At 71.4% G+C, this 114,120-nt stretch carries 97 protein-coding genes, 1 tRNA gene, 1 pseudogene and 1 riboswitch (1 of these 100 only partly in view); of the genes and pseudogenes, 39 read left to right on the plus strand and 60 right to left on the minus strand.

Going from position 1 to position 114,120, the window contains the following annotated elements:
• Positions 1-331: 331 nt before the first annotated feature.
• Positions 332-1,339 (minus strand): stage II sporulation protein M, encoded by a 1,008-nt coding sequence (locus ACFYZJ_RS32670; protein WP_388574027.1) that lies wholly within the window; start codon positions 1,337-1,339, stop codon positions 332-334.
• A gap of 90 nt (positions 1,340-1,429) precedes the next feature.
• Between ACFYZJ_RS32670 and ACFYZJ_RS32675 the strand changes: the two genes are divergently transcribed.
• A complete protein-coding gene (locus tag ACFYZJ_RS32675; RefSeq protein ID WP_388574029.1) occupies positions 1,430-2,374 on the plus strand; it encodes an RDD family protein in 945 nt (314 codons plus the stop codon).
• A gap of 23 nt (positions 2,375-2,397) precedes the next feature.
• Here the strand turns inward: ACFYZJ_RS32675 and ACFYZJ_RS32680 are convergent, their stop codons facing one another.
• From ACFYZJ_RS32680 to ACFYZJ_RS32715, 8 genes are all read right to left on the minus strand, one after another.
• Positions 2,398-3,042: a hypothetical protein gene (locus ACFYZJ_RS32680; RefSeq protein WP_388574032.1), complete on the minus strand. Its 645-nt coding sequence runs from the start codon at positions 3,040-3,042 to the stop codon at positions 2,398-2,400.
• A 138-nt stretch (positions 3,043-3,180) separates the two neighbouring features.
• Positions 3,181-4,638 carry an adenosylhomocysteinase gene (gene ahcY, locus ACFYZJ_RS32685; RefSeq protein ID WP_388574034.1) on the minus strand — a complete coding sequence of 486 codons (1,458 nt, stop codon included), beginning with the start codon at positions 4,636-4,638 and terminating at the stop codon, positions 3,181-3,183.
• A gap of 317 nt (positions 4,639-4,955) precedes the next feature.
• A complete protein-coding gene (locus ACFYZJ_RS32690; RefSeq protein ID WP_388574037.1) occupies positions 4,956-5,933 on the minus strand; it encodes a cation diffusion facilitator family transporter in 978 nt (325 codons plus the stop codon).
• Between the two features lie 171 nt (positions 5,934-6,104).
• Positions 6,105-7,256, minus strand: coding sequence for a mannose-6-phosphate isomerase, class I (gene manA, locus ACFYZJ_RS32695; RefSeq protein WP_388574040.1), 1,152 nt, complete (start codon positions 7,254-7,256; stop codon positions 6,105-6,107).
• 111 nt (positions 7,257-7,367) lie between these two features.
• A complete protein-coding gene (locus tag ACFYZJ_RS32700) occupies positions 7,368-8,495 on the minus strand; it encodes an SIS domain-containing protein (protein WP_388574043.1) in 1,128 nt (375 codons plus the stop codon).
• Positions 8,496-8,523: 28 nt separating this feature from the next.
• On the minus strand, positions 8,524-8,694 hold the full coding sequence (locus ACFYZJ_RS32705) for a Trm112 family protein (protein ID WP_161242457.1): 171 nt from the start codon (positions 8,692-8,694) through the stop codon (positions 8,524-8,526).
• A 129-nt stretch (positions 8,695-8,823) separates the two neighbouring features.
• Entirely contained in the window at positions 8,824-10,188 is a 1,365-nt protein-coding gene (locus ACFYZJ_RS32710; RefSeq protein WP_388574046.1) for a phosphomannomutase/phosphoglucomutase, read from the minus strand.
• A 180-nt stretch (positions 10,189-10,368) separates the two neighbouring features.
• Positions 10,369-10,746, minus strand: coding sequence for a DUF3499 domain-containing protein (locus ACFYZJ_RS32715; protein ID WP_388574048.1), 378 nt, complete (start codon positions 10,744-10,746; stop codon positions 10,369-10,371).
• A gap of 427 nt (positions 10,747-11,173) precedes the next feature.
• On the opposite strand from ACFYZJ_RS32715, the gene ACFYZJ_RS32720 reads away from it, so the two are divergent.
• Positions 11,174-11,623: a metallopeptidase family protein gene (locus ACFYZJ_RS32720; protein ID WP_388574308.1), complete on the plus strand. Its 450-nt coding sequence runs from the start codon at positions 11,174-11,176 to the stop codon at positions 11,621-11,623.
• 46 nt (positions 11,624-11,669) lie between these two features.
• On the opposite strand, the gene ACFYZJ_RS32725 is transcribed toward ACFYZJ_RS32720, so the two are convergent.
• The 3 genes from ACFYZJ_RS32725 to ACFYZJ_RS32735 all read right to left on the minus strand — a co-directional run bounded on the left by ACFYZJ_RS32725 (position 11,670) and on the right by ACFYZJ_RS32735 (position 17,261).
• The gene (locus ACFYZJ_RS32725) at positions 11,670-13,187 is read right to left on the minus strand and encodes a DUF5719 family protein (RefSeq protein WP_388574051.1); all 1,518 of its coding nucleotides are present in this window, start codon (positions 13,185-13,187) and stop codon (positions 11,670-11,672) included.
• Positions 13,184-16,798, minus strand: a complete 3,615-nt coding sequence (locus tag ACFYZJ_RS32730; protein WP_388574054.1) for a glycosyltransferase — start codon at positions 16,796-16,798, stop codon at positions 13,184-13,186. The genes ACFYZJ_RS32725 and ACFYZJ_RS32730 overlap by 4 nt, the downstream gene beginning before the upstream one ends.
• Positions 16,799-16,997: 199 nt before the next feature.
• On the minus strand, positions 16,998-17,261 hold the full coding sequence (locus ACFYZJ_RS32735) for a WhiB family transcriptional regulator (RefSeq protein WP_003975777.1): 264 nt from the start codon (positions 17,259-17,261) through the stop codon (positions 16,998-17,000).
• Positions 17,262-17,964: 703 nt separating this feature from the next.
• Between ACFYZJ_RS32735 and ACFYZJ_RS32740 the strand changes: the two genes are divergently transcribed.
• From ACFYZJ_RS32740 to ACFYZJ_RS32755, 4 genes are all read left to right on the plus strand, one after another.
• Positions 17,965-18,471, plus strand: a complete 507-nt coding sequence (locus tag ACFYZJ_RS32740) for a cysteine dioxygenase (protein ID WP_388574057.1) — start codon at positions 17,965-17,967, stop codon at positions 18,469-18,471.
• A 111-nt stretch (positions 18,472-18,582) separates the two neighbouring features.
• Complete coding sequence (gene cofD / locus ACFYZJ_RS32745; RefSeq protein WP_388574060.1) at positions 18,583-19,566, plus strand: 2-phospho-L-lactate transferase; 984 nt, start codon at positions 18,583-18,585, stop codon at positions 19,564-19,566.
• A 14-nt stretch (positions 19,567-19,580) separates the two neighbouring features.
• Complete coding sequence (locus ACFYZJ_RS32750) at positions 19,581-20,912, plus strand: coenzyme F420-0:L-glutamate ligase (protein ID WP_388574311.1); 1,332 nt, start codon at positions 19,581-19,583, stop codon at positions 20,910-20,912.
• A gap of 123 nt (positions 20,913-21,035) precedes the next feature.
• Entirely contained in the window at positions 21,036-22,037 is a 1,002-nt protein-coding gene (locus tag ACFYZJ_RS32755; RefSeq protein ID WP_388574062.1) for a DNA-3-methyladenine glycosylase family protein, read from the plus strand.
• Positions 22,038-22,097: 60 nt separating this feature from the next.
• Here the strand turns inward: ACFYZJ_RS32755 and ACFYZJ_RS32760 are convergent, their stop codons facing one another.
• Both ACFYZJ_RS32760 and ACFYZJ_RS32765 read right to left on the minus strand, forming a co-directional pair.
• Complete coding sequence (locus ACFYZJ_RS32760; protein WP_388574065.1) at positions 22,098-23,183, minus strand: sugar phosphate nucleotidyltransferase; 1,086 nt, start codon at positions 23,181-23,183, stop codon at positions 22,098-22,100.
• A gap of 291 nt (positions 23,184-23,474) precedes the next feature.
• Complete coding sequence (locus tag ACFYZJ_RS32765) at positions 23,475-24,962, minus strand: N-acetylmuramoyl-L-alanine amidase (protein ID WP_388574068.1); 1,488 nt, start codon at positions 24,960-24,962, stop codon at positions 23,475-23,477.
• Between the two features lie 120 nt (positions 24,963-25,082).
• On the opposite strand from ACFYZJ_RS32765, the gene ACFYZJ_RS32770 reads away from it, so the two are divergent.
• The 4 genes from ACFYZJ_RS32770 (at position 25,083) to ACFYZJ_RS32785 (ending at position 31,371) form a co-directional block, all read left to right on the plus strand.
• Positions 25,083-25,841: a TIGR03089 family protein gene (locus tag ACFYZJ_RS32770; protein ID WP_388574071.1), complete on the plus strand. Its 759-nt coding sequence runs from the start codon at positions 25,083-25,085 to the stop codon at positions 25,839-25,841.
• Positions 25,842-26,511: 670 nt separating this feature from the next.
• Positions 26,512-27,657 (plus strand): LCP family protein, encoded by a 1,146-nt coding sequence (locus tag ACFYZJ_RS32775; protein ID WP_388574074.1) that lies wholly within the window; start codon positions 26,512-26,514, stop codon positions 27,655-27,657.
• Positions 27,658-27,896: 239 nt separating this feature from the next.
• Positions 27,897-29,627, plus strand: a complete 1,731-nt coding sequence (locus ACFYZJ_RS32780; RefSeq protein WP_388574076.1) for an LCP family protein — start codon at positions 27,897-27,899, stop codon at positions 29,625-29,627.
• 91 nt (positions 29,628-29,718) lie between these two features.
• Entirely contained in the window at positions 29,719-31,371 is a 1,653-nt protein-coding gene (locus tag ACFYZJ_RS32785; RefSeq protein ID WP_388574079.1) for an LCP family protein, read from the plus strand.
• Between the two features lie 61 nt (positions 31,372-31,432).
• Here the strand turns inward: ACFYZJ_RS32785 and ACFYZJ_RS32790 are convergent, their stop codons facing one another.
• Positions 31,433-32,461: a glycosyltransferase family 2 protein gene (locus tag ACFYZJ_RS32790; protein WP_388574082.1), complete on the minus strand. Its 1,029-nt coding sequence runs from the start codon at positions 32,459-32,461 to the stop codon at positions 31,433-31,435.
• 98 nt (positions 32,462-32,559) lie between these two features.
• Between ACFYZJ_RS32790 and ACFYZJ_RS32795 the strand changes: the two genes are divergently transcribed.
• The gene (locus tag ACFYZJ_RS32795; protein ID WP_388574085.1) at positions 32,560-34,119 is read left to right on the plus strand and encodes an LCP family protein; all 1,560 of its coding nucleotides are present in this window, start codon (positions 32,560-32,562) and stop codon (positions 34,117-34,119) included.
• 33 nt (positions 34,120-34,152) lie between these two features.
• Here ACFYZJ_RS32795 and ACFYZJ_RS32800 read toward each other — a convergent pair whose 3' ends face one another.
• A complete protein-coding gene (locus ACFYZJ_RS32800; protein WP_388574088.1) occupies positions 34,153-34,725 on the minus strand; it encodes an acyl-CoA thioesterase in 573 nt (190 codons plus the stop codon).
• A gap of 119 nt (positions 34,726-34,844) precedes the next feature.
• Between ACFYZJ_RS32800 and ACFYZJ_RS32805 the strand changes: the two genes are divergently transcribed.
• Positions 34,845-36,131, plus strand: coding sequence for an LCP family protein (locus ACFYZJ_RS32805; RefSeq protein WP_388574091.1), 1,287 nt, complete (start codon positions 34,845-34,847; stop codon positions 36,129-36,131).
• Between the two features lie 3 nt (positions 36,132-36,134).
• Here ACFYZJ_RS32805 and ACFYZJ_RS32810 read toward each other — a convergent pair whose 3' ends face one another.
• Positions 36,135-36,932 (minus strand): Fpg/Nei family DNA glycosylase, encoded by a 798-nt coding sequence (locus ACFYZJ_RS32810; RefSeq protein WP_388574094.1) that lies wholly within the window; start codon positions 36,930-36,932, stop codon positions 36,135-36,137.
• A gap of 607 nt (positions 36,933-37,539) precedes the next feature.
• Here ACFYZJ_RS32810 and ACFYZJ_RS32815 point away from each other — a divergent pair.
• Together ACFYZJ_RS32815 and ACFYZJ_RS32820 are read left to right on the plus strand one after the other, a co-directional pair.
• Positions 37,540-37,764, plus strand: a complete 225-nt coding sequence (locus tag ACFYZJ_RS32815) for a DUF397 domain-containing protein (protein ID WP_388574097.1) — start codon at positions 37,540-37,542, stop codon at positions 37,762-37,764.
• An 83-nt stretch (positions 37,765-37,847) separates the two neighbouring features.
• Entirely contained in the window at positions 37,848-38,174 is a 327-nt protein-coding gene (locus tag ACFYZJ_RS32820) for a hypothetical protein (protein WP_388574323.1), read from the plus strand.
• 198 nt (positions 38,175-38,372) lie between these two features.
• Here the strand turns inward: ACFYZJ_RS32820 and ACFYZJ_RS32825 are convergent, their stop codons facing one another.
• On the minus strand, positions 38,373-39,530 hold the full coding sequence (locus ACFYZJ_RS32825; RefSeq protein ID WP_388574100.1) for an acyl-CoA dehydrogenase: 1,158 nt from the start codon (positions 39,528-39,530) through the stop codon (positions 38,373-38,375).
• A gap of 179 nt (positions 39,531-39,709) precedes the next feature.
• Here ACFYZJ_RS32825 and ACFYZJ_RS32830 point away from each other — a divergent pair, with 179 nt between their 5' ends.
• A complete protein-coding gene (locus ACFYZJ_RS32830) occupies positions 39,710-41,053 on the plus strand; it encodes a UDP-glucose dehydrogenase family protein (RefSeq protein WP_388574102.1) in 1,344 nt (447 codons plus the stop codon).
• A 104-nt stretch (positions 41,054-41,157) separates the two neighbouring features.
• Here ACFYZJ_RS32830 and ACFYZJ_RS32835 read toward each other — a convergent pair whose 3' ends face one another.
• Positions 41,158-41,664 carry a CGNR zinc finger domain-containing protein gene (locus ACFYZJ_RS32835; RefSeq protein ID WP_388574105.1) on the minus strand — a complete coding sequence of 169 codons (507 nt, stop codon included), beginning with the start codon at positions 41,662-41,664 and terminating at the stop codon, positions 41,158-41,160.
• A gap of 192 nt (positions 41,665-41,856) precedes the next feature.
• On the opposite strand from ACFYZJ_RS32835, the gene ACFYZJ_RS32840 reads away from it, so the two are divergent.
• Together ACFYZJ_RS32840 and ACFYZJ_RS32845 are read left to right on the plus strand one after the other, a co-directional pair.
• Positions 41,857-42,216: a VOC family protein gene (locus tag ACFYZJ_RS32840; RefSeq protein ID WP_388574107.1), complete on the plus strand. Its 360-nt coding sequence runs from the start codon at positions 41,857-41,859 to the stop codon at positions 42,214-42,216.
• Between the two features lie 18 nt (positions 42,217-42,234).
• Positions 42,235-42,627, plus strand: coding sequence for a VOC family protein (locus ACFYZJ_RS32845; RefSeq protein WP_388574110.1), 393 nt, complete (start codon positions 42,235-42,237; stop codon positions 42,625-42,627).
• 130 nt (positions 42,628-42,757) lie between these two features.
• On the opposite strand, the gene ACFYZJ_RS32850 is transcribed toward ACFYZJ_RS32845, so the two are convergent.
• From ACFYZJ_RS32850 to ACFYZJ_RS32860, 3 genes are read right to left on the minus strand one after another with little or no spacing between them, the layout of a single operon-like run.
• Positions 42,758-43,936: a dipeptidase gene (locus ACFYZJ_RS32850; RefSeq protein WP_388574112.1), complete on the minus strand. Its 1,179-nt coding sequence runs from the start codon at positions 43,934-43,936 to the stop codon at positions 42,758-42,760.
• Positions 43,937-43,940: 4 nt separating this feature from the next.
• A complete protein-coding gene (purE, locus tag ACFYZJ_RS32855) occupies positions 43,941-44,471 on the minus strand; it encodes a 5-(carboxyamino)imidazole ribonucleotide mutase (RefSeq protein WP_388574115.1) in 531 nt (176 codons plus the stop codon).
• Positions 44,468-45,607, minus strand: coding sequence for a 5-(carboxyamino)imidazole ribonucleotide synthase (locus ACFYZJ_RS32860; RefSeq protein WP_388574118.1), 1,140 nt, complete (start codon positions 45,605-45,607; stop codon positions 44,468-44,470). Before ACFYZJ_RS32860 ends, purE begins: the two co-directional genes overlap by 4 nt.
• Positions 45,608-45,943: 336 nt before the next feature.
• Between ACFYZJ_RS32860 and ACFYZJ_RS32865 the strand changes: the two genes are divergently transcribed.
• Positions 45,944-46,486, plus strand: a complete 543-nt coding sequence (locus ACFYZJ_RS32865) for a GtrA family protein (protein WP_388574312.1) — start codon at positions 45,944-45,946, stop codon at positions 46,484-46,486.
• Between the two features lie 176 nt (positions 46,487-46,662).
• Here ACFYZJ_RS32865 and ACFYZJ_RS32870 read toward each other — a convergent pair whose 3' ends face one another.
• Positions 46,663-47,940: an ATP-binding protein gene (locus ACFYZJ_RS32870; RefSeq protein ID WP_388574121.1), complete on the minus strand. Its 1,278-nt coding sequence runs from the start codon at positions 47,938-47,940 to the stop codon at positions 46,663-46,665.
• A 217-nt stretch (positions 47,941-48,157) separates the two neighbouring features.
• Positions 48,158-48,835 (minus strand): response regulator transcription factor, encoded by a 678-nt coding sequence (locus ACFYZJ_RS32875; RefSeq protein WP_263230290.1) that lies wholly within the window; start codon positions 48,833-48,835, stop codon positions 48,158-48,160.
• Positions 48,836-49,371: 536 nt separating this feature from the next.
• Here ACFYZJ_RS32875 and ACFYZJ_RS32880 point away from each other — a divergent pair.
• A complete protein-coding gene (locus ACFYZJ_RS32880) occupies positions 49,372-50,868 on the plus strand; it encodes an oligopeptide:H+ symporter (RefSeq protein WP_388574124.1) in 1,497 nt (498 codons plus the stop codon).
• A 78-nt stretch (positions 50,869-50,946) separates the two neighbouring features.
• On the opposite strand, the gene ACFYZJ_RS32885 is transcribed toward ACFYZJ_RS32880, so the two are convergent.
• The 6 genes from ACFYZJ_RS32885 to ACFYZJ_RS32910 all read right to left on the minus strand — a co-directional run bounded on the left by ACFYZJ_RS32885 (position 50,947) and on the right by ACFYZJ_RS32910 (position 56,453).
• Complete coding sequence (locus ACFYZJ_RS32885) at positions 50,947-52,248, minus strand: hypothetical protein (RefSeq protein ID WP_388574314.1); 1,302 nt, start codon at positions 52,246-52,248, stop codon at positions 50,947-50,949.
• Between the two features lie 89 nt (positions 52,249-52,337).
• Entirely contained in the window at positions 52,338-53,417 is a 1,080-nt protein-coding gene (locus ACFYZJ_RS32890) for a hypothetical protein (protein ID WP_388574127.1), read from the minus strand.
• Complete coding sequence (locus ACFYZJ_RS32895; RefSeq protein ID WP_388574129.1) at positions 53,414-54,325, minus strand: hypothetical protein; 912 nt, start codon at positions 54,323-54,325, stop codon at positions 53,414-53,416. Before ACFYZJ_RS32895 ends, ACFYZJ_RS32890 begins: the two co-directional genes overlap by 4 nt.
• A gap of 28 nt (positions 54,326-54,353) precedes the next feature.
• Positions 54,354-55,037, minus strand: a complete 684-nt coding sequence (locus ACFYZJ_RS32900; protein WP_388574132.1) for an LPXTG cell wall anchor domain-containing protein — start codon at positions 55,035-55,037, stop codon at positions 54,354-54,356.
• Positions 55,038-55,286: 249 nt separating this feature from the next.
• Positions 55,287-55,829 (minus strand): ATP-binding protein, encoded by a 543-nt coding sequence (locus tag ACFYZJ_RS32905; protein ID WP_388574134.1) that lies wholly within the window; start codon positions 55,827-55,829, stop codon positions 55,287-55,289.
• Between the two features lie 255 nt (positions 55,830-56,084).
• Positions 56,085-56,453 (minus strand): STAS domain-containing protein, encoded by a 369-nt coding sequence (locus ACFYZJ_RS32910; protein WP_388574136.1) that lies wholly within the window; start codon positions 56,451-56,453, stop codon positions 56,085-56,087.
• Between the two features lie 250 nt (positions 56,454-56,703).
• Between ACFYZJ_RS32910 and ACFYZJ_RS32915 the strand changes: the two genes are divergently transcribed.
• Positions 56,704-57,624, plus strand: a complete 921-nt coding sequence (locus ACFYZJ_RS32915) for an RNA polymerase sigma factor SigF (RefSeq protein WP_388574138.1) — start codon at positions 56,704-56,706, stop codon at positions 57,622-57,624.
• Positions 57,625-57,981: 357 nt separating this feature from the next.
• A complete protein-coding gene (locus ACFYZJ_RS32920; protein ID WP_388574140.1) occupies positions 57,982-59,535 on the plus strand; it encodes a ricin-type beta-trefoil lectin domain protein in 1,554 nt (517 codons plus the stop codon).
• Between the two features lie 14 nt (positions 59,536-59,549).
• Here the strand turns inward: ACFYZJ_RS32920 and hutI are convergent, their stop codons facing one another.
• From hutI to hutU, 4 genes are all read right to left on the minus strand, one after another.
• A complete protein-coding gene (gene hutI, locus ACFYZJ_RS32925) occupies positions 59,550-60,722 on the minus strand; it encodes an imidazolonepropionase (protein ID WP_388574143.1) in 1,173 nt (390 codons plus the stop codon).
• A 62-nt stretch (positions 60,723-60,784) separates the two neighbouring features.
• Complete coding sequence (locus tag ACFYZJ_RS32930; RefSeq protein WP_388574146.1) at positions 60,785-62,125, minus strand: formimidoylglutamate deiminase; 1,341 nt, start codon at positions 62,123-62,125, stop codon at positions 60,785-60,787.
• A complete protein-coding gene (locus ACFYZJ_RS32935) occupies positions 62,116-63,333 on the minus strand; it encodes an allantoate amidohydrolase (protein ID WP_388574148.1) in 1,218 nt (405 codons plus the stop codon). The genes ACFYZJ_RS32930 and ACFYZJ_RS32935 overlap by 10 nt, the downstream gene beginning before the upstream one ends.
• Positions 63,330-64,994, minus strand: coding sequence for a urocanate hydratase (gene hutU / locus ACFYZJ_RS32940; protein WP_388574151.1), 1,665 nt, complete (start codon positions 64,992-64,994; stop codon positions 63,330-63,332). The genes ACFYZJ_RS32935 and hutU overlap by 4 nt, the downstream gene beginning before the upstream one ends.
• Before the next feature lie 146 nt (positions 64,995-65,140).
• On the opposite strand from hutU, the gene ACFYZJ_RS32945 reads away from it, so the two are divergent.
• From ACFYZJ_RS32945 to ACFYZJ_RS32965, 5 genes are all read left to right on the plus strand, one after another.
• Entirely contained in the window at positions 65,141-66,565 is a 1,425-nt protein-coding gene (locus tag ACFYZJ_RS32945; RefSeq protein WP_388574154.1) for a diaminopimelate decarboxylase, read from the plus strand.
• Positions 66,566-66,799: 234 nt separating this feature from the next.
• Positions 66,800-67,198, plus strand: a complete 399-nt coding sequence (locus tag ACFYZJ_RS32950; RefSeq protein WP_388574156.1) for a hypothetical protein — start codon at positions 66,800-66,802, stop codon at positions 67,196-67,198.
• Positions 67,195-68,055, plus strand: coding sequence for a transcriptional regulator (locus tag ACFYZJ_RS32955; protein ID WP_388574159.1), 861 nt, complete (start codon positions 67,195-67,197; stop codon positions 68,053-68,055). Before ACFYZJ_RS32950 ends, ACFYZJ_RS32955 begins: the two co-directional genes overlap by 4 nt.
• Before the next feature lie 43 nt (positions 68,056-68,098).
• Positions 68,099-68,620, plus strand: coding sequence for a roadblock/LC7 domain-containing protein (locus ACFYZJ_RS32960; protein ID WP_388574162.1), 522 nt, complete (start codon positions 68,099-68,101; stop codon positions 68,618-68,620).
• 16 nt (positions 68,621-68,636) lie between these two features.
• Positions 68,637-69,011: a hypothetical protein gene (locus tag ACFYZJ_RS32965; protein ID WP_388574165.1), complete on the plus strand. Its 375-nt coding sequence runs from the start codon at positions 68,637-68,639 to the stop codon at positions 69,009-69,011.
• Positions 69,012-69,054: 43 nt separating this feature from the next.
• Here ACFYZJ_RS32965 and ACFYZJ_RS32970 read toward each other — a convergent pair whose 3' ends face one another.
• The 3 genes from ACFYZJ_RS32970 to ACFYZJ_RS32980 all read right to left on the minus strand — a co-directional run bounded on the left by ACFYZJ_RS32970 (position 69,055) and on the right by ACFYZJ_RS32980 (position 72,089).
• Positions 69,055-69,639, minus strand: a complete 585-nt coding sequence (locus ACFYZJ_RS32970; RefSeq protein ID WP_388574168.1) for a hypothetical protein — start codon at positions 69,637-69,639, stop codon at positions 69,055-69,057.
• A 102-nt stretch (positions 69,640-69,741) separates the two neighbouring features.
• Positions 69,742-70,584 (minus strand): MurR/RpiR family transcriptional regulator, encoded by an 843-nt coding sequence (locus ACFYZJ_RS32975; protein ID WP_388574171.1) that lies wholly within the window; start codon positions 70,582-70,584, stop codon positions 69,742-69,744.
• The gene (locus ACFYZJ_RS32980) at positions 70,581-72,089 is read right to left on the minus strand and encodes an aromatic amino acid ammonia-lyase (RefSeq protein WP_388574173.1); all 1,509 of its coding nucleotides are present in this window, start codon (positions 72,087-72,089) and stop codon (positions 70,581-70,583) included. Before ACFYZJ_RS32980 ends, ACFYZJ_RS32975 begins: the two co-directional genes overlap by 4 nt.
• Before the next feature lie 275 nt (positions 72,090-72,364).
• Here ACFYZJ_RS32980 and ACFYZJ_RS32985 point away from each other — a divergent pair, with 275 nt between their 5' ends.
• Complete coding sequence (locus tag ACFYZJ_RS32985; RefSeq protein ID WP_388574316.1) at positions 72,365-72,787, plus strand: hypothetical protein; 423 nt, start codon at positions 72,365-72,367, stop codon at positions 72,785-72,787.
• 342 nt (positions 72,788-73,129) lie between these two features.
• On the opposite strand, the gene ACFYZJ_RS32990 is transcribed toward ACFYZJ_RS32985, so the two are convergent.
• Positions 73,130-74,518: a cystathionine beta-synthase gene (locus tag ACFYZJ_RS32990; protein ID WP_388574176.1), complete on the minus strand. Its 1,389-nt coding sequence runs from the start codon at positions 74,516-74,518 to the stop codon at positions 73,130-73,132.
• A gap of 198 nt (positions 74,519-74,716) precedes the next feature.
• On the opposite strand from ACFYZJ_RS32990, the gene ACFYZJ_RS32995 reads away from it, so the two are divergent.
• The 3 genes from ACFYZJ_RS32995 (at position 74,717) to ACFYZJ_RS33005 (ending at position 78,436) form a co-directional block, all read left to right on the plus strand.
• A complete protein-coding gene (locus tag ACFYZJ_RS32995; protein WP_388574179.1) occupies positions 74,717-75,787 on the plus strand; it encodes an SGNH/GDSL hydrolase family protein in 1,071 nt (356 codons plus the stop codon).
• A 366-nt stretch (positions 75,788-76,153) separates the two neighbouring features.
• The gene (locus tag ACFYZJ_RS33000) at positions 76,154-77,371 is read left to right on the plus strand and encodes an acetyl-CoA C-acetyltransferase (protein WP_388574182.1); all 1,218 of its coding nucleotides are present in this window, start codon (positions 76,154-76,156) and stop codon (positions 77,369-77,371) included.
• 267 nt (positions 77,372-77,638) lie between these two features.
• On the plus strand, positions 77,639-78,436 hold the full coding sequence (locus ACFYZJ_RS33005) for a hypothetical protein (RefSeq protein WP_388574185.1): 798 nt from the start codon (positions 77,639-77,641) through the stop codon (positions 78,434-78,436).
• 153 nt (positions 78,437-78,589) lie between these two features.
• On the opposite strand, the gene ACFYZJ_RS33010 is transcribed toward ACFYZJ_RS33005, so the two are convergent.
• Positions 78,590-78,901 (minus strand): hypothetical protein, encoded by a 312-nt coding sequence (locus ACFYZJ_RS33010; RefSeq protein WP_388574188.1) that lies wholly within the window; start codon positions 78,899-78,901, stop codon positions 78,590-78,592.
• 101 nt (positions 78,902-79,002) lie between these two features.
• Between ACFYZJ_RS33010 and ACFYZJ_RS33015 the strand changes: the two genes are divergently transcribed.
• Positions 79,003-79,230: a DUF4287 domain-containing protein gene (locus ACFYZJ_RS33015; RefSeq protein ID WP_388574191.1), complete on the plus strand. Its 228-nt coding sequence runs from the start codon at positions 79,003-79,005 to the stop codon at positions 79,228-79,230.
• Between the two features lie 99 nt (positions 79,231-79,329).
• Here the strand turns inward: ACFYZJ_RS33015 and ACFYZJ_RS33020 are convergent, their stop codons facing one another.
• Together ACFYZJ_RS33020 and ACFYZJ_RS33025 are read right to left on the minus strand one after the other, a co-directional pair.
• Positions 79,330-80,232: a Bax inhibitor-1/YccA family protein gene (locus ACFYZJ_RS33020; protein ID WP_388574194.1), complete on the minus strand. Its 903-nt coding sequence runs from the start codon at positions 80,230-80,232 to the stop codon at positions 79,330-79,332.
• Between the two features lie 264 nt (positions 80,233-80,496).
• Positions 80,497-81,672, minus strand: coding sequence for a 4-hydroxybenzoate 3-monooxygenase (locus ACFYZJ_RS33025; protein ID WP_388574197.1), 1,176 nt, complete (start codon positions 81,670-81,672; stop codon positions 80,497-80,499).
• 361 nt (positions 81,673-82,033) lie between these two features.
• Here ACFYZJ_RS33025 and ACFYZJ_RS33030 point away from each other — a divergent pair, with 361 nt between their 5' ends.
• Positions 82,034-82,516: a hypothetical protein gene (locus ACFYZJ_RS33030; RefSeq protein ID WP_388574200.1), complete on the plus strand. Its 483-nt coding sequence runs from the start codon at positions 82,034-82,036 to the stop codon at positions 82,514-82,516.
• Positions 82,517-82,607: 91 nt separating this feature from the next.
• On the opposite strand, the gene ACFYZJ_RS33035 is transcribed toward ACFYZJ_RS33030, so the two are convergent.
• Positions 82,608-82,691: transfer RNA gene (locus ACFYZJ_RS33035), tRNA-Leu, on the minus strand.
• A 368-nt stretch (positions 82,692-83,059) separates the two neighbouring features.
• Here ACFYZJ_RS33035 and ACFYZJ_RS33040 point away from each other — a divergent pair.
• Both ACFYZJ_RS33040 and ACFYZJ_RS33045 read left to right on the plus strand, forming a co-directional pair.
• Complete coding sequence (locus ACFYZJ_RS33040) at positions 83,060-83,878, plus strand: ABC transporter ATP-binding protein (protein WP_388574203.1); 819 nt, start codon at positions 83,060-83,062, stop codon at positions 83,876-83,878.
• A gap of 145 nt (positions 83,879-84,023) precedes the next feature.
• Positions 84,024-86,552 carry an ABC transporter permease gene (locus ACFYZJ_RS33045; RefSeq protein WP_388574206.1) on the plus strand — a complete coding sequence of 843 codons (2,529 nt, stop codon included), beginning with the start codon at positions 84,024-84,026 and terminating at the stop codon, positions 86,550-86,552.
• A gap of 85 nt (positions 86,553-86,637) precedes the next feature.
• On the opposite strand, the gene ACFYZJ_RS33050 is transcribed toward ACFYZJ_RS33045, so the two are convergent.
• Positions 86,638-87,933 carry a class I SAM-dependent methyltransferase gene (locus tag ACFYZJ_RS33050; protein ID WP_388574209.1) on the minus strand — a complete coding sequence of 432 codons (1,296 nt, stop codon included), beginning with the start codon at positions 87,931-87,933 and terminating at the stop codon, positions 86,638-86,640.
• A gap of 205 nt (positions 87,934-88,138) precedes the next feature.
• Positions 88,139-89,521 carry an NAD(P)/FAD-dependent oxidoreductase gene (locus tag ACFYZJ_RS33055; protein ID WP_388574212.1) on the minus strand — a complete coding sequence of 461 codons (1,383 nt, stop codon included), beginning with the start codon at positions 89,519-89,521 and terminating at the stop codon, positions 88,139-88,141.
• A gap of 624 nt (positions 89,522-90,145) precedes the next feature.
• Between ACFYZJ_RS33055 and ACFYZJ_RS33060 the strand changes: the two are divergent.
• Positions 90,146-90,385, plus strand: a pseudogene (locus tag ACFYZJ_RS33060) (type II toxin-antitoxin system RelE/ParE family toxin); the annotation flags it as partial.
• On the opposite strand, the gene ACFYZJ_RS33065 reads toward ACFYZJ_RS33060, so the two are convergent.
• The 10 genes from ACFYZJ_RS33065 to ACFYZJ_RS33110 all read right to left on the minus strand — a co-directional run bounded on the left by ACFYZJ_RS33065 (position 90,339) and on the right by ACFYZJ_RS33110 (position 100,564).
• Positions 90,339-91,280, minus strand: a complete 942-nt coding sequence (locus ACFYZJ_RS33065; RefSeq protein WP_388574214.1) for an exopolyphosphatase — start codon at positions 91,278-91,280, stop codon at positions 90,339-90,341. The pseudogene ACFYZJ_RS33060 and the gene ACFYZJ_RS33065 sit on opposite strands and share 47 nt — an antisense overlap.
• Positions 91,277-91,813, minus strand: coding sequence for a DUF501 domain-containing protein (locus ACFYZJ_RS33070; protein WP_388574217.1), 537 nt, complete (start codon positions 91,811-91,813; stop codon positions 91,277-91,279). The genes ACFYZJ_RS33065 and ACFYZJ_RS33070 overlap by 4 nt, the downstream gene beginning before the upstream one ends.
• 76 nt (positions 91,814-91,889) lie before the next feature.
• A complete protein-coding gene (locus ACFYZJ_RS33075) occupies positions 91,890-92,396 on the minus strand; it encodes a septum formation initiator family protein (protein ID WP_388574220.1) in 507 nt (168 codons plus the stop codon).
• 137 nt (positions 92,397-92,533) lie between these two features.
• A complete protein-coding gene (eno, locus tag ACFYZJ_RS33080; protein WP_388574223.1) occupies positions 92,534-93,820 on the minus strand; it encodes a phosphopyruvate hydratase in 1,287 nt (428 codons plus the stop codon).
• Between the two features lie 328 nt (positions 93,821-94,148).
• Complete coding sequence (locus tag ACFYZJ_RS33085) at positions 94,149-94,844, minus strand: transglycosylase family protein (RefSeq protein ID WP_388574226.1); 696 nt, start codon at positions 94,842-94,844, stop codon at positions 94,149-94,151.
• A gap of 4 nt (positions 94,845-94,848) precedes the next feature.
• Positions 94,849-95,015, minus strand: a riboswitch (cyclic di-AMP (ydaO/yuaA leader).
• Between the two features lie 198 nt (positions 95,016-95,213).
• Positions 95,214-96,221, minus strand: a complete 1,008-nt coding sequence (locus ACFYZJ_RS33090; RefSeq protein ID WP_388574229.1) for a transglycosylase family protein — start codon at positions 96,219-96,221, stop codon at positions 95,214-95,216.
• 183 nt (positions 96,222-96,404) lie between these two features.
• Positions 96,405-97,706, minus strand: coding sequence for a cytochrome P450 (locus ACFYZJ_RS33095; RefSeq protein ID WP_388574232.1), 1,302 nt, complete (start codon positions 97,704-97,706; stop codon positions 96,405-96,407).
• Positions 97,703-98,710: a nucleoside triphosphate pyrophosphohydrolase gene (locus ACFYZJ_RS33100; protein ID WP_388574235.1), complete on the minus strand. Its 1,008-nt coding sequence runs from the start codon at positions 98,708-98,710 to the stop codon at positions 97,703-97,705. Before ACFYZJ_RS33100 ends, ACFYZJ_RS33095 begins: the two co-directional genes overlap by 4 nt.
• Positions 98,711-98,849: 139 nt before the next feature.
• Entirely contained in the window at positions 98,850-99,503 is a 654-nt protein-coding gene (locus ACFYZJ_RS33105; protein WP_388574237.1) for a SurA N-terminal domain-containing protein, read from the minus strand.
• A gap of 233 nt (positions 99,504-99,736) precedes the next feature.
• Positions 99,737-100,564 carry a glycoside hydrolase domain-containing protein gene (locus ACFYZJ_RS33110; protein ID WP_388574240.1) on the minus strand — a complete coding sequence of 276 codons (828 nt, stop codon included), beginning with the start codon at positions 100,562-100,564 and terminating at the stop codon, positions 99,737-99,739.
• A gap of 390 nt (positions 100,565-100,954) precedes the next feature.
• On the opposite strand from ACFYZJ_RS33110, the gene ACFYZJ_RS33115 reads away from it, so the two are divergent.
• On the plus strand, positions 100,955-101,323 hold the full coding sequence (locus ACFYZJ_RS33115) for a hypothetical protein (protein ID WP_388574243.1): 369 nt from the start codon (positions 100,955-100,957) through the stop codon (positions 101,321-101,323).
• Positions 101,324-101,363: 40 nt separating this feature from the next.
• Here ACFYZJ_RS33115 and ACFYZJ_RS33120 read toward each other — a convergent pair whose 3' ends face one another.
• On the minus strand, positions 101,364-103,112 hold the full coding sequence (locus ACFYZJ_RS33120; protein ID WP_388574245.1) for a M16 family metallopeptidase: 1,749 nt from the start codon (positions 103,110-103,112) through the stop codon (positions 101,364-101,366).
• Positions 103,113-103,152: 40 nt separating this feature from the next.
• Complete coding sequence (locus tag ACFYZJ_RS33125; protein ID WP_388574248.1) at positions 103,153-104,106, minus strand: hypothetical protein; 954 nt, start codon at positions 104,104-104,106, stop codon at positions 103,153-103,155.
• Positions 104,107-104,230: 124 nt separating this feature from the next.
• Here ACFYZJ_RS33125 and ACFYZJ_RS33130 point away from each other — a divergent pair, with 124 nt between their 5' ends.
• Positions 104,231-104,674 (plus strand): hypothetical protein, encoded by a 444-nt coding sequence (locus ACFYZJ_RS33130; RefSeq protein ID WP_388574251.1) that lies wholly within the window; start codon positions 104,231-104,233, stop codon positions 104,672-104,674.
• Between the two features lie 60 nt (positions 104,675-104,734).
• Here the strand turns inward: ACFYZJ_RS33130 and ACFYZJ_RS33135 are convergent, their stop codons facing one another.
• The gene (locus ACFYZJ_RS33135; protein ID WP_388574254.1) at positions 104,735-105,511 is read right to left on the minus strand and encodes an HNH endonuclease family protein; all 777 of its coding nucleotides are present in this window, start codon (positions 105,509-105,511) and stop codon (positions 104,735-104,737) included.
• A gap of 261 nt (positions 105,512-105,772) precedes the next feature.
• Complete coding sequence (mfd, locus tag ACFYZJ_RS33140) at positions 105,773-109,363, minus strand: transcription-repair coupling factor (protein WP_388574257.1); 3,591 nt, start codon at positions 109,361-109,363, stop codon at positions 105,773-105,775.
• Positions 109,364-109,474: 111 nt separating this feature from the next.
• Here mfd and ACFYZJ_RS33145 point away from each other — a divergent pair, with 111 nt between their 5' ends.
• Positions 109,475-109,675: a type II toxin-antitoxin system RelE/ParE family toxin gene (locus ACFYZJ_RS33145; RefSeq protein ID WP_388574259.1), complete on the plus strand. Its 201-nt coding sequence runs from the start codon at positions 109,475-109,477 to the stop codon at positions 109,673-109,675.
• A gap of 65 nt (positions 109,676-109,740) precedes the next feature.
• On the opposite strand, the gene ACFYZJ_RS33150 is transcribed toward ACFYZJ_RS33145, so the two are convergent.
• A complete protein-coding gene (locus ACFYZJ_RS33150) occupies positions 109,741-112,311 on the minus strand; it encodes an ABC transporter permease (RefSeq protein ID WP_388574262.1) in 2,571 nt (856 codons plus the stop codon).
• Positions 112,308-113,096, minus strand: coding sequence for an ABC transporter ATP-binding protein (locus ACFYZJ_RS33155; protein WP_388574265.1), 789 nt, complete (start codon positions 113,094-113,096; stop codon positions 112,308-112,310). The genes ACFYZJ_RS33150 and ACFYZJ_RS33155 overlap by 4 nt, the downstream gene beginning before the upstream one ends.
• Before the next feature lie 459 nt (positions 113,097-113,555).
• On the opposite strand from ACFYZJ_RS33155, the gene ACFYZJ_RS33160 reads away from it, so the two are divergent.
• Positions 113,556-114,120, plus strand: partial view of an MFS transporter gene (locus tag ACFYZJ_RS33160; protein WP_388574319.1) — the 5' portion only. Its footprint extends 974 nt past the window's final position; only the first 565 of its 1,539 coding nucleotides appear in the window; it begins with the start codon at positions 113,556-113,558; its stop codon lies off the right edge, out of view.

Here is a 114,120-nt window from a genome sequence, read left to right on the forward strand (position 1 = left end):
TCCGACTCTATCAGATCTTTCCGATCCGATTTCCTCGGTGCTTTCCAGGTTCCCGCTCTCGCGTTTCCCTTTCCGGCGGACCCGACTTTATCAGAGGTTTTGGGGCGGACTGACCGCCGACCAGTTCTGAATCCATCGGGGAGGCTGCTCGGAACTGATCGCTCCAAGAGCCGGCAGATGCTCACTGTTCCTGTTGTGGGTGGATAGCTCCACCTCCAGGCAACTGTCTGAATCTACCTCCCCACGCCACCCGTGTCAACAGGTCCCGTGGGGCGAAGAGGAGACTAGCAGGCCAACGCCGGGAGACGCACATCCGGAGGGGCCGTCTCGGTCACGCCGCCGTCGGAACGCTCGCGCTCCGCTCGTCCGCGTCCACATCGCCCGTGTCCCCGGCGCGGGCCGCGCGTCCGCCCAGGACGTAGACGTACGCGAGGAAGGCCAGCTCAGCGGTGATGCCGATCCCGATCCGGGCCCAGGTGGGAAGCCCGGAAGGGGTCACGAACCCCTCGATGGCGCCCGAGACGGACAGGACCAGCGCGAGTCCTATGGCCATGCCCAGAGCGGACCTGCCCTCCTCGGCGAGGGCGGTGCGACGGGTACGGGGGCCCGGGTCGACGAGAGTCCAGCCGAGTCGTAGGCCTGTTCCGGCGGCCACGAAGACGGCCGTCAGCTCCAGCAGGCCGTGTGGCAGGACCAGGCCGAGGAAGGTGTCGAGGCGGCCGGCCGAGGACATCAGGCCGATACCGACCCCCAGGTTCAGCATGTTCTCGAACAGGATCCACAGCACCGGGAGCCCCAGGAAGATGCCCAGGACCAGGCACATGCCGGCGGCTCGGGCGTTGTTCGTCCACACCTGGGCCGCGAAGGCGGCGGCGGGATGGCTCGAGTAGTACGTCTCGTACTCGCCGCCGGGGCGTGTCAGGTCTCGTAGTTCGCTCGGGGCCGCGATGGAGGCCTGGACCTCCGGGTGGGTGCCGATCCACCACCCCAGGAGCGCCGCCACCACCGTGGAGAGCAAGGCTGTCGGTATCCACCAGCGGCGCGAACGGTAGACGGCGGCGGGGAATCCGTGCGTGAGGAAGCGTGTGACATCGCGCCACGAGGCGCGGCGCGTGCCTGTCACAGCGCTGCGCGCGCGTGCCACCAGTTGACTGAGCCGCCCGGTCAGCTGAGGGTCGGGGGCGCTGGACTGGATCAGCGAGAGATGGGTGGCGGTGCGCTGGTAGAGGGCGACGAGTTCGTCCGCCTCGGCTCCGTTGAGGCGGCGCCGACGGCGCAGCAGGGCCTCGAGGCGGTCCCACTCGGCACGGTGGGTGGACACGAACACGTCGAGGTCCATGGACGGGCTGCTCCTCGTACTGCGGCGCGGTGTGCCCTCAGCTTGGCAGACTGTCGTACTCCGGGGAGGGCCAGGGGAAGGACGGCGGGCGTGAGTGAGCTAGTGACGGGTGAGGCGGTGGCGCTGGAGCTGCGCCCCGCGAAGTTGCCGAGCCGGGCGCTGGCCGTGTTGCTCGACCTGGTGGTGGCCGTGGTCGTCTACGTCCTTGTGATGATCGCTCTGGTGGCGTCCACGGCCGGGCTGGACGAGGCCGCGCAGATGGCGGTGTCGATCGCCGCCTTCGTTCTCGTGCCGGTGGGCGGACCGATCGCGGTCGAGACGCTGAGCCATGGGCGTTCGCTGGGCAAGCTGGCGTGCGGGCTGCGGGTGGTGCGGGACGACGGCGGGCCGATCCGGTTCCGGCACGCGTTGGTGCGGGGCGCGGTCGGCGTGGTCGAGATCCTCATGACCTTCGGGGTCGTGGCGTGCATCGCCTCGCTCGTCTCGGCACGGGGGCGGCGGCTCGGTGACGTGTTCGCGGGCACGCTCGTCGTTCGTGAGCGGGTGCCCGCCGGCCGTACGTCCTTCATGCCCCCGCCGCCACCGTGGCTGGCCGGGCGGTTCTCCGCGCTCGATCTCTCGGCGGTTCCCGATGGGTTGTGGCTGGCGATCCGGCAGTACCTGACCCGGATGCATCAGCTGGACCCGCAGGTGGGCTGGACGATGGCGGAGCGTCTCGCCGCGGATCTCGCGGCCCGTACAGGTGTCCCGGCACCGCCCGGGGTGCCGCCGGCCGCTTATCTGGCGGCGGTGGTGCAGGAGCGGCAGGCACGGGAGGCTCGGCGGGCCTCCGGTGGCTGGGGGGCTGCCGAGGTCGTCGAGGGTGGTCCGCAGGTCGGGGCCGCGGTTCAGCAGCCTTACGCCCCGCCCCCGCCCCTGGCCTCCGTCACCCCGCAGGACCAGCGGTCGGCACCGGCACAGCCCCGGCAGCCCACGCAGCCCGCATCCCCCGAGCCGCCGGCTCGGCCCTCCACCGGCTTCGCCCCTCCGGCATAGCCGCGGTCACCACGACGCCTCTGTCACGGAAACACCGACGGCGGCGACTCCAGGTCCTCCAGCTCGATGCCCGGTGCCGCCAGCACCACGTCGCCTGCGATGTGGACGGTGTGCCGCTCACCCGTGTCCAGGGCTGTGACCTGGTATTCGTCCACGACGAGGGGGGCGTTGTCAGTGGTGTGTGCTTCTCTTGCGACCAAGGCCCAGGACTGGTCCACGGTGCGGGGGGCGAGGACGGGTTCCGTGAAGGCGACGAGGCGTACCCGCGTCGCGGAGGAAGAGGGGGTGAGGCGTAGCAGACGGGCCGTGGCGACGAGGAAAGCGGGGGATGTGCCGGTGAAGGCGTGGGCGCGGACATTGCCTTCGGTGGCATGGGTGCCGGTGGGGTCGGTGCGGACCCAGGTGACGCCGTCGAGGGCGGCGCCCCGCACTTGCCAGCCAGCGGCGTGGAGTTCGAGGCGGATGGGGCGGCCGAGCTCGTCGAGGGTGAGGTCGACGGAGCCGGCGACTGTGCCTTTGCGGGGGACGCCCCCGGATCCGCTGCCGGAGGGGGTGGTCAGTTGGGAGACGTAGCGCCAGCCGGTGGGGCCCGGCGCGCACTGGAAGTGTTCTTCAGCGAGGAGGGTCTGGTCGTGCGGGTCGTGAAGCGAATATCGGCCGCGGGGCATGGGGGTCCTGGGGCTTGACGGGGCCGGTCCGCCCGGTGGTCCGGGAAAGGCCGGTGGTCTGGACAGGCCCGCTGGTCCGGAAAGGAGGCAGGCCCCCGGCACGGGGGTGCGGGGGCCTGCTTTCGGACCGGGGCTAGGTCAGTAGCGGTAGTGGTCCGGCTTGTACGGGCCCTCGACGTCGACGCCGATGTACGCCGCCTGCTCGGGGCGGAGCTTGGTGAGCTTCACGCCGAGCGCGTCCAGGTGGAGGCGGGCGACCTTCTCGTCGAGGTGCTTGGGCAGCACGTACACGCCGGTCGGGTACTCGTCGGGCTTGGTGAACAGCTCGATCTGGGCCAGCGTCTGGTCCGCGAAGGAGTTGGACATCACGAACGACGGGTGACCGGTGGCGTTGCCCAGGTTCAGCAGGCGGCCCTCGGAGAGGATGATGATCTTCTTGCCGTCGGGGAAGGTCCAGGTGTGGACCTGCGGCTTGATCTCGTCCTTGACGATGCCGGGGATCTTGGCGAGGCCGGCCATGTCGATCTCGTTGTCGAAGTGGCCGATGTTGCCGACGATCGCCTGGTGCTTCATCTTGGCCATGTCACTGGCCATGATGATGTCCCGGTTACCGGTCGTGGTGACGAAGATGTCGGCCTTGTCGATGACCTCGTCCAGCGTCGTGACCTGGTAGCCGTCCATGGCGGCCTGCAGCGCGCAGATCGGGTCGATCTCGGTGACGATCACGCGGGCGCCCTGACCGCGCAGGGACTCCGCGCAGCCCTTGCCCACGTCGCCGTAGCCGCAGACGACCGCCGTCTTGCCGCCGATGAGGGTGTCCGTGGCGCGGTTGATGCCGTCGATCAGGGAGTGGCGGCAGCCGTACTTGTTGTCGAACTTCGACTTGGTGACGGCGTCGTTGACGTTGATCGCCGGGAACAGGAGGGTGCCCTCGCGCTGCATCTCGTACAGGCGGTGGACGCCGGTCGTGGTCTCCTCGGTCACGCCGCGGATCTCGGACGCCAGCTGGGTCCACTTCTGGGGGTTCTCGCCCAGGGTGCGGGTCAGCAGCTGGAGGATGACGCGGTGTTCCTCGGACTCGGCGGTGTCGGGCGAGGGGACCTTGCCGTCCTTCTCGTACTCGACGCCCTTGTGGACGAGGAGGGTGGCGTCACCACCGTCGTCGAGAATCATGTTCGGGCCGCCGGTGGGGCTGTCCGGCCAGGTCAGCGCCTGCTCCGTGCACCACCAGTACTCCTCGAGCGTCTCGCCCTTCCAGGCGAAGACGGGGATGCCCTGCGGGTTGTCCGGCGTGCCGTTCGGGCCGACGGCGATGGCGGCCGCCGCGTGGTCCTGGGTGGAGAAGATGTTGCAGGACGCCCAGCGGACCTGCGCGCCGAGCGCGGCCAGCGTCTCGATGAGCACGGCGGTCTGGACGGTCATGTGCAGAGAGCCGGTGATACGGGCGCCGGCCAGGGGCTGGGCCTCGGCGTACTCCTTGCGGATCGCCATCAGACCGGGCATCTCGTGCTCGGCGAGGGTGATCTCCTTGCGGCCGAACTCGGCCAGCGAGAGGTCGGCGACCTTGAAGTCCTGTCGGTTCTCGACAGTCGTCATTGCGAGCTGCTCCTCGGGGTTGGGTCGAGGTGGGTACGGCTGGTCTGCGCGGCGGCGGGCACAGGGTGCCCGAAGAGGACACAGGCATGCCCACGTGCGCGCAGCGCAGTCCGTCGGAGGCCCTCTCTCCCTCGGTCGGCCCGTCCTGGACCGCCCGACCGCCATCAGCAGCGACGTCTGGCTCCGTTCCAAGCTACACCGGAGGACCCAGCCGTCCCCAGTCCGCCTCCCAAGACGTCTGGTTGCTTGCGGCCGGCCTCCTGGGCGCGGTGCCGTGTGACGGGGCCTTCACGTGGTCCGTCGGGCTCAGCGTGTGATCAGTGCCCGGCGCTCGGCACGGGTCCACCGGGCGTCGCCTCGGGGTCCGGGCCCTTCGCGGCCTCGGCCTCGCTGTAGATGTCCGGTTCGAGGTAGATGACGCGGGCGATGGGGACAGCGGCGCGGACGCGGGCTTCGGCGGCGTTGATCGCGGAGGCGACCTGGGCGGCGGTGTCGTCGTGCTGCACGGCGATCTTGGCGGCGATCAGCAGCTCCTCGGGGCCCAGGTGGAGCGTGCGCATGTGGATGAGGCCGGTGACCGTGTCACCGTCGACGATCGCCGCCTCGATCTGCTTGACCACGTCGACGCCCGCGGCCTCGCCGAGGAGCAGGGACTTGGTCTCGGCGGCGAGGACCAGGGCGATCAGCACGAGGAGGACACCGATGCAGACGGTGCCGATGCCGTCCCAGATGCCGTCACCGGTGATCAGGGCCAGGCCGACGCCGCAGAGGGCGAGGACCAGGCCGATGAGCGCGCCGAAGTCCTCCAGGAGGACGACCGGCAGCTCGGGCGCCTTGGCGCGGCGGATGAACTGTGCCCACGACAGCGTGCCGCGCAGTTCGTTGGACTCCTTTATCGCCGTGCGGAAGGAGAAGCCCTCGGCGATGACCGCGAAGACGAGGACGCCCACCGGCCAGTACCAGTGCTCCAGGGCGTGCGGGTGCCGGATCTTCTCGTAGCCCTCGTAGATGGCGAACATGCCGCCGATGGAGAACAGGACGATGGAGACGAGGAAGGCGTAGATGAACCGCTCGCGGCCGTAGCCGAACGGGTGCTGGGGGGTCGCCTCGCGCTGGGCGCGTTTGCCGCCGACCAGCAGCAGGAACTGGTTGCCGGAGTCGGCGACGGAGTGGACGCCCTCGGCGAGCATCGACGACGAGCCGCTGAAGGCGAACGCGACGAACTTCGATGCCGCGATCGCGAGGTTGGCGCCGAGTGCCGCCACGATCGCCCTGGTGCCGCCTGACGCGCTCATGTGTTCGCGTTGTCCCTTCGTAGCCGTCGCGCCGGGGACGTCCGTACGTGCCGGACGCCGTCCGGGGCTTTGCCCGTCCTTTGCCGGTGGGCCATTGTTGCAGCAGGCTCCGACAGCGGTGCGCGGGGCCGGGACCGCGACGGCGCCCGGCCCGGGGGCCGGGCGGCGGCGTCAGGCGGCGACCGTGGCCCGGAAGACCGTGCCGGCCCCGGACACCTCGGCCTGCTCCTCCGCCGGTACGAACACCGACCCGCCGGGCGCGAGCACCTCGTCGCCCGCGCGGACGGAACCGGCCGTGCACAGCAGGATCTGCGGGGTCGCGCGGGTGAGGTCGCGCGGGGCGGCGCCCTCGGTCAGTACGTAGCGGGACAGGCGGAACTCGTCGATGGGGGTCTCGTAGACCTCCTCGCCGTCGGCGGAGGCCTCGGGGCGCAGGACGCCGGGGTCGCTCGCCTCGAAACGGACGATGCGCAGCAGTTCGGGGACATCGACGTGCTTGGGGGTCAGGCCGCAGCGCAGGACGTTGTCGGAGTTGGCCATGATCTCGACGCCGAGGCCGTTCAGGTAGGCGTGCGGGACGCCGGCGCCGAGGTAGAGGGCCTCGCCGGGCTGGAGCCGGACGTGGTTGAGCAGCATCGCGGCGATCACGCCGGGGTCGCCGGGGTAGTGGTGGGCGATGTCGGCGTACGGGGCGTAGGTGCCGCCGAGACGGGTGCAGGCCGCGGTCGCCTCGTTGACCGTGTGGGTCATCTCCTCGGGGTCGGCGGTCAGCACGGCGGTGAGGACCTCGCGCAGGGCGGCGTCTTCGGGGTGGGCGTGCAGCAGGTCGACGTACGGCTTGAGGGGGTCGACGTCCAAGCCGGCCAGCAGGTCGGCGGCGGCGTCGGGGGCGCGGAAGCCGCACAGGCCGTCGAACTCGGTGAGGGCGCAGATCAGCTCGGGCTTGTGGTTGGTGTCCTTGTAGTTGCGGTGGGGCGCGTCGACGGGGATGCCGCGGCGCTCCTCGTCGGCGTAGCCCTCCTTGGCCTGCTCCAGGTTCGGGTGGACCTGGAGGGAGAGCGGGGCGCCGGCGGCGAGGATCTTCAGCAGGAACGGCAGCCGGGGGCCGAACCGGGCGACCGTCCGCTGCCCCAGTTCACGTTCCGGGGCCTTGTCGATCACCTCGTTGAGGGGGCCGCGCGGGGTGCGCGAGGGTGCGCCGGGGTGGGCGCCCATCCACATCTCCGCCTGCGGCTCACCGGTCGGCTCGACGCCGAGGAGCCGGGGGAGGGCGGTGGTCGAACCCCAGGCGTAGGGGCGGATGGTGTTGTCGAGGCGGTCCATGGGTCTTCTTTGTCTCCGTACGTACGCTCCCGGCCGGCGCCCCTCTGGACGGGCCGGCCGGTGTGCGCTGGTCAGCTGGTGTGAGTCTGGATCAGGCCCCGGGAGCCAAGATCAGGGGCCGGAAGCGAGCGCCACGTAAACAGCGGCGAAATCCGTGATGGCGATCAGCTCCGCGAGGGTCTCCAGCTCGTCGCCGTCCTCCGGCTCGAGTTCGCTGATCGCCGTGTCATGGCTGAGGGCCAGGTCCCGGGCGGCGGGGGCGGCGCTCAGGCCGCCGATGGGGCGGTCGCGCAGGAGTACCACGCGCGCGTGCAGGGCTTGTGCCTCCTCGACGCGGTCGCGGAAGAAGTCGTCGGGGTCGGCGCCCGCGGCGAGTGGGCCGGAGAGCAGCACGCCGTGCGCGGCGAGGGCTTCGGGCAGCTGCGCGGTGAGCGCGGGACGGCCGGCCAGCTCGGCGAGCGCGGCGGCGAAACGGCGGCCGGCGGGTGCGGCGGAGACGCCCTCCGTCCAGATCACCGGGAGCGCCTCGGCGAGTTCGGCGGCGAGGTTCTTGGCGGGGTTGCCGTAGGTGGCGATGGCCGGGCCGCAGCGTTCGGCGACCTGGTCGAGTCGGTCGGCGACCTTCTCCAGGGCATCGGGCGGCGCGGAGAGCAGACCGGTGCGGTCCAGGAGGGCGAGCAGCGGGGTGAGCAGGGCCCACAGGACGCCGGGCGCGGAGGCGGCGAGGGGTTCCTCCTGCTCGTAGGGGGCGGTCGCCATCGGCACGAACAGGCCGTGGGCGGCGGTCACCGCCTCCGTGATCGGGGAGCGGGCGGGAGCGACGGCGACGACGGTGCAGCCGCGGCGGTAGGCCTGCTCGACCAGGATGCCGAGGCCGGGTTCGGAGCCGTCGGGGGTGGCGATCAGCAGCAGGTCGACGGGCCCGGCCCAGCCGGGAAGCTCCCAGCGCAGCGCGCCGGCCGCGGGGGCGACGCCGGTGGGGTGGATGCGGACGACCGGGCAGGCGGCGCCGGCGAGGGTGCCGAGCAGCTCGGCGACCCCCACGGAGGCGGTGCCGGGGCCCGCGATGAGGACGGCTCGGGGGCGGCCGTCGGGCTTCAGGTCGTTGACCCCTGCCTCGGCGGCGAACCGCACGGCTGTGCGGACCCGGGCGCCTGCCTCGGCGGCGCCCCTGAGCAGTCCGCGTCGGTCGACGCGCGCCAGCGCCTCGGGGTCGTCGAGCAGCGATTCGTCGAGCATGGGCGGCAGCCTCCGATCGCCGGGTGCGTCAGGCGGGGCGGCGGGCCTCGTCGACGAGCAGGACCGGGATGCCGTCCCGGACGGGATAGGCGAGGCCGCAGTCCTGGCCGGTGCAGACCAGCTCGCTGTCCTCCTCCTTGAGCGGGGCGTGGCACGCCGGGCAGGCGAGGATCTCCAGGAGGCCGGCTTCGAGCGGCATGACGGGTCCCTTCGGGCTGGTGCGCTTGGCCTGGTCAGACTACCGCCGCGGGCGGCGGCGTGCGGAGGTTGGGCGGGGCGGGCGCCGCGGGGCGCGCCCGCCCCGCCTCCCCCGTCGTGTGGTGGGGCGTCAGGCCCGGATGATCTCCAGCGCCTCGTCGCGGATCTTCGCCATGGTCGCCTCGTCCCTCGCCTCGGCGTTCAGGCGCAGGAGCGGCTCGGTGTTGGACGGGCGGACGTTGAACCACCAGTCGGCGGAGGAGACGGTCAGGCCGTCCAGCTCGTCCAGTTCAACGCCCTCGCGGCCCTCGTAGGCGGCCTTGATGGCGGCGAGGCGGCCCTGCTGGTCGTCGACCGTGGAGTTGATCTCGCCGGAGCCCACATAGCGGTCGTACTCGGCCACGAGCTGGGAGAGCGGGCCGTCCTGGCCGCCGAGGGCCGCGAGGACGTGGAGGGCGGCCAGCATGCCCGTGTCGGCGTTCCAGAAGTCCTTGAAGTAGTAGTGCGCGGAGTGCTCGCCGCCGAAGATGGCGCCGGTGCGGGCCATCTCGGCCTTGATGAAGGAGTGGCCCACGCGGGTGCGGACCGGCGTGCCGCCGTTCTCCCGGACGACCTCGGGCACCGACCAGGAGGTGATCAGGTTGTGGATGACCGTGCCCTTGCCGCCGTGCTTGGCCAGTTCCCGGGCGGCGACCAGTGCGGTGATCGAGGACGGGGTGACCGGGTCGCCGTGCTCGTCGACGACGAAGCAGCGGTCGGCGTCGCCGTCGAAGGCGATACCGATGTCGGCGCCCTCTTCGCGGACGCGCTTCTGCAGGTCGACGATGTTCTTCGGGTCGAGCGGGTTGGCCTCGTGGTTGGGGAACGTGCCGTCCAGCTCGAAGTACATCGGGACCAGGTCGATGGGCAGCCCGGCGAGGACGGTCGGCACGGTGTGGCCGCCCATGCCGTTGCCGGCGTCGACGACGACCTTCAGGCGGCGGATGGAGGTCAGGTCGGCGAGGGTGCGCAGGTACGCCGCGTAGTCCTCCAGCGTGTCGCGCCGGCTGATCGTTCCCGGCGTCGCCACGGGCTGCGGCGCTTCCCCGTCCAGCCACTCCTCGACCAGGGCGCGGATCTCGGCGAGGCCCGTGTCCTGGCCGACGGGGGCGGCGCCCGCGCGGCACATCTTGATGCCGTTGTACTTCGCCGGGTTGTGCGAGGCGGTGAACATGGCGCCCGGCAGGTTCAGCGCGCCCGACGCGTAGTACAGCTGGTCAGTCGAGCACAGGCCGATCTCGGTGACGTCCGCACCGCGTCCGGCGGCTCCCCGCGCGAAGGCGTCCGCGAGGCCCGGGGACGAGGGCCGCATGTCATGGCCGATCACGATCGCGTCCGCGCCGGTCACCTGGGCGAAGGCCGCGCCGAACAGCTCGGCCAGCGTCTCGTCCCACTGGTCCGGGACCACCCCGCGCACGTCGTACGCCTTCACGATCTGCGACAGATCAGCAGCCACGGCCAACCCTCCTGAGTTCTCGACGATGTCCCCAAACTACCTGCTGGGACACGTGCCTGACCGGGGCTCCCCGGGTCCGACGAACACTTCGAACGGACTTCATACCGGGTCTCACCCTGCACACCGGCCCTCAGGGAGCGCACCCGATGCGGGCGGGCGTGGCGGAGAGCAGTGGGAGGCTCAGTTGTCGGGCGAACGCAGGACCCGCAGATGGCCGCGGCGTGCGACCTCCATCGGGTCGGCCGTACGGGCGCTGCCGCCGCCTGCCTCGGCCGCGCGCTGCTGGGGGCGGGCCGCCTCACGGACCGCGTTGGCCAGCGCTTCCAGGTCGTCGCCGCTGGGGCGCGTGGGGGCCGAGCCGTCCAGCAGCCGGACGACCTCCCAGCCGCGCGGCGCGGTCAGCCGCTCGGAGTGCTCGGCGCACAGGTCGTAGCAGTGGGGTTCGGCGTAGGTGGCGAGCGGGCCGAGGACCGCGGTCGAGTCGGCGTAGACGTACGTCAGCGTCGCGACGGCGGGTCGGCCGCAAGCGGTGCGCGAACAGCGACGTACAGGGCTCACGACGTTGGACGGTACCGCACTCTTGAGCGGGCCGCGACGACTCTCCCCCAGGTCACTCCACCGTGTCGCGCTGTGAAACACCCCACACCCACCTTCGGGGCCGCCTGGCTGACCTGCGTGGACAGCTCATGCCGAGATACCGGACGGCTCTGAAATCGGTCACCACTTGGTACAAATCTCGTCAAAGTTCATGAGCTCGGCGGTCTCGGAGGGATACGGAATCGCGCCCAAGCTTGGCTGGAATGGTCATCAGGCGACACGCCCCGCGACCTCCGGCACCCGGGGGGGCACACCGTCCACGGCGAGCCGGCCGGGCGCCGCAGCCGGAAGCGGCCGGCGCCGGGCCCCACGCGGACCTGCCCGGAGCAGCCGGGGTCCGCGTGGGGCCGGGCGCGCCGCCGGCTCGGGGACTACGCTTCTTTCAGTGATGGACACCCCCGTACCGCCCCGCGCCGCCGCACCCGGGCCCCGCCGCCGTGACCGCCACGGCCGAGGTATGCGCGGCCCCGTCGCACCGCCCCAGGTGCCGCTCTCCGCGAGCCGCGCCGAGGTGTTCGCGGATCTGGTGCAGGACTCCGTTGAACGGCTGGAGCGACGCTGGCCGCAGCTCGCCGAGATCGACTTCCTGGTCCTGGAGGTGCCGCGGCTGGACGGCCCAGGCGCGGGCTGGAGCGATGAGGCCGTACCCCTGGGAGGCACGATCCCGGCCCGCGACGGCCGCCGCGCCCGCGTGGTGGTCTACCGGCGCCCGGTCGAGATCCGCACCAAGGGCCGCGACGAGCGTGCCGCCCTGGTCCACGAGGTGGTCGTGGAGCAGGTGGCGGAGCTGCTGGGGCTGACTCCGGAGACGGTGGATCCCCGCTACGGCGAGGACTGAGCCCCGCACCCCCACGGGTCCTTCCGCATGCTCACGGACCCTCCCGTCACTTCTTCAGGAGCACCGACAGGTCCTGGCGTGCCTCCGGCACCGCCACCGTGCCCCGGTCGTCCGGCAGGGTCTGCACGGTGAACGCCGACAGCCCCTCGATGGTCGTCTGGAGCATGCGCGAGGCGTAGACGGGGCCGCCGGAGAGCGTCTCCACGGTGAGTGCGTAGGTGCCCTTCAGGCCGCTCGGCACGGGCGCGTCCACGTCCTGTGTCGTACCGCCCTTGATCGTGTACTGCTTCGTCACCGCTGTGCCGCCCTCACTGCCCGCGGACGCGGTGACCTTGACGGTGGCCGTGGCGCCCGGTGCGGCCAGCGCGAGCGTGGTGCCCTTGGCGCTGTTGTCGGCGACCGAGGCGCGTGTGCCGACCGGCGCGGTGGCCGGGATGAACGCCGACTCCTGCCCGCCGCCCTTGCCCCGCACCACGCGCACCGCGGCGACCACGGGGACCGGGCTGTCGGTGGGCGTCAGTACGAGGGAGCCGGCCTCGCCGCGCGTGACGTCGCCGAGGTCCACGGCGGTGGTCATGCCGGCCTTCACATGCAGCGTCTCGTTCCCGGCCGGGGTGATCTCCCCGGAGGGCGAGGCGAGCCGCACCTTGAGGTCGGCGTCGGAGTCGCCGGGTGCGAAGGCGACCAGACGCACGTCGGTGGCGTCCTTGGGGATACCGGGCAGCACCAGGGAGCCCGCCGGATCGGTGGAGGCGGGCAGCCAGTCGCCGCCCTGCTTGTCGTCCAGGGCCTGCACGGCGGCGGCGACCCGGCCGCTGCGGACGCCGACGTGGACCGTGAGGTCGCTCTCCTGGGCCTGGGTGAGCGTGGACAGCAGGATCGGTTCGCTGGAGTGCGGCTGGACGGTGATGCCCTCGCCGACGGTCGACTTGAGGTTGCCGTCCTTGCCGTACAGCTCGATGTCGACGACCGCGGCGGAGTCGTCGGGGTTGGTCAGGTGCACGTAGTCGGTGCGCGACGCGGTGGTGGCGGCGCCCGGGAACCAGAACTCGGTGTCGGGGGCGGTGCAGCTCGTGCCCAGCAGTCCGCGCCCGGTGCCGGCGGCGACCGCGGTGGTCTCCTGGACCGTCCAGCCGGGCGCGAAGCTGCCCGTGGCCGTGCCGACCAGGGCGGGCGTGTCGGCGCCCGAGGCGTCCCCGGTGGCCGGGGTGCCGGGCTGCTTCTGGGTCAGCGTCGGCGCGCCGGACTGCTTCTTGCCCTTGCTCGCCTTGCCGACCTTGCCCGTGGCCGTGCTGTCCGTCGACTGCTCGGCCGCCACGGCCAGTTGGGCCTTGCCGCTGCCGCCGGCGCCTTGCACGACCGGCGTGAAGGACGTGTACGAGGTGTCGGCGAGGTCGGAAGTGCTCGGCTGGGGGCACAGCAGCCGGGTCTGCTCCACGGGCAGCCGGGCGGCCGTCTTCCGGGTGTCGCTGCCGGAGGCGGCCGGCGCGCCGAGTGCGGCGAATCCGGTGACGGCGGCGAGCGCGGTCGCGCCGGCGATCAGGGACAGGGTCGTGCGGTTCACTGCTGGCTCCCGTCGGGGCGCTCACTGTCGGTGCCGTGCGCCGGGTCGTACGGCGTGGCGTAGCCCTGGGTGTACGTCGGGTCGTACGGCGCCGTGTTGCCGTAGGCGTACGGGTCGTACTGGGCGCTTTGATAGGGGTCGGCCTGGTACGGCTGCTGCTCGTAGGCGCCCGGCGCGTACTGCTGGGGGACGCCCGGGTAGTGCTCGCCGCCGTAGGAGCCGTACTCGGTGTCGGCGTAGCCCGTCGTGTCCCACTCCCCGTACGCCGGCTGGTGCGGCACGGCGGCGGGGGGCTCCTCGGCGGGGGCGGGTGGGGTGCCGGTGTCCTGGGCGGCGGACTCCTCCGCCTCGGCCTGCGCGCGCAGCCGGCGGGCGCGGCGGCCCTCACCGGTGATGTCCTGCGCGGGCACCACCCGCTCCTGAGGAAGGTCGTCGTCGATGTCACGGCGGCGGCCGGGCAGGGCGAGCACCACCAGGACGACGGCGAGCGCGCCCTGCGTCCACAGCCAGGCGGTGTGGCCGAGCGGAGTGTCGTAGGTGACGTCCAACCTGCCGCCGGATGCGGGCAGTTGGAAGCCCTGCGCCCAGCCGTCCACGGTGGTGGCGGTGAGCGGCTTGCCGTCCAGGGTGGCGGTCCAGTCCCGGTCGGCGGTGTCGGCGATCCGCAGGGTGCGGCCCTGAGCGCCCGAGGGGATCGTGGTGTGGATCTCCACGGGCCCGGCGGCGACGGGTTGCGGCGCTCCCGTACCGCCGATGATCGCGGCGCGGGAGACCTCGCGGTCGATCCGCCACAGGGCGCTGCCGTCCTGCTGGCTGAGCCGGGTCAGGCCGGGCGTGGCGTCCAGGACGCGGCTGATGTCGCGGGGCGCGCCCTTGCGGACGAGGACATAGCGCACGGCGAAGCCGCCGAGTTCATCGGCCTGGTCGGCGCCGGAACCCGCGACGAGGTTGGCGACGACCTTGTCGAGCTGCTTGTTCTCGCCGTCCTCGGCGGCGAGTTCGCCGTCGCCGAGGCGGGCACCGGAGCCACGGACCAGGGTGTAGCCCACGCGCGCGGTGGACTCGCCGTCGAGGACGAGGGTGCGGGCCTGGTCGCTGGTGCCGCTCTCCTCGGCGACGAACGCGGGCACCTGCACGGGGTCGCGCCGCTCCACCGGCCCGTCCGCGCCGCGGATCATCCACCCGGAGGCGATGAGCAGCGGCCCGGCCGCGGAGGCGAACGCGATGAGCGCGGCGACCGGCTGGCGCCAGCCGAAGCTCTGCTCGGCCACGCGCGCGCGTGCGCCGTCCGCACCGACGGCGGCGGCGGCCAGCAGCGCGAGACCGTAGACGAGGGTGGCGGGTCCGGCCCAGGTCGAGCGGTTGGACAGGACCGCGAAGACGAGCGCCACCAGGGCGACAGCCCACGCCGTCCAGATGGCGGCCTGGCGCTCGCCGCGCATCAGGGCGGCCAGCGCCGCGAGGACGACGCCGATGAGCATCAGCCCGCTGACCGTGCCGGGCCCGCCCGGGCTGGCACCGAGCAGGTCGGAGGCGGAGGCCGCGCTCGCGCCGTACGCCAGACCGGCCTCCTTGAAGAAGCCGAACGGCAGCAGCGTCAGCGACCACGGGGCGAGCAGCAGCAGCGGGGTGCCGACCTGGGCGAGGAAGCGCAGGCCGTGGGCGACGACGTCGTTGCGGCGCACGACGAGCAGCCCGATGCCCAGGATCAGGGCGATCGGCCACACGATCGGCGTGAACGCGGTGGTGATCGTCAGCAGCAACGCGTAGGCCCAGGTGGCGCGCCAGCTGCCCCGCGCGCCGGAGGCGTGGGCGAGGCCACTGGCCGCGATGCCCGCGCGTGCGATGAGCGGCAGCAGGACCGCGAGGACCGCGGTGCCGATGCGGCCACCGGCGAGGGCGCCGGTGGCGGCGGGCAGGAAGGCGTAGGCGACGGACGCCCACGCGCGCAGCAGCCGCGACTCGACGAGGGGACGCGAGGCGAAGTACGCGGTGAACCCGGCGAGCGGCACGGAGCAGACGAGCAGCACCGTGACCGCGAGACCGGTGGAGCCGAACAGCATCGAGGCGAGCAGGGCGACGAGCGCCAGATACGGCGGCGCGGAGTGCGTGCCGCCGGCGCCCACCGGATGCCAGGCGTCGAGATAGCGCGACCACAGCTCGGAGGAGTCGGCGGGCGCGGGCAGCAGCGCGCCGCCGGCGAGCGCGCCACCGCCGAGCAGCGCGCGGCAGGCGACGAGCGAGACGAGCAGGAGGACGCCGAAGAGCACCGGTCCGGGCTTGCGGGCGATGCGCTTGAGCCGTGCGAACTGCTCGACCTCCAGGAAGTCGGCGTCGTCACCACCGGGTCCGGACTCCAGGCCGCCGCCGTGCCGGCCGGCCGAGGACACCTCGGGGTCGGAGCGGCCCACGAGGTTGCTCGCGACCTGTTCGACGGTGGCCCGGACGGTGGCTCCGGGCGGTGGGAACAGCGCGCGCAGCTCGCCCTTGTCGACCTGCGGGCGGCCGCGCCTGTGGCGTCCGGCGATGATCCGCTCGGGCCGCAGCAGCGTCCCCAGCAGACCGCGGATCTCGTCGACGGCCTGGCCGGGCACCTTGCCGACGAGGTAGGCCACCGTGCGCAGCAGGGTGCCGAGCACCAGGCGGAGCAGGACCCAGGGCAGCTGTGCGCTGCGGGCGTTGACGAGGAGGGTGTAGACGGCGCCCGCCTTGTCCACCTTGTGCGGGGAGGCCGCGGTGCGGCCCACACAGTCGACGGTGCGGCGCTCGCGGGAGGCCGCCTCGGCGTGTCGTACGACCGCGTCGGGGGCGACGAGGACGCGGTGGCCGGCGGCCTGGGCGCGCCAGCACAGGTCGACGTCGTCCCGCATCAGAGGCAGGTTCCGGTCGAATCCGCCGAGCTGCTCGAAGACGTCACGCCGGATCAGCATGCCGGCGGTGGACACGGACAGCACCGGGCGGACGTGGTCGTGCTGGCCCTGGTCCTGTTCACGCCGCTCCAGGCCGGTCCAGCGGCGGCCGGAGTTGGCGATGGTGACGCCGACCTCGAGCAGTTGCCGGCGGTCGTACCAGCCGCGGAGCTTGGGGCCGACGACGGCGACCTCGCGGCCGAGCTCCTCCTCGTGGTCCACGACGCGCAACAGCTCGGCCAGGGCGCCCGGTTCGGGCGCGCAGTCGTCGTGCAGGAGCCACAGCCACTGCACCGGCTCGCCGTACGGCAGCTCGGGCATGTCGTAGGCCTCGTCCCGCCAGCTGCGGGTCACGGGGTCCCAGCCGCTGGGGCGCTTGAGGTAGGGCAGGTCGTCCGGGGTCAGTGCGGGCGCCGAGCGGCTCGCCTCCTCGACGGCCTGGCCGAAACCGGTGCGCCGGGCGAGGTGCAGGACGCGGTCGGGGCCGAGGGCCTCGGTGAGCAGCTGGGCGGAGTCGTCCGCGCTGCCGGTGTCGGCCGCCACGGCGTTCTGCACGGGGCGCTCCTGGCCGAGCAGCCCGGCGAGCGCGTCGGGCAGCCAGCGGGCGCCGTCGTGGGCGACGAGCACCGCGGTGACCACGTGACGCGGGAACTCTGGTGGAGACGGGTCGTGTTGGACCGCCGAATGGCTGTGCACGGACATCGAGGTACGGGCCCCGGTTCGTTGGACTGCGGTGGACGCCTGTGCCCCGAGGGGGCAGCGGGACGTCTCGGACGGAGGCCCACACTAACGGTTGGACAAGATCACGGCCCGCCGCCTGTGGACAACCCACCTGCGACGGGCCATTCGTTACGAAAGGATGTGCGGCTTTTCGTCACTCGCCGCAGCGACCGCGGTGACGTCAGACGGCGGCCTTCTTCAGACGGCGGCGCTCACGCTCGGACAGGCCGCCCCAGATGCCGAACCGCTCGTCGTTGGCGAGCGCGTACTCGAGGCACTCGGAGCGGACCTCGCAGGCGAGGCAGACCTTCTTGGCCTCGCGGGTGGAGCCGCCCTTCTCGGGAAAGAAGGACTCGGGGTCGGTCTGGGCGCACAGCGCGCGCTCCTGCCAGCCGAGTTCCTCGTCCGCGTCGTCGACCAGCAGTTGCTGCACCAGCTCGGTCATGTGCGCCCCTCGTCTGTCTTTCGCGTCCCCGTGATGTAGCCGTTACCGAATCCGGCTGAACGACACGAGTGAAATTACAAGTGTGCCGATCCGGGCCAGTCAAGCCGAGATCTGCTATTGGGCCCCTTATTCACTCTGCGGAACCAAGGCTATGCGGAAAGTGTTCAAATCGGCATAAACCATGACAGCCTGCGGGGGTCCAGACGGCTCTGTCACCCCTCAGCGAGAAGGACGCCCAGGAGTTCGATCTCGTTCCGACACGCACACCGAAGCGAACCGGATCACATTCGGATCACGAGATCGCAACGACGTCCACGTACCCGGCGGTGCGCCATGTGTCCCCCCGACTCCACTGAACAAACCTTTCCTCTGCAGGATGAACCGGATGAGGTGAAACAGCTCCCACATGGCGGACGCGAAGTTGACAGGAAAAGGTGTGAACCGATGTCCTAGTGGGCATGCTCGCGAACTCGGCACTCACCCAGACCCGCACCGCCGGGTCCCACGGTGCTGCCCGCGCTCGCTGTAGCTGTTGCTGTTCCGACTGTTGAGCCTTCCCCCGCGCTCCGGCCGTCCCCGGGTCCACATGACCCGGCTGTTGTTCCCTCCGCCCGCACCAGGGCTCGCGCCGCGCCCGTGACCCGGGCGGACGACACGCGACACCCCACCCCCCGCACTCTCCCGCCGAGGAACCACCGCACCCATGAACAGCGACAGCGACCTGCAGATCGCCGGCGACATCCTGGAAGTACCGCACCTGCTCCAGCCGCCGCGCGAGCACCCGGTCACCGTGGCCGAGTTCGCCGGGCTCGCCCGCACCATCACCGCCGACCGCTCCCGGTGGGAGCACCTGGTCCGGTACGACGCGACCACCCGCTGGTACCACCGGCTGCAGACAGGGCCCGGCTACGAGGTATGGCTGCTGTCCTGGGTGCCCGGGCAGGGCAGCGGGCTGCACGACCACGGGCGCTCGTCCGGCGTGCTGACCGTCCTGCACGGCGCGCTCACGGAGCGCACGGAGCGCGGCACCCGCGCGTTGCGTGCGGGGGCGCAGCGCGTGTTCGCGCCCGGCTACGTACACGAAGTGGTGAACGACGCCCTGGAACCTGCGGTGAGTCTGCACGTCTACTTCCCCGGGCTGACGGAGATGCCGATGCACACCGGGGCCTGCGCGGCGGAGCGCGGCACGGTGGACACGGTTACGGCCTGAGAGCCTGGGTCCCCCCGGCGGGCAGCGGGTCGGGCGTGACCGCTGCCGGGCGGCGTCGCGGGTGCCCCCGTCGGGGCACGCGTTGTCACAGGCGCCTGCAAGACTGCCTCCATGCGCATTGTGGTTCTGGCAGGCGGCATCGGCGGTGCCCGTTTCCTGCGTGGTCTGAAGCGGGCCGTGCCCGACGCGGAGATCACCGTCATCGGCAACACCGGCGACGACATCCACCTCTTCGGGCTGAAGGTCTGCCCGGACCTCGACACGGTGATGTACACGCTCGGCGGCGGCATCAACGAGGAACAGGGCTGGGGCCGGTCCGACGAGACCTTCCACCTCAAGGAGGAGCTCGCGGCGTACGGCGTCGGGCCGGAGTGGTTCGGGCTCGGCGACCGTGACTTCGCCACGCACATCGTGCGGACCCAGATGCTGGGCGCGGGCTACCCGCTGAGCGCGGTGACCCAGGCCCTGTGCGACCGCTGGAAGCCGGGGGTCCGGCTGATCCCCATGTCGGACGACCGCGTCGAGACGCACGTCGCCGTCACGCTGCCCGACAGCGACTCCGCCGCGGGCTCCGGCGAGCGCAAGGCGATCCACTTCCAGGAGTACTGGGTGCGGCTGCGCGCCTCCGTCCCGGCCGAGGCGGTCGTGCCGGTCGGCGCGGAGCAGGCGAAGCCCGCGCCGGGTGTCCTGGAGGCGATCGCCGAGGCGGACGTGATCCTCTTCCCGCCGTCCAACCCCGTCGTCTCCATCGGCACGATCCTGGCGGTCCCCGGCATCAGGGAGGCCATCGCGGAGGCTGGGGTTCCGGTGGTGGGCCTGTCCCCCATCATCGGTGACGCTCCCGTGCGCGGGATGGCCGACAAGGTGCTCGCGGCGGTCGGTGTGGAGTCCACGGCCGCGGCGGTCGCCGAGCACTACGGCTCGGGGCTGCTGGACGGCTGGCTCGTCGACACGGTGGACGCGGCCGCCGTTCAGCGCGTGGAGGCCGCGGGCATCCGCTGCCGCGCCGTGCCGCTGATGATGACGGACCTGGAGGCGACGGCGCGGATGGCCCGCGAGGCCCTGGCGCTGGCGGAGGAGGTGCGGGGGGCTTGAGCGGCGGGCTTTCCATGGATTCGGGGGCCGGCGGTGGTACGCCCGCCGCCGTGCCCGCCTACCGGGTCTGGGCGGTTGCGGGGCTGCCGGAGATCCGAGAGGGCGACGACCTCGCCAAGGTCATCGCCGCGGCCGAGCCGGGACTCGTCGACGGCGACGTCCTGCTCGTCACCTCCAAGATCGTCTCGAAGGCGGAGGGGCGCGTCGTCCGGGCGGACGACCGGGAGGCCGCCATCGACGCCGAGACCGTGCGGGTCGTGGCTCGGCGCGGGCAGCTCAGGATCGTGGAGAACCGGCAGGGCCTGGTGATGGCCGCCGCCGGTGTCGACGCCTCCAACACCCCTGCCGGCACCGTGCTGTTGCTGCCCGAGGACCCCGACGCGTCCGCGCGCACCATCCGCGAGGGGCTGCGGGACACCCTCGGCGTGGAGGTCGGCGTGATCGTCACGGACACCTTCGGGCGGCCGTGGCGCACCGGACTCACCGATGTCGCCATCGGGGCGGCGGGCGTACGGGTCCTCGACGACCTGCGCGGCGGCACGGACGCGCACGGCAACCCGCTGAGCGCGACCGTCGTCGCCACCGCCGACGAGCTGGCGGCCGCCGGCGACCTGGTCAAGGGCAAGGCCGCCGGGCTGCCCGTCGCGGTGGTCCGCGGGCTGCCGCACGTGGTGACCGGGGACGACGGCGACGGGGCGAGCGCGATGGTGCGCGGCGCGCGCGACGACATGTTCCGGCTGGGCACCTCCGAGGCGGTACGGGAGGCGGTGACCCAGCGGCGTACGGTGCGCGCGTTCACCGACGAGCCCGTCGACCCCGGTGCCGTACGCCGTGCGGTGGCCGCCGCCGTGACGGCTCCGGCGCCGCACCACACCACGCCGTGGCGGTTCGTGCTGCTGGAGTCCGAGGAGTCGCGGACGCGGCTGCTCGACGCGATGCGGGACGCGTGGATCGCGGACCTGCGCCGGGACGGGAAGAGCGAGGAGTCCATCGCCAAGCGCGTCCGGCGCGGGGACGTACTGCGCAACGCGCCGTACCTCGTCGTGCCGTGCATGGTCATGGACGGCTCCCACACCTACGGCGACGCGCGGCGGGACGCGGCCGAGCGCGAGATGTTCGTGGTCGCGACGGGCGCGGGCGTGCAGAACCTGCTCGTCGCGCTCGCCGGGGAGCGGCTGGGCTCCGCGTGGGTGTCCTCGACGATGTTCTGCCGGGACGTCGTCCGCGAGGTACTGGAACTGCCGGAGAACTGGGAGCCGATGGGCGCCGTGGCGGTGGGGCATCCGGCCGAGGAGCCGAAGCCGCGACCGGAGCGGGATGCGGGGGCGTTCGTCGAGGTGCGGTGAGCGGGGCGGGCGCGCCGGACCGCCGCGGCAGGAACGCACGCGACGGCCCCCGCGGCCCACCCGCGCCGTCTACCCTCGAAGAACGCCCAGCCTGCCCGCCGAACCCACACCAGGACCTCATCCGTGGCCGGACGATTCGCCCCCCGCCCCACCCCGACGACCGCGCGCGGTGGGCATGTCGTCGTGCCCGCGGGCATTCCGCGGCCGGCCACGGCTCCCGGACGGCGGCGGACCTGGACCCCGCCCGGGCCACTGGACCTGGGCCTGGTGCTCGGGCCGCTGCGGCGCGGTCCCGCCGATCCCACCTTCCGGGCGACGCCCGACGGCTCGGTGTGGCGGGCCAGTCGTACGCCGCTCGGTCCGGGCACACTGCGGGTCGCGCTCCGGAGCGGGGTCGCCGAGGCGGAGGCCTGGGGACCCGGGGCGCAGTGGCTGCTGGACCAACTGCCGGAGCTGCTCGGCGCGTTGGACGCTCCCGACGCCTTCGAGCCACGGCACCGGCTGGTCGCGCTGGCCCGGCACCGTCGGCCGGGACTGCGGCTCACCCGGACCGGCCTGGTACTGGAGTCGCTGATTCCGTCGATCCTGGAGCAGAAGGTCACGACGGACGAGGCCTACCGGGCGTGGCGGCTGCTCGTGAGGAAGTTCGGGGAACCGGCGCCGGGGCCCGCGCCGGGGCGGATGCATGTGATGCCGGCGCCGCGGACGTGGGCGCTCATTCCGTCCTGGGAGTGGCACCGGGCCGGGGTCGACAACAAGCGGGCGTCGACGATCCTGCGGGCGGTGCGGGTCGCCGCCCGGCTGGAGCAGGCGGTGGGGATGGAGCCGGCCGAGGCCCAGGCACGGCTCGAGGTGGTTCCCGGGATCGGGCCGTGGACTTCGGCGGAGACCGTGCAGCGCAGTCACGGGGCGGCGGACTCGGTGACCGTGGGGGACCTGCATCTGCCCGGGATCGTGGGCTACGCGCTGGCCGGGGACCGGGACGCGGACGACTCCGTGATGCTGTCGCTGCTTCAGCCGTACGCGGGCCAGCGGCACCGCGCGGCACGCCTGATCCTGTTGAGCGGGTGTGCGCCGCCGCGGCGCGCTCCGCGGATGCGGCGCGGCGACATCGGACGGTGGTAGCACGACGCCGGGTGCACCCGCTCAGGGCACCCGGCGTCGTCGAGAAGCGCTACTGCTGGGCTACTGCTGGTCCGAGGAGAAGCGCACCGCTCCGGCCGGGATCCGCGCGTCGCACCAGACCCGTACTCCTTCTCGGAGTTCGTTGTCCGCGCCGACCACCGCGCCGTCGCCGATGACCGCGCCCGTGAGGATCGAGCGCTCGCCGATGCGGGAGCGGGCACCGATCAGGGAGTCCGTGATGACCGCCCCGGGCTCGACGACGGCGCCGGAGAGCACCGTGCTGCCGGAGATCCGGGCGCCCTCTCCGACGAACGCGCCCTCGCCCACCACCGTGCCGCCGGTCAGCTTCGCGTCCGAGGCCACCGAGGCCGTCGGCAGGATCAGGCGGTCGCCGCAACGTCCGGGCACCGCCGGGGACGGGGCGCGCCCGAGGACCAGGTCCGCCGAGCCGCGCACGAAGGCCGCCGGGGTACCCAGGTCCAGCCAGTACGTGGAGTCGACCATGCCCTGCAGGTGGGCTCCCGCCGCCAGCAGGTCCGGGAACGTCTCGCGTTCCACCGACACCGGGCGGCCCAGGGGAATGGTGTCGATCACCGAGCGGCGGAAGACGTACGCGCCGGCGTTGATCTGGTCGGTGACGATCTCCTCGGGAGTCTGCGGCTTCTCCAGGAACGCCGTCACCCGGCCCGTCTCGTCCGTGGGGACGAGGCCGTATGCCCTCGGGTCCGTCACCTTCGTCAGGTGCAGCGACACGTCCGCGCCCGTCGACTGGTGGGTGTGGACCAGGGCGCGGATGTCGAGGCCCGTGAGGATGTCCCCGTTGAAGACCAGTACCGGCTCCTCGGGACCGGAGTGGAGGCGGCTCGCCACGTTGCGGATGGCGCCGCCCGTGCCGAGGGGCTCCTCCTCCGTGACGTACTCGAGGCTGAGGCCGAGGGACGAGCCGTCACCGAAGTAGGGCTCGAAGACCTCGGCCAGGTAGGAGGTGGCGAGCACGATGTGCTCCACGCCCGCCGCCTTCGCCCGCGCCAGCTGGTGTGTGAGGAAGGGGACCCCGGCCGCCGGAACCATCGGCTTCGGGGTGTGCACCGTGAGCGGGCGCAGCCGGGTGCCTCTGCCGCCGACCAGGAGGATCGCTTCTGTCACCTGTCGTCTCTGCTTCCTGCCGGGACCGGCCAATCTGTGAATCGGCCGGCCAGTTTACGCAGACCGTGTTATGAGGACCGCAAAGGGCGTTATGAGGACCGTGAGAGTGGCCCCTCTCCGGCGCCCTCGATGACAGTGGGGTGTCCTTCGATGGCTGTGTGGGGTGGCCCCGCACACCTTCGTGCGGATGGACTCGTACGGTGTCGTGCGGACCGCCGCGCGGTGTGATGCCGCTCACCGTACGACGGCGTACGGGTGGTCCGTACGCCGTCATGCGCCGGCCCTCCGCCCTCAGCGGCCCTGCAGGCGGGCCGCGGTGGAGCGGATCGTGCCGAGTTTGCCGTACAGCTGCTGTCCGGGACAGTCCGTGGCGTACCCGTCGCGATGGCCGGAGAGTACATTCAGTCGCGCCTTCGCACCCTTTGGGTACAGATTGCCACCATCGGACTCCAGGTATGTCGTGCCGCGCGGATCCATGCCGTACAGACCGAGCTTCCACGCCGTCAGGGCGCCCACACCGTCCAGTGTGTCGGTCGACGGCTTGGTGTTGCCGGAGTAGGTGCCGATGGCGGCGACGCCCATGCTGTCACTGTTGAACCCGAGGGTATGGGCGCCCAGCACGGGCTTGTCGGTGCCCCCGGCGCGGCCCTCGTAGATGGTTCCGCACTTGTCGACGAGGAAGTTGTAGCCGATGTCCCGCCAGCCGTTACTCACCACGTGGTAACGGTAGATACTGCGGATGACGGAAGGGGCCTGCGCGCAGGTGTAGTTGTTGCCCGACGCCGTGTGGTGCACGAACGCCACCTTCACACTGTCGGTGTAGACGAAGCCCGCCTCGCGCAGCGTCTCGTCGGCGCCCCAGCCGCTGCGGGTGACGATTTTCGGGCGCGGGGCGGTGTGGGTCCTCGTGTGCTCCGGGAGCTGTTCCGGCTCCTTGCCCGGGGCTTCCTTCGCGGGGCCGGTGGTATCCGCGGGACTCGCGGTCCCCTTTGCCGGGTTTGCGGTCCCTTGTGCCGGATTCGGGGTCTCCTTCGCGGGATTCGCCGTTCCCTGCGCAGGGTCGGCCGCCTCCTCCGCCGTGTTCGAAGGCTCCTTCGCCGCTCCCTGTGGTCTCTGCGTTTCCTGCGCCCCGTGCGAGGGTGCCGGGATCGCGGCGCCGGGGGCACCCTCGTCGGACGGTTCCGGCGAGGCGGCGCGTGCGGTGGGGCCGGGGGCGCCCGCCTTCGAATCCGCGCCCGGATCCACCAGTTCGACACGGAGTCCGTCGGGGAGCGTGGGTGACCGCGTCGTTCCGGTGTCGTCCCGCTCGGCGCTCACCCGTACCTCCACCCCGTCCGAGTCACCGACCCACAGCGGCGCGGTCCCCCCGCGCACCCTGCCGGCCCGACCCTCGGTGGTGTCGGGGTCGGGGCCGTGGCCGTGGTGGTGCGTCTCGAGTTCCTGCCACTCGGACCACTGGTGCGTCCCGCTCGCGCGGGTACGGACCTCGACATGGCCGTGGAGGTCGACGCCCGGGTCGTCCCAGACGACGCCGACGAGCGAGAAGGAGCGCACCGTCTGCTGGGTCAGGCCCGCTTCGACCAACACCCCGGCGGCGCGGGTGATGGGCACCAGGGGGAGGGACTGGGTACTACCGGGGACGGCCGCCGAAGCCGACGGACCCCGCACGCCGGTTCCGGCCCCCGCGGCCGGGACCGCGAACGGAAGAGTCAGTACCGCCGCGCAGCTGACGCCGATCGAGGAAGCAAGATATCCACGCATGCCCATGATCTTGGACATATTCAGACATGTATGTCCATTTGGAATCTGACGACCCGTCGACCGCGCTCGGCCGAACCGGTGGTGCCCCACACCCCGCCACCGACGCCCGCACGTCCGCCCCCGCGTACGCTTGCGCGCGTGAACGCCACCGATCGCACCCCCGCCGACCTGCTGCGATCCGCGCTCGCCGCGGACCCCGCGCGCCCCCTCGTGACCTTCTACGACGACGCCACGGGCGAACGCGTCGAACTCTCCGTGGCCACCTTCGCCAATTGGGTGGCCAAGACCGCCAACCTCCTCCAGGGTGACCTCGCCGCCGAGCCCGGCGACCGGGTCGCGCTGCTGCTGCCCGCGCACTGGCAGACGGCGGTGTGGCTGCTCGCCTGCTCGTCCGTGGGCGTCCTCGCGGACGTCGACGGCGATCCGGGCGCCGCCGACCTCGTGGTCAGCGGTCCCGACACGCTGGACGCGGCGCGCGCCTGTTCCGGGGAGCGCGTGGCCCTCGCCCTGCGCCCCCTCGGCGGCCGCTTCCCGCAGCCCCCAGACGGCTTCGTCGACTACGCGGTCGAGGTGCCGAGCCAGGGCGACCGCTTCCAGCCGTACGCCCCCGTGAACCCGGACGAGCCGGCGCTGATCGTCGCCGGGGCCGAGTTCACGGCGGCGGAAGTGGTGGCACGGGCCCGTGCGGACGCGCTGCCGCTCGGGCTGAGCGGGCCCGGGGCGCGGTTGTTGTCGGGTTTGCCGTACGACACCTGGGCGGGGCTGAGCGCCGGGTTGTACGCCCCCCTGGCCGCAGGGGGCTCGGTCGTGCTGTGCCGGCATCTCGAGCGGTTGGGAGAGGAAGGGCTGGCCAAGCGGATCGAGAGCGAGAAGGTGACGGCGACGGCCTTGAGCTGACCAGCGCCGGGCGGCCACCGCCCGTGGGTCGACCGCGGGTCCGTGGCGGCGATCGGGCCGCGGGTCCGGCCTGTCGATCGATGCGGGTCCGGCCTGTCGATCGATGCGGGTCCGTCGCAGCGATCGCGCCGCCGGGCCCTGTATCGATAGCGCCGCGGATCCGTCACAGCGATCCCGCCACACACCCGACCCGTCCATCGCCGCGAGTCCGCCACGACGAACGCACCACAGACCCGACCTGCCGATCGCTGCCGACCCCCCGCAGCAATCACGCCACACACCCGACCCGTCCATCGCCGCGAGTCCGCCACGACGAACGCACCACAGACCCGACCTGCCGATCGCTGCCGACCCCCCGCAGCAATCACGCCACACACCCGACCCGTCCATCGCCGCGAGTCCGCCACGACGAACGCACCACAGACCCGACCTGCCGATCGCTGCCGGCCCGTCGCAGCGATCGCGCCGCCGGCCCCCGTATCGATAGCGCCGCGGATCCGTCACAGCGATCCCGCCCACGCGCGGACCCGCAATGAAGTCACAGCCCGCGCCCCCATAGGGGCGCTGTCGGCCGCCATCCGGACCAGTATCGGACGCCGTGCGCCCCCGCCCCGGGCCATGGTCGTAAGAGCAGTTCCCGCTCGTACGACCCAAGGTGGTGGACCCGGAAGTGAGAGCACGTCATCGGCGTCGGCGCTGGGTGCGTCTGTGTGCCCTCGGGCTGGCCGTGCTGGTGCTGGGTGCGGCCGGGGCCGGATGGGTCGCCTACGAGAAGCTCGACTCGAACATCACCGCGGACGAGGCTGCCGCCGCCGAGCTCGAGCGGTACGAGAAGGAGCGGCCCACGGCGCTCGTGCGCGGGGCACAGAACATCCTGCTCATCGGGTCCGACTCGCGTGCGGGCGCCGGCAACGGCCGGTACGGGCGGGACTCCGGGACGGAGCGGTCCGACACCACGATCCTGCTGCACCTCGCGGCCGACCGGCGCAGCGCCACCGCCGTCTCCCTCCCCCGTGACCTCATGGTGAACGTGCCGAGCTGCGGCCGGCCGGACGGCAGCCGCAGCAAGGCGCAGTTCACCATGTTCAATTACGCCTTCGCGACCGGGGGTTCGGCCTGCACGATCCGTACCGTCGAGAAGCTGACGAGCATCCGGATCGACCACCACATGGTCGTCGACTTCGACGGCTTCAAGAAGATGATCGACGCGCTCGGCGGCGTCCAGGTGTGTCTGCGGCAACCCATCGACGACACGGCCGCCAGGCTCAGGCTGCCCGCGGGCAAGGTGACGCTCGACGGCGAGCAGGCACTCGGCTACGTACGGGCCCGCAAGAGCCTCGGCGACGGCAGCGACACCGAGCGGATGGAACGCCAGCAGCGCTTCCTCGGCGCGCTGGTCACCAAGGTGCGCAGCAACAAGGTCCTGCTCAACCCGGTGAAGCTGTATCCCGTGCTGGACGCCGCCACTTCGGCCCTCACCACGGACCCGGGTCTGGCGAGTCTGCGCGGACTCTACGCACTCGTGCGTGGCCTCGGGAACCTCTCCGCCGAACATGTGCAGTTCCTGACGGCCCCCCGCACCCCGTACCCGGCCGACCTCAATCGTGACCAACTGGTGCAGCCGGCCGCGGACAAACTCTTCGGGCGTCTGCGCGCGGACCAGCCGGTCGAGGTCACCAAGGAAGTTCCGGGTAATTCAGCCGCAAAAACGAGCAATACGGCGGCCGATTCCGGGGCAGGATCGGCACAGAAGACACCTCCCGGCCCCACGCCCACTTTCACGGGCAACACGGCCGCCCAGGACGCCTGCGGGTAAAGCGCGGCCCATGACGGGGAACGTGTGAGCTAAGAAGTCCCTGAGAAATAGGGCGGATTGCCCGGTTGTAGGGAAGTGGAATTTGTCACCGCTGTCGCTCGACGCTGAACTGGGCGGATAGTGTGAGCGATCCGGTGCCACGCCCCGAGGTCCGTCCCGGGCACACGCACTGGCTGAAGAGACCCGAGCGCCTTGAGGGGGAAGGCGCCGCGTGGCCCCGACGGAGGATTCGAACAACCGTGGACGCGCAAGGCCGTGGGCGGGCGGACAACATCGACCCCGCAGACCAGTGGGTGCTCAACCCGGACACCGGCGAATACGAACTGCGACTGGCCCCTCCCGGAGCGCAGTCGTCCGTGCCGAGACCACGCAGGGCGACCCCTGTCGACGGCGTGCAGGGGGGTACCCGCACGGCACCCGGCCGCGGGGAGCCGGCCCCGGACGTCCTCCCCGGTCAGCGCCGCCGGGGGGCACCCCCGGAGCCTCCCGGGCGCCGCCGGGGCCGTACCAAGCCCAAGAAGGGCAAGGCGAAGAAGATACTGTTGTGGACCGGCGGCAGCATGGCGTTCGTGCTCGTCGCGGTCACGGCGGCCGGTTACTTCTACCTCCAGCACCTGGAGGGCAACGTCGCGACGACGGACGTGGGTGACGCCGCCAAGAACGGCTTCAGCAAGGACGAGGCCTTCAACATCCTGATCATCGGTACCGACAAGCGCACCGGCAAGGGCAACGAAGGCTACGGCGACAAGGGCAGCGTCGGCCACGCCGACACCAACATCCTGCTGCACGTCTCCAAGGACCGGACGAACGCGACCGCGCTGAGCATCCCGCGCGACCTGATCGTCAACGTGCCGGACTGTCCGACGAAGCAACCCGACGGCACCACGAAGGTCATCCCCGGCACGCAGAACGTCCGCTTCAACACGAGCCTCGGGCAGGACGGCCGCGACCCGGGCTGCACCATGCGCACGGTGAAGGAGATCACCGGGGGCATAGAGCCCGACCACTTCATGATGCTCGACTTCAACGCCGTGAAGACGCTGACGACGGCGGTGGGCGGCGTCGAGGTGTGTCTCAAGCACGCGGTCAACGACCCGAAGTCGCACCTCGACCTGCCCGCCGGCCCGTCCAAGATCGAGGGCGAGCAGGCGCTCGCCTTCGTGCGCACCCGGCATTCCTGGGGCAACCACGGCGACCTGGACCGGATCAAGGTGCAGCAGCAGTTCATGGCGTCGCTGATGCGCAAGATGTCCTCAAGTGACACGCTGACCGACCCGAGTAAGCTGCTCGACCTCGCCGAGGCCGCCACCAAGGCGCTGACCGTGGACACCGGCCTGCACAAGGTGAGCACCCTCAAGGACGTGGCCCTGGAGCTGAAGAAGGTGCCGACGAAGAACATCACCTTCCTCACCGTGCCGGTGGTCGACAACCCCGCGGACGGCGTCGTGCACAAGACGGTCATCGTCGACCCGAACAAGGGTCCCGAGGTCTTCGCCGCGATCAAGAACGATGTCTCCTTCACCACGGTGAAGAAGAAGCAGCAGGCGGCGAAGGCCACCGCGGACAACCCCCTCAAGGGCTCACGTTCGGCTGCATCGGACATCCGCGTCGACATCTACAACGGCGGCGCCCCCACCGGCAGCGCACAGACGACCCTCAGCTGGCTGCAGAACAACGAGGGCGTCACCAAGTCCAGCCAGCTCGGCAACGCGGGCAAGACACTGAGCAAGACGACTCTCGAGTACTCGCCCGACCAGGCGGATCAGGCGCGCAAGCTGGCGGACATCATGGGACTGCCCGCGTCGGCGCTGAAGCCGGGCAAGAGCGAGAAGAACGACCAGGGTCTGCCCGCGATGGTGCTGACCCTCGGCCAGGACTTCCAGGGCCCGGGCACGCCGCTCACCGCTCCGACGAAGGCACCGGACGTCGACAACAAGTCCACGGCGGACAAGGTTCAGTGCGCCAGTTGAGCGCACAGCGCCACCTTACGGGCCTGTCACGCGTCTAACAGGACGCATGACAGGCCTGTTCGATGGCGCAAAGGGTGGGGAGGATGGGGAATTGACGCGGAGTGGTCTGCGCGGGGAGAAGCCGGCGGTCGGGGAGGCGGTGTCCCTCGCACCGCAGACACAGGACGTGCCGGGGGGCCACGGCCGGAACGGCGGAGGAGGACCGGGCGCGAACAGACGGGGCAGCAACAGCAGAGGCCCCGGAAGGCGTGCGCTGCGCTGGTCGGCGACGGTTCTGTCGGTCGTGATACTCGGCACGGCCGGCGCCGGATACCTCTACTACCAGCACCTGAACGGCAACATCCGCAAGGGTGAGCGCAGCAGCGGCGACTCGAAGGCACAGAAGACGCAGCCGAACGCGGCCGGCCAGACACCGGTGAACATCCTGCTGATCGGCTCCGACAGCCGTAACTCCGACGAGAACGTCGCGCTGGGCGGCAGCAGGGACAACCGTGGCAACCCGCCGCTGGCCGACGTCGAGATGCTCATCCACCTGTCCGCCGACCGCAAGAGCGCCGCCGTGGTGAGCATCCCGCGCGACACCCGGGTCGAGATCCCCGCGTGCAAGGATCCGGCGACCGGCCATCAGTACCCGCCGACCAACGCCATCATCAACGAGTCGCTGGCCCGCGGCGGCCCCGGCTGCACCCTGGCCACCTGGCAGAACCTCACCAAGGTCTACATCGACCACTGGATGATGATCGACTTTGCGGGCGTGGTGAAGATGGCCGACGCCATCGGTGGCGTCGACGTCTGCGTGAACCAGAACGTGTGGGACCGCCCCCTGCCGCGCGTGCCCGGAGGATCGGGGCTGAAGATGACGGCCGGCACGAAGAAGGTCACGGGCGAGCAGGCCCTGCAGTGGCTGCGCACCCGGCACGCCTGGGGCAGTGACCTGCTGCGGGCCAGGGCCCAGCACATGTACCTGAACTCGATGATCCGCACGCTGAAGAGCCAGAACGTCTTCACCGACACGGGCCGGCTGATGAACCTGGCCGAGGCGGCCACCAAGTCGCTGCAGGTCTCCGAGGAGATCGGCTCGGTCAGGAAGCTGTACGACCTGGCCATGCAGCTGAAGACGGTTCCGACGAACCGCATCACCATGACCACGATGCCCAACGTCACCGACCCGCAGAACGACGACCACGTGATCCCCGACGGTGCGAACGCGGACAAGATCTGGGAGATGATCCGCGACGACGTGCCGTTCGACGACAAGGGCACGACGCCGGCGCCGAAGAAGACGACGAGCGCGAGCCAGGCGGCCAAGGCCCCGTCGGCCACGGTCGCGGCCGACCGGTTGGGCGTGGTGGTGCAGAACGCCACCAGGACGTCCACGCAGGCCCCGGTGCCGCTCCGGGCGCGCGACATCAGCCAGGTGCTCGTGGGGAAGGGCTTCACCAGGGCCGAGCCCGACACGACGACGGCGCTGTCCGAGGACCAGACGGTCGTGCGTTACCCGAGCGCGGACCTCGAGGGCGATGCCCGGAGCGTCGCCAACGCACTCGGCATTCCCATGAGTTCCGTCAAGAAGTCGACCGACGTGTCGGGCGTCACCGTCATCGTGGGTTCCGACTGGCGCACCGGCACGAGCTACCCGAAGCAGTCCGCGCCGAAGGCCGGTGACCTCCCCAGCAACTCCGACGCGCTCAACGGCTCGGACACCGGTCAGTGCATGGACGTGTACCGGCCCTACCGGTGGTAGGCGGCCGTCAGCCCCGGATCCGCTCGGGTTCCGGGGCTGACGGCTGCCGGGAATCGGCCCGTCAGGCCTCGACGACCACCGCCGGCCGCCGCGAGGCGATGACCTTCCTCGCCAGGGACTTGGGGCTGGTCAGGAAGCCCCACCCCCACGACATGTGCATGGTGGCGAGAGCGACGGGGATCTGCAGACGGGCCTTCAGCGGCAGGCCCCTGCCCGCCGGGATCGAACCCAGGACGATCGCCGCGAGATAGCCACCGGGGATCACCAAGCCCCACGGGGTGAGCGCGGCGCCCACCACGATGCCCGCCGCGATCGCGCACACGGCCGTCGGCGGGGCCAGGTAGCGCAGGTTGATGGAGCCGGAGTGGTAGCGGGCGACGACATGGCGCCAGCGGCCGTAGTCCTTGTACTGCTTGGCGAGCGCGCGCACCGACGGCCTGGGCCGGTACGACACCTTCAGCTCCGGTGAGAACCAGATCAGGCCGCCCGCCTCGCGGATGCGGAAGTTCAGCTCCCAGTCCTGGGCCCGGATGAACTCCTCGTTGTAGCCGCCCTGCTGCTCGAGGGCCTCCCGGCGGAAGACGCCGAGGTAGACCGTCTCCGCGGGGCCGGCCTCGCCACCGGTGTGGAAGGCGGCGTTCCCGACCCCGATCCTGGAGGTCATTGCGGCGGCGACCGCGTGCTCCCAGTCGTTCTCGCCCTCGGCGTGCATGATGCCGCCGACGTTCTGCGCGCCGGTCTCCTCCAGGAGGCGCACGGCCGTCGCGATGTAGTTCGGCGAGAGCATGCCGTGGCCGTCGACGCGGACCACGATCGGGTGCCGGGAGGCCTTGATCGCGGCGTTCAGCGCTGCGGGTGTGCGGCCGGTCGGGTTCGGAACCGTGTGTACACGCGGGTCCTCGCGGACCAGCTCGGCCGCGATCTCGTCCGTGCGGTCCGTGGACGGGCCGAGCGCGATCACGACCTCCATCTCACCCTCGTACTCCTGGGCGAGGATCGCACGGACGGCTCCGCGCAGATGCCGCTCCTCGTCGAGTACGGGCATGATCACGGACACGGCGGGCAACTGCACGTCGGGCTTGGCGTTCATAGGAGCCTCACGTTACCGCGAACGGGGGACACCGGTGCGCGCCGCCCGGGCGCCGCCGAGGGCCGAAGATCGCAAGGGCCTACGGTGCTCGCGGACCCATGCCCAGCCCCGCGGAGGTCTCCCCCGTGCCCACGCCCACCCGCTCACCCGCGCGCCGCGGGCCGGTTGGCCGCTCCCCCGCCAGGCGGCCGCCCGTCCGGCGGCGGAAGCGCGGCTGGCCCGTGCGGATGGCCACCACGCTGTCCGTGGTGGTCCTGGTCTCGGCGGGCATCGGGCACGCGGTGATCACCACCCTCGACGGCGGGATCTCCCGTATCGACCCTTTCAGGGACATGAAGAACCGTCCCGCGGCGGGGAACGGCATGAACGTGCTGCTGGTCGGCACCGACGGGCGCGACAGGATCACGGAGCGGGAGCGGCGGGCGTACCACCTGGGCGGCCAGCCCTGCCACTGCACCGACACGATCATGATCGTGCACATCTCGGCGGACCGGGAGCGGGCGACCGTGGTCAGCCTGCCCCGCGACTCCTACGCGGAGGTGCCGGAGCACACCGACGAGACGACAGGGCAGCGGCTCGGTACCCATCCGATCCGGCTGAACGCGGCCTACGCGGAGGGTGGGCCGAACCTGACCGTGCGCACGGTCGAGGACATGACCCATCTGAAGATCGACCACTACCTGGAGGTCGACTTCGTCAGCTTCATGAAGACGGTGGACGTCCTCGGCGGGGTACGGGTGTGCAGCACGCAGCCGCTGAAGGACACGTACACCGGGCTCGATCTTGCCCCGGGCACGCATGTGCTGGGCGGCGGGCAGGCGTTGCAGTACGTGCGCTCCCGGCATGTGGACGGGGCGTCCGACCTGGGGCGGATGCAGCGGCAGCAGAGGTTCCTGGCGGCGCTGATCGACCGGGCGACGTCGTCGGGTGTGCTGCTGAACCCGGCGAAGCTCCGGGACGTGGCGCGGGCGGCGCTCGGGTCGGTGCGGGCGGACCAGCGGTTCGGGACGGACGAGCTGCTGGACCTGGGGCGGGCGATGCGGAACTTCTCGCCGCGGTCGTCGGAGTTCACGACCGTGCCGATCGGGCGGATGGAGTACCAGGTCAAGGGGCTGGGGTCGACGGTGAAGTGGGACGACGCGAAGGCCAAGACGTTGTTCGACTCCCTGCGGGACGACCGGCCGCTCGCTCCCGGGGAGCCGCGGCCGAAGGGGCAGGAGAAGCCGAAGGGGCAGGAGAAGCCGAAAGCTCCTGCTCAGGGGCCTGCGGCCGTGGAGGTGGAGGTCCCTCCGCAGCAGATCCGGGTGCAGGTGGAGAACGGAACGCTGACGGAGGGGCTCGGCAGACGGGCGGACGACGGGCTGGCGGCCACCGGATTCCGCACGACGCGGCACCCGGTGAACGCGGCGGAGCGCGGAGTGCGGCGCACGGTGGTGAGCTACGACCCGCGGTGGAACCGCCCGGCGAAGGTCCTGGAGGCGGCCTTGCCGGGGAGCGAGCTGCGGGCCGTGCCGGGACAAGGGCCGATGCTGCGGGTGACCGTGGGGGCGGACTTCAAGGAAGTGCGGCCGGTGACGGTGCGGACGCCGGAACCGAAGGCATCGCCGGCGCCACAGCAGGCCGTGGTGACCGGGGACCAGGTGGTGTGCCCGGCGTAAGGGCGCACGACGTGAGGGCCGCACCACGGTGCGTCAGTCCTCGTACCCCTCCGCCGCCCTCTTCTCCCTCAGCTCCATGATCGCTCGACGGCGGGCCAGGCGGTGGGTGCGGCGGATCTGGGCTTCCTGGTAGCGGCGCCTGTCCCGGTCCGTCTCCGGGATCACCGGCGGAACCGGGCGGGGCTTGCCGTCCGCGTCGACCGCCGCGAAGACGAGGTAGGCGGAGCCGACCTGGGTGGGCGGGGCGGACTCGTTCCAGCGTTCGGCCAGGACCCGTACGCCGACCTCCATGGACGTCCGGCCCGTCCAGTTGACCTGGGCCTTCACATGGACCAGGTCGCCGACCCGGACGGGCTCCAGGAACGCCATCTCGTCCATCGACGCGGTCACCGCGGGTCCGCCGCTGTGCCGGCCGGCCACCGCGCCCGCCGCGTCGTCGACGAGTTTCATGATCACGCCGCCGTGCACCGTGCCCAGCAGGTTGGTGTCGTTGTGGGTCATGATGTGGCTGAGCGTGGTCCGGGATGCGGAGGTGGGCTTCCCGGGGAGTGCAGCCTCTGTTTCGCCCGGAATTTCTGATTCCGGGGCGGGGGCCTGGTCTGTCATGGCCTCCACCTTATGCCGCGGCACGATCCGGAGACTTTGTGTCGGCTTCGCAACAGCCCTGACCCTGTTTTTCCTCGGCTCTTGTACGGCCCACGGCCCGACCCTGCACACTGGGGCGCATGAACGATTGGCCCGAGGGATGGTCCGACGACAGCCGCGGCAACCGCTACGGACGCGGCAGCACCAGCGCTCAGCCCGAAGGCGCGCGCGTGATGCGGCAGGTCCGGCGTACGCCCGGCCCGCCGGGCGGCCCCCAGGCCGCGCCGCCGTACGGCGGGGTGCCGCAGCAGCCGACGTACGACGACCGGGGATACGACGGCTACGACAACGGCTATGACAGTGGTTACAACACCGGCCAGGTCTACGGCAGCCCGGCCGGCAGACCCCACGGACCGGGCGGCGACGGTCCCGGCGGGGCGCGCCCCGCGCCCAACTGGCGCCGCCGGATCAAGTGGACCGCGATCACGCTGGTCACCGCCCTCGCGGTGACCTCGGTCGCCACCTACTTCTGGGCCGACTCCAAGCTGCACCGCGACGTCGACCTGTCCAAGGTCATCGACCGGCCCGCGGCGGGCAAGGGCACCAACTACCTGATCGTCGGCTCCGACAGCCGCGCGGGTCTGTCGGACGCGGACAAGCAGAAGCTGCACACCGGGTCCGCCGAGGGCAAGCGCACGGACACCATGATGATCCTGCACGTCGGCGACAACGGCGACACGCTGATCTCGCTGCCGCGCGACTCGGACGTGGAGATACCCACCTACAAGGGGTCCACCTCCGGCAAGGTCTACCAGGGCACCGGCCGCCACACGAAGCTGAACGCGACGTACGCGGAGGACGGCCCGGAGCTGCTGGTCCGCACCATCGAGTACAACACCGGGCTGCACATCGACCACTACGCGGAAATCGGCTTCGCCGGCTTCGCGAACATCGTGGACGCGGTCGGTGGCGTCACGCTCACGATCGACAAGGGCTTCAAGGACAAGTACTCGGGCGCCGACTTCAAGGCGGGCACACAGACGCTGAACGGCGATCAGGCCCTCGCCTTCGTCCGCACCCGGCACGCCTTCGCACAGAGCGACCTGCAGCGGACCAAGAACCAGCAGAAGTTCCTGGCGGCGCTCGCCCACCAGGTCGCGACCCCGTCGACGGTCCTCAACCCGTTCAAGCTCTACCCGACGATGGGCGCCGGCCTGGACGCGCTGACCGTGGACAAGGACATGTCCCTGTGGGACCTGGCCTCCATGTTCTGGGCGATGAAGGGCGTCAACGGCGGCAACGGCAAGTCCATGAACATGCCGATCTCCGGCTCGACCGGCGGCAACCTGCTCTGGGACAAGGCCAAGGTCAAGACGCTGGTCGACGAACTGAAGAACGACCAGACGGTGACGGTCTCCGGCGACTAGCCGTCACGGCGGCGGCCCGTCCGGCTGGCACCGTGGGCACCACACCGTCCCGCGACCCGCGACACGCGACCGCCGCAGGATGCCGCCGCAGCGCGGACAGGCCGGAACGGGGTCGTCCCGGTGGCCGGTGAGCCAGGAGTCGTACGGCGGCACGCACCCCGCGGTGACCGCCGAGCGCAGGGTCCGGCGCATGTGCGTGTACAGGCGCCGGACCTCGGCCTGGGTGAGGTCGCCGACCGGGCGGGTGGGACGTAGCCGGGCGCACCACAGAATCTCGTCGGCGAGCAGGTTGCCCAGTCCGGCAAGGACGGACTGGTCCATGAGGACGCTCTTGATGCGGCCGCGGCGGGAGGAGAGCGCGGCCCCGAACTCCCTGCCGTCCACCGCCAGGGCGTCGGGGCCCTGCCGGCCCAGCAGCCGGGCGACGTCCGAGTCGTCCTCGGCCAGCCAGAGTCCCTGAAGCTTGCGCTGGTCCCGGTAGCGGAGCTGGCGGTCGCCGCCCACGGTGAACAGGACGCGGTCGTGGGCCTCGACCACGTCGTGGGGGCGAGAGCAGACCAGCCGACCCGTCATGCCGAAGTGCAGCAGGAGGGTGGGACCGCCGCCGGTGGGGGCCAGCAGCCACTTCCCGTGCCGCTTCGGCTCGGTGAACCGCCGGCCCTCCAGCGCGTCGCGCAGCCGGCGCACGCTCACCCCGCGCAGGACGCCTGCGTCGCGCACGTCGACGCGTTGAACGACCCTGCCCTTCGCGCAGGACTGGAGCACCCTCCGGAATCCCTCGACGTCTGGCAGCTCAGGCATGGGGGTTGCGCCCTTCGGCCGGCCGATGTCCAGCGCCCTTGGGGGCGGCCGCCGACGCGATGCGTTCGCCCCCTTCCTCCATCTTCCCCGTGGGCCCCGTCCCCAGCATTTCCCGTGATCGTCAGCAGTCTGCGCAGGTCGGCCCAGCCGCACCGGAGCCACGACTGGGAGCGCGCCAGACGAGCAGGCTTGGTGGAGGTCACGCGGTTTCCCGTTCCGTCAACCGTGATCGCTTGACAACGCGCGATCCGCAAGGGACTGCAGCGGGGTTTCAGACGGCAACGTGAGGCTCCGTCGTCACCAAGCTGAGGTGCACGCGTGACGCGCAAGGGAGCGGCACAGCGGCTCTTCGCTGACCAACCGCTGATGACGATGCGCGTTTCCCGTGACTCGGGGCAAACGTGGGAGCCCGAGCAGGCGGTGTCCCCGAGTGATGATCCGGCACCTCTCATGACTTCCGGGTGGCCGCCGTGCCAGTACACACGGTGCGCCGAGTCCGGCAAGCGTTCCTACCGCTGAAGCGCGGCTCTCCCCCCTTTGAACTCCCGCCCGTTCGGGCGGCTGCGGTCAGCCATGACCGCGACTAGTTGCGCAGGAAGGTGCAGTGATGCAGAACGGAACCGACCTGTACGCACTCGACATCAGCGGGGCCTCGTTCGTCCAGGCGTGCGGTGATCCCTGTACCGAGGGGTGCGTGACCCTGGCCCGGATCGGTGAGGACGCCTGGGCGCTGGGCGACAGCAAGCGGCCGGACGCCGAGCCGCTGCGGTTCACCACGGAGGAGCTGGACGCGGCCGGTATCAACCCGGCGCGGTTCGGCCTGAACGTCTGATCCTCCCCTCCAGTCAGCCGGGCCGGGGCCATCCCCCGTCCCTGGGTCCGGACCGGCTGGCACTCCTCGGAACGGAACGACTGGTGCACCACCACGGCAATCCATGGACCGGCCCGAAAGAGCGCTTCGACCAGGAAGCTCTGCGACGGCCCCCGCATCCTGAGCCGCCCCCTGTCGGCAGCAAGTACTGCAAGGCCCACTCACTCCGGCACTACTACGGGTCGCGACTGCTGTACGCCAGAGTCCCCGAGGGCGATGTGGCCGACTGGATGGGCCACGGCAGTACGGACGTGCTGCGGGAGCACTACCACCACATCTTCGAAGGAGCCGAGCAGCGCGGCCGGGCCGCCATCGCGACGATGTTGACGCCCGGCGCCGACGACCCCACGGAGGCGTCAGAGGTCGCCTGACCGTGTACGACAACAGCCCCCGGCATCGCGCTGGGGGCTGTGTTGTTTGTGCAGGTCAGTGGCTGTTTTCAGCCCGGCATCCGCCCAAGACTCCCCCAGCATGACGCCCAGGAACGGCCCTGACCGGGCCGCAATGGGCAGAACGCCAAGGGTGCCCCTCCGGACCTTCGAAACAGCTTCTGACCTGCAAAAATCCTGCTAGGGAAGGTTCCTTGCCATCACGATCCGCTGAACCTGGTTCGTACCCTCGTAAATCTGGGTGATCTTCGCGTCGCGCATCATGCGCTCGACCGGGTAGTCGCGGGTGTAGCCGTAGCCGCCGAGCAGCTGGACGGCGTCCGTGGTGACCTCCATGGCCACGTCCGAGGCGTAGCACTTGGCGGCGGCGCCCTGGAAGGTGAGGTCGGAGTCGCCGCGCTCGGACTTGGCGGCGGCGGCGTAGGTCAGCTGGCGGGCGGCCTCGATCTTCATCGCCATGTCGGCGAGCATGAACTGGATGCCCTGGAAGTCGGCGATCGGCTTGCCGAACTGCTTGCGTTCCTTCACGTAGTTCTTGGCGTAGTCGAAGGCGCCCTGGGCGACGCCGAGAGCCTGCGCGGCGATGGTGATGCGGGTGTGGTCGAGGGTCTTCATCGCCGTGGCGAAGCCGGTGCCCTCCTCGCCGATCATGCGGTCGGCGGGGATGCGGACGTTGTCGAAGTAGACCTCGCGGGTGGGCGAGCCCTTGATGCCGAGCTTCTTCTCCGGGGCGCCGAAGGAGACGCCCGGGTCCGACTTCTCGACGACGAAGGCGGATATGCCCTTGGAGCGCTTCTCGGGGTCGGTCACCGCCATGACCGTGTAGTACTCGGAGACGCCCGCGTTGGTGATCCAGCGCTTCACGCCGTTGAGCACCCAGTGGTCGCCGTCGCGGACCGCGCGCGTCTTCATGCCGGCCGCGTCGGAGCCCGCCTCGGGCTCGGAGAGGCAGTAGGAGAACATCGCGTCACCCTTGGCCAGCGGCGCCAGGTACCTCTTCTTCAGCTCCTCGGAGCCGGAGAGGATGACCGGGAGGGAGCCGAGCTTGTTCACGGCCGGGATGAGGGAGGAGGACACGCAGACGCGGGCCACCTCCTCGATCACGATGACGGTGGCGAGCGCGTCCGCGCCCGCGCCGCCGTACTCCTCCGGTACGTGCACCGCGTGCAGGTCGTTCGCGACCAGGGCCTCAAGCGCCTCCTGCGGGAAGCGGGCCTCCTCGTCCACCGCGGCGGCGTACGGCGCGATCTTCGCCTCGGCCAGCGAGCGGATGGCGTCACGGAGCATGTCGTGCTCTTCGGACGGGCGGTACAGGTCGAAGTCAGCCGATCCGGCCAAGGTCTCTCACGCTCCAGGAAGACGCAGTGCGCTGACGCTAATTACCGTTAAGTAACTGGAATTTTAGGGGCCCGCCCACGGGACGGGTACGTGAGCTTGGCGACAGCTGGGAAATTGCCCAGTCAGAGGCCCGGCTATGCTCGGGCACCGGTCACCGCCCTACCCGTTCTGGAGCACCCATGAGCCTCAAGATCACCGTGATCGGCACCGGCTATCTCGGCGCGACACACGCCGCGGCCATGGCCGAGATGGGGTTCGAGGTGCTGGGGCTGGACGTCGTGCCCGAAAAGATCGAGATGCTGCGGCGGGGCGAGGTCCCGCTGTACGAGCCCGGGCTCGAGGAGTTGCTGCGCAGGCACGTCGCGGGCATCGAGGGCTCCAGCGGGCGGCTGCGCTTCACGACGGACTGGGCCGAGCTGGCCGAGTTCGGTGACGTCCACTTCCTGTGTGTGAACACCCCGCAGAAGCACGGCGAGTACGCCTGCGACATGTCGTACGTCGACGCCGCGATCGCCTCCCTCGCCCCGCATCTGAAGGGCCCCGCGCTCGTCGTCGGCAAGTCGACCGTGCCCGTCGGCTCGGCGGACCGCCTCGCCGCGTACCTCGCCGAGCACGCGCCCGCCGGCGGGGACGCGGAACTGGCCTGGAACCCGGAGTTCCTGCGTGAGGGCTTCGCCGTGAAGGACACGCTGCACCCGGACCGGATCGTGGTCGGTGTGCGCAGTGAGCGCGCCGAGAAGCTGCTGCGTGAGGTGTACGCGACGCCGATCGCCGAGGGCTCGCCGTTCGTGGTGACCGACTTCCCGACCGCGGAGCTGGTGAAGGCCTCCGCGAACTCCTTCCTCGCCACCAAGATCTCCTTCATCAACGCGATGGCGGAGGTGTGCGAGGCCGCGGGTGGCGACGTGGTCAAGCTGGCGGAGGCCATCGGGTACGACGACCGGATCGGCAAGAAGTTCCTGCGGGCGGGGATCGGCTTCGGCGGCGGCTGTCTGCCGAAGGACATCCGGGCCTTCATGGCGCGCGCCGGCGAGCTGGGCGCCGACCAGGCGCTGACCTTCCTGCGCGAGATCGACTCCATCAACATGCGCCGGCGTGGCCAGATGGTGGAGATGGCGCGGGAGGCGCTGGGCGGCGTCTCGTTCCTCGGCAAGCGGGTCGCGGTGCTCGGCGCCACCTTCAAGCCCGACTCCGACGACGTCCGCGACTCGCCCGCGCTGAACGTCGCCGGACAGATCCATCTGCAGGGCGGCCAGGTCACGGTCTACGACCCCAAGGGCATGGACAACGCCCGGCGGCTGTTCCCGACGCTCGGCTACGCCGACTCGGCGCTGGAGGCGGTCCGGGGCGCCGATGTCGTACTGCACCTGACCGAGTGGCGTGAGTTCCGTGAGCTGGACCCGGCTCAGCTGGGCGAGGCGGTGGCCTCCCGCATCCTCCTCGACGGCCGCAACGCGCTCGACCCGGATGTCTGGCGCCGGGCCGGGTGGACGTACCGGGCGATGGGCCGTCCCACCGCGTAGGCGTACGGGTGACGCCGGTCCGGCCGAGGCTCAGTCGGCCGGACCGGCGTCCTGTTGCATTCTGCACCACCGGGTCGGCGTCCGGCCGCCGAACTCCTGCTGGATCACGCCCCCTTCGCCCGGTACCGCCGCATCTTCGCGCGCGCCCCGCACACCGCCATCGAGCACCAGCGACCGCGTCCGGCCGGGCTGCGGTCGTAGTACGCCCAGTGGCAGTCGACGGCCTCGCAGGCCTTCAGGCGCCCCCAGGTGCCCGCCGTCAGCGCCTCGGCGACGGCGGCCGCCACGCGCGCGTGCAGCGAGCCCTGGTCGGCGGGGGTCAGACGGGCCGAGCCGTCCCGCTCGTCGACGGCCACGTACAGCGGGGCGTGCGCCAGCAGCCGGGTCAGCGGGCTCACCTCGCGGTGCGGTGGGTGGCCCGCGTGGGCGAGCAGCACGGCGCGCAGCGACTCGCGCAGTTCCCGGGCGCGCGGCAACTCGTCCTCCGTGAGCGCGAAGCGGGCCCGGCCTTCCACGGTGTCCAGCGAGTCGGCGCCCGACTCGATGTCCAGCGTGTTCACCAGGGCCTGGACGAGTTCCAGGCCGCCGGGCGCGGGCGATCTCTCACTCATGCCCGCGACGTTACCCCCAGCGCCCGCAGAGGCGGTAACTGTGACCGGTCGGCGTGTATCGGCGTGTACCTCTTGCGTTGTTACCCGATGGACGGGAGCATGCAGTAACCCGTTACCGGTTACTAGGCTCTACAGGTAACCGGCTCCGGGTAACTGCACTCCATGGGTAACCGCGATCTGGAGGAGGAAGTCATGGCTCTCGCCAAGCTCGGCCCCGTCGTTCTGGACTGCCCTGATCCGAGGGCGCTGGCCGCCTTCTACGCCGAGGTGCTCGGCGGCCGCGTCGAGGGCGAGGGGGACTGGGTGGACCTGCGGGTGCCCGGCGGACAGGCGCTGGCCTTCCAGGCGGCGCCCGGATTCGTACCGCCGAAGTGGCCCGCGCCCGACCACTCGCAGCAGTTCCACCTGGACCTGGTGGTGGAGGACCTGGACGCGGCGGAGCAGGGGGTGCTGGAGCTGGGCGCGAAGCCGCTCGACGCGGAGGACCGCGCGCGCAGCTTCCGTGTGTACGCGGACCCGGCCGGGCACCCGTTCTGTCTCTGCGCCGCCTGACGCCGAAGGAGGACCCTCATGCCCGCTGTGGCACGTTTCCGCAACGTGGTGATCGACTGCCCGGACCCGCGCGCGCTCGCCGAGTTCTACGCGCGCGTGGCCGGCGGCACGCCTGAGGCCGAGGACGACGACTGGGTCGTCCTGCAGATTCCCGACGGGCCGCGGCTCGGCTTCCAGCGGGCGGAGGACCACGTCCCGCCCGAGTGGCCGCGCGCGGACCGCAACTCGCAGCAGTTCCACCTCGACTTCGACGCGGGCTCCACCTGGGAGGAGGTGGACACGGCGCACGAGAAGGTGCTGGCGCTGGGCGCGCGACCGCTGGACGTGGAGGACCGGGAGAAGAAGGACTTCATGGTGTACGCCGACCCGGCGGGACATCCCTTCTGCCTGTGCCGGATCGAGCACTCCTGAGCCGGCCGCCGGGCAGGGCGGCACCCCGGTACCTCTGAGCCGACCGCCAGGCAGGGCGGCACCCCGGTACCTCTGAGCCGGCCGCCGGGCGGGGCGGCCGGGTGCACGGAGGCCGCCCCGCCCCGGACGGTCAGCCGTCGAGGTCCTCGATGGTCGCGTTCGACGGGGCGCGTCTGCTCTGCAGGTCGCGTGCCACGTCCTCGGCCGCACCCAGCACCCGTACCGCGTTCTGCCAGGTCAGCTTGGCCAGGTCGGCCCTCGACCAGCCGCGGTCGAGCAGCTCCGCGATCAGGTTCGGGTAGCCGGAGACGTCGCCCAGGCCGTCCGGGGTGAAGGCGGTGCCGTCGTAGTCGCCGCCGATCCCGACGTGGTCGACGCCCGCCGCCTCGCGCATGTGGTCGAGGTGGTCGGCGACCGTCGCGACCGTGGCGACCGGGCGCGGCGTGCGCTCCTCGAAGGCGCGGTGGACCTTCATCGCCTCGGGGGTGGTGTCGAGGGGGTGCAGGCCGTGCGCGCGCATGTTGTCGTCCGCCGCGGCCGTCCAGTCGACGGCCGCCTGGAGGACGAACTTCGGCACGAACGTCACCATCGCCACCCCGCCGTTGGCCGGCAGGCGTTCGAGGACGTCGTCGGGGATGTTGCGCGGGTGGTCGCACACCGCGCGGGCGGAGGAGTGGGAGAAGATCACCGGGGCTTCGGTGGTGTCCAGCGCGTCGCGCATCGTGGTCGCCGCCACGTGCGAGAGGTCGACGAGCATGCCGAGGCGGTTCATCTCCCGGACCACCTCGCGGCCGAAGTCCGACAGACCGCCGACGCCCGGTTCGTCCGTCGCGGAGTCCGCCCAGGCCACGTTGTCGTTGTGGGTGAGGGTCATGTAGCGCACACCGAGCGCGTACAGGCCGCGCAGCGTGCCGAGGGAGTTCGCGATGGAGTGGCCGCCCTCCGCACCCATGAGGGAGGCGATCCGGCCGTCCCTGCGCGCCGTCTCCATGTCGGCGGCGGTCAGGGCGGGGGCGAGGTCCGCCGGGTAGCGGGCGAGCAGCTGCCGTACGCAGTCGATCTGTTCCAGCGTCGCGGACACCGGGTCCGACAGGTCGCAGGGCACGTACACCGACCAGTACTGGGCGCCGACCCCGCCCTCGCGCAGCCGGGGCAGGTCGGTGTGCAGGCGGGCGTTCTGGTGCCGGGCGATGTCCAGGGTGTCCAGGTCGTAGCGGGCCTGCTTGCGCAGCGCCCAGGGCAGGTCGTTGTGCCCGTCGACGACCGGGAACTCGCGCAGGAGTCCCCGGGCTGCCTCAAGAGAGCTCACCGGGTCACTTCCCCGAGTTGAAGCCGAAACCCGCCGCCGCTCCCTCGACCTTGGAGCGCAGCCGCTTGCCCTTCTCGGTGGCCTGGTCGTTGAGGTCCTGCTGGAACTCCCGCATCTTCTGCAGGATTTCCTCGTCGTGCGCGGCGAGGATGCGGGCCGCGAGCAGGCCGGCGTTGCGGGCACCACCCACGGAGACCGTCGCGACCGGCACACCGGCCGGCATCTGCACGATCGACAGCAGCGAGTCCATGCCGTCGAGGTACTTCAGCGGGACCGGGACGCCGATGACGGGCAGCGGGGTGACGGAGGCGAGCATGCCGGGCAGGTGGGCGGCGCCGCCCGCACCCGCGATGATCACCTTCAGGCCGCGGTCCGCCGCCTGCTCGCCGTAGGCGACCATCTCGCGCGGCATGCGGTGCGCGGAGACGACGTCGACCTCGTACGCGATCTCGAACTCGTCGAGGGCCTTGGCGGCGGCCTCCATGACGGGCCAGTCGGAGTCCGACCCCATGACGATGCCAACAACAGGGCTCATTCGGTGATCGTGCCTCTCAGGTAGCCGGCTGCGTGACGGGCGCGCTCCAGCACGTCGTCGAGGTCGTCGCCGTAGGTGTTGACGTGGCCCACCTTGCGGCCCGGCTTCACGTCCTTGCCATACATGTGGATCTTGAGCTGCGGGTCGCGCGCCATGCAGTGCAGGTACGCCGAGTACATGTCCGGGTAGTCGCCGCCGAGGACGTTGACCATGACCGTCCACTTGGCGCGCGGGCGCGGGTCACCGAGCGGGAGGTCGAGGACGGCCCGGACGTGGTTGGCGAACTGCGAGGTGATCGCGCCGTCCATCGACCAGTGGCCCGAGTTGTGCGGGCGCATCGCCAGCTCGTTGACCAGGACGCGGCCGTCGCGGGTCTGGAACAGCTCCACCGCGAGGTGGCCGACGACGTCGAGTTCCTTGGCGATGGTGAGCGCGAGCTGCTCGGCCTCGAGGGCCAGGTCCTGGTCCAGGTCGGGGGCGGGGGCGATCACGGTGTCGCACACGCCGTTCACCTGCCGGGACTCCACGACCGGGTAGGCGACGGCCTGCCCGTGCGGCGACCGTACGACGTTGGCGGCCAGCTCCCGGACGAAGTCGACCTTCTCCTCGGCGAGGACGGGCACACCGGCGCGGAAGGGGTCCTGGGCCTCCTCGGCGGAGTCCACCACCCAGACGCCCTTGCCGTCGTAGCCGCCGCGGACGGTCTTCAGGACGACGGGAAAGCCCTCGCCCTCGGCCGCGAACGCCGCGACGTCCTCGGGGTCGCTGACGATGCGGTGCCGCGGGCAGGGCACGCCGATCGCGTCGAGTTTGGCGCGCATCACGCCCTTGTCCTGAGCGTGCACGAGCGCGTCCGGGCCGGGGCGTACGGCGATGCCGTCCGCCTCCAGGGCCCGCAGGTGCTCGGTGGGCACGTGCTCGTGATCGAAGGTGATCACGTCACAGCCCCGCGCGAAGGCACGCAGCGTCTCCAGATCGCGGTAGTCGCCGACGACGACGTCGCCGACGACCTGTGCCGCGGAGTCCTGGGGTGTGTCACTGAGAAGCTTGAACCTGATGCCCAGCGGGATGCCCGCCTCGTGGGTCATACGAGCGAGCTGGCCACCGCCGACCATGCCGACTACCGGGAACGTCACGGACCCAGGGTATCGGGCCGGCCAGGGAGGCCGGTTTCCGTCCCCGCGGAGGGCGTTTGGAGAGCCGTTTCGGAGGGACTTTCCCAGGGGTACGCGAAAGGACCCATACGGGGTTTCCCGAAGTGCGGTCCCGGTGGCTTTCTTTCCGTCCTCATGTACGGTCCCCGGGCATCGTTCACCGGCGCTCGTTAGCATGGCCGGGTCGGCGGAACCGTTCGGCGCCTTTTTCCGCCGAGGGGCCGGTACGACCGGCCGAGGGGCCGGTACTACCGAGCGACACGAACGACACGACGGATGCGACCGAATACGACCGACCCGACGGGGGCTGGCGACACGATGGGCAGTGGTTCCACAAGTCTCACGGACAGGCCCGAGGCCGCGGTACGCCGGAAGTTCGACCGGCTGCTGCGCGAGATCGCCAAGTTCGGCGCGGTCGGCGGGGCGGGACTGCTGGTCAACCTCCTGGTGTTCAACCTGGTGCGGCATGTCACGGGGCTCCAGGTGGTCCGGGCGAGCATCATCGCCACGATCGTCGCGATCGCCTTCAACTACATCGGCTTCCGCCACTTCACCTACCGGGACCGGGACAAGGGCGGGCGCACCCGAGAGATGACCCTGTTCCTGGTGTTCAGCGCGGCCGGACTGGTGATCGAGAACGGCGTGCTGTACGTGGCGACGTACGGGTTCGGCTGGGACAGCCCGCTGCAGAGCAACGTGTTCAAGTTCCTCGGCATCGGCCTCGGGACGCTGTTCCGCTTCTGGTCGTACCGCACCTGGGTGTTCAAGGCCATGCCGGCGGCGTCGGCGGTGGCGGGCGCCGAGTCGATACTCCACGAGGCGGAGCAGCGGCGCCGCCGCGACGAGCACGCGAACCGCTGACCGGCGGTCTCCCGCTGCGGGGCGCGTGCGCAGGCGTACCGCCCGGCGTGGGCAGGAGCACCGCCCGGCGCGTGAGCAGGCGCACATGAAGTGCGTCGCCCGACGTGGTGCGGTGAAGAAGCCCCGACCGGCCGCTGACCGGGCCCCCGGTCGTCACCGGGCCCGTCGGCCCCGGCTCACCTCACCGTGCGTTCCGGTTCCTCCGGTGCCGCGGGCACCTTCAGCGGGGTGCGGGACAGGAACAGCCCGAAGACCGGGGGTTTGACCTGGAGCATCTCCAGACGGCCGCCGTCGGCCTCCGCGAGGTCACGCGCCACCGCGAGACCGATGCCCGTGGAGTTCCGGCCGCTGATGGTGCGCTCGAAGATGCGGGAGCCCAGCTCCGGCGGCACCCCCGGCCCCTCGTCCGTGACCTCCACGACCGCCTGGTTGCCGGTGACCCGGGTGCGCAGGGCGACCGTGCCGCCCCCGTGCATGAGCGAGTTCTCGATCAGCGCCGCCAGGACCTGGGCGACCGCCCCCGGCGTCCCCACCGCCCGCAGGTGCCGTTTGCCGGAGCTGACGATCGCACGTCCCGCGCTGCGGTAGGCGGGCCGCCACTCGGCGAGCTGCTGCTGGATGACCTCGTCCAGGTCGAAGGAGACGGCCGAGCCGGTGCGCGGGTCGCGGGCGTTCGTCAGCAGGCGCTCCACGACGTCCGTGAGCCGCTCGACCTGCGTCAGCGCGATCGTCGCCTCCTCCTTCACCGTGTCCGGGTCATCCGTGAGCGTGATCTCCTCCAGCCGCATGGACAGCGCCGTCAGGGGCGTGCGCAGCTGGTGCGAGGCGTCCGCCGCGAGGCGCCGCTCGGCGGTCAGCATGCGCGCGATCCGCTCGGCGGAGGCGTCGAGGACGTCGGCGACCCGGTCCAGCTCCGGGACGCCGTACCGCTTGTGGCGTGGCCGCGGGTCACCGGAGCCGAGGCGCTCGGCGGTCTCGGCGAGGTCGGTGAGCGGGGAGGCGAGGCGGTTGGCCTGGCGCACCGCGAGGAGCACCGCCGCGATGATCGCGAGCAGCGCGACCAGGGCGATGATCAGCAGCGTACGGCCGACTTCACGCGTGACGGCGGAGCGGGGCTCCTCGACGCGGACCGTCTCGCCCTCCTCGCCCTTGGTCGTGGAGTGGATGACGTCACCGGTCGGCTGGGTGCCGACCCGGATGGGGGGCTGGCCGGGGATGTCGATCACCGCGTACCTGTCGCCGGTGACCTGGTCCTTGAAGACCGCGGCGCTGACCTTCTCGTCGCTCAGGACACGGCTGTCCACGATGCTGGCCAGGCGCAGCGCCTCGGAGTCGACGCGCTCCTGGGCGCTGTTGCTGATCGTCCGGGTCTCGACGATCACGAGGGAGACGCCGAAGACCGCGATCACCACGAGGACGACGGCGAGGGTGGACTGGATGAGACGACGACGCACGGAGGCCTCCGGCGGGGGACGGTACGAGGACCAGTGTGCCTGGGGCACTTCTTCGCCCGGGGGTGGGGCCGCGCCCGAAGGGGCGCGGGGAACTGCGCGACCAGCCACAAGCGACCCGCAGCCGCGCACACACCCGGCCACAACGGCATGGCGCCAAGCCACACCAACGGCACACCGGAGCCCGGCGGAGCCCGGCGCAGCGCCTAGTGGCGCGGCACTAGTTCTTCTCGAACCGGAAGCCCACGCCCCGTACCGTCGCGATGTACCGCGGGTTCGCCGCGTCGTCGCCCAGCTTCTTGCGGAGCCATGAAATGTGCATGTCCAGGGTCTTGGTGGACGACCACCACGTGGTGTCCCAGACCTCGCGCATCAGCTGGTCGCGCGTGACGACCCGGCCCGCGTCCCGGACCAGGACCCGGAGCAGGTCGAACTCCTTCGCGGTGAGCTGCAGCTCCTCGTCGCCCATCCACGCCCGGTGCGACTCCACGTCGATGCGCACGCCGTGCGTGGCGGGCGGCTGCGCGGGCTCGGTGGCGCCGCGCCGCAGCAGGGCGCGGACCCGGGCGAGCAGTTCGGCGAGCCGGAACGGCTTGGTGACGTAGTCGTCGGCGCCCGCGTCGAGGCCGACGACGGTGTCCACCTCGTCGGCCCGCGCGGTCAGGATCAGGATCGGGACGGTGTGGCCGTCGGCGCGCAGCCGGCGGGCCACCTCCAGACCGTCCATGCCGGGCAGCCCGAGGTCCAGCACGACCAGGTCGACGCCGCCCTGCATTCCGGCGTCGAGCGCGGTCGGTCCGTCCTCACGCACCTCGACCTCGTAACCCTCCCGGCGCAGGGCACGGGCCAGCGGCTCCGAGATGGACGCGTCGTCCTCGGCGAGCAGTACACGGGTCATGGGGGTGATGGTAGTCCGCCCAGGACAAGAGCAAAGGTGTGATCGTGGGTGTGATCGGCGGGTGCGGATTCTTACCTGTGCCTGGGACGACGCGCCGATGGCGCGGCCGTGACGCTCCGTGGTCACACCTGTACCTCTTGGGGGCCGTTTGGGAATAGACCTTCGAATGGGTGACCATAGTTCCGTAACTGCCTGTGATCCGTGTCTCAAGTCCTTCCATATCCGGCAGTGTGGTGCCGTATGGTGAAGAGAACGCCTGTAGCACCCAAGCAGGACCTTTGGCGATGACTCGACGCTGAAGGTCTCTTTTGTGTGCGGGCTGGCCTCCTCCCAGCCTTGAAGGAATGACCTGTGGCCGGGCCTCGATCGCGCAACGCGCGTAGAGGCGTGGACCCCGGTGGTCGCCGTCCATCGCTCCGTGATCCGGGGCGGACACCCCGTGGGCGTGGGGCGGACGTCCGATCCCGCCGGTGCCGGCCGTCCCCCCACGGGCGCGTGACGCTCGTGCCGCGCGTCCCGACCAGCAAGGAACGACCATGGCGTCCAGCCTGACGAAGGACTCGGTCCGCCCGGGCACCCCCGGATCCGAGAAGACCTTCTTCGGCCACCCCCGCGGACTGGCCACCCTCTTCATGACGGAGATGTGGGAGCGGTTCTCCTACTACGGCATGAGGGCCCTCCTCCCGCTGTACCTGGTGGCACCGGGCGGCCTGCACCTGAACGCGGCCACCGCGACCGCGATCTACTCGGTGTACGTGTCGCTCGTGTACCTGCTCGCCCTGCCGGGCGGCTGGTTCGCCGACCGGGTCCTCGGTCCACGCAAGACGGTCGCCGTGGCGGGCTTCGTGATCATGCTGGGCCACCTCACCCTGGCCCTGCCCACCGCCGGCACCTTCTTCGCCGGCCTCGGCCTCGTCGCGATCGGCTCGGGCCTGCTGAAGGCGAACATCTCCACGATGGTCGGCCACCTCTACGACGGCCCGGACGACCCGCGCCGCGACGGTGGCTTCACCCTCTTCTACATCGGCATCAACCTGGGCGCCTTCGCCGCGCCGCTGGTCATCGGTACGGTCGGCGAGAGCGTCAACTGGCACCTGGGCTTCGCGCTCGCCGCGCTCGGTATGGCACTCGGCCTCGGCCAGTTCCTGCTCGGCGGCCGTCACCTGAGCTCCCAGTCGGAGATCGTCCCGACCCCGCTGTCGGCCGAGGAGAAGAAGTCCACGCTGACCAAGGCCGCCCTGTGGGCGGGCCTCGCGGTCGTCTTCTACGCGATCGTCGGCTTCTCCGGCGTCTACACGCTGAACTGGCTGCTGGTCCCGATCACCCTCGCCGGCCTGATCATCCCGATCCTGGTGATCGCCCGCATCAAGCGGGACAAGGAACTCGACCACGCCGACCAGTCGAAGATGACGGCGTACATCTGGTTCTTCGTCGCCGCGGCCGTGTTCTGGATGATCTACGACCAGGGCGGCTCGACGGTCTCGCTGTTCGCCGACTCCTCGGCGAAGAACACGATCCTCGGCTGGAACTTCCCGGTCTCCTGGTACCAGTCGGTCAACCCGGTCATGATCATGGCGCTGGCCCCGGTCTTCGCCTGGGCGTGGCTGGCGCTGGCCCGAAGCGGCAAGGAGCCGAGCACCGCGGTGAAGTTCGCGATGGGCCTGGTCCTGATCGGCGCGTCCTTCTTCCTCTTCCTCGCCCCGCTGGGGATCGCCGACGGCGGTCACAAGGCGGCCGCCCTGTGGCTGGTGGCGATCTACTTCGTGCAGACCGTCGGCGAGCTGACGCTGTCCCCGGTGGGTCTGTCGGTCACCACGAAGATGGCGCCGGCGAAGTACGCCTCCCAGATGATGGGTGTCTGGTTCCTGGCCGTCACCGCCGGTGACGCCACGACCGGTCTGCTGTCCATCGCGGGCGTCGACCTGAACAAGACGGGCATCGTGGCCTTGGAGGCCGTGCTCGCCGTGGTCGCCGGTCTTGCGGTGTGGATGTACCGCGGCAAGGTCAAGGAGCTCATGGGCGACGTGCGCTGACGTCGGTCCCCGGCTCTGGTTGCCCCGGAGGGCCGCCGCACCCACGTGGGTGCGGCGGCCCTCCGCCGTTCCGGCAGGTCAGCGAACGCGGCGGGGCAGGAAGGTGAAGACCGCGCCGCCCAGCAGGATCGCCGTACCGGCCACCAGCCCCAGGGCCTTCAGGGTGCCGTGGTCGTCCGTGCCCGTCTGGGCCAGGCCGCCGCCGGTCGTACCGCTGCCCGTCGTGCCACCGCCTGTCGTGCCACCGCCCGTCGTGCCGCCGGACGTCCCGCCCTGCTGCTGCGTGGTGTCCAGCGTCAGCGACACCGCCGTCCTCGTCGGCGTACACGTCGTGGTCGTGCCGAGGGCCTTGATGGTCAGCACCCCCCGCGACAGCGTCGACCGCCCGCTCGCCCCCGGCTTGTACGTGCCCGTCAGGTCCGGGATCTCGATCGGTTGGCCCGACTTGATGTCCTGGGCGTTCGTCGGGCCCTCCACGTGGACCGTGCCCTTGTCCGCGCCGCCCACCACGACCTCCATCGACGGCTTCACCGAGCCCTTCGGGATGTCGGCCGGGCTGTTCATCACCGACTTCTCGAACCGCACGGTCAGACCGAAGTTCCCGCCGTCCTTCCGCGCGTCGATCTGCACGGGAGAGGTCGCGCTCTTGTCGCCGATCGGTGTCTTGCAGGCGTACGGGACCTGCACCTCCTTGCCCGTGAAGTCCGTCTGCCCGCCACCGGTACCGGAGCCGCCGGTCTCCGTCCCGCTCGCCGTGGGGGACGACGGCGAGGACGACGGGGAGGAGCCGGTGGGGAGGTTCGTCGGCACGTTCGTCGGCAATGTGGGGGCGACCGTGGGCAGCCCGCCGGTGGTGCCCGAACCCCCACCGCCGTCCGTCACCTTGATGGTCGCGGCCGGCTGCACCGTCTCCTTCGGGGTGCACTTGGTGTCGGTCGAGATCGGCTTGCTGACGTTGATGGTGTACGCGTCCGGGGTCAGCGTCACCTCTCCCGCCGCCGTCAGCTTCAGGGTGCCCGTCATGTCGGACAGCTTCATGTCGCTGTTCTTGGGGATCGGCGGGTTCGACCGCGGCCCCTCCATGGCGATGCCCGCGGTCTGCGCGCCGCCCGCCTTCAACGTGCCGGTCGGCTTCACCGTGTCCTTGTCCAGGTCGAGCACGTCCGGGTTCTTGGACGCGGCCTGCACGAACTTCCAGGTGACCGTGACCTCGTCGCCGACCTTCGCCTCGGCCGGTGCGGTGATCTCCACCTTCGTGGTGCCCTCGACCGGGGGCAGCCCGGAGATCGCGGGCGGGACGCACTCGGTGGCGTACGACACGTCGGCCGCCTGGGCCGGTACCGCGGCCACGCCGAGCAGAACGCCCGCGCCGCCCAGCATCAGCGCCGCCCCGGCCGCGCCTGTCCTTCTGCCACCGGCCCCGGCCGAGCGCCTTCCGCCCGCCGCCCTGGACACTCTCCATTGCGTTCTCACGTGTTTCCCTTCGTCGGGGTCGCCGGACTGTCCTCGTGCGGTGCGGAGAGCCGGCCGCCGGCCGCGGTCCCCGGATCGGTGTCCGGGGTGAACCACGGCAGGGCCGAAGTCGTACTGGTGCTCCTGGTCCTCGCGGGAGCGGGCGGCTTCGGCAGACGCGGGGCGACGGCGGGCAGCCGCAGCCCCCGGTGCCGTACCACGGCGCCGCGCGGTCGCGCCCGGTCCACGACCGCCATGCCGACACGGAACACGGCCGCCGGTACCACCAGGCAGGCCAGGACCCAGAAGACGGTCACGCCCCAGGGGCGGCCGACACCCCACGGCTGCTCCGCGAGGACCTTGCCGCCGTACTCCAGGGAGACCGTGTAGTCGCCGTGGGCACCCGCCGTGAGCTCCACCGGCAGCCTGATCTCCGCCTTTCCACCGGGCGCGACCGTGCCGTGCCACTGCTGCTCGTCCCACTGCGGCGCGAACACGCCGTGCGCGGTGCCGACCCGGAAGAGGGGGTCCTTCACCGGCGACGAGCCGACGTTGCCGACGGTGAACACGAGCGTGCGCCGCGGCGGCGCCCCGAACCAGGTCAGCAGCCCACTGGAGCCGTCGAGACGGGTGTCCGTGAGCACCGACAGACGCCCGGCGGCGGACTCGGCGGGCAGCGGCCGCACCGGGTGCCCGGCGACCTGGAAGGCCGCGTCGGCGTCCGCCGCCGCCCCGGTGACGGTGGCGACGTGCACCACGCAGGGGCAGGGCGCGGGCGGCTCGGCCACCGGCAGGCTCCTGCCGAAGTGGCCCCGGGCGTCGGTGGTGACGGCCCGTCCGTCCGCGTTGGCGCAGGAGTTGGTGCCGCCGATCACCCCCCGGGACGGCGTGGCCTGCCCGCAGATCAGGATCATCAGCAGCGTCCTCGGGCGCCAGCCGCTGCCCGTCACGGTGATCGAACCGCCCGTCCCCGCCTGGGGCGCGGACAGCTCGACGGCCGGTTCACCGGCGGCCCAGGCGGACGCCGCCAGGGGCGCCGTCAGAGGCGCCAGGACGAGCGCGAGCACCGCGACCAGTGCGGAGATACGCCCCTTCACCTCACCGCTCCCGTCAACTCCGCTTCCGTACCCGGCCGTTCGTCGGTCTCCGGGCCCGGCGGCCGGTGCCTGCGACGGCGCCGTACGAAGACCCCGGCGACGGCGGCCGTGAGCAGCCCTGCCCCCGCGCCGCCGGCCACAGCGCCCCGCGGCAGGAACCGCGCCGACGCGGACCCGGAACCATGCACCCCGCCCGCCGCAGTGACCGTCACCCGGACGTCCACCGCGTCGAGCACCGGGTGGTGCGGCCACGGCTCGGTGAGCCGGATCCGGCGGCCGGGCGGCAGGGCGAGGGGCAGGGCGCGCTCGGGGCGGTCGAGGACCCGCCCGAGGACACCGTCGGCGCGCACCGCGAGCCTCGGAGCCAGCACGGTCGTACCGCGGTTGACCAGCTCGTACGAGATCCGTCCGCCGCGCACCGCCACGTGCTCCACGGTCAGCGCGGACAACGCCGGTCCGACGACGCGGAGTCGGAGACGTACAGCGGTGGAGCGGTCGCCCGCGCTCGCCACGATCGCGCCCGGGTGCTCGCCGGGTGCCGCTCCCGCGGGCACCGCCATGGTGAACGGCACGTCCGCGCGGGTACGGGCGGGCACGGTCACCGAGACGGTGCGCACCGGGATCCGACGCCCTCCCGTGGTGCGCCCGAAGGCGATCCAGGGGCCGGGGTCCCCCGGTGCGCCCCGTGCCGCGTCGGCGCCGCTCAGCCGGACGGTCAGCGGCCGCCCGCCCGGGTTGCGCACCGACACCGCGTCCTGGAGGACCGCCCCCGGCTCACCCTCCGCATACACGTACGGCCGCCCGCCCACGCCGCCCAGGGACCAGTCGGCGTCGGCGGCGGCGGGCGCGGCGACCAGCGGGCTCGCGCAGGCGACGGCGAGAGCGAGGGCGGGGCGGACGTACGGCATGGCGGCTCCTGCGGGTACGGGGGTCGGCTCAGTGGCGTACCGCCTGGTTGCGGCGTGTCAGCCACAGCACCCCGGCCGCGCCGGCCAGCAGGACGGTGCCGCCGAAAGTGCCGAGGGCGACCACGGAGTCCTCCGGTCCGGTCTGCGGCAGCTGCCCGCCGGAGGCCGCCCCGCTCGAGGCGGAGCCGGAGCTGCCGCCGCCGGCCGCGGTGACGTCGAGGGTCAGGGACGGGCCCGGGTGGTTGGCGGGCGTGCACGTGGTCGTCGTACCGAGCGCCTTGATCGTGAGCACGCCCGGGGTGAAGGTGACCCTGCCGGTCTTCCCGGGCGTGTATGTGCCGCTCAAGTCACTGATCTTGATGGGGGTGTCGGCGGGGATCGCCGCCGGGTTGGCCGGACCCGTGACCGTCAGGGTGCCGCTGTCGGCGCCGCCCAGCACGATCGTCGCGCTCGGGTTCATGGCACCCTTGCCCAGTTCGACGGGGCTGGAGGAGACGCCCTTCCGCCAGGACATGGTGATCCGGTAGCCGCTGCCGTTCTTGACGCCGTTGATGTCGATGGGCGAGACGGCGCTCTTGTCACCGATGGGCGTCTTGCACTGGTAGTTGACGTCGACGACGTCGGCCCGGGCCGCGGGAGCGGCCATCAGGACCGCCGAGCCGGCCAGGGCGGCGGCGGACGCGAGCGCGGCGCTTCGTTTGTGGTACGACACGGTCCCCTCGTTCCTGACGGCACATCAGATGAGCCGTCAAGGTACGCCCGGGGCCGTGGGGAGGGAAGACACAGTGCGCGCGGGATCCGTGGCGATACGGCGCACGGGACGTGTCGTGGGAAGAAGCGTTCGAACCGCGGGTAACCGGAGGTCAGCAACCCACGAGGCGACCAAGCCGAGTCATGCGGGCGCCCCGAGCCGAGTCACGAGGGCACGCCGAGCCGAGTCATGCGGGCGCGCCGAGCCGAGTCATGCGGGCGCGCCGAGCTCCGCCCACACCGTCTTGCCGGCGACGCCCGGGGTCCTGACGACACCCCAGTCCAGGCAGAGCCGCTGCACGATGAACATCCCGTGGCCGCCGGGGCGTCCGGCGCGGTGCGGGGTGCGCGGGGCGGGCTGGCCGGAGCCCCGGTCGGAGACCTCGATGCGCAGCACCTTGTTGTCGCACGCGATCCACAGCTCTTCGGGGCCCTCGGCGTGCAGACACGCGTTGGTGACCAGTTCGGAGACGACGAGCAGCACGTCCTCGGCCGCGGCCCGCTGGTCGGCGGTGGCGGCGGGCAGCCAGCCCCATGCGTACAGCGCCTGGCGGGTGAAGTCCCGGGCGAGCGGAACGACACCGCTCTCGCCCGCGAAGCTCATCCTGCGGACCTGCCGGCCCGAGGAGGGCGCCGCCTCCTCGGGCGCGCCGGACGAGGCGCCCTCGCCCGACGGGCCCTGCGCGGGCGTTCCGGAAGCGCCGCTGGGCTCAGGGCCGCGGTCGCCCGGCGAGTAGGGCCGGGTGGTGCTCATCAGCGCTTCACCTCACCGATTCACCAGTTCACGATTCAAGACTCAGTACGGGGGCCGACGTCGTTTCCGCCGGTTGTTGCTCGCGCCGTGCGCTCAGGGCCCTTTTGTCGCCACTTTCGCCCTCACTGCCGACATGGTCAGCATGTCTCCTGCCCGAGCGGACCGCTGGAACACCCATGGATTCGGCCGGGGGGCTGTGACGCGCGTAACGTGCCGATAACGCGGAGACATCCGGGACGCGAACCATCGGCGGCGTCACTCGGCCAGCGCCGCGTCCAGCGTGTCGTGGACGGTGAAGACGGCGTCCGCCCCGGTGATCTCGAAGACCCGGGCCACCACCGGCTGCATCCCCACGAGATGGACCCCACCGCCCCCGGACTCGGCCTTCAGCCGGGCGGAGAGCAGGACGTTCAGCCCGGTGGAGTCGCAGAACTCCAGCCGCGAGCAGTCGACGATCAGGCGTGAGAAGCCCTTCTCGAGGCAGTCCTCAAGAGGTTCGCGCAGTAGATCGGCGGTGTGGTGATCCAGCTCACCCGCCGGGGTCACGACGGCACTCGTGCCTTCTTGTCGCACCTCGACCAGAAGCCGGCCCGACTGTGCGCTGCCGACCGTCCCGCGGTCCATGCCGTCTCTCTCCCGACCGTCGTGGTTGATGATGGGCGCCCTCGAACATTACGCCCTCTGCGCGCCTCTCGACACCCGAACAACCCTACCAATTCGGACATTTCGCCACAGTACGCACTTGCGAACGGTCAACGAAAGCGGGTAGGGCTAGTAGAGACACATATTCAACACGGCCGGCTTTGGAGGCGCCGCACACCGCAGTGCACATATGGGCATCGGCGGCCATATGCCGACAACGATGGAGGACATCATGTCACCCCGGCTCGACGCATCGCAGCCCCAGAGGGCGACGTCGACACCCCCCCTGGAACGACCGGACCACGGCTACGGCCTGACCGACCACGAAGGCCTCACCGGGCCCGACGGCCTCGCCGACCTACCGGAGATCCCCCCGTACGACGAAGTGGGACCGGTCGACGCCCGGGCCCTTTCCAAGACGCTCTTCGAGAGGCTCGAGTCCCTCGAGGAGGGCACGCACGAATACTCGTACGTGCGCAACACGCTCGTCGAACTGAACCTGGCCCTGGTGAAGTTCGCCGCCTCCCGCTTCCGCTCGCGCAGCGAGCCGATGGAGGACATCATTCAGGTGGGAACGATCGGCCTGATCAAGGCCATCGACCGGTTCGAACTCAGCAGAGGCGTCGAGTTCCCCACCTTCGCGATGCCGACGATCGTCGGCGAGATCAAGCGCTTCTTCCGCGACACCTCGTGGTCGGTCCGCGTTCCGCGCCGACTGCAGGAGCTCCGCCTCGACCTGGCCAAGGCCGGCGACGAACTGGCCCAGAAGCTCGACCGCGCACCCACCGTGGCCGAACTGGCCGAGCGCCTCGGCATCTCCAACGAGGAGGTCGTCGAGGGCATGGCCGCGTCGAACGCCTACACGGCCAGCTCCCTCGACGCCCAGCCCGAGGAGGACGACTCCGAGGGCGCGCTCGCCGACCGCATCGGCTACGAGGACCACGGACTCGAGGGCATCGAGTACGTCGAGTCGCTCAAGCCGCTGATCGCGGAACTTCCGCCGCGTGATCGGAAGATCCTCTCCCTGCGCTTCGTGGCCAACATGACGCAGTCGGAGATAGGCGAGGAGCTGGGCATCTCGCAGATGCACGTGTCACGGCTGCTGTCCCGCACCCTGGGGCGCCTGCGGAAGGGACTCACCGTCGAGGAGTGAGACCCGCCGCGGTACGCGGTGAGCGACATCCGCCGAGCGGCGCCTGCCGAGGAGTACCAGCCGAGCGACTGCCGCCGGGCGGCGCCTGCAGGGGCATCCCGGCCGCGTGGTGTCGGCCGCCCGGTGTCCGGCCGAATCCCAGAACTCGACCGGGCACCGGGCGACTTGCGTTCGACAGGTGCCTCACAGGTCGTTCCCCGGCCGTTCATCACCTGCTCACAACGGGTTCCCTGGTTACCTGCGGGAACCCCTTTTCCCGCAGGGTGACTTCCCTCACTATGGTCACCCCATACCGGCCGGTACGTCTGGGTCCCAGGCGTGCCCGCCGGCACACGCGGGCTGCGAGGAGGCAGCGGGATGACCCGGGCGGAGCGGGACGACGACGATGACGTCGAGGCCGGCGGCGGCATGCACGGTACGGTGCCCGACGCCCGCCTCACCGATCTGCTGAGGACGGACACCCCGACCGCGTATCCAGCCCTGCGCGAACTACGCATGCGCCACCGCCCCGCGGTCCTCGCCCACGCACGGCTGTGCACGGTCGACGAGACGGCGGCCCGGCAGCTGACCGCGCAGGCGTTCGCGCTCGCGGCCCGCGACACCGCCCGCGGCATCGACCCGCGCGGCCCCTGGCGCCATCAACTCCTGCTGCTCGCGGGCCGGGTGACGGCATCCTGGGCGACGGACGAACGCGCCGCCCGGCTCGATCCAGGACTGCTCGCGCATCTGCGCGCGGCCGGACCCGAGGGCATGGCTCCGGGGATGCTGGCGGCCTTCCAGGCGCTCCCGGTCCGGGTGCAGGGCCTGGTCTGGTACGGCGTCGTCGACCAGGAGCCGCCGGAGCGCACGGCGGTTCTGCTCGGCCTGTCCCCGCAGGACGTGGCCTACGACATCGAACCGGCGTTCAAGGCGCTGCGGGACTCCGTCCTGAAGACCTGGCTCGCCGGCTCGGGCAATCCGCGTTGCCAGGACTTCCGGCGGCTCATCGAGGAGTCGGTGCGCCCCGACAAGCCGCGCTACAGCGCCGATCTGCACGCCCACATGGCGTACTGCGTGCACTGTGCCACCGCGTACGAGGAGCTCTCGCACCTGCGGGACGCCCCGCGTACGGCGCTGGCGGAGGGACTGTTGCCATGGGGCGGCGCGGCGTACGTGCGGGGCGACGGGGAGGAGCAGAACGCGGCCGCCGGGGCCCGGCTCGCCGGCTGGTGGCCGTCGCGGCGGTTCACGCTGGCGGCGACGGCCGTGGGCTTCGCGCTGGCTCCGCTGCTGGTCCATCTGATGACCGCGGGCGGCTCGGGGCCGGCGCGGGCCGCGAGCGACATCCGAACGCCGACGCCGCCACCCGCGGTGACGGTGACTGCGACGGTCTCGGTGAGGCCCTCGTTCTCGCCCTCCCCCTCCCCCACTCCGGCAACGACGTCACCGAGCCCGACGCCGACGCCCTCACCAACGGCGACCACGCACTCGGCGTCCCCGAAGCCGAAGGCCCCCGCCGCGCACCCGCCGAACGGCACGTACGCCCAGGTGGTGAACGTCGCGTCGGGTCTGTGCCTGGACATCCGCGACGGGGTGATGGACCTGGGCACGGACGTCATCACCGCCCCGTGCGGGTCGTCCCCGACGCAGCGCTGGCGCGTCGACGCCGCGCGCGGGGTCCTGCAGTCGGAGGCCGACCCAGACTTCTGCCTGGACAGCCGCGGCGACACCTACCGGGGTGTCGGCATCTGGGAGTGCTCGTCGGTCGACGGCCCCAACGGGCAGAACCTGCGCTTCACGGTCGACTCCCGCGGTGTGATCCGCCCGGCGATCGCTCCCGACCACGCGGTGACGCCCTACGACGGTGACACGGTGTGCCTGCGGCGTGACCGGGGCTCGGACGACCAGCGCTGGAAGGCGGGTTCGTCCTGACGGGCATGGGATGCCTAGGCGACTCTCCGGCCCCGCCGCCACACCTCGGCGACCAGGGGCACGCCCGGGCGGTAGGCCAGGTGGACGTGGCTCGGGGCGTCGAGGATCGCCAGGTCCGCGTAGGCGCCCGGGGTGAGACGGCCGACGTCCGTGCGGCGCAGGGCGCGAGCGCCGCCCGCCGTCGCCGACCAGAGCGCCTCGTCCGGGGTCATGCGCATGTCGCGCACGGCGAGCGCGATACAGAACGGCACGGAGGACGTGAAGGACGAGCCGGGGTTGCAGTCGGTGGACAGGGCGACGGTGACGCCCGCGTCGAGCAGGCGGCGGGCGTCGGGCCACTCGGCGCGGGTGGAGAACTCGGCGCCCGGCAGCAGGGTGGCGACCGTGTCGCCGTTGGCCAGGGCGTCGACGTCGGCGTCCGTCAGGTGCGTGCAGTGGTCGGCGCTGGCCGCGCCGAGTTCGACGGCGAGTTGCACGCCCGGTCCGTACGACAGCTGGTTGGCGTGGACGCGCGGGTGCAGGCCCTTGGCCTTGCCCGCGGTGAGGATCGCGCGGGCCTGGTCGCCGTCGAAGGCGCCCTTCTCGCAGAAGACGTCGATCCAGCGGGCGTGCGGCGCGCAGGCGTCGAGCATCTCGCCGGTGACCAGGGCGACGTAGGCGGCCGGATCGTCGGCGTGGTCGGGGGAGACGATGTGGGCGCCGAGGTAGGTGACCTCGTCGGTGTGCGCGGCGGCGATGCGCAGGGCGCGTTCCTCGTCGTGGACCGTGAGGCCGTAGCCGGACTTGGTCTCCAGGGTGGTGGTGCCCTGGCGGAGGGCCTCGGTCAGGTAGCGGACGAGGTTGGCCTCCAGTTCCGCGTCCGTCGCGGCCCGGGTCGCCGCGACCGTGGTGCGGATACCGCCCGCCGAGTAGCCGCGGCCGGACATGCGGGCGTTGAACTCCTCGGTCCGGTCGCCCGCGAAGATGAGGTGGGAGTGGGAGTCCACGAAGCCCGGGATCACCGCGCGGCCGCCCGCGTCGACCCGGTTGTCAGTGGCGGGTGCTTTGCTTGACTCACCGATCCAGGAGACGCGGTCGCCGTCGATGACGAGGGCCGCGTCCCGGATCAGTCCAAGGGGGGATGCGTCACCGAGGGAGGGGTCGTTGGTGACCAGGGCGGCGATGTTGGTGATGACGGTGCTGCTCATGGGTTCCTCATGGGTGGCCGGGCCGTCGGCGGGCGGCGTCGCGGACATGTGGCTCGGGGTCGTCAGGCACGCAGGGCTTCGACGGCGTCCGCCAGCGCCCGTGGCACCTCCGGCACGAGCGTGTGGACTCCGTCGCGGACGACGTGCCGGCCGCCCACGACCGTATGGCGCACATCCGCTGCCGTCGCGGCGAATACGGCCGTCTCGGCGCCCAGCCGTGGCAGCGGCCCCGCGGTCCTGACCGAGTCGAGCGCGATCGTCGTGAAGTCGGCGAGCGCGCCGGGCTCCAGGACGCCCGCGCCGTCCCAGCCGAGTGCGGCGTGCCCGTCGGCGGAGGCGGCCCGCAGCAGGGCGGCCGCCGTCCAGTGGCCGCGGGTGCGGGTGCGCAGCCGCTCGTTCAGCTCCATCGCGCGGGCCTCCTCGAACAGGTCGATGACGGCGTGGCTGTCGGAGCCGAGGCTGAGCGGCGAGCCGGCCGCCTGCAGGGCCGGGGCCGGGCCGATGCCGTCGGCCAGGTCGCGCTCGGTGGTCGGGCACATGCAGGTGCCGGTGGCGGTGGAGCCGATCAGCCGGATGTCCTCGTCCGTGAGGTGCGTGTTGTGCACGCCGATGGTGCGCGGCCCGAGGACGCCGTGGTCGGCGAGGAGCTGCGTCGGGGTGCGGCCGTGTGCCTCCTGGCAGGCGTCGTTCTCGGCGGTCTGCTCGGACAGGTGCACATGCAGCGGGGCCCGCCGCTCCTCGGCCCAGCGCGCCACCGTCGCCAACTGGTCGGCGGGCACCGCCCGTACGGAGTGGATCGCCGCACCGATCCGTGCGTGATCGCGTTCCTTGAGAACTGAACAGCGTTCGGCCCAGGCCTCGGCCGTGCCGTCGGAGAAGCGGAGCTGGTGGGTGTTGGGCCGCTGTCCGAAGCCGGAGGAAAGGTAGGCGGTGTCGAGGAGGGTGATACGGATGCCGGCCTCGGCGGCGGCCGCGATGAGCGCCTCGCCCATGGCGTTGGGGTCGGCGTAGGGGGTGCCGCCGGGGGCGTGGTGCACGTAGTGGAACTCTCCGACGGCGGTGACCCCGGCCAGCGCCATCTCCGCGTACACGGCGCGGGCGAGCGCGTGGTACGTGTCCGGGGTCAGTCTGTCGGCGAACGAGTACATGACCTCCCGCCAGGTCCAGAAGGTCCCGGAGCCGATCTGGACGGTGCCGCGCAGGGCGCGGTGGAAGGCGTGGCTGTGGGCGTTGGCGAGCCCGGGGAGGGTGAGCCCGCGCAGGACCTCGGCGCCGGGCTCGGGGGCGTCGACGCCGGTGCGGACCGCGGTGATGCGCCCTTCGGCCACGTCCAGGGCGACGCCCGGCTCGACGGCCGGGTCCAGCCAGGCGTGCTCCAGCCAGTACGTCCGTGTCACCTGCACACCAGCCCTTCCAGTACGTCGGCGAGCGCGACCACCCCGGCCAGGCAGTCGTCCTCGGCGGCGTACTCGGCCGGGGAGTGCGACACGCCCGTGGGGTTGCGCACGAACAGCATGGCGGTCGGGATGCTCCCGGAGAGGATCCCGGCGTCGTGTCCCGCCCCGGTCCCGAGGACGGGCACGGTCAGGTCGGTGTCCCGGCCGAGGATACGGGCCAGTTCGTCGCGCAGGGCGTGGTCGAACTCCACGACGGGCGTGAACGACTCGCGCTCCACGTCCAGATCGACACCGTGCGCCTCGGCGTACTCCCGGGCCGCCTTCCGGATGCCGTCGACCACGGTGTCGAGGCTCGCCTGGTCGGCGGCGCGGGAGTCGAGCCAGCCCCGGACGAGGGACGGGATGGCGTTGACCCCGTTGGGCTCGACGGCGATCTTCCCGAAGGTGGCGACGGCACTGGCGAGTTCGGCCTCGCGGCGGGCGGCGAGGACGGTCTCGGCGTACGGCAGCATGGGGTCGCGCCGGTCGACGAGCCGGGTGGTCCCCGCGTGGTTGGCCTCGCCCCGGAAGTCGAACCGCCACCGGCCGTGCGGCCAGATGGCACTGGCGACCCCCACGGCGTCCCCGCCGATGTCCAGCGCCCGCCCCTGTTCGACATGCAGCTCGACGAACGCGCCGATCCGGCCGAGCCGCTCGGGATCGGGCCCGATGGCGTCGGGGTCGTACCCGGCGGCCTCCATGGCCCCTGGCAACGTGATCCCGTCACCGTCGGTGAGCCGGTGCGCCTGCTCACGGGTGAGCTGCCCCGCGGCGAGCCGCGACCCGACGCAGGCGAGCCCGAACCGGGCGCCTTCCTCGTCGCCGAAGTTGACGATGCCGAAGGGCTTGGCGAACCGGGCGTTCCTGTTGCGCAGCTCGTCGAGCGCGGCGAAGGCGGACACCACTCCGAGCGGCCCGTCGAAGGCGCCGCCGTCGGGCACGGAGTCGAGGTGGGACCCGGTGACCACGGCGTCCCCCTGGGCGGGGTCCCCGAGCCAGGCCCACTGGTTGCCGTTCCGGTCGACTTCGTGGACCAGCCCCCGCGCCTCGGCCTGCTCCTTGAACCAGGCGCGGCACTCGGCGTCGGCACCGGTCCAGGCGAACCGGCGATAGCCGCCGGAGGCGGAGTTGCGGCCGACCGGCAGCAACTCCGCCCACATGCTGTGGAAGGTCACGCGTCGTCACCCTCGCGCATCGGAACCCGCACGCCCCGCTCCTCGGCGACGGACTCCGCGATGTCGTACCCGGCGTCGACGTGCCGGATGACACCCATCCCGGGGTCGTTGGTGAGCACCCGGCGGATCTTCTCGCCGGCCAGCTCGGTGCCGTCGGCCACCGTGACCTGCCCGGCGTGGATGGACCGGCCCATCCCCACGCCACCACCGTGGTGGATGGACACCCACGACGCACCGGACGCCACATTGACCATGGCGTTCAGCAGCGGCCAGTCCGCGATCGCGTCCGACCCGTCGAGCATCGCCTCCGTCTCGCGGTACGGCGAGGCGACGGACCCGCAGTCGAGGTGGTCGCGGCCGATGACGATCGGCGCGCTCAGCTCCCCGCTCGCCACCATGTCGTTGAACCGCTCACCGGCCTTGTCCCGCTCGCCGTACCCGAGCCAGCAGATACGTGCCGGGAGCCCCTGGAAGTGGACCCGCTCACCGGCCATCTTGATCCAGCGCGCGAGGGACTCGTTCTCGGGGAACAGGTCCAGGATCGCCCGGTCGGTCTTCGCGATGTCGGCCGGGTCGCCCGACAGCGCCGCCCACCGGAACGGGCCCTTGCCCTCGCAGAACAGCGGCCGGATGTAGGCGGGGACGAACCCGGGGAAGGCGAACGCCCGGTCGTACCCGGCGAGCTGCGCCTCGCCGCGGATGGAGTTGCCGTAGTCGAAGACCTCGGCACCGGCGTCCATGAAGCCGACCATGGCCTCGACGTGCCGGGCCATCGACTCACGCGCGCGGGTGGTGAAGCCGGCCGGGTCCTTCGCGGCATAGGAGGCCATGTCCTCGAAGGCGACCCCGACGGGCAGGTACGACAGCGGGTCGTGGGCCGAGGTCTGGTCGGTGACGATGTCGATGGGGGCGCCCATGGCGAGGAGCTGCGGCACCAGCTCGGCGGCGTTGCCGAGGACGCCGACGGACAGCGGCCGGCGGGCGTCGCGCGCCTCGACGGCCAGCTGGAGGGCGTGCTCCAGGGAGTCGGCCTTCACATCCAGGTACCGGTGCTCGATGCGCCGCTCGATGGCCCGCGGGTCGCAGTCGATACAGATCGCGACGCCGTCGTTCATGGTGACGGCGAGCGGCTGGGCGCCGCCCATGCCGCCGAGGCCGGCGGTCAGGGTGATGGTTCCGGCCAGTGAGCCGCCGAACTTCTTGGCGGCGACGGCGGCGAACGTCTCGTAGGTGCCCTGCAGGATGCCCTGGGTGCCGATGTAGATCCAGGAGCCGGCGGTCATCTGCCCGTACATGGTCAGACCGAGGGCCTCCAGGCGGCGGAACTCCTCCCAGTTGGCCCAGTCGCCGACGAGGTTGGAGTTGGCGATGAGGACGCGCGGCGCCCACTCGTGGGTCTGCATGACGCCGACGGGGCGGCCGGACTGGACGAGCATCGTCTCGTCCAGCTTGAGGGTCTTCAGGGTGCGGACCATCGCGTCGAAGGAGCGCCAGTCGCGCGCGGCCTTGCCGGTGCCGCCGTAGACGACGAGCTTGTCGGGGTGCTCGGCGACCTCGGGGTCCAGGTTGTTCTGCAGCATCCGCAGCGCGGCCTCCTGCTGCCATCCCAGGGCGCTGCGTTCCGTGCCGCGGGGCGCTCGGACGGGCCGGGGTCCTGACATGGTCTGCCTCCTGGTGGACGGCGTCACGCGGCCGAGGGGGCGCGCGGGACAGTTGCAGTGGTTATTCACATCCTGAACGTCTGAATAGAACTAGTCAATACGTCCTTGCGCCAGCGGGGTGGGGGCCGGGATGTTTGGCTGGAGGCATGACCGCAGACGGCGACACGGGGACGGGGGACGCGGTGGACACGAGGAGCGTCGGGGTGGCGGGGCACGGCAGCGGGGACGGGCACCCCGCCGACGCCGAGCGGGTGGCGCGCCGGGACGAGGCCGTTCGGGGCGCCGTCGAGCAGGGGCTGCTGGGGCCGACCGCCCCGCTCGTCGGCCTGCTGGACGTCGTGGGCATCCGGGACTCGGCGGCGGCCCTGCGTGCGGCCTTCGACGCGGTGGTGCCGCCGGGGACGCCGGTGCTGCACGCGTTCGCGGTGAAGGCGACCCCGCTGGTGCCGGTGCTGCGGCTGCTGCGGGAGGCGGGCATCGGCGCGGAGGTGGCGAGCCCGGGGGAACTGGCGCTGGCCCGGGCGGCCGGGGTGGCGCCGGAGCGGATCGTGCTGGACTCGCCCGCCAAGACGGCGGCCGAGCTGCGCCAGGCGCTCGAGCTGGGCGTGGCCGTCAACGCGGACAGCCCGCAGGAGCTGGGACGGCTGGACGAGCTGGTCCGCACGGTCCGGACGGACTCCCCCCTCGGTATCCGGGTGAACCCGCAGACCGGGGCGGGCGCGATCCAGGCGCTGTCGACGGCGACGGCCACCTCCAAGTTCGGGGTGGCGTTGCGGGACGAGGGCGCGCGCGAGTGGGTGGTGCGTGCCTGTGCGGAGCGGCCCTGGCTGACGCGGCTGCACGCGCACTCCGGTTCGCAGGGGGTGCCGCTGTCACTGATGGCGCGGGGCATCGCGGAGACGTACGCGCTCGCCGAGGAGATCAACCGGCACCTCGGTCGCCGGCAGATCGACACGATCGACATCGGCGGCGGGCTGCACGTCAACTTCGGCTCCGATGTGACGACGCCGACGTACGCGCAGTACGCGCGGCTGCTGGCGGAGGCGGTGCCGGGGCTGTTCGACGGGCGGTACGGACTGGTCACGGAGTTCGGGCGGTCACTGCTGGCCAAGCACGGGACGCTGGTGGCCCGCGTGGAGTACGCCAAGAGCGCGGGCGGCCGGGCCGTCGCGGTCACGCACGCGGGGGTGCAGGTCGCGGTGCGGACGGTGTACGCGCCGGCGTCCTGGCCGTTGCGGATCGCCGCCTACGACGCGAAGGGGCGCCCCAAGGAGGGGCCCGAGGTGGTGCAGGACGTGGCGGGACCGGCCTGCTTCGCGGGCGACCTGCTGGCCGAGGCACGGGCCCTGCCACTCCTGGAACAGGGTGACCACGCGGCGGTGCTGGACACCGGCGCGTACTACTTCGCGCAGCACTACGCCTACAACTCCCTCGCCCGGCCGGGGGTGTACGGGTACGCGCCGGGCGGGGACGGTGGGATCCGGTTCGCGGTTGTACGGGAGCCGCAGTCGGTCCAGGAGATCGTGGCGGAGTCGGGCGGGGCGCGCGCGGGAGCACTGACGGAGCTCTGAGGACAGCGCGCGCCCTCGCGCGCACCCCCCGTATACACGCGGCCCGCATACCCGCACGTCAGCGAGGAGGAGCCGCCACCTCACCCAACTCCCGGCCCAACAAGGTTAGTTGACCCACCTTACCGGTCCCGCGCATGTTCCACTGGAAAATGCCAGATCCCTCACCCCTCGCGCACACGTTGCGTAGCGTGTGTGTCACTCAGCCGTACCCGAGGCGGGAGGGGATCCGCTGCTGTGCCCGGAATCGACGAGTGTCTGCTGGAAGCGATGCGCCTGCCGGGTGCCCGAGGCGCCGCGGTGGTCGACTGGACGAGCGGGCTCGCGCTGGGCACGGTCGGCGACGCGCCCGGCGGTGACCACGAAACGACCGCGGCGGAGGCGGCGGAACTGGCCCGGCTGGCCGCCGAACACCGCGCGTTCGCCCCGGAGGGGCAGGCGGACTGGTCCGAGGACACCTGCCCGGTCGAGGACCTGATCATCGCCAACCGGGACAGCTACCACCTGCTCCGCTTCGTCCCGACGACCTTCGACAGCAGCGTCTTCCTGCACCTGTGGCTGGCCCGCGAGGACGGCAACCTCGCCCTCGCCCGCATCCGGCTCGGCGAGATGGCCGGACGGCTGGTGCTGGGATGACGGCGGTGAGAGTCCCCTCACCGCCCCCACTGCCGGTCCGGCAGGGGACACGGATTCCGGGCGGTGGTCTGTCCCCCATGCTCAGCCGGCTCGCCGCCGAGCGGGCCACCGGAGTGCTGATGCGCGAGGGCGGCATGCTCCACCTGGCCGAGGGACAGGTGGTGTACGCGGAGAGCCCCGCCACCCCGGGCCTGGACACCCTGCTCATGGCGCACGGCATGCTCGACGAGGAGGGCTGGCGCGAGGCGCTCGCTCAGGCGGCTCCGCGGGGGCTGGTGGGCCGGTTCCTGGTCGACAGCGGGCGGATCGGGCAGGGAGCGCTGGAGCTGTGCCATCTGGGGGCGCTGTTCGACGCGGCCTACTTCGTACTCGGCCCGAGCAGCGCCCCCGCCCGCTTCCGCTACGGCCAGGCCCATTGGCTGGGACCGGTGCACCCGGTGCCGGTGACCGCGGTGGAGCGCGAGACGCTGCGCCGCCGCGACCTGCTCCACACCATCTGGCCCGACCCGGCGATCGACGAGGCCCCGCTGGTCCGCGCCGACCGCCCGACGGTTCCGGCGGTCACACCCCGCCAGGAAGCCGTACTGGGCCGCGTCGACGGAACGCGCACGGCGGCGGACATCTCACGAGCGCTGGGCCGCCCGGCGTTCCACACGCTCGTGGACATAAGGCGCCTGGCAGCGGCGGGCTTCGTGGCGCCCCGCACCACCGCGCCGACACCAGCCCCCGCGCCCGCACCGGCACCGCCACCGGCATCCGGCGACGCACCACCCGTGCCCGCCCAGGAACCGCTCCCCTACCAAGACCCCCACATCACCTTGCTGAAAAGGCTGAGAGATGCGCTGGAGGCCCTTTGACCGCCCCGCGCGGCAGCGACCTCGCGCCGAGAGGAGACAGCTGATGACAGCCGAGGCGGACGTCCTGGACGAACTCCGCCGACTGAGATCCCGCATCCCCCAGCTGACCGGCTCCCTCGCCGCCAGCGTCGACGGACTGGTCCTCGCCCAGGACGCCCCCGGCGTCGAACCGGAGGGTGTCGCCGCGCTGACCGCGGCCGCGCTGGGCGTCGCCGTTCGGCTGGCGCAGGCGACGGGACAGGGCGACTTCCGCGAGGTGCTCGTCCGCGGCGTGAACGGCTATGTGGCCACGTACGCCGCGGGCCGCAACGCCGTCCTGACGGTCCTCGCCCAGGACCGCGTCAACGTCGGCCGGCTGCACCTGGAAGGCCGCCGTGCGAGCGCCCGGATCGGCGAACTGGTCGACGAGGCCACGGCGCGCCCCGAGCCTCCGCCGCAGCCTCCCGCCCCATGGACCCCCACCCAGCCCCCACCCACCAGGCCCGCACCCACGCGGAGCCGCACCGCGCGCACCCCCGCGAGCCCACGTACGGCCGCGAACGCGCGAACCACCACCGAAAGTTGAAAGGACACACCCCGAAATGGCCAACACCGAAACCGCGCTGAAAGAGGCGCTCGCCTCCATCGAGGGTGCGACCGGAGCCGCGCTCGTCGACTACACCAGCGGCATGGCGCTGGGCACGATGGGCGGCAGCAAGAGCTTCGACCTCACCGTCGCGGCCGCCGGGAACACCGACGTCGTACGGGCCAAGCTGCGCACCATGGAACACCTCGGCCTCAAGGGCCACATCGAGGACATCCTGATCACGCTGTCCGACCAGTACCACCTGATCCGGCTGCTCACCGGCCGTGGCGGCAACGGCCTGTTCCTCTACCTCGTGCTCGACGCCAAGCGGGCCAACCTGGCGATGGCCCGCCACCAGCTCAGGAAGATCGAGGAGGAACTGGAGGTCTGACCCTCCGCCGGCCGCTCCCCGCGCCAGTGCCCCGACAAGGGCGCTAGACCAGCTCGGCGGTACGGCGGCGCGCCCCGCCCGGGGCCGCGTCGCCGGCCGCGATGCCGGTGCTGCGGTAACCCTTGACCGGCTTGCCCGCGGGGGCGCCGCCCCGGCGGCCGAGCCAGTCGACGCGCACCCACAGCAGCACGTCGTCGGCCTTCTCCCGCCGCCCGAGCCAGGCGGCCTTCAGGCGCAGCCCGGCGCCGGTCCCGGCGAGCAGCATGCCCCCGGCGGCGGGCGCCGCGAAGGAGCTGCCGAGCGCGGCGGCGAACGCGGCGAGCAGCCACCAGCGGTGGCCGCGCCGCCAGGTGCGGACGGTGACCGCGCGGTCCTGCAGGACGTCGTACTTCCCGGCGCGGGCGGCACCGCGGACCAGGGCGGCGTACCGCTTGCGGCGCGACAGGGCGACGACGACGGTCGCGACGATGAACAGCGCGGCCCCGGACAGGACGCCGATCCGGAGCCCGGTCACACCGGGCACGAACGCCCCGATACCGGCCGCGAACACCCCCAACCACCACAGCGGTGCGGCCCCCGCTCGCACGACGACGGCCACCCGAGCCAGTCCGTGTCCTCCGCGCGCCACCTCAGCCTCCCGTCTCTCCTGTGAAGCGCCTCAGTAACGGCAGGCTAGCGAGGGAACGTGAGACGAGTCTGAAAAACCCCGCGCCAGGACGGAGGGACGGGGCTACTCGACGAACAGCCCCCGGGCCGCGGCCCGCGTGTCGAACTCCTCCAGGCGTGCCTGGGCGTCCGGCAGGTCGTCGCACATCGCTTCGAGGAGGACGCGGCCGAGCAGCATCGGCGCGCAGGCCGTGTCGAAGGCGAGCCCCGTGCCGACGGCGGCCGGCAGCAACAGGTCGGACACCTTGGCCACGGGCGCGAACGCCGAGTCGGCGACCGTCACCACCGTCAGGCCCGCCTCCCTGGCATACGCCAGCGTGTCGACGACCTCGCGCGGATGCCGGGGCAGCGCGAAGCAGAGCAGCGCGCTCGCACCCGCCCGTACGGCCGCGTCGATACGGTCCTGGAGCATCGTGCCGCCCTCGTCGAGCAGCCGGACGTCCGGGTGGACCTTCGCCGCGAAGTACGCGAAGCCGTACGCCTGGGAGGCCGCGGCGCGCAGGCCCAGCACGGGCAGGGGGCGGGAGGCGGCGAGGATCCGGCCGGCCTGCTGCACGGGCCGCGGGTCGGCCAGCACCTCCGCCAGGTGCTTCAGGTTCTCGATCTCGGCCTCGACGGCCTGCTGGTACTCGTTGAACACCCCGGATTCCGCGGCCGGTTCGGCGGGCGCGACCTCGCGCAGGTACTTGCGCAGCGCCGGGTAGCCGTCGAAGCCGAGAGCGACCGCGAAGCGGGTCACGGACGGCTGGCTGACGCCGGCGAGTTCGGCCAGCTCCACGCTCGACAGAAACGGCACGTCGGCGGCTCGCCGCACCATGCTGTGCGCGATGCGCCGCTGGGTCGGCGTGAGCCGGTGCCCTTCGAAGAGCGCCTGCAGCCGTGCCGCAGGGCTGTCGACCATGCTCATGAGGTGCTCCCCCTCCAGATGTCCGCGAACCGGTCCAGCAGCCTGGCCGCCTCCGCCACGTCGCCGGTGAGCGGCCGGTCGGCCGGGTCCGCGTCGAGGACCGACTCGGCGAGCCGGAACGCCCGGCCCACCGGAAGGTCCGGTTCGGGCACGGTGCCGCGCAGGCGCAGCGCCCGCACGGCGGCGACGAGTTCGCAGCCGACCACCAGACGGTACGCACCGCACGCGCGCAGCGTTTGACGCGCGGCGAGCGAGGCGAAGCTGGCCTGTTCCTCGACGCCCCGGGAGAGTACAGCGTGCCCGAGCGAGGCGGGCGCGGAGAACGCCCGCAGATCACCGAGGGCGGCCGCGGCCGCGTACTCCAGGATCATCACTCCGGAAGAGCCCGGCTCGCGGTCCGCGAGGAAGGGCCGCAGCTTGGTGTAGGCGGGTTCGTTCAGGCTCGACAGGCGGGACGTCGACAGGCGCGCGACCTGCGTCAGGGCGAGCCTGAAGTGATCCAGGGCGAGGGCGAGCTGGGCCAGGTAGAAACCGCCGTGGTGGTAGGCGGTCATGTCCTCGGGCGAGATCAGCGGGTTCTCCCCGGCCGAGTTGATCTCGACGGTGAGGACGTCCTCCAGCGCGTCCGCCGCGTCGTGCGCGGGGCCGTGGATCTGGGGCAGGCAGCGGAAGCCGTACGGATCCTGGATTCGGCCCAGCGGTGGCGTGGGGCGATCGGCGGCGCCGGTCAACTCCCGCATGCGGCGGGCGACGTCGACGGAGCCCCGGTGCGGCCGGGCGGCGTGCACGGGGGCCGCGTACGGCTCGTGCGAGCCGTCCACCGCGAGCAGGGAGAGCGCGGCGACGACCTGGGTGGCGCCGATCAGTCCGCGCAGCTCGTGCACCGCGAGCGCAGACTGGCCCAGGGTGAGGGCGTTGCTGCTGATGAGGGCGAGGGCGTCGTTGTTGTCGAGCGGCTGGGCCTCCGGTGCCACCGCGCCCCGCCAGGGGTGCTCCCCGGCGAGCGCGAGACCGACCTGCGCCAGCGCCGCGATGTCGCCGGTGCCGACGGACCCGAACTCGTTGACGACCGGGTACGCCCCGCTGTCCAGCGCCTCGCACAGCGCGGTGATCACACTCGGCCGCAGTCCCGCCCCGCCCACGAGCAGCTGATTGGCCCGTATGGCCAGCATGGCCCGGACCTGCCGCTCAGGCAGCTCCTCGCCGATCGCTCCGGCGTGGCTGCGCAGCAGCCGCAGGCCGTGCCCGGCGGCTGCCTCCGTGGGCACGTCCTCGGTCCGGTTGGCGCCGACGCCGGTCGAGCGGCCGTACACACGGCCCGTCGCCGCGATCCGCCGGGCGGCGTCCCAGGACTCCTCCACGCGCTTCATCGCCTCGGCGCCGGGGACCGGTCGTGCGGCGCCGTCGGCGAGGCGTACGACGTCCTCCACGCCCAGCCCTACGCCGTCGAGGACCACCGGCCCGGAAAGCGTCCGACGCGGAGCGTCCACGGCCCGAGACGCCATAAGGCTCAAACTCCCCTCAGCCCCGGACATCCGATCTTGCCTTCCGTCGTCCGTCACCTCGGATCAACACCGGAGCGTTGACGACCTATTCACACACCAAGAACTCTGCATGACGTTATACAGTCGGGCAAGGGACATCTCACGATCCGGTTCGACACGGTCCACAAGCGCGTCCCCCACCGCCTCGGATCCTCCCGGCAGGCCCGACCCGAACCGGGGGGCTAACCCCAGTGCGCCGAGGCTGCCGCCTGCCTACCGTGGGGCGCATGACCGGAATGGACGCGCGGGACACCGACCTGAAGAAGGAACTCAACGCCACCCTGCAGGCCCGCAGGGAACTGGGCGAGGAGTACGAGTCGGCGCTGGTCGAATCCTTCCTGGAGAAGGTCGACCAGCGCATCGACGGCGCGATCGACCGCCGGGTGCGGCGGCAGCTGGCCGAGCAGCAGATGGTGGTGGCCCGCGGCGCCCGGTCCCCCCGGGCGACGGACTCCTGGGGCGAGCGCTTCGGCTTCGGCATCGTGTCGCTGGTGGTGGCGATCCCACTCTCGGCGATCGGCGGATCGTTCGGAGGCATGTCCGGCCTGCTGGCCAGCTGGGTGGGAATCGTCGGCGTCAACGTGGTCCAGGCCGCCCGTATCAACCCCGACCTCTTCCGCCGCCACAAGTCCCGGCGGAACAGCGAGTGGGAGGACTGACCCTCAGCCGCAAAGGGCGGTGTCGCGGGGACCGCCGCACCCCCGTTGCCGGGGGGCGGGACGACGGCGGTCCCCGCGAGGGACGCGGGCCGGGTCAGGGCCGGGCTTGCGCGTCCATGGCGTCCATGGAGGTCCGGGAGCCGCTCCGGAGGTCCTTGGCGCCGTTCGCTGCCGACTGGAGCGGGGAGCCGCTCCCACCCCTGCCGACACCCACCAATGTGCCGGACGCGTGTTAAGCGGGTGCTGCGCGGACGTGACGCGCTCGTACCACTTCCGAGAAGGCGCTCTTCCCGCGCGTCACCGGAAGTTCCCCGGTGACACGCCCGGTTCACCGGAGGTTCGCTACTGCTTTCCCCCCTTGGCCAGGAACGCCAGCAGGTCCTGCCGGCTGACCACTCCGGTCGGCTTGCCCTCGACCAGGACGATCGCCGCGTCGGCCGCGCCGAGCACGGACATCAGGTCCGCGACCGGCTCACCGGAGCCGACCTGCGGCAGCGGCGGGGACATGTGCTTCTCCAGCGGGTCGTCGAGGGAGGCGTGCTTGGTGAACAGGGCCGCCAGCAGCTCGCGTTCGACGACGGACCCCACGACCTCGGCGGCCATCACATCCGGGTGGCCCGCGCCCGGCTTGACGATCGGCATCTGCGAGACGCCGTACTCGCGCAGCACCTCGATGGCCTGGCCGACGGTTTCGTCCGGGTGCATGTGGACGAGGGAGGGGATGGCGCCCTCCTTGTCCCTGAGCACGTCACCGACGCGCGCGCTCGGGCCCGTGTCCTCGAGGAAGCCGTAGTCGGCCATCCACTCGTCGTTGAAGATCTTGCTGAGGTAACCGCGTCCGCTGTCGGGCAGGAGCACCACCACGACGTCGTCCGGCCCGAGCCGCTCGGCGACCCTCAGCGCGGCGACGACGGCCATGCCGCAGGAGCCGCCCACCAGCAGGCCCTCCTCCCGGGCCAGCCGCCGGGTCATCTGGAAGGAGTCCTTGTCGGAGACGGCGATGATCTCGTCGGCGACGGTGGGGTCGTAGGCGGTCGGCCAGAAGTCCTCACCGACGCCCTCGACGAGGTACGGGCGTCCGGAGCCGCCGGAGTAGACGGAGCCCTCGGGGTCGGCGCCGATGACCTTGACCCGGCCGTCGCTGACGTCCTTCAGGTAGCGGCCGGTGCCGGAGATGGTGCCGCCGGTTCCGACGCCGGCGACGAAGTGGGTGATCTTCCCCTCCGTCTGCTCCCACAGCTCGGGGCCGGTGGAGTGATAGTGCGACAGGGGGTTGTTGGGGTTGGAGTACTGGTCCGGCTTCCAGGCACCCGGGGTCTCGCGGACGAGCCGGTCGGAGACGTTGTAGTACGAGTCGGGGTGTTCCGGGGCCACCGCCGTCGGGCACACGACCACCTCGGCGCCGTACGCGCGCAGCACGTTGATCTTGTCGGTGGAGACCTTGTCCGGGCAGACGAAGATGCACTTGTAGCCCTTCTGCTGGGCCACGATCGCAAGGCCGACGCCCGTGTTGCCGCTGGTCGGCTCGACGATCGTGCCGCCCGGCTTGAGCTCGCCGCTCTGCTCGGCCGCCTCGATCATGCGCAGGGCGATGCGGTCCTTGACGGAACCGCCGGGGTTGAAGTACTCGACCTTCGCGAGAACGGTCGCCTTGATGCCGGCGGTCACGCGGTTGAGCCTGACCAGCGGGGTGTTGCCGACCAGGCTGATCATCGAGTCGTGGAATTGCACCGTTGTCTCCGGTTGCTGCACAGGAAGTGGTCGTGATGGTTCCGCCAGCGTAAGCGCTCGTACCGCCGGGACGGGTGCGCTGCGGGAAGGAGCCGTCGGGCGCGGGCCGTCCCGGGCGTTCACGCGTCGTTGAGATTGGGCGACGGGGAGTACGGGGCAAGCAGTGGATGTACGGCTACGAGGAGGTGGCGGCGACGCATGTCGAGCATGTCGAGGGCGAGAGCGGCCCGGCGCATCGCGGCGGGCGCGGCGTACGGCGGCGGCGGTATCGGCCTGGTCGGGGCGGCCGCCGTCGGGCTGCTGGTCGCCGAGGTACAGCTGGCCAAGCGCCACGTGGGCAACGGACACAGCCCGCATCCACCGAGCGCGGACGGCCTGTACGGGTGGGGGTCCCCCCGCTCGAGCGCAGCCGGGAGTGGGGGAGGCTACAGCGTCCTGGGCGAACCACCGCTGAGGCTGGTGATGCTCGGCGACTCCACCGCCGCGGGACAGGGCGTGCACCGCTCCCGGCAGACGCCGGGGGCGCTGCTGGCGTCGGGGCTGGCGGCGGTGGCGGAACGCCCGGTGCAGTTGCGCGTCGTCGCCCTCCCCGGGGCGCAGTCGGACGACCTGGACCGTCAGGTGGCGCTGACGCTGGAGGACCACGACCGGGTCCCCGACATCTGCGTCATCATGATCGGCGCGAACGACGTGACGCACCGGATGCCGCCGACGCGCTCGGTGCGGTACCTGTCGGCGGCGGTGCGGCGCCTGCGCACGGCGGGCGCGGAGGTGGTCGTCGGCACCTGCCCCGACCTGGGCACGATCGAGCCGGTGCAGCAACCGCTGCGGTGGCTGGCCCGCCGGGCCTCCCGGCAGCTGGCTGCGGCCCAGACGATCGGGGTCGTGGAGCAGGGCGGCCGGACCGTATCCCTGGGCGACCTGCTGGGCCCGGAGTTCGAGGCGAACCCTCGGGAACTGTTCGGCCCCGACAACTACCACCCCTCGGCGGAGGGGTACGCCACGGCGGCGATGGCGGTCCTGCCGACGGTGTGCGCGGCGCTCGGCCTGTGGCCGGCGGACGAGGAGCGCCCGGACGCGTCCCGCCGCGAGGGCTTCCTGCCGGTGGCCCGGGCCGCGGCGGAGGCCGCGGACGAGGCCGGTACGGAGGTCACGGCCGCGCTGCCGACGGGCCCACGGGGCCCATGGGCCCTGCTCAAGCGCCGCCGTCGCCGCCGCCTGCCGACACCGGAGGCGGCCCCGACCACGGCCCCGGAACCGTCCGTGTGACGCCGGGGGCTCCCCCGCCCCACCCTTGTTCAGCGCCGGTCGGCAACAACCAGCCTGTCTGACGATCGAGGACGAGGCCGTTCAGGCCGAAGCGGGGGTCTGGGGCGCAGCTCCCAGGGACGGGAAGGGTGGGGGCGGCGGGGGCGAAAACCCATGCTCGGCCCCGGCCAACCACCCCGCCCGACCCGCCCCGGCCCATCCCCGTCACCGCAACGCACCCCGCACCCCTCCCGACCCAACCGCCGGCGGCCCAAGCAAGCGCTTAGAAAATTGCGGTCGGAGTCACACCCTCACGCCAGTGACCTCCACCGTACGTACGGGTAACTTCCCCCACAGCCCTGCTCACCCTCGCGCAATGGAGCCGTGATGCCCGAAGCCGTCATCGTCTCGACCGCCCGTTCCCCGATCGGCCGTGCCTTCAAGGGCTCCCTGAAGGATCTCCGCCCGGACGACCTCACCGCCACGATCATCCAGGCCGCCCTCGACAAGGTCCCCGCCCTGGACCCGAAGGACATCGACGACCTGATGCTCGGCTGCGGCCTCCCCGGCGGCGAGCAGGGCCACAACCTCGGTCGTGTCGTCGCCGTGCAGATGGGGATGGACCACCTCCCCGGCTGCACCATCACCCGTTACTGTTCCTCGTCCCTCCAGACCTCCCGCATGGCCCTGCACGCCATCAAGGCCGGCGAGGGCGACGTCTTCATCTCCGCGGGCGTCGAGATGGTCAGCCGCAGCGTCAACGGCACCTCCGACACCCCGGACACCCACAACCCCCTCTTCGCCGAGGCCGAGGCCCGTACCGCCGCGGTCGCCGAGTCCGAGGGTGCCGACTGGCACGACCCGCGCGAGGACGGCCTGCTGCCCGACCCGTACATCGCGATGGGCCAGACCGCCGAGAACCTCGCCCGGCTCAAGGGCATCACCCGTGAGGAGATGGACGAGTTCGGCGTCCGCTCGCAGAACCTCGCCGAGCAGGCCATCGCCAAGGGTTTCTGGGAGCGCGAGATCACCCCGGTGACCCTCCCGGACGGCACGGTCGTCAGCAAGGACGACGGGCCGCGTCCCGGGGTGACCCTGGAGGGCGTGGCCGGCCTCAAGCCCGTCTTCCGGCCCGACGGCCGTGTCACCGCCGGTAACTGCTGCCCCCTGAACGACGGCGCCGCCGCCCTGGTCATCATGAGCGACACCAAGGCCCGGGAGCTGGGGCTCACGCCGCTCGCGCGGATCGTGTCCACCGGCGTCTCCGGGCTGTCGCCGGAAATCATGGGGTACGGCCCCGTGGAGGCCAGCAAGCAGGCCCTCAGGCGCGCCGGTCTGACCATCGACGACATCGACCTCGTCGAGATCAACGAGGCCTTCGCCGCCCAGGTGATCCCCTCCTACCGCGACCTGAACATCCCGCTGGAGAAGCTGAACGTCAACGGCGGTGCCATCGCCGTCGGCCACCCCTTCGGGATGACCGGCGCCCGCATCACCGGCACGCTGATCAACTCCCTCCAGTGGCACGACAAGCAGTTCGGCCTGGAGACGATGTGCGTCGGCGGCGGCCAGGGCATGGCCATGGTCATCGAGCGCCTCAGCTGACCCTCGCCCGCACCGTCCGCGCAACGGCCCGGAGCTCCGTCGTCCCCAGGATCCGGCAGAGCTTCGGGCCGATTTGTGATTCAATCTCCCCCAGGATGTGACCTATCTCCCTCCGGAGGGGATTCACGCAGGTCACAGCGGCTCCCCCGCTGAACAGTGAGGGCAACCTCATGTCCGTTTCGTGACGTTACGCACTGACAGCTGGTCAGTCCACCCTTCAAGCTGATGTAGGAAGTCGGGGGCCGACCTTCAACCAGGAGTACGTCAGTGAGCGCCATGCCGATAGCTCTGCTGCTCACCACCGCCGCGACGGCGGGCGTGGGCGTCGCCGTCCTGTGCAGCGTGCGGGCGCTGCGCCGACAGGTCGCGGCCCTGCACGCCGACCTCGCCGAGAGCCGTGCCGTGCAGGCACGCGGGCTGGTGCCCGCCGCCCGTACCGCGGCCGACGCGGAGGAGATACGCGCCGCCGTGGCCGACGCGCTCGCGGAGGAGCGGGAGCGCGAGCTGGCCGAGGCACGTGCCTTCTGGGCTGCCCAGGAGGCCCGCGACATCGCCGACGCCCCCTCTCTGTTCGGCCTGCCCGACAGTGAGCTGTTCCTGCCCCGTCCCGCGGACTTCGCGGGCCTGGAGCACGACAGTCTGGAACCGGTGACCGAGGCCGGTGCCGATGAGACCGAGTTCCCCGGGGACTCCCCCGAACTGGCCGCCGCCCGCCGCCGTCACCCCTCACACCCCGACTTCGTCCCGGCGCCGTCCCCCGTCGTCGGCGACCACGAGCGCACGGTCGCCTGCCTGGAGAGGCTGGCCGACGCCGGCACCGAACTCGCCGACGTCCGACCGGGCCCGCTGGGCACCCTGGACGTGTACGTCTTCGCGGACGGTACGACGCTGTGCATGACCCCGGGCCACCGCGAGACCGCGGAGCGCCTGGCCGCCGCCCTGACCGCCGGCCACGCCCCGGTCCTGCTCGGCGGCTCGGGCATCTCGGGCGGGTACGCACTCACGTTCACCTGCGGCGAGGAGAGCGTCTACGTCCTCGCGGACCGCGTCATCGCCTCGCTGTAGTAACGCCGTCACGCCTCAAGCCGTCACGCCGTCTCGCCGTCAGCGTGTCTCGCGTCACGCTGCCACACTCCGACGCCACCACCCGTCACAGCGCAGGATCACGCCGGGGAACGGGATTCGGCCCTCATGCCCCGGCGCGTTTTCTGCGCCTCCTCACACCCCGGCGCGTTTCTGTGCCTCCTGCACCAGCGCCACGGCCTCGGCGAGTTCCCTCTCGTCCCGCAGGACCAGGGCCAGATCGTGCCCGGCGACCGTGATCTGGTCGGCGGCCGCGAACATGCCCGCGTCCGGCATCTCCCGCGGCTCGGCCGATGGGTCCTCCAGGAGCTGGGCACGACGCGCCAACTCCCTGGCGAGCGCGAGCGCTTCGGCCGCCGCGCCCCGTTGCAGCCGGCTCTGCGGAGCGGCCCGCAACCGGTCGGCGAAGTGATCCACGGCCCGGGTCAAAGGCGTCGTATCAAGCACGCGGCGAGCGTACGCGTCGCGGCAGCACTGTTGCCAACGGGCGAACGCTCAGGCACGGTGACCTGAAGGACCGGCTTCATCGAGTGCGTCCGGAGGCGCCGATGTCCCAAGTCTTCTCCGAGGAGACCCATCGCAATCTGCTCGCCCGTATCCCCCACTGCACCGGTCGTGAAGTGTCCGACTGGTTGCGAACCGTCGACGAAGGCCCCGCTCTCTGCTTCGAGGAGAAGGTCAGCTGGCTCCGGCACGAGCACAATCTCGCGTACGGCCACGCCAAGGCGATCATCCACGAGTACGACCTGAGGAGGGCCGCGCGCAAGCTGCTGTGAGCCGCGCACACTGAAAGGGCCCGTGAACAACGGTTCACGGGCCCTTCACAGTGCGTGCCGGGGGCGCTCGGGAACGGTCCCGGAGCCCCCCGGCGGCGACTAGTCGTTGCTACTGAAGATCGCGACGAGCCGCAGCATCTCCACGTAGATCCACACGAGGGTCATGGTCAGGCCGAACGCCGCCAGCCAGGCCTCCTCGCGCGGCGCCCCGTACGCGATCCCGTCCTCGATCTGCTTGAAGTCGAGCGTCAGGAAGAACGCACCGAGCAGGATCGCGATGACGCCGACCAGCGCGCCCAGCGGCCCCATGCTGCGCAGCCCGCCGCCCGGCGCGACGCCGAACGCGACCAGCAGCAGGTTGACCGCCATGGTCAGGACGAAAGCGATGGCGATGGCCATGCCGATCCGGGCATACCGAGCGGTGACGCGGATCCAGCCCGCCTTGTAGACGAGCAGGGTCGCGCCCGAGACCGCCATCGTGCCGAGCACGGCCTGGAACGGTGCGCCGTGCCACTGCGCGTTGTACATCTCGCTGATGACGCCGAGGAAGACGCCCTCGAAGGCGGCGTATCCCAGGATCAGCGCGGGCGACGGCGTGCGCTTGAAGGACTGCACCATCGCCAGGACGAACGCGACCAGCGCGGAACCGAACGCGAGACCGAAGCTGGTGGACGAGACCGGCAGCAGCGCCCAGGCGAGGATCGCGCCGACGGCGACCGTGCCGAGCGTCATCGCCGAGCGCATGACGACGTCGTCCATCGTCATCCGGCCGGGGGCGGCCGGGGCCTGCGGCGGGGCGCCGTACTGCGTCTGCTGTCCGTACGGGTTCTGGGCGTAAGGGTTCTGTGCGTAGGGGTTGCCGCTCGCGTACGGGTTCTGCGCGTACGGGTTGCCCTGCGTGCCGACGGCGGCTCCCCCGGCCTGCGGCGCGGTGTTGAAGCCCGCGTAGCCGTTGTCGCGGCTGAACCCCCGTCGCGAGAAGACCGGGTTGCTGCTCCTCATTTCACTCCTCCATGACCACCCTTCGTGGCCTTGGCTCAAGAGTAATGGACAGGCAAAGAATTGGCCGTACTGCTTGAGGAGGATCTTTCCCTCCTCCTCGCGCGCAACACGCTACGCGCTGGTGTGATTCCCGGCGAGGATCCGTCTCATCCATGACGAAGCCGGTACAAAGTCGAGACCGGCCACCGATCATCCGGGCGAGCGACCGGTTGCCCTTTCGCCCTGACGGGTGACAGCACCCCACTTGGAAGTCACCGCCGGACGTCACCCGAGGGGGAAGCCCGTGTACCCGTCGGCGAGGTCGGTCTCGGCGGCGCGGGAGGTGGTGAGCCGTTCCAGCCGGGCCAGTTGGATGCGGTCGTCGAACGGCGTGGCGTCCGGGGCACGGTGCAGCAGCGTGGTCATCTCGTACGAGAACCGCTCCGCCTGCCAGACGCGGCGCAGACAGGTCTCGGAGTAGGCGTCGAGCAGCTCACCGGAGCCCGTCTCCTGCTGGTGCGTCAGCGCCCGCGCGAAGGTGACGACGTCGCCGACGGCGAGGTTGAGCCCCTTGGCACCGGTGGGCGGCACGATGTGGGCGGCGTCCCCGGCGAGGAAGAGCCGGCCGTGGCGCATCGGCTCGTGGACGTAACTGCGCATCGGGGTCACCGACTTGGAGGTGATGGGACCCCGGGCGAGCTGCCAGCCGTCGGCGGTCTCGAAGCGGCGCTCCAGCTCGTCCCAGATCCGTTCGTCGGCCCAGTCCTCGGCGTCGGTGCCCTCGGGTACCTGGAGGTAGAGGCGGGTGACGGACGGGGATCGCATGCTCAGCAGGGCGAAGCCGCGGTCGTGGCGGGCGTAGACGAGTTCGTCGTGCGAGGGCGCGACATCGGCGAGGATGCCGAGCCAGCCGAATGGGTACGTACGTTCGAAGACGCGGGACAGTCCGGCGGGAACCGCCTTGCGGGACACGCCCCAGAAGCCGTCGCAGCCCACAACGTACTCGCACTCCAGGACGTCCTCGCCGCCCTCGTACCGGAAGCGCACCCGCGGGCTGTCGCCGTCGGCGCCCTCGACGGCGAGCGCCTCGGCCTGGAACAGCAGCGGGCCGCCCTCCTTGAGCTGGAGCGCGATGAGGTCCTTGCAGACCTCGGTCTGCGCGTACACCATCACGGAGCGCCCCCCGGTGAGCGCGGGGAAGTCGACGCGGTGGCGGCGGCCCGCGAAACGCAGCTCGATCCCGTCGTGGCGCAGCCCCTCACGGTCCATGCGCTCCCCCGCCCCGGCGGCCCGCAGCACGTCGACGGACCCCTGCTCCAGGATCCCGGCCCGCTGGCGCCGCTCGACGTAGGCCCGGTCGCGGGCCTCCAGCACGACGGAGTCGATGCCGGCGTTGTGCAGCAGCCGCGCGAGCAGCAGCCCGGCGGGTCCCGCTCCGATGATGCCGACGGTGGTACGCATCCCGATGCCCCTTCGCCCGACTGTTCGCATAGTGAAAATTAGTTCACTTAATGGTGGAGTGAGTCTCCGACCGCGGGGCCCTCCTGTCAACGACTACTCCTCTCGTTGTTTCCGGAACCGGGCCGTGCGCATCGGGCGGGCAAGCAGGACATTGACGCGGGAACGGATGAAACGATGCCTTCCGGGCAGAACGGCTCCGGCGTGCCATGACGACGGAGCCCTGGTGGCACAGCCTGCCATCACTGAGGTACGGCGCTCCCGAAGCCACCGTTCGGCTCATCAGCGGTGGTGGGGCGCGGCGGCCGTGCCCAAGGTGGAGCTGGCGGGGGCGCGGGCAGGGACGACGGCCGGGAGGACACGCGTGGTACTCGATGAGGTCCAGCTGCTCAAGGCTGGGGAGCAGCGGCTCGAGGACATCTTCCGTGCGAGTCCGCCCGGCGAGATCCCGAGGGGTCCGCTGGAGGGTACGGCGATCCTGCCGTGGGCCGGATCGGCGGGAGCCCGGCTCATCGCCGTGTTCGTGAGCCTCGGCCTGTGGCGGGGCAAGGTCTTCAGCCCGGACGGTCATCTCAGCAACCGGTTCACGCCGCTGGACGTGCTCGCCGTCGTCGCCAAGGTCGCAGTGGGGCCGAGCCGGCTGGACGGCACCGACTGCATCGTCGTCGACTACTCGCGGACATCCCTGCTGGCCATGGGCGTACGGGACGAGGTGCGCCAGGTGGCCCCGAACCTGTACCTGGGCCTCGTCTGGCTGTTCGGCCACAAGGTCGGCTGGTTCTCGCTGCGGTTGCCGGGAGCCGCGACCACGAAGCCCGCGGCCCACCTCGACGAAACGTATCTCTGACCACACGCCCCTGACAGCATCCGCCCGCGCGGCCGGGGCGGCGCGTCGGTGACGAGCCGGCCGATGACCATGCCGGCCGTGTCCTCGGAAGTGCCCGGAGCCGGACTCGAACCGGCACGCCCGCGAAGGGGCAGCGAGGTTTAAGCTCGCCGTGTCTGCATTCCACCATCCGGGCAGGCCGTGGGCTCCGAAATCGAGCGCTCCGAGCCTATCGGGACGCATCACCCGAACAGCCGACCGGCGATGCGATGTTGTCTTATTTTATTGGCGCCTGAGGGTGCATCAGCACTCGGTACGGGCCATCCGCACTTGCCAAATAGCCTTTCGGGGAAGCGCCGCCCTTGGATGTGAAATGACGGAATTTCACCGCCCTGAAGGAGGGCACGAGAGCGATTCCACAGGGAGTGAGCAACCGCTTTCCACGGCCGATGACTCAGGGGACCGTGTCATCCCCAGGTATGAGCCGGGCAGTGGCGGTCCGACCGAAGGCTGTCCCGGGAACGGGAGCAGCGGCTGACTCCACGGCGCCGACGGGCCGCGAGGATGGGGCATGTCCCCTTCACCGTCGCCGTCCCGACAGGAGCAGCTCCCGTGACCAGCACCTCTCTCGCCGACCGGACCACCGCGGTGGCCGCCCGCGCCACGGATCTGTCGAAGGTCTACGGTCAGGGCGAGACCCAGGTGGTGGCCCTGGACCGGGTCACCGTCGACTTCCAGCAGGCCAGGTTCACAGCGATCATGGGGCCCTCCGGCTCCGGCAAGTCGACGCTGATGCACTGCGTCGCCGGGCTCGACTCCTTCTCCTCCGGTTCCGTCCGCATCGGGGACGTCGAGCTGGGGGCGCTGAAGGACAAGCAGCTCACCCGGCTGCGGCGGGACAAGATCGGGTTCATCTTCCAGGCGTTCAACCTGCTGCCGACGCTGACCGCGCTGGAGAACATCACCCTCCCGATGGACATCGCGGGCCGCAAGCCGGACAAGCAGTGGCTGGACACGGTGATCCGGATGGTCGGCCTGTCGGACCGGTTGAGCCACCGGCCCGCGCAGCTGTCCGGTGGTCAGCAGCAGCGCGTGGCGGTGGCGCGGGCGCTCGCGTCCAAGCCGGACATCATCTTCGGCGACGAGCCGACCGGGAACCTGGACTCCCGCTCGGGCGCCGAGGTGCTGGGCTTTTTGCGCAACTCCGTACGGGAGTTGGGGCAGACGGTGGTGATGGTCACCCATGACCCGGTGGCGGCGGCGTACGCGGACCGGGTGATCTTCCTGGCGGACGGGCGGATCGTGGACGAACTGCACGGGCCGAGTGCGGAGGGGGTGCTGGACCGCATGAAGCGGTTCGACGCGAAGGGCCGCACGTCCTGACGCGGGCTGCCCCACCACCCCACCGGGGCTGCGCCCCGGACCCCCGACCGGCCTGAACGGCCTCGTCCGCGACCTCCTCCGAACTCTTCGAGCAGGGGGACCCGGGGACGGGCTGACAACCAGCAACCAAGCCCTGGAAACACACATGTTCCGTACCGCCCTGCGCAACGTGCTCGCGCACAAGGCCAGGCTGCTCATGACCGTGCTCGCCGTGATGCTCGGCGTGGCGTTCGTGTCGGGCACCCTGGTGTTCACCAACACCCTCTCGGACGCCTACCAGAAGAGCTCCGCCAAGGGCTTCGACCACGTGGACGTGGCGATCCAGCCCGACGGCGGCGGGAGCGGGCGTGATGTCTCGGGCCAGGACCCCGAGCTGACAAGTGCGCTGCTCGACAAGGCCGCACGGGTCCGCGGTGCCGACGGCGCGATCGGTGTCGTCAGCGGGTTCACCGCCATCGCCGACAAGAACGGCAAGCTCATCGGCAACGGCTTCCAGTCGCAGGGCGGGAACTACTGGGGCGCGAAGGACCCCCGGTACCCGATCGTCAGCGGGCACGCCCCGCACGGGCGGGACCAGGTGCTCCTCGACTCCGAGACCGCCAGGCGCGCCGGGTACGAGGTCGGCGACACCGTGCGCATGTCCATCGACGGCCCCGTTTTGACGCCGAAGGTGACTGGCATCTTCACCACCGACGACGGCAACGTCGCCGCCGGCGGCAGCCTCGCCCTCTTCGACACGGCCACCGCCCAGCGCCTGTTCCACAAGGAGGGCTCCTACGACGAGATCGACGTCCAGGCCGCCCCCGGCACCAGCCAGACCGCCCTGCGAAGCGCCCTGGACGCGATCGTGCCGAAGGACGTCGCCTCCACCACCACCGGCAAGCAACTCGCCGACGACCAGGCCCGCCAGATCGCCGACGCGACCAGCAGCATGCGCACCGGCCTGCTGGTCTTCGCGGGCATCGCGCTGTTCGTCGGCACGTTCATCATCGCCAACACCTTCACCATGCTGGTCGCCCAGCGCACCAAGGAGCTGGCGCTGCTGCGGGCCGTCGGCGCGTCCCGCCGGCAGGTCACCCGGTCCGTGCTCATCGAGGCGTTCGTGGTCGGCGCGGTCGCGGCCGTCACCGGTCTGCTCGCCGGTATCGGCATCGGGGCGGGGCTGCGGTCCCTGGTGAGCTCGCTCGGCGGCAGCGTCCCGGACGGTCCGCTCGTGATCACCCCGGGCACGGTCGTGTCCGCCCTCGCCGTCGGCATCCTGATCACGATGCTCGCCGCCTGGCTGCCCGGCCGCCGCGCCGCCAAGATCCCGCCGGTCGCCGCGATGAGCAGCGTCCACGCGAAGGCGACCACCAAGTCCCTGGTCGTACGGAACACGATCGGCGCCCTGTTCGCCGCGGCCGGCATCGCCACCGTCCTGTACGCCACCACGATGAACGGCACGGACGGCCAGCAGCCGATGGGCATCGGCGCCGTGCTCCTCGTCATCGGCGTGTTCGTCCTCACCCCGCTGCTGTCCCGCCCGCTGATCGCGGCCGCCGCGCCCGTCCTGCGCGGCTTCGGGGTCGCCGGGAAGCTGGCCCGGCAGAACTCGGTGCGCAACCCGCGCCGCACGGCGGCCACCGCCTCCGCCCTGATGATCGGCCTGACCCTCATCACCGGGCTGACGGTGATGGCGAGCAGCGTGCAGCGGGGCATCGACAAGATGGCGGCCTCCTCCATCAGAGCGGACTACGTGGTGTCCATGGCGACCGGCAACCTGCTCTCCCCCGAGGTCGAGAAGACCCTGAAGGCGACGGAGGGGGTCACCGCGACCAGCCCCCTGCGCAGCGCGCGGGCACACATCGACGGCCGCAGCGAGTACCTGACCGGCGTCGACGGCGCGACGATCGGCGAGCTGACCAAGCCGACGGTCGACGCCGGCACGTTCCAGGTCGGCGGCGCGCAGGTCGTCGTCGACGACGACACCGCCAAGAGCTACCGCTGGAGGACGGGTTCGCGGTTCACCGTTACCTACGAGGACGGGAAGGAGCAGCAGCTCACTGTCGCCGGGGTGTACCAGGGCACCAGGCTGATGCGCGGCATCGTGCTGGACACCGCGACGCTCGCCCCGCACCAGCGCCACCCGTCCGACATGCAGGTCATGGTCAAGACGTCCGGCGGCGCGACGGCCGCCGCCAAGGGCAGGTTGCAGAAGGCGCTCGGCGACAACCCGGCGATCAAGGTCGAGGACAGGAAGGACATCTCCGACGGCATCTCGCACGCCTTCACCCTGATGCTGAACATGCTCTACGGCCTGCTGGCCATGGCCGTGATCGTCGCCGTCCTCGGCGTCATCAACACCCTCGCCATGTCGGTGTTCGAGCGCTCGCAGGAGATCGGGATGCTCCGCGCGATCGGCCTGGACCGCCGGGGCATCAAGCGGATGGTCCGGCTGGAGTCCCTGGTCATCTCGCTCTTCGGCGGGGTGCTCGGCATCGGCCTCGGCGTGTTCTTCGGCTGGGCGGCCGGTGAGCTGATCGGCTCGTCGATGGCGACGTACGAACTGGTCCTGCCCTGGGCCCGAATGGCCGTGTTCCTCCTCCTGGCGGCGGTGGTCGGCGTGCTGGCCGCGCTGTGGCCGGCCCGGCGCGCGGCGCGCCTGAACATGCTGACCGCGATCAAGTCGGAGTAGCCGTACGCGCCGAAGAGGCGGACGAGGTGAAGGGGTCCCGTTCCGGGCGGAGCGGGACCCCTTCGTCGTCCTGTCCGTATGAGGATCAGGCACCCCAGGTGCGGGCCCTGAGCGGCATCCCGGACGCGCCCGAGTCCGGTGTGCGTACCGCGAGGACCTGGTTGACGCCGATGCGGTTGCGTTCGAAGGCGAGGGCGGAGGCGGCCATGTACAGGCGCCAGACCCGGGCCCGTCCGGGGCTGGTGAGGTCCTGCGCCCGCGTCCACCCGGCCTCGAGGTTGGCGACCCAGCGGCGCAGGGTGAGGCCGTAGTGCTCGCGCAGCGACTCCACGTCGCGGACCTCGAACCCGGCGCGCTCCAGCTGGGTCACCGTGGTGCCGATGGGCGCCAGTTCGCCGTCGGGGAAGACGTAGGCGTCGATGAACGCGTCGACGGAGTAGGCGGTCTCGTCCTGCTGGGGGCGACGCCCGATCTGGTGGTTGAGCAGCCGCCCGCCGGGCTTGAGCAGGGCGTACAGGACGCGGGCGTACTCCAGGTATCTCTCGGCGCCGACGTGTTCCGCCATGCCGATGGAGGAGATGGCGTCGTACGGGCCGTCGGTGACGTCGCGGTAGTCCTGCACCCGGATCTCGACCCGGTCGGTGAGACCCTCGTCGGCGACCCGCTTGCGGGCGTAGGCGGCCTGCTCCTGGGAGAGGGTGACGCCGACGACGCTCACGCCGTGCTCGCGGGCGGCGTGGATCGCCATGGACCCCCAGCCGCAACCGACGTCGAGGAGGCGCTGACCCGGCTTCAGGTCGAGCTTGCGGCAGACCAGTTCCAGCTTGTCGCGCTGGGCGTCCTCAAGCGTGCCGTCCGGCGAGGACCAGTAGGCGCACGAGTAGACCATGGACGGGCCGAGGACGATCTCGTAGAAGTCGTTGCCGACGTCGTAGTGGTGGCTGATGGCGCGTTTGTCGGTGCGCCGGGTGTGCAGGTGGCCGCGGACCCGGCGGATCTCCTCGCGGGGCGGCGGGGGCGGCGGGAAGGGACCGGCCAGCTTCACCAGTCCCCGGACGGCGGCGCGGACCTCCGGGTCGCCGAGCGCCTGGACGAGGGTGCGGGCGTCCTCCCCGCGCTCCCAGATCAGGCCGGCCATGAGGTCCAGGGCGGTGTACAGGTCGCCGTCGATGCCGAGGTCCCCGGCGACCCAGGCGCGGGCGAGGCCCAGTTCGCCCGGCTTCCACAGCATGCGGCGCAGGGCGTGGCGGTTGCGCACGACGAGGGCGGGAGCGCCCGGGGGCCCGGCCTCGGAACCGTCCCAGGCGCGGATGCGCACCGGAAGCGGGGCTCCCAACAGCTGTTCGACGAGGCTCTTCAGCCGCGACGCGGCGTCGGCCATGGTGCACACCTCCGTGACGGGGGATCCCGGAATGTCCAACACCACGTAAACATCTGTGGGGCCCGGCCGCAGTCCCCCGTTGGCGTTACGGCTGTGCAAAATGCCTGCGCACCCGGGAAAGGGTGCAGGGTCCGGGTACGCCGAAGGGGCCGCCCGCACCACGGATGGCGGGCGGCCCCTTCGGGCGTTGGTCCCTGACCTGAGGTCAGGAGGCCTTGGCCTTCTCCTCCGGCTTGCTCACGGCGGCGACCGGAGCCGGCTTGGCGGCCTCGTAGAACTCCTCGCGCGGAGACTCGATCGCGCCGAGCGAGACGACCTCGCGCTTGAGGAACATGCCGAGCGTCCAGTCCGCGAAGACACGGATCTTCCGGTTCCAGGTCGGCATGGCCAGACCGTGGTAGCCGCGGTGCATGTACCAGGCGAGGCGACCCTTGAGCTTGATCTTCATCTTGCCCATGACGATCATCGCGACGCCCTTGTGCAGGCCGAGGCCCGCGACCGCGCCCTTGTTGGCGTGGCTGTACTCCTTCTGCGGGAAGCCCCGCATACCGGAGACCACGTTGTCGCCGAGGACCTTGGCCTGGCGCAGCGCGTGCTGGGCGTTCGGCGGGCACCAGGCGTTCTCCACACCGGCCTTGCGGGCGGCGAGGTCGGGCACCTGGGCGTTGTCGCCGGCGGCCCAGATGTAGTCGGTGCCCTTGACCTGGAGCGTGGGCTCGCAGTCGACGTGACCGCGCGGGCCGAGCGGCAGGCCGTAGCGGGCCAGCGCCGGGTTCGGCTTGACGCCGGCGGTCCACACGATGGTGTTGGAGTCGACCTCGAGGCCGTTCTTGAGCACCACGTGGCCGTCGACGCAGGACTCCATGGAGGTGGACAGGTAGACCTCGACACCGCGGCCCTCGAGGTGCTCCTTGCCGTACTGGCCGAGCTTGGGACCGACCTCGGGGAGGATCTTGTCGGCGGCGTCGACGAGGATGAAGCGCATGTCCTCGCGGGACACGTTCTTGTAGTACTTGGCCGCGTCCCGGGCCATGTCCTCGACCTCGCCGATGGTCTCGGCACCGGCGAAGCCGCCGCCGATGAAGACGAAGGTGAGCGCCTTGCGGCGGATCTCCTCGTTGGTCGTGGAGTCGGCCTTGTCGAGCTGCTCGAGAACGTGGTTGCGCAGGCCGATGGACTCCTCGATGCCCTTCATACCGATGCCCTGCTCGGCGAGGCCGGGGATCGGGAAGGTGCGGGAGACCGCGCCGAGCGCGATCACCAGGTAGTCGAAGGGCAGCTCGTACGCCTCGCCGACCAGCGGGGCGACGGTTGCGACCTTGCGGTCCTGGTCGATGGTGGTGACCCGGCCGGTGAGGACCTCCGCCTTCGGCAGCACGCGTCGCAGCGGGACGACGACGTGCCGGGGGGAGATGCTGCCGGCGGCGGCTTCGGGGAGGAAGGGCTGGTAGGTCATGTACGAGCGGGGGTCGACGACCGTGACGGTCGCCTCGCCGTAGCGCATCTTCTTCAGAATGCGACGAGCTGCGTACAGGCCTACGTACCCACCGCCTACTACGAGGATCCTGGGACGCTCCGTGGTGCTCATGCCATCGAGTATCCACCCGCCCCAGGGGGGTCGCTCGTGCGCCCCTTCACAAGCTTGGGCAGGGTATCTGCTACACTCCGCCGCCCACGTGACGCAGCTCATGATGCCGGGCGGCACGCCCCCGGGGGAACTGTCCGTTGTCAAGGCCGCGTGAGCTGCCCTTCCGGCACCCGAGGCACCGCACCGGGGCTCCGGACAGAGCCTCTCCCACCCCCTCGGGACACGCCCCGATCCGCTTGCGCGAGCAGCCTCAAAGACCCCATGTGCCACACGGACGGCCCCATGGCCGCGAAACGGCGCCCAGCAGGGGCGCTTCTCTTGTGAAGAACTTCACGAAGTTTTTCGGCGGCCTGTCGGTCGCGGGTCGGGAAGCCCCTGGAGACCGTGCTCATACGTTACCCAACCTGCTCAGGCGAGGCTACTGGCAGGTAGAAAAATCTCGGTACGAGGACGGGTGAGCGGCTGTCAGGGTGGTGGCTGCGAGCAGGAGTCGGGGTGCACGCGGCGCCGCGTGCGGCTGGGACGTCGGGCGGCCCGGGCCCGGGTGGACGTCGGGCGGCCCGGGGTGCTGAGGTCCCGGGTTTTCACCCCCGCCGCCCCCCGTCCCGCCCCTGGGGCCCTCGTACGGCGCTGACCGCCCTCGATGACGACCCGTACCGCCAGGACTCCGACGTCAAGAAGCTCACCGGCCCGTCCGGGCTCCACCGGCTCAGGGGCGGAAGCCACAGGGGCGCCCACCAGATCCACGCCGGTCAGCGCGTCGTCCTCGTGGTCAAGGTGGGCGACCGGCGGGACGTGCACCGCGACCTGTGGGCGGTCAGGCCAGGGACCATCCGATGCCGTCCAGGATGTCGTGTTCGCTGACCACGACCTCCGTCGCGTCGATCCGTTCCATGATCGCCAGCAGGACCAGGGCGCCCGCGCCGATGACGTCCACGCGCCCCGGGTGCATCGACGGGATCGCCGCGCGCTCGGCGTGCGTGGAGTGGAGCAGCTCAGTTGTGATCTCCCGTACCCGGTCCCGTGAGATCCGGGAGTGGTGGATCCGCGTCGAGTCGTACTCCGGGAGGTCCTGGGCGATCGCCGAGACCGTGGTGACCGACCCCGCGAGCCCCACCAGCGTGTGTGCCTCCCGCAGCGGCACCGTCTGCTCCGCCAGGTCCAGCGCGGCCTCGATGTCGGACCGTATGGCCGCGATCTGCTCCTCGGTCGGCGGGTCGGTGACCACCCCGTCCCGCACGAGGTGCCGCTCGGTCATACGGACGCAGCCGATGTCCACGGACCGCGCGCCGCGCACCTGGCCGTCACCGACGACGAACTCCGTCGAGCCGCCGCCGATGTCCACCACCAGGAACGGCGTGGCCAGGTCCGTGCGGCCCATCAGCTCCCGGGTCGCCCCCGTGAAGGAGAACTCGGCCTCCTGGTCGCCGGAGATGACCTCCGGTTCGACACCCAGGATGTCCACCACCCCCCGCACGAACTCGTCCCGGTTCTCCGCGTCCCGGGAGGCGGACGTGGCGACGAAGCGGATCCGCTCGGCACCGTGTTTCTTGATGACCTCGGCGTACTCCCGGCAGGCGGCGAACGTGCGCTCCAGCGCCTCGGGCGCCAGGCGTCCGGTGCGGTCCACGCCCTGCCCCAGCCGGACGATGGTCATCCGCCGGTCCAGGTCGACCAGTTCGCCGGCATCCGGGTCCGCGTCCGCGACCAGGAGCCGGATGGAGTTCGTACCGCAGTCGATGGCGGCGACCCGTGTCACTTGGTGTCCTCCTCGGAAACCTCGACCTCCACACACGACCCCTTGCGCCACCACTCCGGCAGCATCGCGATCGCCTCGTCGCCGAGCGGGTTGACGCCCGGGCCGGCGGCCAGGGAGTGCGCCACGAGCACGTGCAGGCACTTCACCCGGTCCGGCATGCCACCCGCGCTGGGGAAGCCCTCCAGGACCTCGATGGCGTCGCGGCGAGCGATGTAGTCCTCGTGCGCGGCGCGGTAGGCGGCGGCCAGTTCCGGATCCGAGGCCAGGCGCTCGGTCATCTCCTTCATGACGCCGTCGGCCTCCAGCGTGCCGATCGCGGAGGCGGCCTTCGGGCACGTCAGGTAGTACGTCGTCGGGAACGGGGTGCCGTCGGGGAGCCGCGGTGCCGTCTCCACGACGTCCGGCTGCCCGCAGGGGCACCGGTGCGCGATCGCGCGCAGCCCGCGCGGGGGGCGCCCGAGCTGCTGCTTGACGGCCTCGACGTCCGCGTCCGTCGGCTCGGTGCGCGGGGTGGGCGGCGGAGGGGTTTCCATGGCTCTCTTTCAGGCTGTCTTTCTCATGGGTGCGTCATGGCGCGGGACGAGGACGTCGGGAGTGCGTATGGGTGCGTCAGGGCTGCGGAGCGGTCACCGGTCCGGCCGGACCGTCCGCCCTGTCCGCCCTGTCCACCCCGTCCCAGAGGCCGGCGTACCAGGGGCGTACGGCCGTCGTCCGGTCCGCGCGCGACTGCTTGACCGCGTCCGGGTCGATCATGATGTAGCCGGTCTCCCCCGGCATCACATAGTGCAGCCGCTGCCGGATCTGCTGCTTCGCGTAGGCGTCGTCCTGCCAGCGCGCCTTCAGGTCACGCAGCTGTTCGACGCGCTTGCGGGCCTGCTCCTGCTGCCGCTCCAGGTCGGCGATCTCGCCGCGCTGGGAGACGTACTGCCGCATCGGGTAGGCGAGCGCGACGACCAGTGAGCACAGGACGAGGGCGAGGAGGGCGGCCCGGCCGGTGAGCCGGGAGCGGCGGGCCTGGCGTCGAGTCTGGGAGCGGTAGACCCGGGCGGCCGTCTGCTCCCCGAGCAGCCTGAGCCTGGTCGCGGTGGAGAACCGGTCGCGGTCCTTCCCGGCCATGTCTCCCGCCTCCCCTTCACACGCGCGTACGTCCCCGCACACGGTACGGGACCGAGTACGGGGACGTACGTACGACCGGCCAAGCCTTGCTCAGGGCTTGTCCCAGCGCCTTGCTCCGGCCTGTGTCCGGTCTTGCCTCAGCCCTTGAAGCGCGGGAAGGCCGAGCGGCCGGCGTACACCGCGGCGTCGTCGAGGATCTCCTCGATGCGCAGCAGCTGGTTGTACTTCGCGACGCGCTCGGAGCGGGCCGGGGCGCCGGTCTTGATCTGGCCGCAGTTGGTGGCGACGGCCAGGTCGGCGATGGTGACGTCCTCGGTCTCGCCGGAGCGGTGGGACATCATGCACTTGAAGCCGTTGCGCTGGGCCAGCTCGACGGCGTCCAGGGTCTCGGTCAGCGAACCGATCTGGTTGACCTTGACCAGCAGGGCGTTGGCCGCGCCCTCCTCGATGCCGCGGGCCAGGCGCTCGGGGTTGGTGACGAACAGGTCGTCGCCGACCAGCTGGACCTTGTCGCCGAGCTTGTCGGTGATGACCTTCCAGCCGGCCCAGTCGTCCTCGAACAGCGGGTCCTCGATGGAGACGAGCGGGTAGGCCGCGACGAGCTCCTCGTAGTACTCCGTCATCTCGGCGGCGGAGCGCTCCTTGCCCTCGAAGAGGTACTTGCCGTCCTTGTAGAACTCGGAGGCGGCGACGTCGAGGGCGAGGGCGATCTGCTGGCCGGGGGCGTAACCGGCCTCCTTGATGGCCTCCAGGATGAGGTCGAGGGCCTCACGGTTGGAGCCGAGGTTCGGGGCGAAGCCGCCCTCGTCGCCGAGGCCGGTGGACAGGCCCTTGCTCTTCAGGACCTTCTTCAGCGTGTGGTAGACCTCGGTGCCCCAGCGCAGGGCCTCGGAGAAGGACTCCGCGCCGATCGGGGCGATCATGAACTCCTGGATGTCCACGTTGGAGTCGGCGTGCGAGCCGCCGTTCAGGATGTTCATCATCGGCACCGGCAGCAGGTGCGCGTTCGGGCCGCCCAGGTAGCGGAACAGGGGCAGGTCGCTGGCCTCGGAGGCGGCGTGGGCGACGGCGAGGGAGACGCCGAGGATGGCGTTGGCGCCGAGGGAGCCCTTGTTGTCGGTGGCGTCCAGGTCCATCATCGCCTGGTCGATCAGGCGCTGCTCGGTGGCGTCGTAGCCGACCAGCTCCGGGCCGATCTGCTCGATGACGGCGAGGACGGCCTTCTCGACACCCTTGCCCTGGTAGCGGTTGGGGTCACCGTCGCGGAGCTCGATGGCCTCGAAGGCGCCGGTGGAGGCGCCGGACGGGACGGCGGCACGACCCGTGCTGCCGTCGTCGAGGCCGACCTCGACCTCGACCGTGGGGTTGCCTCGGGAGTCCAGGATTTCCCGGGCTACGACGACGTCGATGGACGGCACGAGCATCTCCTTCTTGGATGTGACGCTGGAAGTGCGGGGCTGTCTGCCTTACGGCTGTGCCTTGCGACTAGAGCCTAACCGCCCCGGGCTGTCGGCCGGCCTACCGACCGTCCCGTGGACAGGGTGACGCTCCACATTGTTCCTCAACGGAACAAAGGATGCGTGAAAGGTGCGGTGAAATCCGCGCGGCCGGACAGCAAAAGCCCCGCTCCGGTGCGTACGGGGGAAAACGCGCCGGAGCGGGGGGCCGTGGGGACGGGGGACGGGCCCGCACGGACCCCCATGGTGGGGGTCACGCCTGGGAGGGGCCCGTGGCCCGGCTACCGCGTGGCTGTCACTTCAGGTGCAGCTGCTGGCCCGGGTAGATCAGGTTGGCGTCCTGGACGATGTCCTTGTTCAGCTCGAACAGCTTCTTCCAGCCGCCCCGGACGTGGTGGCTCGCAGCGATCGAGCTGAGGGTGTCGCCCTTGACCACCTTGTACTCGCCGTCGCCCTTCTTGACCTTCGTACCGGTCGGGGTGGTGACGGTCTTCTTCGGAGCCGGGCGCTGCGCGGAGCGGTTGGCCGCCTGCTGCTCGGTCGAGCGGGTGGTGGCGCTCTTCGGGCTGGTGCTCTTCGCGCCGCTCGACGAGCCGGTGGCCGCGGAGCCGTTGTACGCGGCGCCGGTCAGGCCCTTGCCGCACACCGGCCAGGCGCCCTTGCCCTGGCCCGCGAGGACCTTCTCGGCGATGGCTATCTGCTGGTCCTTGGTGGCCAGGTCGGCGCGGGAGGCGTAGGCGGTGCCGCCGTAGGCGGCCCAGGTGGAGTTCGTGAACTGCAGACCGCCGTAGAAGCCGTTGCCGGTGTTGATGTGCCAGTTGCCACCGGACTCGCACTGGGCGACGGCGTCCCACTGGGCGGCGGTGGCCGCGGAGGCGTTCCCGGCCGCGAGGAGCGGGCCGGCGATGGCAGCGCCGGCGACACCGGCGAGCGCGATGGCACGGGTGGCCTTGGACGGGCGGCGGTGCTTGCCGTTGCCGGAACACAGCATGGTTCGTTCCCCTCACCGACGCCTGCGAGGTGAGCTGTCGGGTTCGGGCCGGTTGAGTTGCCCGGCCGCGCCCCTTGCGGGACACGGCTTCACCCCGAGCCGCTTCCGGTCAACTCCCGGACGCGGCGCCTACCTTGGGTCCCCCGCTCCTGCCTACGGCGCTTGACGCGACGACTGTTCCCGTACGGCCGCTGGCAGGATTCGGCGTTGCGACCGCAGGGGCTCGCTGTGGCGAGCGATCACGACCGTAAGCAGTCGATCGCCGGAATTTCAAAGACGATCAGGGCTTATGAGACCCATATCTCACTTTCACCAAACAGGACATTCGGCGCGAAGTAGGTCGTGAACTTCCGCAACGGAAGGGGCAGTTCAGGATGAGCCGCCGACCGGGTCGGTGCTGAGCGCAAGGCTCTGACCGGGGAGGATGAGGTTCGGGTCGGCACCGACCGTCTTCTTGTTCGCCTCGTACAGCGCCGCCCATCCGCCGTTGAGGTCAAGGGAGTCGGCGATGGACGACAGATTGTCCCCGGGGCGGACGGTGTACGAGCCGTCGACGGCGTCACGCGCGCCGTCGGTGCCGCGTGAGGCATGGCGGCCGGACGCGTCTTCGGTACGACCGCCCGCGGCGCCCTCCTCGGCGCTGCCCCCGCGATGACGACCGGCACCTGAGCCCTCGGTCGAACTCGCCCCGGACGAGGCACCGTTCTGTGCCGAGTTGTCCGACTCGTCGTTCTTCGTGGTGGCCGCGGGCGCACTGCCGGACCCCTGCGCGCCCTGAGTGGTGTCGGCGGTCGACGACCCGGACGAGGACGGCGAAGGGGATGAAGAGGACGAAGAAGGCGACGGGGTGGTCGACGCAGAGGATCCGGACGAGTCGGACAGGCCCGAGTCGAGACCGGAGTCGAGGCCGGAGTCGAGACCCGAGTCGAGACCCGAGTCGGAGGACGATCCGCCGGACGACGAGTCCCCGGCGACACCCGTGTCGACGTCCGCGGAGCCGGAGTCCTTGCTCAGACCGTTCAGCAGGCCGCAGGTGCCCCAGACCCCGACACCCCGGGCCGCGAGGACCTTCTCGGCCACGGCGATCTGCTGTGAGCGGCTCGCCTGGTCGGGGGTCGGGGCATAGTCGAGACCGCCGTACTTGTCCCAGTCGTCCTGCGTCAACTGCAGCCCGCCGTAACGGCCGTTGCCGGTGTCCGCGCTCCATGAGCCGCCGCTGACGCACTCCGCGACCTGGTCCCAGGTGGTGCCGGTGGCCGCGCTCGCGCCGGTGGCGCCGAGCAGCGGGATCGCGATCGCTGATCCGGTCACCCCTGCCGCGACGAGGAGAGCCGGAGCCTGACGGGGGCGACGGTGACGACCGTTCCCGGAGAGCATGCGGTTGCCTTTCACACGACAGCATCGACCGACGCGGCAGCCGTGGCAGTACGAACCGCCGCGTTGCTGCGTGAACGTATCGGCAGGAGATCGCTTGTCACAAGTTAATGCAGCGTAGATCACGTGAAGATCACAGAGGTGAGGTTCTGTCACCTTCTTGCGATCGTCAGCGGGTTCACCGTGTCATGTCCGGACATCGGCCGGAGGTTCGTGACCTTTCTCCGCAACCGGTGTGAACGTCACGGGCAGCGTGCGCAGGCCCCGCATGATGAGTCCGCCGCGCCGGCGCACATCGGACGGGTCGACCGCGAGCCGCAGGTCCGGCAGGCGGGTCAGGAGCGTGGCGAGCGCCGTCTGTCCCTCCAGGCGGGCCAGGGGCGCGCCCAGGCAGTAGTGGATGCCGTGCCCGTACCCGAGGTGCTGGTTGTCGCGGCGGGCGAGGTCGAGGACGTCCGGGTCGGCGAACCGCGCCGGGTCCCGGTCCGCGGCGGCCAGGACCACCAGGACGGGATCGCCGGGGGCGATGTCCTGCCCGCCGATGGTCAGCGGACGCGTGGCGAACCGCCACGTGGCCAGCTCCACCGGTCCGTCGTAGCGCAGCAGCTCCTCCACGCCGGTCTCGAGCAGGCCACGTTCCCCGGCGGCGAGCGACCGCTGCAGACGGGCCCGCTGCTCGGGGTGCCCGAGGAGTGCGAACGTGCCGTTCCCGATGAGGTTGACGGTGGTCTCGAACCCGGCGAAGAGCAGGATGAAGGCCATCGCGGCGGCCTCGTTCTCGGTGAGGTGCTCGCCGTGGTCGGAGGCCCGGATGAGCCCGGAGATGAGGTCCTCGCCCCGGCCCGGCTCGGCGGCCAGCGCCTCGCGCTTGCGGTGGATGAGGTCGGCGAGGTACCCGCGCATCTTCTTCACCGACCGCGCGACGCCGCCCCGGGGCCCTCCGCCATGCCGGATCATCATCCCGGCCCAGTCCCGGAAGTCGTCCTGGTCCTCGCGTGGGACGCCGAGCATGTCGCAGATGGCGTAGATGGGGAGCGGGAAGGCGAACTCGTGGATGAGGTCGGCCTCTCCCCTGTCCGCGAACCGGTCGATGAGCTGGTCGGTGAGTTCCTGAACCCGCGGCGCGAACTCGGCGACACGCCGGGGCGTGAAGGCCTTGGAGACGAGTCGGCGCAGCCGGGTGTGGTCCGGCGGGTCGATGTTGAGCAGATGCGTCATCAGCTCGGCCTTGCGCTCGCCGGGAATGCCGGTCTTGCCCTTGGCGTGCGCGGGCTCGTCGTGATGCGCCGGGTTCTTGCTCAGCCGCGGGTCGGCGAGGGCCTGCTTGGCGTCCGCGTACCGGGTGACCAGCCAGGCCTCCACACCGCTCGGCAGCCTCGTCCGGTGCACGGGGGCGTGCTCACGCAGCCAGGCGTAGGCGGGGTAGGGGTCGGCGGCGAACTCCCAGGTGAACAGTTCGGGGGCCGGGGAGGCGGTCTGGCCGTTCACTGCTTGGAGCCCCCGCTCTCCACCTCCCGGATCGCGTCCCGGTACGCGCGTGCCGCCGCGCGCAGGGCCGCCTCCGGGTCCACGCCCTCCGCCTCCGCGCGCGCGGCCAGCGCCAGCAGCTCGTAACCGATGCCGTCGCCCTGCGGGAGCGGGACGTCCAGGCCCGCCGTGCGGACGCGGGAGTGCAGCTTCGCGGCCAGGGCGAGGCCCGGCTGGCCCAGCGGGATGCCCTCCGTCACCGAGGTGCGCCGCTTCTCGACCGCCTTGGTCCGCAGCCAGTGCTCCTTGACCTCCTCCGGTGTCGTCGCGGTCTCGTCGCCGAACACGTGCGGGTGGCGGTGGATCAGCTTGGCGACGATGCCGCCCGCCACGTCGTCGATGGAGAACGGCGCGTCCGGGTGCTCCTCGGCTATCCGGGCGTGGAAGACGACCTGGAGCAGGACGTCGCCGAGCTCCTCCCGCAGCTCCTCACGGTCGCCCGCCTCGATGGCCTCGACCAGTTCGTACGCCTCCTCGATGCCGTACTTGGCCAGGCCCAGGTGGGTCTGCCGGGACGACCAGGGGCACTCGGCGCGGATGCGGTCCATGACCTGCACCAGGTCCAGGAGACGGGCGCCCGGGAGGTCGTACGACGCGGGCAGCAGCTCCAGCTCCGGCATGCGGGCTCGGCCGGATCCGGCGAGGCGCGCGAGGCCGTCCGTCAGCGCGGGCTCGCCCTCACCCGTGGCGACGACGACCACCGTGCGCCCGCCGGCGCAGGCGTCGACCAGCTCCTGCGCGCTCGGGGCGGCCTCTTCGACCGCTATGCCCGCCTCGCGCAGGTAGGGCAGCTGCGGGTGCGCGCCGTCCGCGCACAGGACCCGGTCGGCGGCGTGCAGCGCCTGCCAGGCGGGCCAGGACAGGAGACCCGGCGCGACCCGATGGCTGGTGGTGAGCAGGACGATCCGGCCGGGCTCGTCGGTCGCCTCCGGTCCCGGAACCGCTTCGAAGCTGGTTGCGTTCACCCTCCGAACGTAACGCACGCCACGGACGGCCCCCGGAGTTGTCCACAGGCACGGACCATCGCCCCGGGGTTGTCCACAGGCAGAACGGGCAGACCAGGCAGCCGGGCGCAGCACCCACGCCCGTCCCCGTACCGCCCGTCTACGCCGTCTGCTGCGCAGCCGCCGCCGTGACCTCCTTGACCCACGGTGTCTTCGCGTCCACCCGGCTGCTCTTCTGCACGTCCCAGGTGCCGTAGCGCGGGTTCACGTCGACGTGGAGTTCCCGGGACGCCTGCGACATCGCCTTCCAGAACGCGGCCTTGCCGTCGGTCGTGTTCATGTCGGCACCGAGCGCGGCGGCCAGCTTCTGCGCCTCGACCTCCGTGCGGAGACTGTCGTCGAGGCGCTGGGGGGCCACCCCGTACTGCTGCAGCCACACGGTCTGCAGCTCCTTCGCGCCGCCCGCCTGCGCCTGGAGGTTCGCCCGCATCTGTGCGACGTCCCTGGGGGTGACGCTCACGCCCGCGTTCCCGGCGGCGCGGTCCAGGACCCGGTCCAGGACCAGGCTGTGCAGCGTGTCGCGGGTGAGGCCGCCGGTCCGGGCGACCGCCTGCTCGTACTGGGCGTCGTCCGTGGCGGCGGCGCGCTGGGCCGCGCGCACCTCGTCCACCCGGCTCTCCAGCTGCGCGACCGTGATCCGCTCACCTCCGACGACGGCCGCGGCGCCGGGGTGCGGGGTGCCGCCGCACGCGGTGAGGAGAGGGGCCGCGACCAGGGCGGCACTGAGGGCGATCGCGGGGCGACGGCGGTGCAAGGTGACCTCCCAAGGGGGTTTGTGCGACGGTGCACAAGGTCTTGCGGTGATCGATGGTAAGGAGCGGACCGGCTCCGGCCAACCCATTCGACCAACGATTCACCACCACTTCGGGCACCGCCCACCCGTGTACGAGCCCCCGTGAGGCCGACGGCCCGGGCCACGAGGGCCGAGGGCCGCCACGGCGACGGCCTTCGTCCACCGCCCCCTCGTGTCGCGGTTCGGCCGCCGGTTCAGCCGGTGATGGCGACGGGCGCGTCCCAGGCGTCACGATCCACGGTGATCGTGTAACCGTTCCGCGTCTCCTTGCTGTTCACCATGTACTGGTGGGCGCGGCTGTGGTTGGTGTACTGGGTGGAGCCCCACGGCCAGTCCGTGGTCGTCGTGTACTGCTTGTCCCACAGCGCGTACCAGAGGTTGCCCGGCAGGTCGGTCTTGTTGCTCGCGGTGGCGATGGCCTTGGCGCTGGAGCTGCTGAAGCCGTAGTACCCGGCGCGGTAGACCTTGGCGCGCAGTTCCTTGTCGAAGGCGCGGACGTACGTCAGCACGGCGTTGTTGCACGACGTGTTGGTGATGTCGTACGGCTCCATGTCGAGGTAGATGGGGCTGCCGGCCTGCATGCCCAGCGCGGACGCCTTGGCCACCGCGTCGTTCGCGTCGCTCGTCCCCAGGGTGGCGGCGGTGGTGGCGGTGAGCTTCTCCGGGTTGGAGCCGCTCTGGCAGGGCGGCTGGGCGCCGACGTAGATCGGGATGAGTTTCCAGCCCATCGAGCTGACGGACTTCACCCAGGACGCGGTGAGGTTGGGCTGGCTGCACCCGCGGTTCCTGCCTCCGACGTAGACGGCGGCCGCCCCGTAGAAGCCGGTGTTCCATGCCTTCATCGCAGCCGCGGAGGGCGCGGTGCAGGTGTCGAAGGCGTGTCCGGTGTACGTCTTCTGGGCGGGCCAGGTCGTGGCCGCCATCGACGTCTGCGCCGCGATCCCGGCACCGGCGACGACGGCGGCACCGGCCACCGACCACGTGATGTACCTGAACTTCTTGGACTGCCGATGGCCGGCCATCCCCACCCCAATTCACGCCAGGCGGACGCGTGCGGCGTCCGCCGGAAAGTCTTGTCCGAAGCCCCTGGAACGACGCGGGTCCGGCACGGCGACGTCTGTACGGATCTGTCAGGATCTGCAGGCAAACGTACGTAGGCACACGGGACTTGAGCGTCCGAAGCGGATCGCACCGTAACCGACGGCGTCCTTCCGCTTGGAAAACGGATTCCCTCCATCGCCACAAGATTCCCTCAGGGAACGGCAAAACCAGCAGTTCCGGGTAACGGCACCGCCCGCTGCTCCCGGCCCGACCGCTCCGGGCCCACTGCTCTAGCCTTGCCCCCGTGCGCTCCCCGCGTCCTGCGGCGGAGAGCCCAGGGGTCGGGGATGTGCCGCGTTGAGGGGGTTCGGATGGAAAGACGACTGGAGGCCGGCGGGTTCCAGCGGATCGCCTGGTCGATCCTGGTGTGGGGATCGCTGGGCCTGCTGGTGTGGGCGCCCTTCCTGTACGTGGCGATCCGCCGCAGGCGGCCGTCGGACTGGGGCGCCTTCGGGTCGTTCATGCTCTACGAGTGCGTGACCCTGCCGTGGGCGGCGACCGAGGGCGAGGGGGCGGGTGACCCCATCCTCGGCGTGGTCGTGATGGTGAGCCTGCTGACGGCGACGGGCATGCTGCTGTTCGCCCTGTTCGACAGGCCGACGCCGAAGCCGGTGGGGATGTACGGGGCGATGCCCGCGCCGCAACCGCAACCGCTGCAGCGGAACCCGTACATGCGGTAGCCCGGCGCCGCACACCCGTACGGGAAGCGTCCCCTACGCCTCACACCCTCCGCGTCCGCCGCAGGATCCGTACGGCGGGCCAGGCCAGCAGGGCGGTGACGCCCCACATGAAGCCCGCGATGCCGAGCCACTCCCCGGTGCTGGTCTGCGGGTCGCGGCCGAAGACCGTGACCGCGAGGGCCAGGAAGGCGAAGAGGCCGGCGAGGAGGCCGAAAACGATCACCGCCGCCGTCTGCAGCCCGGTGCGCCGGGCGGGCGCGGGCCGCTGCTCACCGTTCCCGGGGGTTGCCCGGGCCGCGCCGTTCCCCTGGGATCCCGTGGCCGGTCGCGCCTTCGGCTGCTGCTGGCGCGGCGGCAGCCACACCACCGCGGACCGCGGCACGGCGGCGTCGATGGTCGCCATGGTGTGCGCGTCGACGCCGTACAGTCCAGGCTCCACCTCCACGACCAGGCCGTCGGTCCCGATGAGCTGACGGCCGCCGTCGGGCCAGCTCAGCATCGCCGCGCAGGCGCGGTAGGCCACAGTGGCCGCGTTCTCCGTCCCGTCCTGCGCGCGCACGGTCATGCTGACGCCCTCGTCCCCGACCACCAGCCCCGAACCGTCCCCGCCCACCGACGCGAACCGCCGCCCGGTCACCGCGTACGACGAGCGCGTGGGGGCCGCGGTGTACCCGGCCCAGTCCGCGCTGTGCCCGGCGGGCACCTGCATCAGGGCTGACCCCGCCGCCTCCAGGGCCACCGCGTGCAACTGCTCCGGCGTCACCGCCCACAGCTCGGAGCGCAGTTCGTCGAGACTGCGCACCGGCCGCCCGACGAGCAGGTCCTCCGCCGCCCCCGGCAGCCTGCGTACGGCCGCCTCGGGCATGGTCAGCGCCCCGTCGGCCCGGGTGCGCACCGCCTCCAGGTCGCCCTGCGCGATCCGGCCCACCTGGAGCCCGGCGAGGACGTCGACGAAGCCGCCGAGCACCGCGTCCTGCTTGGCGGGCAGGGCGTCCGCGAAGGCGGTGACGAGGGCGAAGCCGTCGCGGCGTGAGGCGTAGTCGGTGGCCGCCGTGTAGGAGTAGCCGCCCTCCTGCCGCAGAGCGCGGGACAGTTCCCGCTCGAGGACACCCGCGTACACCCGGGCCGCGGTGGTGTCGGTGACGACGGCGTCCAGCAGGACACCGCCCTTGCCGTCGGAGAAGTAGGCAGGAGCGGTGGGCAGCGCGGAGGTGACGGCGGGCAGGGGGCGCCGCGGGCCGGCGGGCAGCTTGAGCGTGAGCCCGGCCGGCAGCCGCTCACCGGCGATCCACAGCGTGGCGTTGCCCTGCGTGAACCAGGTGTGCACCCACTCCCGTACGTCGTCCGGGCGCAGGCTCCGCACGCCCCACTCCGGGTAGCTGACCAGGCCGTATCCCTGGGCGCCGTACCGCCACAGCGGCAGCTGGCCGACATCGCGCCGGGACTCCTCGGTGCGCAGGATCTCCTTCTCGGTCTCCAGGCGCTCCATGGGCAGGTCGGTGAGGGAGGCACAGACGCCCTGCAGGTAGGCGACGACTTCGTGCTCGGCGCCCTCCACGTGGAAGTGGGTGAAGGCCGCCTTGGTCGCACCGTTGAAGTGGTAGTCGGCCAGGCCCTGGCGGTGCAGGGCGAGGTGCTCCACCAGGTGCGTGACGCCGGTCCGGGCGAGCGTCTCGTCGGCGACACCGACGCGGAAGACGAGTCCGGCGCGCATCGGCCCGGTGGCGTACGCGAAGAGGGTGGGTATGCCGTCGACCTCGGTGGGGTGGATGGCGGCCTGGGGGTTCATCTGGTGCCTCTGTTCGGCGTGTTCGTCGGGGTCATCCGGGTCACCCTCTGGGAAGGGCGGCGTCGCGGTGTTTGACGTAGGCCGCGGCGGCGTCGCGGCCCAGGTAGGACCACGGGGACTTCGAGGCCAGGTTGCCGAGGACGCGGAAGCAGGCGGCGGCCCGGGGCAGGTCCCCCATGAGGGAGAACAGGGCGGCGAAGTAGCCCGCGACGATGACCCAGCCGTAGCCGCGGTGGAAGTGCGGGTGGAGCACGGACCGCTCGGCGGCTTCGACGAGTTCGGCGCGCACGGCGTCCTGGCGCAGGTAGTCCTCGCGCTCCTTGCCCGTCAGGTCGAGCCAGTGCTCCATGTGCGCCTCGGCCACCATCCCGCCGTTCATGGCCCCCTGGGGGGCGTTGACGAGACACTCCCGGGCGAAACCGTGGGCCGCGTCCCAGCTCCCGCCCCACTTGGGGCACAGCTGCTGCAGCAGCCGGCCCTGCGCGGTGAGGTGGTGCGGGTGGTGTGCGGTCAGCCGGTCGTACCGACGCCGCGCCTCGTTCTGACCGAGCTGCAGCCCCATGGCGGTGGTGAGCCGTGAGGCCCAGGCCGCGTCGAACGACGGGTCGAGGGCGGTGGCCCGGAGCAGATGCTGCTCGGCCTGCCTCAGGTGCGCGTGCAGCCCGGCGAACTGCTCCCGGCTGACCTGCTTGGCGGGCGCGTCGGTCCGGATCTCCCAGCCGATGCGCACCTCGCGGTTGCCGAGGACGGTGAGCGCGAGCACGTCGTCGGGCGTGGCGGCGAGCAGGTCGCGCATCCAGTCCTCGACACCCTTCACCTCGGACAGCACCCCGACGGCGAAGCTGCGGTCCGTGCCCTGCGGCAGCCCGTACACGTACTGACGTATGGCCGCCCAGTCCCACGCGGCGGCGACCTGCCGCAGCCAGGCGGCCTCGGGGAAGGCGGAGGCGACCTCGAAGTCGGGGGGTGGGGAAGGAGCGGAGGGGAGCGACATGCGGCGGATATTATGCGAGGGCGGTGACAACGGGATTCGCCGGGGATGCGCGACCCGGGCCGGACAGAAACATGACCGGGCCTTGGCCGCTCTCCTGCCGTCCACTCACTCTCCCGGAGTCCCCATGGCCCTCAACGCCCGCCGCACCCGACAACTGCTGGAAGCCGCCACCCCGTTGCTTCTGCCGGGTGAGCAGGTGGAGATGACGACCCTGGCGGGCGTCGGCTCGGTGTCGGTCCGCAAGCAGGCACTCACGGCGGCCGTGGTGGGCGTGCTGAGCGCGGGCACGGTGATGGCGACGGTCACACCGCGCCCCCTGTACATAGTCCTGACCGACCAGCGCCTGCTGTTCTTCGACGGCAACCGCGGCGGCAAGCCGGGCAAGCTGCTGATGAACCTGCCGCGGCCGTACGTGTCGGCGGGCGGCTCGAAGAAGGCGTTCCTGGGCCTGCAGTACGTCACGCACCTGACGCTGGCCGGCCAGGACAAGGGCCTGAAGATCACATTCCCGGTGCAGCACCGGTCGGACGGGCCGCGGTTCGTGGCGGGATTGCCGGTGACGCGCTGAGGACGCCGGATCAGGCGGCTTCGGCACGGTGGTGGTTGGTGGCGGCCGGCTCCGCCGCCATCAGCCGCCGCACTGCCTGAGCATCATCTGCTTGTCGGCGACCGTCACGGGAAGGTCGTACTTCAGCGACACCTGGGCGAAGCGCACCGAGTAGGCGCAGCGGATCTGCTTGTTCGGGGGCAGCCAGGTCGCCGGGCCGGAGTCGCCTTTGGCGCCGTTGGTCGGTCCGTCCACCGGGATGAGGTTGAGCGGGTCGTTGGCGATGTCCTCCCGCTTGCCCTTCGTCCAGCGGGAGGCGCCCATCTGCCAGTCGTACGACAGCGGCATGACGTGGTCGATCTGGACCGTCGCCGCATGGGACTTGGTCCATTCGATCGTCTTCCCGGTGTACGGGTCGTGCAGGGTCATCGACGTGACCACGCAGTTGGAGCCCGCCCGGAAGCGGACCCCCTCTCCGTCGCGTTTCAACAGGTCGTTCCGCGAGTCGCACCCGTTGTGCGCGAAGGGGATGCCGCCCGGGGCCGCGTCCGTCCAGGCATAGCCGAACTCGTCCCGGTCGTACCCCGTCTTGGGGCCGCGCCCTTTCGTCGCCACCTTCTCGATCAGCGACCGCGCCTTCGCCTCGTCCGCGCCGGAAGTGATCGCTGCCAGCCCGGGCTTCGTCCCGTCGGGGTTGTCCAGCGGGTTCACAGCCCGGCCGTTTCCGGCGGTCGGGACAGCGGAACCCGGGGTCCCTGTCCGCTCCGGCCCGCCGGCCCCGCCGGTCTCCGTCCTGCAGCCGCTCACGGTGACCAGAACCACGGCGACGGCGGCGATCCCACCCCTCAGACGCTTCACGTGACGCCCCTTCCTCGAACGTGCCGCCTCCGCGGGACACGCTCTCCCGGGTCTCACGGTAGCCGCGGTTCAGTCATGCCCACACCACGCACAAGGGGGCAACAGTTGCGCGCCCGGCGTGTCCCCGATCACCCGGTGGTGAGACGACGTCAGCAACGGCCCTCCTGAGCCCGCATGACCGGCGGGGACCGGGACGACGCCGCGCTGAGGCAGGCCACCGGCGGCCGGCTCCGCCCGGTGGCCTGAGCCCTTCGGCGCGTCCTATGAGCCGAGGATGGACGTCAGGAACTCCCCGACCCAGCCCAGCAACTCCCGCCCGACCAGCGGCTTTCCGCCGACCTTCGCCGTCTTGGGGCGGGGGACCAGGACCTGGTGGACGGCCGGCTTGACGATGCTGCCCGGGTACAGGCGCTTGAGCCGCAGTTCCTGGGACTCCCTCAGCTCCACCGGGGCGAAGCGGATGTTGGTGCCCTGCAGGACGATCTCGCCGACACCGCAGGCGCGGGCGAGCATGCGCAGGCCCGCCACCAGCAGCAGGTTCTCGACCGGCTCGGGCAGCTTGCCGTAGCGGTCGACGAGTTCCTCGCGGACGGACTTGATGTCCTCCTCGGAGTTCACCGCGGCGATCGCGCGGTAGGCCTGCAGGCGCAGCCGCTCGCCGGGCGCGTAGTCGTGCGGGACATGGGCGTCGACGGGCAGTTCGATCTTGACCTCGAGCGGTGCCGCCTCCTCCTCGATCTCCCCGGTCTCCAGCTGGCGCCGGTAGTCCGCGACCGCCTCGCCGACCATCCGCACGTACAGGTCGAAGCCGACGCCCGCGATGTGGCCGGACTGTTCGCCGCCCAGCAGGTTTCCGGCGCCCCGGATCTCCAGGTCCTTCATCGCCACGTACATGCCCGCGCCCATCTCCGTGTGCTGGGCGATGGTCGCCAGCCGCTCGTGGGCGGTCTCCGTGAGCGGCTTCTCCGGCGGGTACAGGAAGTAGGCGTAGCCGCGCTCGCGGCCACGGCCGACGCGCCCGCGCAGCTGGTGCAGCTGGGACAGGCCGAAGGTGTCGCCGCGCTCCACGATCAGCGTGTTGGCGTTGGAGATGTCGATACCCGACTCGACGATCGTCGTGGAGACCAGCACGTCGAACTTCTTCTCCCAGAAGTCGACGACGACCTGCTCCAGTGCCTGCTCCGACATCTGGCCGTGGGCTGTGGCGATCCGCGCCTCGGGGACGATCTCGCGCAGCCGCGCCGCCGCCCGGTCGATGGACTCCACCCGGTTGTGGATGTAGAAGACCTGGCCCTCGCGCAGCAGCTCACGGCGGATCGCGGCACCGATCTGCTTCTCCTCGTACGGCCCGACGAAGGTGAGGACCGGGTGCCGCTCCTCCGGCGGGGTGGTGATCGTGGACATCTCGCGGATGCCCGTCACCGCCATCTCCAGGGTCCGGGGGATGGGGGTCGCGGACATGGTGAGCACGTCGACGTTGGCACGCAGCTTCTTCAGCTGCTCCTTGTGCTCGACGCCGAAGCGCTGCTCCTCGTCGACGATGACCAGGCCCAGGTCCTTGAACTTGGTCTCCGAGGAGAAGAGCCGGTGGGTGCCGATGACGATGTCCACCGAGCCGTCACGCAGGCCCTCCAGGACCGCCTTGGCCTCGGTGTCCGTCTGGAAACGGGACAGGGCCCGCACGTTCACCGGGAACTGGGAGTAGCGGTCGCTGAACGTTCCGAAGTGCTGCTGCACCAGCAGGGTCGTCGGTACCAGGACGGCGACCTGCTTGCCGTCCTGGACCGCCTTGAACGCGGCCCGGACCGCGATCTCCGTCTTGCCGTAGCCGACATCACCGCAGATCAGGCGGTCCATCGGGACCGACTTCTCCATGTCCTCCTTGACCTCGGCGATCGTGGTCAGCTGGTCCGGGGTCTCCGCGTACGGGAACGCGTCCTCCAGCTCGCGCTGCCACGGCGTGTCCGCGCCGAAGGCGTGGCCCGGGGCCGCCATGCGCGCGGAGTACAGCTTGATGAGATCGGCGGCGATCTCCTTGACCGCCTTCTTCGCGCGCGCCTTGGTCTTCGTCCAGTCCGCGCCGCCCAGGCGGTGCAGCGTCGGGGCCTCGCCGCCGACGTACTTGGTGATCTGCTCCAGCTGGTCGGTCGGGATGTAGAGGCGGTCACCGGGCTGGCCGCGCTTGGCCGGGGCGTACTCCACCACCAGGTACTCACGGGTGGCGCCCTGGACCGTGCGCTGCACCATCTCGATGTAGCGGCCCACGCCGTGCTGCTCGTGGACGATGTAGTCGCCCGCCTCCAGGGTCAGCGGGTCGATCGTCTTGCGGCGGCGGGCCGGCATCCGGGCGCCGTCGCGGCCGGCCGCCCGCTGGCCGGACAGGTCGGTCTCGGTGAGCACGGCCAGCTTGAGGGCCGGGTCCACGAATCCGTACTCGATCGAGCCGCACGCCACGTGCACGACCGACGGGGACAGCGCCCCGAGGTCGGCGTCGAGGCGGGCCGCGATGCCCTCGTTGCCCAGCACCTCGACCGTGCGGGACGCCGGACCGTGGGCCTCCGTGACGAACACGGTGCGCCAGCCGTCGGCGAGCCAGCCCTTGGTGTCGGCGAGCGCCTTCGCGGTGTCGCCGCGGTAGGTCTCCGGGGCGTGCATGCCGAGCGTGAGGGTGTCTGCGTCCAGGTCGGCGTCGGCGGCGAACGGCGACACCGACCACCACAGCATGCCCAGCTCGCGGGCCCGGTCCCGGACGTCGGCGAGGGACCACAGGGAGGCGGCGCCCACGTCGATGGGCGCCTCGCCTCCCGCCCGTCGCCCGCCACCACCCTCAACCGAGCGGGCTTCGCCCGCGCGCCACGATCCGGCCGTCGCCGCCCAGGACGCCTGCAGGAACTCCTGGCTGGTCGCCACCAGGTCCGCGGCGCGCGTGCGCACCCGCTCCGGGTCGCACACGACGGCCATGGCACCGGCGGGCATGACGTCGAGCAGCAGCTCCATGTCGTCGACGAGGACCGGGGCCAGGGACTCCATGCCCTCGACGGCGATGCCCTCGGCGATCTTGCCGAGCAGTTCGCCGAGCTCGGGGTGGTCCTCGGCGAGGGCGGCGGCGCGCTGCCGTACGTCGTCGGTGAGCAGCAGTTCGCGGCAGGGCGGCGCCCACAGGCCGTGCTCGGCGACCTCCAGGGAGCGCTGGTCGGCGACCTTGAAGTAGCGGATCTCCTCGACGTCGTCGCCCCAGAACTCGATGCGCAGGGGGTGTTCCTCGGTGGGCGGGAAGACGTCCAGGATGCCGCCGCGCACGGCGAACTCGCCGCGCTTCTCCACCAGCTCCACACGGGAGTACGCGGCGGCGGCGAGGGCGTCCACGACGTCGTTCAGGTCGGCCTGCTCGCCGGTTCTCAGGGACACCGGCTCCAGATCCCCGAGGCCCTTGACCTGGGGCTGGAGCACCGAGCGCACGGGGGCGACGACGACGGAGACCGGGCCGGTCTCGGGGTCGTCGGGGCTCGGGTGGGCGAGCCTCCTGAGGACGGCGAGGCGGCGGCCGACGGTGTCGCTGCGGGGGCTGAGGCGCTCGTGCGGGAGAGTCTCCCAGGACGGGTACTCCACGACGCCGTCGGGCGGCAGCAGGGAGCGCAGCGCGGCGGCGAGGTCCTCGGCCTCGCGGCCGGTCGCGGTCACGGCGAGGACGGGCCTGCCCGCGTCCCGGGCCAGGGCGGCCACGGTGAAGGGGCGCGCCGCCGGGGGGCCGACGAGGTCGACGTGCGTGCGGTTGCCGTCGGTCGCGGCCTTGACCGCTTCCGCGAGTGCGGCGTCCTTGACGACGGCGTCGAGCAGACCGTGCAGGCTCATGAGGGGGCATCCCGTCCCGGGCGTGGGCAACACGAACACCCGGCCACGAGATTTTCTGGGGCCGGGGTTGTCCAGCGTACGACGCCGGGGGCGGGACTGTGGGGGCTGTGGATGACCCCGGCCGGGAGTGGCGGCGGCGCGGGACCTTTCGACGCGACCGACCGTCCGGCGTCCGACCCCCGCCCACCGGACACCGCGGAGTACGGCTCACGGAACCTGCGCCGCATGCGCGTGGGCCGGTATCGAGTCATATACGAGATCACCGACAGCACTGTCACGGTCATGGTCCTTCACCTCGGCCGCAGGGCGTGAAAGTGGGCCGGACCCGGTGGCACCCCACCGGACCCGGCCCGTCCTCGTGACCCCCGTCTCCCGGGTTACTCGGTCGCGATCGCGTTCAGTACGTTCATCCGGCCCGCCCGGAACGCCGGGATCAGGGCCGCGAACAGGCCCACGAAGGCCGAGGCGATGAAGACGCCGGTGATCGTGCCCCAGGGGATCTGCAGCACGTTGAGTCCCTTGAGGGCGAGGAGCTTCTGGGCGGTCGCGCCCCAGCCCATGCCCAGGCCGAGCCCCAGCAGGGCGCCGAAGAGAGCGATCACCACCGACTCCAGGCGGATCATGCGGCGCAGCTGGCGACGGGAGAGGCCGATCGCCCGCAGCAGACCGATCTCCCGCGTCCGCTCCACCACCGACAGGGCCAGCGTGTTCACCACGCCCAGGACCGCGACGATGATCGCGAGGGCGAGCAGGCCGTACACCATGTTGAGCAGCTGGCCGACCTGGTCCTTCAGCTCCTTCTTGTAGTCGGTCTGGTCGCGCACCTGGTACTGCGGGTACGGCTTCATCGACTGCTTCAGGGCCGCGTACGCCTGCTTCTCCCGGCCGTCCTCGGCCTTGGCGAACATGATCTGGTTCGGCGGGATCCGGTCCTTCGGGACGTACTTCTGCATGGTAGCGATGCTCATGTAGCGCGCGCCCTGGTCGATGGCCGTGTCGTCGTTGGTGATGGCCGCGACCTTGAGCTTCGCGGTCCGGCCGCCCTTGAAGGCGACGGTGACGGTGTCGCCGACGTGCACGCCGTGCTTCTTGGCGTAGTCGGAACCGACCGACATGGCGTCGTCGCCGTAGGCGGCGGACAGCGTGCCCTCCGTGGTCGTACGCCGCAGGTCGTCGGCGTACGACGGGTCCGCGGCCGTGACGCCGGTGTCGTCGGCCTTGCCGTCCGGGGAGGTCAGGGTGGCGTCGAGCACCTTGTAGCGGGTGACGTGGGCAAGGCCGGGCGTGTTCTGCATGGCCTTCTCGGCCTGCGGCACGATCCGCTGGTTGCCCTGGAGGATGAAGTCGGCACCGACGGACTTGTCCAGCTCGCTGGTCGCCGAGGCCACCATCGAGGAGCCGACCACCGAGAGGCAGGCGACCAGTGCGAGCCCGATCATCAGCGCCGCGCCGGTGGCGCCGGTACGGCGCGGGTTGCGCAGGGCGTTGCGCTCGGCCATGCGGCCCACCGGGCCGAAGAGCCGCAGCAGCACCGCGCTGATCACCCGGACCACCCCGCCCGCCAGCAGCGGGCCGATGACCACGAAGCCGATCAGGGTGAGGACCACGCCGACGCCCAGGACCAGCGAGCCGTCGCTCGCCTTCTTGGCGCTCGCCGCCGCGTACAGGGCGGCGGCACCGGCGCCGGTGAGGACGAGGCCGATCAGGGCGCGCACCCGGCCCGCCTTGCCGTCGGCCGGCGTGCCGGCGTCCCGCAGGGCGGCCATCGGGGAGACCTTGCCGGCGCGGCGGGCCGGCAGGTAGGCGGCCACGACGGTGACGACGACGCCCAGGACGAGGCCGGCCACCGGTGTGGTCGCCTTGATCGTCAGGTCCCGGGTCGACAGGTCCATGCCCATCGAGCCCATCAGCTTCATCAGGCCGACCGCGATGCCGACGCCCGCGCCCACGCCCAGCACCGACCCCAGGACACCCAGCAGCAGCGCCTCGACCAGCACGGACCGGTTGACCTGCCGGCGGGAGGAGCCGATCGCCCGCATCAGGCCGATCTCCCGGGTGCGCTGGGCGACCAGCATGGAGAAGGTGTTGATGATCAGGAAGATGCCGACCAGGAACGCGATCCCGGCGAAGCCGAGCATGGCGTACCTGATGACGTTCATGAACTGACCGACGTTCTTGCGGTTCTCGTCGGCGTTCTCCTTGGCGGTCTGGACCGTGAAGGACCCGGCCCCGGCAAGCGTCCGCGTGACGTTCCGCTTCAGCTGCTCGTCCGACACCCCCGACGCGGCGGTGATGTCGAGGTGCGTGAAGCGGCCGGTCGCGCCGAGCAGTTCGCGCTGCGCGGTGGTGGTGTCGAACCAGACGATCGCGGCGCCGGGGTTGGTCACCTTGAAGGTGGCGATACCGACGATCCGCGCCTTCAGGTCGCCCGTCTGCGCGATCGTGCGCAGTTCGTCGCCCAGCTTGAGGTGGTGCTTGTCGGCGGTGTCGGCGTCGACCATCATCTCGGCCGGGCCGCGCGGGGCGTGCCCGGAGGTGATGTCCATCGACCGCAGGTCGTTCCTCGTCCAGTTGCCGGCGATCGTCGGGGCACCCGTCGAGGAGCCCATGTTCTCGTTGTCGCCGTTGACGACGGTCACGTTGCCGGAACTGACCGCGCCCTCCACCGACTTGACGCCCTCGGCGCGGCGGGCCTGGTCCAGCAGGGAGGCCGGCAGCGACTCGGGCACCCCGCTCTGCGGGGTCTCGTCGTTCTTCGCGGCCTTCGGCGAGACGGTCACGTCGGACGCCGTCACCGCGAACAGCTTGTCGAACGTCGTGTTCATCGTGTCGGTGAACACGAGCGTGCCGCACACGAACGCCACCGACAGCAGGACCGCGACGGCGGACAGGGCCATGCGTCCCTTGTGCGCGAAGAAGTTGCGCAGCGAGGTCTTCAGGACGGTCATGAGGTGCGCCCCCGGGCGTCGAAGTCCTTCATCCGGTCCAGGACGGTGTCCGCGGTCGGTTTGAACATCTCGTCGACGATGCGGCCGTCGGCCAGGTACAGCACGCGGTCGGCGTACGAGGCGGCAACCGGGTCGTGCGTGACCATGACGATGGTCTGGCCGAGCTCGTCCACGGACCGGCGCAGGAATCCCAGCACCTCGGCGCCCGCGCGGGAGTCCAGGTTTCCGGTGGGCTCGTCACCGAAGATGATCTCGGGGCGGGCGGCCAGGGCACGGGCCACGGCGACGCGCTGCTGCTGGCCGCCGGAGAGCTGGCTGGGCCGGTGCTTGAGCCGTCCGGCCAGCCCCACGGTCTCGACCACCCGGTCCAGCCACGCCTTGTCCGGCTTGCGGCCGGCGATGTCCATGGGCAGCGTGATGTTCTCGAGCGCGTTCAGCGTGGGCAGCAGGTTGAACGCCTGGAAGATGAACCCGATGCGGTCGCGGCGCAGCTGGGTGAGCTTCTTGTCCTTCAGGCCGGTGATCTCGGTCTCGTCGAGGAAGATCTGACCGCTGGTCACAATGTCGAGCCCGGCGAGGCAGTGCATCAGCGTGGACTTGCCGGACCCCGAGGGGCCCATGATGGCGGTGAACTGGCCGCGGGCGATGTCCACGTCGACGTGGTCGAGGGCGACGACCCGGGTCTCCCCCGCCCCGTACGCCTTCACGACCTGCCGAGCCCGCGCGGCAACGGCCGTACGCCCTCCAGTACCCCCGTGCCTGGGAATGGTCACGGCCGATGTCATGGTTGATCCCCTTTTGTCGGTCAGTGAACGACAGTGCGTTCGAGTGAGCTGATCGGTGTGGCCGATCGGTATGGCCGATCGGTATGGCCGATCGGTGTGATGAGTACGCCGGTCAGTCTGGTGCCGGCGCCTGGTCCGGCGCGCTGGTGCCGGGACCCGTCTTCCGCTGGGGAAAACCCCACCCCCTCCGGTGCGGCCGACGCGACCCCCGTGCGCCCCGGCCGCTCCCCAGCGGTGTAAAGCCAGGCTAAGGAACGGGCCCGGCCCCTCTCGTCCTCCGGGGGGACGAGCCCTCCCCGAGTCGTAGTACGGAGGAGCCCCTAGGGGATCTCCACCCTGCGGTGGAGCGTCCTCCGGGCTCGGCTCCACCCGCCGGCCCACCCAGCGTCCACCCTCACGCCGCGTGAGGGTCAACTCTCCCCAGGCAGGGGGCACCGATGAGAGGGTGTTGTACCGCAGATACGTGCACAGGGAAACGACCGGGAGAGGATTCCTGTGGACCAGGGGGACACGGACATACGGACCACGGCGGCCGGCCGCACCGAGGGCTCGACGCGGCGGCGCGGTGCCGTCGTCGCCGCGTTGATGCTCGCGATGGCGCTGGCCGCGCTGGACTCGACGATCGTCTCGACGGCCGTACCGCAGATCGTCGGCGACCTCGGCGGTTTCTCCGTCTTCTCGTGGCTGTTCTCCGGCTATCTGCTGGCGGTCACGGTGACACTGCCCGTCTACGGCAAGCTGTCCGACACCTTCGGCCGCAAACCGGTGCTGGTCGTCGGCGCGACCGTCTTCCTGCTCGGCTCGCTGCTGTGCGCGCTCGCCTGGAACATGGGCGCGCTGATCGCGTTCCGCATCGTGCAGGGCCTGGGCGGCGGCGCCCTGCAGGGCACGGTGCAGACGCTCGCCGCCGACCTGTACCCGCTGAAGGAGCGCCCGAAGATCCAGGCCAAGCTGTCCACGGTGTGGGCGGTGTCCGCGATCGCGGGCCCGGCGCTCGGCGGGGTGCTCGCCGCCTACGCGGACT

Source organism: Streptomyces sp. NPDC001848, assembly GCF_042891915.1.
In the GTDB taxonomy this organism is placed as follows: domain Bacteria; phylum Actinomycetota; class Actinomycetes; order Streptomycetales; family Streptomycetaceae; genus Streptomyces.

What these genes read in the sequence shown, in the direction of transcription:
- ACFYZJ_RS32955 (WP_388574159.1), top strand. Translation starts at nt 67,195, where the DNA reads ATGACGGCGGTGAGAGTCCCCTCACCGCCCCCACTGCCGGTCCGGCAG.
- ACFYZJ_RS32865 (WP_388574312.1), top strand. Translation starts at nt 45,944, where the DNA reads ATGGGCAGTGGTTCCACAAGTCTCACGGACAGGCCCGAGGCCGCGGTA.
- ACFYZJ_RS32840 (WP_388574107.1), top strand. Translation starts at nt 41,857, where the DNA reads ATGGCTCTCGCCAAGCTCGGCCCCGTCGTTCTGGACTGCCCTGATCCG.
- ACFYZJ_RS32805 (WP_388574091.1), top strand. Translation starts at nt 34,845, where the DNA reads ATGAACGATTGGCCCGAGGGATGGTCCGACGACAGCCGCGGCAACCGC.
- ACFYZJ_RS32915 (WP_388574138.1), top strand. Translation starts at nt 56,704, where the DNA reads ATGTCACCCCGGCTCGACGCATCGCAGCCCCAGAGGGCGACGTCGACA.
- ACFYZJ_RS32730 (WP_388574054.1), bottom strand. Translation starts at nt 16,798, where the DNA reads ATGTCCGTGCACAGCCATTCGGCGGTCCAACACGACCCGTCTCCACCA.
- ACFYZJ_RS32985 (WP_388574316.1), top strand. Translation starts at nt 72,365, where the DNA reads ATGGACGCGCGGGACACCGACCTGAAGAAGGAACTCAACGCCACCCTG.
- ACFYZJ_RS32750 (WP_388574311.1), top strand. Translation starts at nt 19,581, where the DNA reads ATGGATTCGGGGGCCGGCGGTGGTACGCCCGCCGCCGTGCCCGCCTAC.
- ACFYZJ_RS33055 (WP_388574212.1), bottom strand. Translation starts at nt 89,521, where the DNA reads ATGAGCACCACGGAGCGTCCCAGGATCCTCGTAGTAGGCGGTGGGTAC.
- ACFYZJ_RS32975 (WP_388574171.1), bottom strand. Translation starts at nt 70,584, where the DNA reads ATGAGCATGGTCGACAGCCCTGCGGCACGGCTGCAGGCGCTCTTCGAA.
- ACFYZJ_RS33020 (WP_388574194.1), bottom strand. Translation starts at nt 80,232, where the DNA reads ATGAGGAGCAGCAACCCGGTCTTCTCGCGACGGGGGTTCAGCCGCGAC.
- ACFYZJ_RS33025 (WP_388574197.1), bottom strand. Translation starts at nt 81,672, where the DNA reads ATGCGTACCACCGTCGGCATCATCGGAGCGGGACCCGCCGGGCTGCTG.
- ACFYZJ_RS32920 (WP_388574140.1), top strand. Translation starts at nt 57,982, where the DNA reads ATGACCCGGGCGGAGCGGGACGACGACGATGACGTCGAGGCCGGCGGC.
- ACFYZJ_RS32960 (WP_388574162.1), top strand. Translation starts at nt 68,099, where the DNA reads ATGACAGCCGAGGCGGACGTCCTGGACGAACTCCGCCGACTGAGATCC.
- ahcY (WP_388574034.1), bottom strand. Translation starts at nt 4,638, where the DNA reads ATGACGACTGTCGAGAACCGACAGGACTTCAAGGTCGCCGACCTCTCG.
- ACFYZJ_RS32700 (WP_388574043.1), bottom strand. Translation starts at nt 8,495, where the DNA reads ATGCTCGACGAATCGCTGCTCGACGACCCCGAGGCGCTGGCGCGCGTC.
- ACFYZJ_RS33125 (WP_388574248.1), bottom strand. Translation starts at nt 104,106, where the DNA reads ATGTCGCTCCCCTCCGCTCCTTCCCCACCCCCCGACTTCGAGGTCGCC.
- ACFYZJ_RS33155 (WP_388574265.1), bottom strand. Translation starts at nt 113,096, where the DNA reads ATGACATCGGCCGTGACCATTCCCAGGCACGGGGGTACTGGAGGGCGT.
- ACFYZJ_RS32800 (WP_388574088.1), bottom strand. Translation starts at nt 34,725, where the DNA reads ATGACAGACCAGGCCCCCGCCCCGGAATCAGAAATTCCGGGCGAAACA.
- purE (WP_388574115.1), bottom strand. Translation starts at nt 44,471, where the DNA reads ATGAGCCCTGTTGTTGGCATCGTCATGGGGTCGGACTCCGACTGGCCC.
- ACFYZJ_RS32810 (WP_388574094.1), bottom strand. Translation starts at nt 36,932, where the DNA reads ATGCCTGAGCTGCCAGACGTCGAGGGATTCCGGAGGGTGCTCCAGTCC.
- ACFYZJ_RS32815 (WP_388574097.1), top strand. Translation starts at nt 37,540, where the DNA reads ATGCAGAACGGAACCGACCTGTACGCACTCGACATCAGCGGGGCCTCG.
- ACFYZJ_RS33115 (WP_388574243.1), top strand. Translation starts at nt 100,955, where the DNA reads ATGGAAAGACGACTGGAGGCCGGCGGGTTCCAGCGGATCGCCTGGTCG.
- ACFYZJ_RS32980 (WP_388574173.1), bottom strand. Translation starts at nt 72,089, where the DNA reads ATGGCGTCTCGGGCCGTGGACGCTCCGCGTCGGACGCTTTCCGGGCCG.
- ACFYZJ_RS32895 (WP_388574129.1), bottom strand. Translation starts at nt 54,325, where the DNA reads ATGCCGTACGTCCGCCCCGCCCTCGCTCTCGCCGTCGCCTGCGCGAGC.
- ACFYZJ_RS32885 (WP_388574314.1), bottom strand. Translation starts at nt 52,248, where the DNA reads ATGCTGGGCGGCGCGGGCGTTCTGCTCGGCGTGGCCGCGGTACCGGCC.
- ACFYZJ_RS33040 (WP_388574203.1), top strand. Translation starts at nt 83,060, where the DNA reads ATGGGGCATGTCCCCTTCACCGTCGCCGTCCCGACAGGAGCAGCTCCC.
- ACFYZJ_RS33090 (WP_388574229.1), bottom strand. Translation starts at nt 96,221, where the DNA reads ATGCTCTCCGGGAACGGTCGTCACCGTCGCCCCCGTCAGGCTCCGGCT.
- ACFYZJ_RS33070 (WP_388574217.1), bottom strand. Translation starts at nt 91,813, where the DNA reads ATGGAAACCCCTCCGCCGCCCACCCCGCGCACCGAGCCGACGGACGCG.
- ACFYZJ_RS32965 (WP_388574165.1), top strand. Translation starts at nt 68,637, where the DNA reads ATGGCCAACACCGAAACCGCGCTGAAAGAGGCGCTCGCCTCCATCGAG.
- ACFYZJ_RS33085 (WP_388574226.1), bottom strand. Translation starts at nt 94,844, where the DNA reads ATGCTGTGTTCCGGCAACGGCAAGCACCGCCGCCCGTCCAAGGCCACC.
- ACFYZJ_RS32670 (WP_388574027.1), bottom strand. Translation starts at nt 1,339, where the DNA reads ATGGACCTCGACGTGTTCGTGTCCACCCACCGTGCCGAGTGGGACCGC.
- ACFYZJ_RS32845 (WP_388574110.1), top strand. Translation starts at nt 42,235, where the DNA reads ATGCCCGCTGTGGCACGTTTCCGCAACGTGGTGATCGACTGCCCGGAC.
- ACFYZJ_RS32880 (WP_388574124.1), top strand. Translation starts at nt 49,372, where the DNA reads ATGGCGTCCAGCCTGACGAAGGACTCGGTCCGCCCGGGCACCCCCGGA.
- cofD (WP_388574060.1), top strand. Translation starts at nt 18,583, where the DNA reads ATGCGCATTGTGGTTCTGGCAGGCGGCATCGGCGGTGCCCGTTTCCTG.
- ACFYZJ_RS32875 (WP_263230290.1), bottom strand. Translation starts at nt 48,835, where the DNA reads ATGACCCGTGTACTGCTCGCCGAGGACGACGCGTCCATCTCGGAGCCG.
- ACFYZJ_RS32790 (WP_388574082.1), bottom strand. Translation starts at nt 32,461, where the DNA reads ATGAACGCCAAGCCCGACGTGCAGTTGCCCGCCGTGTCCGTGATCATG.
- eno (WP_388574223.1), bottom strand. Translation starts at nt 93,820, where the DNA reads ATGCTCGTGCCGTCCATCGACGTCGTCGTAGCCCGGGAAATCCTGGAC.
- ACFYZJ_RS32680 (WP_388574032.1), bottom strand. Translation starts at nt 3,042, where the DNA reads ATGCCCCGCGGCCGATATTCGCTTCACGACCCGCACGACCAGACCCTC.
- ACFYZJ_RS33110 (WP_388574240.1), bottom strand. Translation starts at nt 100,564, where the DNA reads ATGGCCGGCCATCGGCAGTCCAAGAAGTTCAGGTACATCACGTGGTCG.
- manA (WP_388574040.1), bottom strand. Translation starts at nt 7,256, where the DNA reads ATGGACCGCCTCGACAACACCATCCGCCCCTACGCCTGGGGTTCGACC.
- mfd (WP_388574257.1), bottom strand. Translation starts at nt 109,363, where the DNA reads ATGAGCCTGCACGGTCTGCTCGACGCCGTCGTCAAGGACGCCGCACTC.
- ACFYZJ_RS32795 (WP_388574085.1), top strand. Translation starts at nt 32,560, where the DNA reads ATGCCCAGCCCCGCGGAGGTCTCCCCCGTGCCCACGCCCACCCGCTCA.
- ACFYZJ_RS33130 (WP_388574251.1), top strand. Translation starts at nt 104,231, where the DNA reads ATGGCCCTCAACGCCCGCCGCACCCGACAACTGCTGGAAGCCGCCACC.
- ACFYZJ_RS32690 (WP_388574037.1), bottom strand. Translation starts at nt 5,933, where the DNA reads ATGAGCGCGTCAGGCGGCACCAGGGCGATCGTGGCGGCACTCGGCGCC.
- ACFYZJ_RS33015 (WP_388574191.1), top strand. Translation starts at nt 79,003, where the DNA reads ATGTCCCAAGTCTTCTCCGAGGAGACCCATCGCAATCTGCTCGCCCGT.
- ACFYZJ_RS32720 (WP_388574308.1), top strand. Translation starts at nt 11,174, where the DNA reads ATGGACACCCCCGTACCGCCCCGCGCCGCCGCACCCGGGCCCCGCCGC.
- ACFYZJ_RS32740 (WP_388574057.1), top strand. Translation starts at nt 17,965, where the DNA reads ATGAACAGCGACAGCGACCTGCAGATCGCCGGCGACATCCTGGAAGTA.
- ACFYZJ_RS33050 (WP_388574209.1), bottom strand. Translation starts at nt 87,933, where the DNA reads ATGGCCGACGCCGCGTCGCGGCTGAAGAGCCTCGTCGAACAGCTGTTG.
- ACFYZJ_RS32995 (WP_388574179.1), top strand. Translation starts at nt 74,717, where the DNA reads ATGTCGAGCATGTCGAGGGCGAGAGCGGCCCGGCGCATCGCGGCGGGC.
- ACFYZJ_RS33045 (WP_388574206.1), top strand. Translation starts at nt 84,024, where the DNA reads ATGTTCCGTACCGCCCTGCGCAACGTGCTCGCGCACAAGGCCAGGCTG.
- hutI (WP_388574143.1), bottom strand. Translation starts at nt 60,722, where the DNA reads ATGAGCAGCACCGTCATCACCAACATCGCCGCCCTGGTCACCAACGAC.
- ACFYZJ_RS32735 (WP_003975777.1), bottom strand. Translation starts at nt 17,261, where the DNA reads ATGACCGAGCTGGTGCAGCAACTGCTGGTCGACGACGCGGACGAGGAA.
- ACFYZJ_RS32765 (WP_388574068.1), bottom strand. Translation starts at nt 24,962, where the DNA reads ATGTCCAAGATCATGGGCATGCGTGGATATCTTGCTTCCTCGATCGGC.
- ACFYZJ_RS32835 (WP_388574105.1), bottom strand. Translation starts at nt 41,664, where the DNA reads ATGAGTGAGAGATCGCCCGCGCCCGGCGGCCTGGAACTCGTCCAGGCC.
- ACFYZJ_RS32945 (WP_388574154.1), top strand. Translation starts at nt 65,141, where the DNA reads ATGACCGCAGACGGCGACACGGGGACGGGGGACGCGGTGGACACGAGG.
- ACFYZJ_RS33120 (WP_388574245.1), bottom strand. Translation starts at nt 103,112, where the DNA reads ATGAACCCCCAGGCCGCCATCCACCCCACCGAGGTCGACGGCATACCC.
- ACFYZJ_RS33150 (WP_388574262.1), bottom strand. Translation starts at nt 112,311, where the DNA reads ATGACCGTCCTGAAGACCTCGCTGCGCAACTTCTTCGCGCACAAGGGA.
- ACFYZJ_RS32705 (WP_161242457.1), bottom strand. Translation starts at nt 8,694, where the DNA reads ATGCCGCTCGAAGCCGGCCTCCTGGAGATCCTCGCCTGCCCGGCGTGC.
- ACFYZJ_RS33000 (WP_388574182.1), top strand. Translation starts at nt 76,154, where the DNA reads ATGCCCGAAGCCGTCATCGTCTCGACCGCCCGTTCCCCGATCGGCCGT.
- ACFYZJ_RS32905 (WP_388574134.1), bottom strand. Translation starts at nt 55,829, where the DNA reads ATGAGCACCACCCGGCCCTACTCGCCGGGCGACCGCGGCCCTGAGCCC.
- ACFYZJ_RS33145 (WP_388574259.1), top strand. Translation starts at nt 109,475, where the DNA reads ATGACCCCGGCCGGGAGTGGCGGCGGCGCGGGACCTTTCGACGCGACC.
- ACFYZJ_RS32910 (WP_388574136.1), bottom strand. Translation starts at nt 56,453, where the DNA reads ATGGACCGCGGGACGGTCGGCAGCGCACAGTCGGGCCGGCTTCTGGTC.
- ACFYZJ_RS33075 (WP_388574220.1), bottom strand. Translation starts at nt 92,396, where the DNA reads ATGGCCGGGAAGGACCGCGACCGGTTCTCCACCGCGACCAGGCTCAGG.
- ACFYZJ_RS32830 (WP_388574102.1), top strand. Translation starts at nt 39,710, where the DNA reads ATGAGCCTCAAGATCACCGTGATCGGCACCGGCTATCTCGGCGCGACA.
- hutU (WP_388574151.1), bottom strand. Translation starts at nt 64,994, where the DNA reads ATGTCAGGACCCCGGCCCGTCCGAGCGCCCCGCGGCACGGAACGCAGC.